Here is a 114,660-nt window from a genome sequence, read left to right as displayed (position 1 = left end):
CCATATCGACTCAATCAAAAACCAATAAGAGAATGGCTGTGCTTCGCACAGCCATTCTCTTATTGGTTTTTAGGTGCTAATGCATTTGGCGATAGAATTAAAAAAGAGTGAAGCAATGCTTCACTCTTTTTTAATTCTATTCTTCTTCAATCCCAAAAATCTGATTGAAAGTTTTAAGAACTTTGTAACCAGTATCAATTGACTCAAGAGGATCTTTACGCAGACGGTGACGTAGGCATAGACCGATGACTCGCTTAATGTCATCCACTTCTACTTCCTTGCGACCTTCAAAAGCCGCGATCGCTCTAGCAGCACGATTGCTGACAATATCGCCGCGCAAACCATCGACATTAAGCTCAGAGCAAACTCTGGAGATATTCAAGCGTAGATCTTGAGGAATATCCACTTCACTGAGAAGAGTTTGTGCTCTCACGATCTTGGCTTGGAGTTCTTCTTGGCGATCCGAATATTCCTTCAGAAAGCCGTGAGGATTCCCGTCAAAATTAGTGCGCTCTTCAACTACACGCACTCGTAATTCTGGCTCGCGTACAGTACGAATTTCGGCATACATGCCAAAGCGATCGAGTAATTGCGGACGCAATTCGCCTTCTTCAGGGTTGCCAGAGCCGACTAATACAAAGCGGGCAGGGTGACGAATAGAAATCCCTTCTCGTTCAACGGTATTCCATCCCGAAGCCGCAGAATCTAACAGCACATCGACTAAGTGATCGTCTAGAAGATTGACTTCATCAATGTAGAGAATACCGCGATTTGCTTTTGCTAATAGCCCTAATTCAAAGGCTTTCACCCCTTCCGATAAAGCTTTCTCAATATCAATTGTGCCGCAAACACGATCTTCGGTTGCGCCAAGGGGCAAGTCCACCATGATGACTTGCTTAGTAGTGACTGGTAGAGTTTCGCCATTGGCAACACGGCGGCGCACTTCTTCGCTTTGCAAGTCGCCGTCAGTGGGATGGCTGCTAAATGGATCGTCAGCAACAACTTCGATTTCAGGTAGGAGGTCGGCAAGGGCGCGAACGGTGGTGGATTTGCCCGTACCGCGATCGCCCATGACCATTACTCCACCGATTTTAGGATCGATGACGTTGAGCAACAGGGCGAGCTTCATTTCTTCCTGTCCGATCACGGCGGTGAAAGGAAATACAGGTCGTCTTGTCGTTACAGTTGGTTTAATGGGAGTTGCAATCAAGGTTTTTTAAATTTTGTATCGATAAAATGTCACTCTAGCCAATATACAGCTTTATCATCGCTGATTTCCTGAAAATTTACAGAAAACCTATGGACTGTCATGGGATTTATATTGTCCTAAAACCCAAAAGAGAGCTGCGGTGCTTTGTGTCGCAACTCTCTTTTGGGCTTTAGCTTTAGACTACTTCTTGCTTTTTGCGATCGCTTTGCGTTGGCTATCACCTGTGAACTTAAGAGCAAGATTTTCTATGCCGTTGTACAAGCCACGAGGCAGCATCCACATCAGATAAGCCGCAAAAATTGTGAGCAGCGATCGCATCGGTTCATAAATTAAGATTTTCCAATTGCTTGCCAAGGCGCGATTTACAAGGTTTACTGCCGCTTTGCCATCTTTGTTGCGAATAGCACGGCGGGAGAGGTAGCGGAATTGATAGGCACGGGCAAGAGATTCCCACTTTGCTAATAAATCGGGAGCATAGGTGCGGGTTTTTGCCATTACCTTTTCCCATGAATCTAGTTGTTTAGTCATGTTTGCAGATAAGCTGTCAGGATTAACACGGTAGAGCGTGAGCGGTTCGGGAATGCCTTCAATTTGCCAATTAGTTTGAATAGCAATCCTAATCCAGCATTCAATATCTTCTGACTGACGGAATTGATCATCAAAATAGAAGTCTTCTATTTCACCATAGAGATTGTCTTGAAATTTAATACCCTCAAGCGCGTCACGACGAATCACGGGAGCTGAGCCGTTGCCAATCGGGTTACGACAGAGCAAATGTGGAGCGTCAATACCTGTTAGTTTTGGCATTTGGTATGTACCCAGAGATTTACTATTCTCATCAATAAAAGCGGAACGGCTAAAACTAATACCAACTTTGGGATTTGATTCTAGATGTTGAACATGTTTTGCCAGCTTTTCTGGTAACCAGAGATCATCGCTATCCAGCAGCGCAATATATTCCCCTTTTGCATGACGAATGCCCGTATTTCTCGCTCCTGCTAAGCCGCGATTTTTTTGATGGACAATCTGGATGCGGGGATCAGCAAATTGCTCACAAATAGCAATACTGCCATCTGGAGATTGATCGTCAACGATAATTAGTTCAAAATCTCGAAAGGTTTGGGCTAAGACTGATGCGATCGTTTCTTTGATAAATCGTTCCACGTTATAAACTGGAACAATCACTGATGCTTTAACCATGGCTTTCTATAGTTTCCTGTTATTGACCGATAATTTTAGGATTAGGATAGGCGGCGCTTTGTCCACCTATCCTAATCACGCATATCCCAATAGTTGAGTAGCGTCATAAAACGAAAAAAATCATTTGGCGACTTAGCCCATTGATTGAGAGATATTTGCCAAGGATCGCTTCCCCATAATTCTGCAAGTAGCTGACGATCTTCTAAAGGAGCTTCTTCCCATGTTTGCTTGAGTGTTGGACTATTTTGAATATACCAACCTAGATTTGGCCAGGAGCCATCTGTTGCAAGTCCTTGATTCCCAACTGTTGATATTTCACCTAACCGCCTACGAAACCAGTCTCTTGAAAAAACAAGGAATTTTTCGATAGTGGAAGCCCCAGGTCGCCAACCATAGTTAGCATCAAGAATATCTTGTCCGCAAATTTTAGCGACAACTTTGCCCCATAGTAAGCGATTTATTTTCCATTTTGCGGGAATACGGCTATATAAGTCAGCGATCGCGCGATCAGCAAAAAAATCATCATAGGCAAAAGCCCGATACATAGTTTGTCCTGAACTTGCGGGTACATAACAAAGTGGACGAATGCGTTTATTCTCAACTTTAAGGCGATCGCTATCAGATCTGAGCCGAGTGGGTACGCCCTCAAAATAGTTCGCAAATCGTTGTTTCATCTGTGCTTTGAAAGCTGGAGGAAAGGGGGGAGACTGGTATTCAGGATAGGGAAGAAAGCTCTCTACACGTTGGCTTTTATAGCGAAAGAAGGGCAGTGACTTTCCAAATAGCTTGACAAACTCTTTGTCTAATATCTCACCTTTAAATAGCATGTCGGCAGAGCAAGCTGATAGTACTGTCGAAACTCCAATTTGCTGTAATAACTCATGCGTACCAATAAAGTGATTGTCTTCCAGAGACCACATTGCGCCAGAAACACTTACTCCCTTTTTCATCCAACGGGGATAGTAGTCTTTATCTCTTGCAAAGCCAATATATTCGACCCCTGCGGACTCGCAGAGCTTTTGTGATAATCCTGATTCTCGATTGGGAACATCGTATAAATTAACTCCCACCATCGTTGAGGGATCGGCTGCGGCAAATACCAATAGCCGAGAATCCATACCGCCACTGATAAAAGTAGCCGTTTTGCCAAGTCGCGGTAATGTGCGGATCCGAATCGCATTGCTTAGGGTATCAGCAAGCAGGTTGACGGTATCCTGTAAGTTGTCAAAGTATCCATCTTGGTGAGGTTTCCAATATTCACTCTCGGAATAGGTGGTATTAGCTAAATCCCAACATAGGTGCTTGGCGGCTCCCGCGTATTTGATTTCGTTGTAATAAGTGTGCGGTGGTGTAGCTTGCCATTCTTTTAGAAATTCAGCCATGGAGACATGATCAGGTGTAGTTCTTACTTCAGCATCAGATGCGATCGCATCTGCAAAAGTGGAGATCACGCAACCCTCAACTTTTTCGGGTGAATATAAAAATAGGGGATGACCACCAAAATGATCACTTAAGCAATGCAATCTCTGCGATCGCGGGTTCCAGACCAAAACTATTGCCGAGCCGTTATGCCGCTCAATGGCGGAGATGTCACCTTGAAGATAGCGATCGAGAATGAGTCGATTGCTTAGTCCGCCCTTAAGGTGACTCATTTTTTCTGCCCGCTGCCAGTCTGGCTCATCCCATGCCACACGACCAGACGTGAATATACGCACGCCTGTCTCAGGGTGATAAGCAGGTGCAAACAAAAGTGGAGGATCTTGACTCACCCAAGCGATAGAAATGTGGCGTTCAGAAAAAATATCAATTTGCTCATTGGGAAAGAACTTTAGCCGCTCTGCGGCTTTGACAATTCGATCAGAATTTTGTTCGCCAATGATTGCGTATAGCCCTGCCATATTCCAAACATCCTTTTAGAAAATAATTAATAAAATACAAGTTGAAGAGGTCAAACCCAAAATAGAGTTGCGGCGCAACTCTATTTTGGGTTTGACAGCTATAAAGAGCGAACATATCGATTTACCCAAAGAGTATAAATTGGTAAAGCGAGCCAATGCGCCAAAAGCACAGCTACAGCGATACCGATGATATTCCAATTTACGCCTATCAGTAATGCGATCGCAAAGAAACCCGTGAAGAATATATTCCATTTAAGATCCCAATCTGGTTTATCCAAAGCCCATAATGCTCTTGCAGCAGCATTAGCAAAAGGTCGAGGAATAGCAGAAAGACAAATCAAGATCAAAATTGGTATAGCTGGCAACCACTTAGCACTGAAAATGATTGGCACATAAATTGGTGCAAGACTAGACTGCAAGAGCACAAGTGGTACAACAATCCAAGCGATCGTTTTAAGGCTGCTAAAGTAACGTTCTTTAAATTTATCTGGTTCACCACGAGCAGCACATAAATGGGGAAATAGTGCTGAGTCTAGAGCCTCGATCGCACTCATACTAATTCCCAATCCTGCATTAAATGCAAAGTAATAAATTCCCAGTGACTCAACCCCAAGGAATTTACCCGCTATCAAGTAATCAAGGTTATTTCTAAGCGTATTCATTGTCTTGATCCCTAAAATGCTACGACCAAAACGAATAATTTCCTGCCATCCTTTAAGTGAGAACTCCTTGCTAGGTCGCCATGATTGGTTAAAGTAATTGATTGCCACCCAAATCGGTGCAACAATGACTTTGGGTAGAATGACTGCCCAAACTCCGATACCGCAAAAAGCTAGAACAATTGTTAAGACGTTGTCAAGAGAAACTTGTACCCCATTAGCTAAAGCTAGAACATGCAGGCGATTTTCGCGCTGGGATAGTGAAGCTTGGACTAGTCCGAATGGTATTAGCAGATAAACAAAAGCCATCGCACAAATCGGTAAAATCAAATTTTGATCTTGATAGAACCAAGCTATAGGAAAAGCAATAAAGCATTGGAGAAGAAATAGAACGGAACAGACGATCCAGTTCAGGCAATATGAAGTTTGAGACAAGGTTTCTATATCTTTTTCATCTGCTTGAACTAGCTTATCCCAAATACCATTTTGGGTAAACACTTCTATAAAAGTGTTGGTAGTGAGAATTAAAGCTGCTAATCCATATTCATATTTAGAAAGCTGTCTTGCGAGGATAACAGTAGCCGCTAACCTTGAGATCCGAATAAACAGTTCCGATAAACCTAGCCAACCTAAATTTTGGAGGAATCGACTAGCTAGTTTTTGTTTGACTGTATCTATTAACTTGCTAATAGCCGACATAGTAAGCCCTCCCAAGAAATCAAGTAATCTTCCCAAGCATTAACGACCAACTGTCTTCCAGTCTTCCCCCATGTAATCAAGTCTTCGGCAGACATTTCATCAACCATATTGATGGCTTTAGCTAAAGATGTTGGATCGTTTGGAGGTACGAGCAGCCCACAGTTAGCAACTTGTTCGCTGAGTCCATCGACCTGCGAAACAATCACGGCTTTTGCTGCGGCTTTGGACTCTAAACAAACATTACCCCACGGTTCCCAGTTGGAAGGTATCACTACTACATCACATTGAGCTAAAAATGAAGGTACATCAGATAGAGAACCGACAAAATGAATACGGGGATCACCAGCCGCCAGAGATCGCAATAAGTCCTCATGTTCGCCATAACCGCCAATTAGTAATTTAATATCGGGGGTTTTGACTTGTTGCATCGCTCTGAGCAATGTGTCAAAGCCTTTTTGCTGATCAAATCTTCCATAAGCTCCAAGTACAAGGATCTTGCTACGAGGCTTTTCAGGTACAGAGAAAAACTGATCGAGGGTTCGACATTGCTGGATCATTGCCAGATTTTTTAATTGCACAAGGTGATGCGATCGCATCCAATTTTTTTGTCCTTCTGAAATAGCAACTACTAACTGAGCAATCCCGTAGCTAATTCGCAACATGATGCGAAATCGCCAAGGCGATCGCACTTTCCAATATTCAAAGCTTTCAGAGTAATGGTGTTCTTGGATTAATAATTTAGTCGCCAAGCGGAAGCGAATTAATCGCCATAGAGATCGCCATGAGCAGGGATCATGCCAAATTACGACATCGGGTTTGATTTCTGACAATTTAGCTAAGGCTTCGCTCTCGGAGAGAAATAGAAATTCAAACTTTTCTTTGAGCCGAGAATTAGTGAGACTGCTACTAGTACTTTTAATGCCACCTACATTGCGATCGCTAAGTAGATGGATAACTTTGGGCTTGGGTTTCTTAAACTCAGTTGGCAATGTCATGGGGTCAATTCTTCCGTATTTATATTAGTAGTTTTATTCGTGTTTTGGGCGATCGCTTCAATCGGTTTCTCAAGAGGACGCTCTAGAAATCCCATACCGATCCCGAGTAGTCCTGGCCAGTATAAATAGGCAAGAATTTCTAAATTTTCGCCAAAGGTATATAGAAAAATTACCAGCAACATCGTTAAGCCCAACTTCGCAGTATCACTACGTTGAGACTTGATCAGCAAATCAATAAAGCTATAGATTATTGGAATTGCTAGAGCCCCAAAGCCCACTATCCCTTTGACAAAAAGCAATCCATACCAAGTGTGATGGGAGCCAATCGGCATATATTCCACCATATGCGGCCCGCTCTCGACGATGCCATGCCCCCATATTGGCGCTTCATTTTGCCAACGTTCGATCGCAATTCTGCCGAGGGCTGCTCTTACCCTTGAAGAATCTTTACGAGCGGCGGTAAATTGTTCCGAAAATTTTTCCAGTCCTTCAGATAACATGGGCAGAGTAACTCCCCCAGTACTTGCGATCGCTCCTGTGATCATCAACGAAAGTGCTCGAGAAATTCGTGATAGGAGTTCTACTAAAATCCAAACTACAGGTAAACAGAGCAAGGCTAACCGAGATTTGGAAATCTGACACATCATAATGCAGCCAGCGATACCGAGGTACTTCCATTTTTTGCAAGGTTCACGCAAGATCATAAAGAAGTAAATGTTAGCGACAAAGCCTAATGCTGGAGCCCATGGGGTAAATAATCGCCAACGTGGCGTATTGTCTCCTGGGTCAATTTCATAGAGACGGAATTCAAAAAATTCTGGGCCAGGGCCACCGATTGCTTGCAATGGAGAAATAAATAGTTTTTCGGGAAGTTTGACATAGTAAGCGGCAATAAAGATCGGAGAGAACAAAAACACCATCGTACAGACCAAGGCAGCCGCCCGATAGAGTAACTTTGGTCGAATTGGCAAGCATCCTGCCATTGGGAACAAAGCCAAGAGCGCCCATCCCTTTGCCCAGCCAATGGAGGATTTAATAATCTGTCCCATATCTAAGTAATAATCTAGATGCCCCATGATTAGAGACAATTGCATTAGCATCATGCCACCAATCCAAATCCAAACTCCAACAGGAACACGAATACGCTCCCATAAAGGTGTATTGGGATTCTGACACCACCAACGCAAGCATAAACATCCCAATAAGAGCCAAGGTAAAACTGCACCAAGGACGTATAGACCACCAATAAAATAAATCGCAAAAGTTCCCACGATCGCATACCACACCAATTTCTCTTCGAGGTTTTCTGGAGTGATTCTTAAATGTTCAGGGGTCTGGAAAATTTTGGCGATGTTCATAGTGGCTATCCCATTTTGCTGCGATCGCTATTAGGGATAGCGCGTAAAGTGGGTAACTCCTTCACTTCAGGATGGTCAATTTCCCCATACTCAAACTCTTTGTTGCGTTTCAGGATCATCAAATTCCGCTTCCATAGCAAAAATGTACCTATGGATACAAATAGTGATCCCACAAATGCACCAGCTAAAACAATTTTTGGTTGTGGGGATGCAGGCTCATCGGCTAAGCTGGGCGGTGAAAGTAGTTGGGCTAAGGGATAGGCGGTAAAGATATCAGACTTGCTTAAATCAATTTTGGCAAGGGAAGAAGCGAAAACAGCTTCGGCAACTTGAGCATCCCGTTGTAAGCGATCGAGTTCCAATTGTTTTTGGGTCAAGTCACGCAATCGATTGTCAAAATTTTCAATTTGGCGACTGATTTCATCCGCTTGACCAGACACTCCTCTCTGCTCCGCCTGAACTGCCACCAAATCACGATAGAGGCTTTCTTTGCCAGTGCTCCCCGCCACATTTAAATTTAGTTTGGCAAGCTCTTGCAAATTTGAGCGCCGCTTTAATAGAAAACTAGCGCGATTGGTAACGGCTTCACTAGCATTGCGTTGACGGGCCAATTCTTTAACCACATTAGGATGATTTTCGCCCCATTTAGAATTTAGAACCGTCAAAGTTGCAGTTGAGTCACTGTAATCTCTGAGGCTCTGTTGATAAATTGGATCTGACTGTAATGTAAAGGCATCACTAGCTTCATTTACACTCAATCCTAGACTGTCAGACAATTGCTGAAGGCGATCGCTTAATAATATATCTTGAGCAAGCATTTCCGCTCTTTGTTTCCGTAATTGCTCTAGGCTGACAGCTACTTCTTTCACCTGCTCAGTGGTACTTAGACCAGATCGGCTTTTATAAGCCGCTAATTTCTGTTGCGTCTCTGCTAATTTGATTTTTGCTGAATCCAGCGTTACCTGCGTACCATCATCTCTCTTGGAAATTTCATCTTGACGCAACTTATTCACTTTTTCCATGAGCTTCTTATGAAGCGCAAATCCCCTTTCTTGGGCTGCTTCAGCAGTAGGTGCTTCAATCTCTACTTGTAATATGGAAGTATTATCAATTAACTTACTTTTGGGCTTTCCTAATTCTGATGTCTTGATATTTAGAAATTTAGCCGTTTCTTCTAATACAGGTTCATCGTTGAGAATGTATTGATAATTTGCCCGAGGATCTAGGGAAGACCCCCCAGAATTAGCAGTACTGGAAGAAGAAGCTTGACCGATGGTTGGTAGATTCACATTAGCCCCCACATTTCCTCCTGGTAAAATAATTGCCATTTTACTAACATACTTAGGCTTAGCTATTTTTAAATACAACAGCGCTCCTGCCCAAATCCCCACATTGAGAACTAATCCCAATACCAAATAAACCCACCATCCCGAACTTGGCGATTGTTTAGGAGATTCTAGATCGATATTTTCTATAGTAGGTTCCTTACTCATAGATTACTCCCACTAAAAATATCTCGAATCAATTTTATTGGATTAAGAATATCGCCAATAAAATCTAAAACACCTCGTACTTCTGTAACAGTTGAATCATAGCAGGAAACGCTGTCTTGAGGCATTAAAAAAGGGTTAGTTACATCATCTTTGGAATTGCGGATTAAATCTTCAACAGCTCGATCGATCGCTACAGTTTCGCCAGTCGCACGGTTAACGCGAACAAGAACTGCTCGACGAGCAGCATTAGTTGTTGTTGTACCTCCAACGCAGTTTGCGGCAACCACAGCTTGAGAAAATCTTGCTCCATAGGGGAAACCTGTAGAATCCTTGTTAATCCCCGCCGTGGAATTACTATTAGCAGGTATCGATAAATTAGATAAAAAAACCAAAATACCAGGTGGTGTAATCTGAGAAGGACGCACAATCCTTGGATCAATTGCCAGTCTTTTCGGAACTATGACCACATCACCTGCAACTAGCGGTATATCTGTCACATCTTCCCCAGAGAAAATCCCTGTAAAATCAACAGTGATCTTCTTGTTTTGGCGAATAACAGTAATTTGAGTAACATCAGCAGTTGGCATTACCCCCCCTGCTGCTCGTAAAGCCGCAGTCAAAAATCTTTCAGGAGCATAGTCTCCTGATGATTGAGAAAGTTGCTGAGCACGAACTTCTGGACTACGGTTATTGATTTGCACCCGTCCAGGCTGAAAAGTTTCGCCAGAGACATTTACTTCGATTGGAGCCAAGACTAGTGGAGTAAGTGAGACTTGTAAAAAACTTGCTCTAAAATATTTTTTCTCGATTAACTGATTTTTAATTTGCTCCTGAAGTAACGGGATTTCTATACCAACAGCTGGTATGGCTGGAAGATAAGGGATCGCTATTGTTCCATCTGTATCGACTTCATAGATCCCATTAAATAACTCACCTTCTGGAATGAGCAACCGAATGCGATCGCCTGGGGATAGAGGCAAAGCCGATACAGGTTGACTAGCAAAAATGTTAATCGCAATTGTTGCGATCGCTATTGCTCCCAAGACTTCCATTTTGTTGGTTTTGATCTTGCGATCGCTAGACTGCGGCATTGTTTCTTTCAAATAAGACTGCAATAGTTTTCCAGATAAGCCAGAGATCATATCCGAAGTTCCAATTTTTTTTATAAGTCAAATCAAAGTTCATTACCTCCTCAAAGCTCCGAACAGAAGATCTGCCACTAACCTGCCAAACTCCGCTTAGTCCTGGCTTAACATCAAGCCGACTCCATTCAGTCATTTTTTCGTCAGTATACTCATTCTCTAGCTCATATAGTCCAACTTCACCAAAAGTTGGAGGTCTGGTTCCGATCAGGCTCATATCTCCTATCAGTATATTCCAAAATTGAGGAAACTCATCGAAGCTCATTTTTCGGAGGAATTTCCCAACCTTGGTGATTCTAGGATCATTACTATTTTTGAAAAACTTACCGTTATCTCTGTCTGTTGATTTCCCAGTGCTAGAATCTGCAATTTCGTTAGCAACCTTTTGCTTCAACATCTCAGCATTTTTTACCATTGAGCGAAACTTCCAAATCCCAAAAGGCTTGCTCATTAGTCCTGCTCGTTTTTGTTTGAATAGAATCGGACCTTGGCTCTCAAGCTTAATAGCGATCGCAATTGGCACAAACAAAATAGCAGTTATGCTTAAGCCAATTAAAGCTCCTACAATATCCAAGAGTCGTTTTGGGAAACTACGAACTGATGGATGCACAGGTACAATAGGATCTAGCTCGATCGCAGGATAGAAAAAATACATCACATAGGCGATCGCACAGATTACAGGGATATTAATGAGTGCCTGATAGACACGATGAAAAGTGGTGGCAATCCGATGGGATTTGTTTTGAAGCGATCGCAAGCTTTTTCGACTTGGGAAACGATTAGTGCGCGTAGCTGGTTCAATATGAAAAATCTCATCAAGATTAGTCATCTTTAAAACCGCTAGAACTTGAACATTGACGCTCCAAAGCACGAGTTCAGTTGGTTCGAGATTGTCTGACTTACTATCCATTTCTCGTAAGACTTTTAAACAAGATACCAAAGCGCCAACGCCTGAGCTATCGATGAAATTAGTTTTCGACATATCGATAATGATTTTGCGAAAGCTATCTTCCTCTTGGCATAATTGCCGAAAATCATCTTTTAATTTACGTGCTTCGGGATTAAATATATTTTGGGGTGTGCTGATTAAGATGGTGTCATGAAAACTAGCGATTTGGACATCCTGTAAGCCAACCTTCACCGATTCATGATCGCTTCCCATCGGGATAAATACTGCTTCAGGGTATAGGTGAGCAATTTCCTCCGCCCGAACAATCAGCAAATCTAAGGCTTTTAATGCTCTTAGGAGGCGAGCGGAGAGGCTTAAATCGCGGATACGAGTCTTGGACTCTACAAAAATTATTTTGCTTTTACATAAATACTTAGCAGCCACCAAGAACGGGACTGACACTCCAGCCCCTGTCGAGAGCACCAAAGCAGGACGTTCTTTACGTAATAAACGAATCGCTAACAATAAATTCCTGACTAAATTAGGTATATTACGATTGGTAGGACTATATGCCCAATAGGCTTTTTCTTCGGTTAGTTCCGTTGCTGTCGTGCCAGTTTTAAAGGTTATCCAAGTTCTCTGTGAATATGTTTGCCAATATTGGCGTAACCCCTGAAGACCTTTGAAATGACCACCCGACGAGCAAACCAACATCAGTTTGGCGTAGTCTTGACTAGGATAGCGATCGCTCAAATAATCACATAGATACTTATCCTCAGCAAAAGTTAGAGCCTTGCGGGAAATGGTAATTAATTTTAGGAATTTCGCTAAATCCGCAGGAGATCTGGCAATTAATACGCCTTGGTTTTCTAAGTCATCAGCCATTTCAAGCTGATGATTGTCCACATGCTCATGGAATTTTGATGTTCGTGGAACTAAGATATAGGGCTTGTCAAAGTCTTCAAGTAATAAAGCTGTCCCCTCGCCGCAATGGGCGATTACTGCGCTTGATTGCTCAATATATTTCCTAAACTGCGACTCAGGCATGACTTTGCTTACCTTAACATCGTCAGGAAATCGTGTTGACGATCCATATTGAATGGTTACTTCCTCATTAATTATTCCCTCTTTAATTAATAAGTCAACCCAATCCATCAAGGCATTAAATGGATATTGCTCAGTACCGACCGTAACGAGTATCATGACTAATTATTCCCCTCTTACTTTCGCTATATTTACCTTCATTTCGTTGCGTTTCAAGGAATCTTAATATGTCTATATAAAATAATTATTACACTTAATATAACAATTCTAATCCATTTTTGAGATGCAATGATTTGCGAGAATATGTCGTAAAAAAACATATTCTCACAAATCATTTAGAGTGGCTATATTCTTCTATAGTTTACGACAATTTTATGTGAACATGAAAACCGCCATATCGCTTGATTAGAATTGAGTTATTGAGGATTTCAGTTGAGGATGGGACAAAAAATGTAGGAACAATTCATGAATTGCTTCTACATTTTTTATGTTTTTAGTAAATCGGTCATTTAAAAACCTCTATATGCGTTTTAAAGCCTTAGATTGTCGGACTCTAGATAATTATTGGATTTTTAGAATGGTAATGTAAAATTCTCACCAGCAACAAATTAAAAATTTCTATGTAATGGAGATTTTTAGATGAGTACATACTCACTTAAAAACAAAAAAATTGATCCCGTTAAGGTCTTTTAATTTTCATTTTGCCATAGCAAAATGAAAACTGCTATATGATGGATTTATTAAGCTTATCAGCTCTCATCACTACATTTTTTCTATGACTATCGCATCCCTAAGCTGGAAAGAGCTAGAATCCCTCACAGACTTCCAAATAGATACTGTCAATGGCTCCACTAATGCACAAGCCAATTTACGGCTATTTGGATATGCTGAAGCTGATGTGCGCGTGACACTGTATCGCGACCATCATGCATGGTGTCCCTACTGTCAAAAGATTTGGCTGTGGCTAGAGGAAAAGCAGATTCCCTATCGCATTGAAAAAGTAACTATGTTTTGTTATGGCGAGAAGGAAAGTTGGTACAAACGGATTGTTCCTTCAGGAATGTTGCCTGCGATCGCATTAGACGGAAAGATCATTACTGAAAGCGATGACATTTTAATAGCCCTAGAAAAAGTTTTTGGCTCTCTTCGTCATGGCATGACCGACTCTCAAGTAATCCCGATTAGAAGACTAGAAAGAACCTTGTTTAGAGCTTGGTGTGAATGGCTCTGTCGTCCTGTCAGTTCCGCAGCCCAAGAGCAACGCCATCGTCAACAATTTATCGAGGTTATGCAAAAAGTAGAAGAGGTGTTAGCTAATACACCTAGCCCCTATTTTCTTGAAGATTTTGGTACTGCGGATGTAATTTTTACGCCCTATGTAGAGCGGATGAATGCTAGTCTCTACTATTACAAAGGCTACTCCATGCGCGAAGTCAATCCGCGTATGTCCGCTTGGTTTGATGCCATGGAAAGCCGTCTAACCTATCGGGGCACTCAAAGCGACTTTCATACCCATGCTCATGACTTGCCGCCACAGATGGGAGGCTGCTATGAGAATGGCGAACCGCAGATGCTCATTAATAAAGAAAGAGTAGATTATGGCTCTTGGTTTGGACTTCCAGATGTGACTTATCCTGAGCCAGCTAACTCTCGGCAGGAAGCACTGCAAAGAGTAATCAAGCATCGCAATAATATTATTAAAGTCAATCCTGCGGACAATCAATTGTTTGATCTTGCCTTGCGTTGTGCTTTAACGAATATGATGACTGATGAGGAATGTATACCTCCATCTGATTCTGATATTGCTTTGCGATATCTGCGCGATCGCATTAGCGTACCTCGCGACATGTCAATCTATGCTGCTAAGCGTCTGAGAGAAGCTCTAGAGAGAACTGCTGCTTTAGTAGGCGATCGCCAAAGTCCGCCCATTCCTGTCAGAAATCGCCGCGATCAAGATCCAGCAAATTTTATTGCTTTTAAAACCTAAGAAGAGAATGGCGGCGCGATGCGCCGCCATTCTCTTCTTAGGTTTTAAAAAGAAAGGCGACTCAAAGAGCCGCCTTTCTTTTTATGCTAATTCTCCACTTGCTGTCGGTTCCTTGGGGTTCCCAAAGGCTATCCGCAGAAATGGAGGTGCAAGGAATGTGGTCATGATTACCATGATGATAATGGCTACCTCTAGAGGCTTGTCGAGCGCACCGCTAGCCGTACCAATCCCTGCAAATACTAGACCGACTTCACCACGGGGAATCATACCCACACCGATCGCTAGGCGATTGATATCGGGTATGCCAAAAACGACCCAACCTGTGATGACTTTACCCGCGATCGCCACTGCGAGCATAAATACTGCGATTAATAAGCCGCTGCGGTTTTCAGGGATCATCGGATTGAGGACACTGAGATCGGCTCTTGCTCCTACAGTCACAAAGAAAACGGGTACGAGTAAATCCGCAATGGGTTTAACCAGTTCATCTAATTCTTTGCGAGCATCCGTTTCATCAAGTACCAAGCCTGCGGCGAAGGCTCCTAAAATTGCTTCTAAATGGATTGCATTCCCGATAAAAGCCATCACATAGGCAAAGATAAAAGCAGGAATGACGATATTGCCGCGAGTCTGGAGCTTATCAACTATTGCAACAAAACTTTTGTTAAAGAAACCACCTAACAAGATTGCTCCAAACAAGAAGGCGATCGCGCTGATTAAGAGAATAGCGACGTTGGTAATATCAACCTCACCTGTTTTCGCCAAACTCGCTACCACTGCTAAAACGATAATTCCCAATACGTCATCGATGACAGCAGCACCAACGATGATTTGTCCTTCCTTGGATTTTAGCTGACCGATTTCTGCTAGGACTTTGGATGTAATGCCAATACTGGTTGCTGTAAGAGCCGCTCCTGCAAAAATAGCGGGAATCGCGGCAACATGGAAGAAGTACATTAGTCCGAGTGTCCCAGCCGCAAAGGGAGCAGTCACTCCGATAAAGGCAACTACAAAAGCTTGGATACCGACTTCTTTGAGTTGGCGCAAATCTGACTCTAAACCAATCTCAAATAGAAGGACAATTACGCCCAATTCAGCTATTACCGAAATTACTTCGCTTTGTTCTGCAAATATGCTATTAACGGCTTCGGGTGATAGGTTGTTGAGCAACTGCAAGCCCGACATGATCAAAGAGTCCGATGCAGCAAAACCACCTTCAGGAAAGATGACTAAGCGCAATGCGGATACACCAATAATCACACCAGCAACTAATTCTCCTAAAACAGGAGGTAGGTCTAGTCGCTTAGCAATTTCACTACCAACTTTACTAGCGATGTAAATGACAATGAAGGTGAGCAATACCCCTGACAAAATAACTGGAGCATTGTCTGCCTCGGCTGTGGCAAGTAGAGTGTAAGGTATTTGCAATCCAGATAGGTGATTGGCGATCGCATTGGTCGAAAACATAGGCTATGGGTACTTATACGAGGATATTCAAAGTTAAATGCAGTTATTTTGGGCACTGCATGTTTTTTTACAGCGCTTTGCGGTCAAACCATAACCAATAAATTTTTTGAAATTTTTAATAAGCAAAACTTTCAAAAAATTTTTTGTAGTTATTTTGGTCTGAAATTGCTGTAGAAAGCTATGCACAATTAAATATAAAACCCAAAGCCATAGGCTGCGCGTGCGGTAAAGATTTTGGCTCTGGTTTTTTAATTATGCTGAGGTACTTAGGGCGCAAGGCGATTCACCTTGCGCTTCCTGTAGATCCTTACATTATGATGATTTAGGCTATGCCTCTCAAGTATTGAGAGTTACAGTTTAGGCTTTGATCCCTTTGCTGCAAATCAAATCAACGTCATTTAGCAATGCTAGAAAGCTTTTCCATAAACGATTTAATCCTTGGAAATTTAGAAAACAGGTCAGAAAAGTATTATCCTAAAAAAAGTGGGTGCAGTTGCTTGATTTCAGTTTTGTTTTTGCTTTGCAGATATTTACATAGTTCGGGTTCGTAACCTAAGAAATAACAATGAGTAAAGTTAATACAGAGATTCGTTTGCTTCTAAATTTGTGGGGCTTGGGAAATGGGCAAGGGCTAGTCAAGAAAAGTGAGCTTTTGCGCCCCTATAAGGGTAAGGAAAAGAAAGCTGTTTATGAAGTTAGTTTGAACGATCTTGCTGATAGTGGCGCGATCGCTTTGACGATGGATAAGAAAGTGCCGAAGTTGTCGCTGACGGATGCGGGTTCGCAACAGTTGGCGGCGGGTTTATTGTCGGCGGATTTTGGGTTTGAGGGTCAGTTGGTGGGCAGTCGGTTGGCGAATGCTGCCTTGAGATGGTTTAGGCAAAACCAAGGTGTTGGTGTGAGTGTGGATGCGATCGCGCCTAAGATCTCGACTTACGAAGAGTTTAAGGTTGTGGCGATCGAAACCTATAAACAACTCAACCGAGATTATAACCTCAGTAATCTTGTGCCGATTTATCAAATCAGAAGAGCGATCGGCGATCTCGTAACACGCGCTCAATTTGATAAATGGCTACTAGAAACTCAAGCCAAAGAAATTTTTCAGTTTATAACAGGTGGAGTTGCAGACCTTACTCCAGACAAGGAACGCGACTCGATTACAACCGAATTAGGCGGATTGCGCTACTATGCCAAGCTTCTATAGAGAATCATTAGATCCGAGGTAATTAAATTAAAAAATAATAAAAAGAGGTTTGTAATGTCTACACCGTCATCATTTGATGAACTTTACAAAGTAATCAATAAGAATAATCCCTTTGATGTACCGCCAATTGTCACAGGTCAAGATATTTGGAATGGCAGTTTTCCTGATTTAACGACTTTAAACGCTCATGCCTCAGATGCAGTTTTTGAAGTGATTGAGCAAGTCAGATCAGGTAAACCCAAGGTAACGTCTTTAGCATTCAGAGCCGAAATCGGTGTGGGAAAAAGCCATTTGATTAGGCGTATTCGCCAACGCTTGCAAGCGGATAAAAGCGCTTTTTTTGTCTACGCAAATAAGTATGGTGATTTGAATTTGATTCACTATCAATTTCGCCAGATTTTAGCTGACAGCCTAAAACAGTCAAATGGACAGGGCATAACCCAGTGGCAAGAGCTAGCTGCGGCGATGGTTAACCAAGTCGTTTCCAGTAAAAAACCCGCATTAGAGCTAGTTGAAAAATTCCCCCTAGCCTTGGCAAAAAACCACGATCTGATTGATAAACTCACCAATGCCATCCTTAAAGCAAAACCAAAAGTCGGCGATCCTGATATCGTTAGAGCAATTTTATGGACATTGGGAGACTCCGCCCATGCCCCTTTTGCGATTAGATGGCTTGCTGGTAAAGAGTTGTCAGACGCTAAGGCAAAAGAACTTGGATTGCCAAATCCAACTAGGGAAATCAAATTATTAGAGGCAGATGCACTAAGTGCAGCACTACAGATTATCAGCATAGCTTCTGATTACAACCCTATTTTAATCTGTTTTGACGAACTAGAAGGCACTGAGGTTAACGAGGCTGGTTACTTTAAATCTCAAGTTGTTGGAGGTCTAGTCAAAGACTTATTTGATGCTATTCAACAGTCTGATGTTACGAAAGGAGTTGTAATTTTATCAGTTATACCTCCTACTATTTGGGAACAACTTGTCAATGTTCTTAAAGGATCAGGTGTAGAGGGAATAGGAGATAGACTCTCGTCAAAATATCCAGAACCTCTTGACCTAAAATATGCAGATGGAGAAGCTGTTGTTAGTATCGTAGATCTATGGCTTCAAGAGTTTTATCAATCTCACAACCTTGTACCACCAAATCCTGTGTTTCCTTTTGAGGAAGAGAAACTGAGATCTTTAGGAAGCGAAAAGCCGACTATCAGAGCATTGTTGAAATGGTGTCGTGATAACTTTAGAGTCTCCCCACAACCTGTTAACCAGAAAGACTTGATTCAAAAAGCCTATGAAAGAGAATTATCTCAAGATGGTGAAGATTTCTTGGATGACAGTGAACTTATCGCCAGAGCGATCTATCTTGGATTGACGACCCTCAGAGGACAAACAATTGAGAATGTTCTGATTCAAGATGTCACAAATCAAATTAAGCCTGTCAAAGAAAATAATAGATCGATTCAATTTAAGATTATTGCAACGGAGAATGGTAAAGAAGAGGTGATCGGTGTTGCTGTAATTCAGCATACTCATGGGCTGACTGTCGGCTCAAGGATGAATAAGCTGACAATGTATGACACATTTAAGCTTACTCGTGGCTGCATGATTCGCTCACAAGATCGTAAGATCAAAAAATATTGGGAAGCACACAATTGGCGAATTAAACTTGATCAGATGGGTGGTGAATTTATCCATCTAGAAGCTGAACAAGTAAAACCACTTATAGCGATTCTTGCTGTGTATGACAAGCGCGAAGGATATGGTGTAAGCGAAGATGCTATTTCAACTTTTATTGCTGATTCACAAATCGCCTTCAATAATCTCCTGATTAAAGAAATCCTAAGTAATCCTTCAAATATCATTTCTGATGATGATAGTGAAGCTGAGCCAGTAATTGAGAATGAAAGCAATGAAGTAAAACCAACTTTTATTGATATTACTGATGAAGTTAATATTGATATCGATAGTTTTCTTGAATAACCAACACCACTTTTTTGTTAGAGTCAGATAAATTTTATGATTTCCATCGCCAACGGTTTACGCATTTCGGCAACAAATTTAGATGCTTTGAAAAGTGGAAAAATCGTTGGTGCTTTTTCTAAAACTTTTCTTGCTCTCGACAAATGCTTTGCACTCTATCCCGACTTACAAGTTCAAGACTCAGAGACAATAAATGTCGAATTTTGGGCAGAATGTAAAAACTGTGAATCGATTAATAATACTTTCCCCTTATCAAATCTTTCAAAATTCACAGCATTGTCTACCGAAGAATTAGAAAGCATCTTTCAACAACGCGCAAATATATTTCTATTATCTTTGCGCGTTTATCAATTGCCTAATCCCATTCAAGTTCAACCGCAAGCAACAGGTAATTTTGTCCCTTTATCAGAAGCAGTTACAATTATTGAGCGGATGCCTATTCTGAATGATGAGCAGTTTCAAGAAGCTCAAAAACAATTTCAAAGCATAGATTTATCAGTTATTCCTAACGAGATTTCGACTACTTCTATCATAGCTGATGAATTTCTAGATATACATCCTAGCCTTCTAGATGGATTTATTGACGTAGAGCCAAATACTACAGTTACTGTAGATTTAGTTGATGAAAATTCAAGTGCTCAAATAGCAGATATTGAACAGCCGAATGAGGCTGAATCAGATTGGATAAAAACAATTTCAACTTTAGGCGATCGCAGTATCGAAACATTAGAAAAAAAGAGTAATGTAAAAGCTGGAACAGATTTTGAGAATATTGTTAAAAAAAGCTTGGAGTTTATTGGATTTACAGTTGATCATGTTCATGCTGGAGGTTCTGGAGGGTTAGATTTGTTTTGCTCAAAGCCATTTCCACTAATAGGAGAATGTAAATCTGGCAAAAATATACCTGGTAATACTGTTTACGAATTGGATAATCTAAGTGACGATCATCTTGAGGATCATATAGTTGCCAACGCTCAGAAACTGATCATCGGTGCGGGTAAACCAACACCACAAATTCAAAGAAGAGCGATTAGAAAGAATATCAGTATTATTAACCCAAGATCATTACAAAAATTAGTCGAATTAAATCATAAACATTCGAGAGCGATAAATTTAATCGAACTTAGACCGTATCTCATAGCTGGTCAAGCCGATCATAAGGTTGATGAGTATATTCAAAAAGTTGAAAATGAGATCAAACTACGATCTCAGATTGTTAGCTTAGTTAGCACCTATTTATCTTCAAGAAGAGCTAACGATGTAGAGCTAAAAGTTCTTGAGGGAGTATTTTTTAATAATCCACATACACAGAATCTATCTATAGAAGAACTAAAAGAAATACTAATTGAGCTTTCTTCACCATTGGCAGGATATTTAGGAAGAGTAGAGGAGAACGGGAAAAAGTGCGATCGCTTTTACTACCTGCGAGACTTACCGATAGAAAAGGAGACATAATATGACACTCAAAGAACTACAACCACAACTACTATCCCTAACCCCCGAAGAAAAATCTCAAGCAATCCAAATCCTAGTCCAAAGTCTTAGCAACACATGGCAAGGCATCGAAAAAAATCCAAGAGTCATGGGTGGTGACGCTTGCATTCGTCAAACCCGCATACCCGTATGGCTGCTAGTAAGCCTCCAACACCAAGGCGCAAGCGAAGCCTACATCCTCGAAGACTATCCCACCCTCACCGCAACCGACCTAGCAAACGCATGGCGCTACGCCGAAACCCATCCTGATGAAATAGAAACAGCCCTTCATAGGCAAGAGGCAGCTTAACATGGCACGACAACAGCGAATTACTAAATCTTTATCGACAAATGCTTGGGATGATGCAATGAGTGAGATTAATAACTGCAATCCAGAAAAGCAAAATCTTAGACGACAAAGAATCAATCAATTATTTACAACATGGGCTATATTGGATAGTGAAGATGAGCAGAAAGAAACTTTGGAAATAATTGAATCTGTCGAAGGTATTTCAATCTAATGAGTCAGATTATCTTTTTGGACTCTACTCTTGTTGAATCATTTGTTTGACGGAAATAATAGAAACAAACTTCACCGTTCGCGGGATATTTGGGAAGAGTTGAAGAGAAAGGGGAAAAGTGCGATCGCTTTTACTACTTACGAGACTTATCGATAGAATAAGAAGACTAAAACGAAGAGAAACAACATGGAAAAAGTAATCATCAAAACTAACATCAAACAACAAGTCAGTGATTTTCAATACTGGCAACAACAAACACCCCAAAAACGCCTAGAAACCCTCGAACAAATTCGCCAAGAATATCATCAATACAAATACAATGCTCAACCAAGACTTCAAAGAATTTATACAATTATTAAACGGCAACCAAGTTAACTACTTAGTCATTGGCGGCTATGCAGTCGCCATACATGTACATCCACGATACACCAAAGACATCGATATTTGGATTGATGTTTTCTCATTAGCCTAAGATAGTTGGGAAGAGATAAGAGTGATGGCTAAAAGTGCGATCGCTTTTACTATCTGAGAGACTTGCCAAGTTAATATATTTTTAGCAAACCTCAAAAAGGAGAAATTATGAATACCGATACCGCCTTATGGCAAGTTGTCATCAATATGCCAGACACACTCAAAACAGAACTTTTGCATTATGCAGAATATCTACTTAACAAATATCCAATAGTCAAAATCGTTGATGAGCAACCTGCAAAACAACAGCATGGCTATGGTAGTTGGGCTGGTCAAATTTTTATGTCAAGTGATTTTGATGAGCCATTGGAAGAATTAGAGGAATATATGTAATATGAAATATATTCTCGATACACACGTAATTTTATGGTATTTGAGCGAAGATCCTAAACTTAGTACCAAAGCAAAAGAAATCGTAGACGCACAGAATAATCTGTATTTTAGCATTATCAGTCTTTGGGAAGTTTCCATTAAAGTTAATATTGGTAAATTGCAAATAAATCGACCTATTGAAGCATTACCAATAGAACTTCAATATATGAATATCCAAATTCTACCAATTACGATTAGGGATATTGAGATATACTCTAGCCTTCCATTACCAAATTCACCGATAAAACATCGAGATCCATTCGATCGCATACTAATTGCCCAAGCAATAAACTATTCCTTCAGCTTAGTGAGCAAAGATACCGCTTTTGATTCTTATCCAGTTTCACGTATATGGGATTAATATTTTCTCATTAGCTTAAGATATTTGGGAAGAGTTGAAGAGGCTGGTAAAAAGTGCGATCGCTTTTACTACTTGCGAGACTTACCATAAAAATTTGAACATCTCCCGATGTCAAGTTAGTTATAATATAGAGAACATAAATTAGGTGCAGCCAATGGTTACGGCAATTAAGCAAATTGGAACTGTCGGTAAAGATGGCAAGATTGAACTTTATACGCCAGAGTTGATTGAGGGTACGCAGGTTGAGGTAATTCTATTAGTTGATAATCAGGATGAAACTGAGTACTTACTATCGAATGAGAAAAATCGTAAAAGGCTATTAGATGCAATTTCTAATATAGAAAAAGGTGAAAGCTCTGTAACAATTTCTGCTGAGGAATGGCATGAGAAATATCGTATTTGAGCCACAAGCATTTCAAGATTTTAATAACTGAGTAAAAGAGGATAAGAAAATCTATGGCAAAATTGTTAGCTTGATTGATCAATCCTTTTGACGGCATTGGCAAGCCTGAACCGCTTAAGTACGAGCTAAAAGGCAGTTGGTCGAGGAGAATTTCTGATGGACATCGTTTAGTCTATAAGATTAATGATGATTCTTTAATAATTGTGAGCTGTAAATTCCATTACGAAAAGTAGATTGCTCTATACCTAAGACCAATCTTCAATTGATAAGTTTTGAATTTGTCCAAAATCTTTTGCATTGCGTGTAATTACAGTGGCGTTGAGAGATAACGCGATCGCTGCAATCCTTAAATCTCTCGTACCTAAACGCCTAAATTGGTGACGTAAAATCTCAAACTGATTATAAGCGTTAGTATCAAAACTAAGTCTCTGTATAGTTTGGAAGAAGTCCAAAGATTTCTCGAATTCTGAATAGGCTAAAAGTAGTCTTGATGACTGGTTAGCTTGGCTATATTTATTAATTTCACTAAGCCATCCTTGGCAAATCTCTTCAGCCGTTATGACTGAGATAGCAAGGTCATCTGGTTCAGTTTGAAATATGCGATCGCAAACTAGAGTATTTCCTTTGAGAAATAAAGAAGCATGATCGGTATCGAGTATCAATAGACTCAAGCGATTTTTTCCTCTTGAATTGCTGTCTGAGAATCCAGTTCACGGCGATGAGAGTCAATGTTGGTTAATACGGAGTCAAATAGCTGACTATTTTTATAAATTCCTGCAAATTTTTGCCAAGGATGTTTTCGTTTAGGAATTTCTAGTTCTAGAGATACGACTTCATTCTCTGATAAGTTTGCAGTAATTAATCGATCTAATTCAGAAATAGCTGATTTGCGATCGCTGCTAGTAACGCTATATTCAGGTAGCCCTAATACTCTAGCGCTGACTCTGCCATCTTTTTCATTTTTGACTAAGACGTTAATAGATAGCTTAGTTTGTCCATTAATCAGTTTGGCGTTCATAAAATTTACCTTTGGCGATCGCATTGGTTACGATGCTTTATATTATGACACTACTTAATGATTCGCGGCATAGGCGATCGCCTTTTACTTGTTGATAGGTTTATGAGTGTAGCGATCGCTTATCGATAGTTGCTAGAATATTAAATATATCTAAATATCACAAATTTATGTTTAGAGACTCCAAGTTTATAAGCAAATCTTCTGATGTTATGGGTGGTACGACTGTATTTACAAATACCAGAGTTCCCGTACAGACACTTTTGGATTATCTCAAGGCGGGAGAATCGATTGATGATTTTTTGGATGGATTTCCGACTGTAACGAGAGAACAGGTTATTTACTTTTTGGAAGAGCTAGGAAGAAGTTTGTTGAGTGTGGCTGCCTAATATGAGGATTCTTTTGGATGAATGTATTGATCGCCGATTTGCTTATTGTCGAAAAGCGAGTAACCTACTCATTGGAACTAAAGGGCAAATTCATCCTAATTGAGAATGTTCCTGCTCGTGTAAACGAAGAAACAGGAGAGCAATTTTTTGCGCCATCAACTGTGATGTTGCTACAACAAATTGTTTTGGACGGTCAAGAACCAAAGCGTGTAATTCAGACACCTGTTTATAGCTACGCCGCCTAATCTAAAGCCTGAGTTCTTCGCCATTGACGGGATATTTGGGAAGAGATAAGAGTGATGTCAGAAAAGGCGATCGCATTTACTACCTACGAGACTTAGCGATCTGAATTGTTAATTTGGTGATTAGATAGGCAACAATGTTATGTGAAATAATTAGAGCAATAGCGATTTAGTAATTCATGCAGTCTGATTAAAATCAAAGAAAAATACAGCCATGAAACGAGTAGAACTTCTCAATCGTATCTCAGTCAATCCAAATATATGCTTTGGAAAACCCTGTATTCGAGGACATCGCATTTGGGTATCTCTAATCCTTGATTTTCTAGCGAATGGTACTAGCATCCCTGAATTGCTAGAAGAATATCCTCAACTTCAACCAGAAGATATTTATGCCTGTATTGCTTACGGAGCAGCAATGTCAAGCGATCGCTATGTTGATATTCCCATTGAGAAATCAGCATGAAATTCAAACTAGATGAGAATATTGGCCAAAGAGGCATAAACCAGCTAAAACAAGCAGGCTACGATGTTTCTACTGTCCTTGAGCAAAGACTAATTTCAGCTTCAGATCCCACTGTCATAAAAGTTTGTCAGCAAGAAGATCGCTGTCTAGTTACTCTCGACATAGATTTTAGCAATCCTCTACAATATGTACCTTCACAATACAAAGGAATAGCTGTTTTAAGATTACCTCCTAGAGCAACTATAGACGATCTGACAGATGCGATTCAGACTCTAATTAATGGATTAGAACGTGAAGATATTACAGGCAAACTCTGGATCATTCAACGTGGACGCATTCGTATTTATCAGCAAAGTGATGATTAAAAGTTTATTGAAGGCAGTATCTGCATTTGGGAAGAATTAAGGGAGATGGAGAAAAAGGCGATCGCTTTTACTACTTGCGCGACTTACCGATAGAGACAAATCATGACACTGCCGAAACACATATTGATGAAGTTCATGGGCGAGAAAGAGGCAGCTTAACATAGCAAGTCTCTACGCCGATGAGCAATTCCCTAGAATTGTCGTCAAACTACTATGCGAGCTAGGGCATGATATTCTGACAGTCCAAGAAGCAGGAAAAGCCAACCAAAGGATTCCCGATGAAGACGTATTAGCCTTTGCGATCGCTGATAACCGTGCCGTATTAACAATTAATCGAAGTGACTTCATTACTATGATTGCGATTCGATCGCACCTTCAGCATCATTTGCGATCGCCTTTAGGCGATCCAACATATCCGCAGTCACATCTTGCCACATCCCGCGCTGATTCGCTTCTAGCAAGCGCTCGGACATGTCGCGCAATGCCCAAGGATTGCTAGATTTAATAAAATTCTGGACTTCAGGATTGAAAATATATGCTTCCGCAATTCCTTCATACATAAAGTCAGAAACGCAGTTAGTCGTAGCATCATAGGCAAACAAATAATCGAGTGTAGCTGACATCTCAAAAGCGCCTTTGTAGCCGTGACGCATCGCACCTGCGATCCATTTGGGATTGACGACACGCGATCGATAGACCCGTGCAATCTCTTCACTCAATTTGCGAACCTTGGGCTGTGCCATCCGTGAATTATCTCCAAAGTATACCTCTGGCGCATTGCCAGATACCGAGGCGATCGCAGCCGTCATTCCGCCCTGAAACTGATAATAATCATCGGAATCCAGAATGTCATGCTCGCGATTGTCCTGATTTTGCAGAACGATTTGCATATTACCGAGCCGTTGATTAAAGGCTTCTGGAGCCGATTTACCCTCAGACTTGCTGGTGTAGGCGTAGGCACTCCAATTGATATATGCACGGGCTAGATCCTGCTCGCTCTCCCAGTTTTGTGACTCGATTAAGCCCTGCAAACCAGCTCCATAAGCGCTTGGCTTCGACCCAAACACCCGATAACGCGATCGCTCTTCTGCTTGTTCTATGGTCAGCCCTTCTGCTTGCCAATGTGCTGATTCTTCTTGGACTTTTGCCGCTAGGGGATTCTGATCAGCAGGTTCATCAAGATTCGCCACTGCATTCACCGCACTATCAAATAAATCGATCAGATTTGGGAAGGCATCCCTAAAGAATCCCGAAATCCGCAAGGTGACATCGACACGAGGGCGACCAAGAATCGATAATGGCAAAATCTCAAAATCAATCACGCGTCGCGATACGCCATCCCAAACAGGTTGCACTCCAAGCAGAGCCAGAGCTTCAGCAAGATCATCGCCACCCGTTCGCATTGTCGAAGTTCCCCAAATCGATAATCCCAAGGTTTGCGGATATTCGCCATGTTCTTGAGTATAGGTTTCAATTAAAACATCCGCAGCCTTGCGCCCAATATCCCAAGCAGTTTCCGTCGGTACTGCCCTAATATCGACAGAGTAGAAATTGCGTCCTGTCGGTAATACTTCGGGTCTGCCTCTTGTTGGCGCACCAGATGCACCACTAGCTATATATTCACCGTTGAGTCCTCTCAATAGATTGGTAATTTCTTGCTTTGTTTTATATAGAGACGGGAGAAGGCGATCGCGAATCCATATTAGTTCTGTCGCAATTTCGCCCCCCTTTGCAAGGGGGGTAGGGGGGATCTCTTCAAGAATCTCTGCCACCAACTCCGCCGCGTATTCCTCTATAACTTCAACCGCATCCCCAATAATCCGACAATTCGCTAAGCGTGGATGCAAACTTGATTCAAGCAACTCGCCTAAATCCGCAGTCAATGGATCAAAATCTAATTGCCAATCTTGCGCGATCGATCTAGTTAGACCCATCCGATTAGCATTAGGATTTCTAGCGATCGCTACTACCAAATCCCTTAACTGCCGACCTTCTGGACATTGCCCGAAGATATGCAAACCATCGCGAATTTGAGCTTCCTTAATTTCGCACAGATAACCATCGGCAGTTGTAAGAATCGTATTCAAAGAATCTTCTAGACGGTCTAGGGAAATTCCCAAATCTTGATGGAGGTTTTCCTGCTTGATTAAGGCTGTTAAGCGATCGCGAATCATCCCCAAACGCGAAGGATCGAGGGTTTCCGCTTCGTAATATTCATCTATTAAGCCTTCCAATTGATGCAAACCGCCATACAGCTCAGCACGGGTCATTGGCGGCGTGAGATGATCGAGAATGACCGCTTGCGATCGCCTTTTCGCCTGAGATCCTTCCCCAGGATCATTAACGATAAAGGGATAGAAATGCGGCATCGCGCCAAAGGCTGCTTCAGGGTAGCAATTTTCCGATAGAGCTACACTCTTTCCTGGGAGCCATTCGAGGTTGCCATGTTTGCCAATATGGGCGATCGCATGGGCGTTAAACTTGTCGCGTACCCAATGATAGAAAGCCATATAGTCATGTGTCGGTTCTAAATCTGGCGCGTGATAATTTAAAGTCGGATCGAGATCGTAGCCCCGTGATGGCTGAATACCGACAAAAATATTGCCGAATTGCATTCCTGCGATCGCAAATTCCTGTTCTTGCTTAGGTTGATTCCATCTCGTACTAATTCCATTCTGTACAGGTTCAGGCAAATTCTGGAAATAATTTTGATAATCGGTTAAAGATAGCGATTGATAGACCTGACGTATACCAAAGGATTCGCGATCGTTAGTTACACCTGTCGTTAATAACTTCATAAGTTCATCGCTAGTTTCAGGGATTTCCCCAACGCTATAGCCCGAACTTCGCAAAGCTTTGAGAATCTCTAAACAACTCGCTGGGGTATCTAACCCCACGCCATTAGCTAACCTGCCATCACGGTTGGGATAGTTAGCCAGAATAAGCGCAATCTTGCGATCGCCTACCTCCGTATGTTTTAGCTTGACCCATTTAGCAGCAAGATCAGCGACAAAATTAATTCGCGATCGTACGGGTTCATAGGTTAGTACTTCCGTTTGCAAAGCCGAGTTTTGTCCTTGCAGAGCTTTAAACGAAACAGCCCTCGTAATAATCCTGCCATCAACTTCAGGCAAGACCATATTCATCGCCATATCACGGGGAGTTAGTCCCTGTGTACCATTAGCCCATGTTTTGCGAAGTCCACCGCTAAAAATCACTTGAAAGACTGGTACATTCAAAGTCTCCCAAAGATCGACTTGGGGTGAATCAGTTTTGAGGCTAGCCAAAGAGAAGCTAGTTGTATTCAAGATCACATCGACTTTTTGACCAGATTCTGGTAGACAATAGCGAATTAGTTCGGCTTGAACATCAGGTTCTTTTAATGATGAAACATAGATTGGTAAAGGCTTGAGATTGCACTCAGTCAGAGCATCACATAAAGCTGCGATCGCTGCCGTATTCCCAGATAAGTAATGAGCGCGATAAAAGAGAATTACCGCTAATCCAAGATCCCCCTCAATCCCCTTTAAAAAGGAGAAAGAATTTTCTTCTCCCCCCTTTCTCAAGGGGGGCTGGGGGGGATCTAACTCTAAAATGGAGACAGAAGATTGAGGATATGCAACTTCATATATCCCAATGCGTGGAACTGATTGAGGTGTTTTATAAACTGATCCAAACTCAAGAAATTCAGAGGCAATGAACTTCAGTAGATTGTGATAGTTCTCAACTCCTGCTTCGATGAAATATTGCCAAGCTTGATTGACCAAAGTCAGCGTCGTGGTGGAATGACTTGTCAAATTTGGATCAGGACGCTCATCCCCTGGTAACACAATTAAAATTGCACCCGTATTTGCTACCGTTTCCTTTACTACTTCTAATCCATAACTCCAATAGGATTGTCCGCCAATCAATCGAACGATAATTACCTTGGCACTTGCCAAGACTTCTTCTGCATAGGTATCGATCGCAATTTGTTGCTGCAATTGCAATACATTCACTACTCTGATTTGGGGGAAATCTTCGGGCAATCTTGCCGTAGCAGCAGCGAGGGTTTGGATATCCGTATCGGCGGCGGTGATGATGATGATCGGTGCAGGTTGCTGATCGACAAAAACAACGCTGTCGGTGGACTGGTTCCAGCCTCCTGATATAGTGGCGATACGATGCATTAGTTATCCAAATAGCAATGAGCAGCTATGATATTATATAGCTCTAAAACCCAAAAGGGATTTGTGGCGCTACGCGCCACAAATCCCTTTTGGGTTTTAGGTCTTATACCGAAGGATTTTCAAATGAAGAAATGGCTACGCCATTTCTTCATTTGGTATTAGCAGCTATGCTCAAAGCCACCGCCTCAGCGACTTTAATTCCGTCAATTCCCGCCGAGAGAATACCTCCTGCATAGCCAGCACCCTCACCCGTAGGGAAAAGCCCTTCCACATTTAAGCTTTGATATTTCTCATTGCGTTTAATCCTGATAGGCGAAGAAGTACGAGTTTCTACACCCGTGAGCATCGCATCATCCATTGCAAAGCCTTTAATTTGTTTATTAAAGGCAGGAAGTGCTTCTCGAATGGCAGCGATCGCATATTCTGGCAAACTCTCACTCAGATCCCCCAAATGGACATTAGGAGCATAGGAAGGGTGTACTTTGCCTAGATCTTGAGAAGGGCGATTAGCCAGAAAATCACCAACAAGCTGAGCAGGAGCCGCATAGGTTCCACCACCAAGCTCAAAGGCGCGAGATTCTAAACGGCGCTGAAGATCTATCCCTGCGAGAGGATGTTCTGGATAATCTTCGGGAGTAATCCCAACGACAATGCCGCTATTGGCATTGCGTTCATTGCGGGAATATTGACTCATGCCATTAGTCACCACTCGTCCGACCTCTGAGGTTGCCGCCACAACTAGACCGCCTGGACACATGCAGAAGCTATAAACAGAACGTCCATTTTTACAATGATGCACCAATTTATAGTCGGCAGCACCTAAAATCTTATGTCCCGCATAATCACCAAATCTGGCGTGATCGATCAAATCTTGAGGATGCTCGATTCTAAAGCCAATCGAGAACGGCTTAGCTTCGATATATACGCCGCGATCGTAGAGCATTTGAAAAGTGTCACGGGCGCTATGTCCGATCGCAAGAATAATATGATTGCTGGCGATATATTCTCCATTTGCTAGCGTCACGCCATTCGCTTTAGCATCTTGAATGTCTATATCTTCTACTCGACTTTGGAAGCGAATTTCTCCACCGAGAGCTTGAATTTGAGAGCGAAAACTTTGGACTATTCCAACAAGCTTAAGTGTACCAATATGCGGTTTATTGATGTATAGAATTTCAGGAGAAGCACCAGCATTGACGAATTCATGCAGAACTTTGCGCCCGTAATGATGGGGATCTTTGACTTGGCTATAGAGTTTGCCATCGGAAAAAGTACCTGCGCCACCTTCACCAAATTGAGCATTAGATTCTGGATTAAATTCGGCTCTTCCCTTCCAGAAATTAAACGTATCAGCCGTGCGATCGCGTACCGCCTTACCGCGTTCCAAAATAATCGGACGAAATCCCATCTGCGCCAACATCAACCCCGCAAACATCCCTGCTGGCCCCATACCGATTACAATCGGGCGAGTATTTAGATTGCTAGGAGCCTTGGCGACATAGTGATAGCTGGTGTCAGGCGTAGGCATGACATGGGGATCTTTAGAGAAGCGATCGCTTAATTGCTTCTCTAAAGGTGTTTCGATATCGACGATGTAAACCAAATAAATATCTGTCTTTCGTCTTGCATCATAACTACGCTTAAAAATAGAATAACTTGTTAATTCTTCTGATTTGATTTGCAACTTTTTAAGAATCGCAGATTCGATCGCATCTTCAGGATGATCAAGTGGAAGTTTAATTTCAGTTATCCGTAACATAGTCAGTGAAGCTCGATTTTAGATGAACCGCTAAGGCAGCAACCAATTATAGCTGATCTTTATTTGCTGTTTGTTGAGATGCTGGTCTATTACAAAGCAAAGGGATTGCGATCGCAAACTGCGATCGCTATTTGTCTTATAATGAAATAAAGCAGAAAAATTAATCTGCATTTAGGGTTAACACTGGGTTTATTAATGGCAAATAATGAAGCTACAGCCCGCATTAAGATCAATAGATTGCTTGAGGCTGCTGGCTGGCGGTTTTTTGCGGAGGGGGGACAGACTGCAAACATAGCACTTGAGGCGGGGACGGAGATTACATCTTTGGATTTGGATGAGTTTGGGGAGAATTTTGAGAAGACTAGAAAGGGTTTTATTGACTTTTTGCTGCTGAATGACAAGGGGGTTCCGTTTATTGTTTTGGAGGCGAAAGCGATACATCTCGATCCTCTGGTAGGAAAGGAGCAAGCGCGGGATTATGCGAAGTCTCAAAAATGTCGATTTGTGATTCTTTCTAATGGAAATTTGCATTATTTTTGGGACTTGGAACGGGGTAATCCAGAAATCATTACTGCTTTCCCGATGCCTAGCTCGGTGATGGGTTATCAGAAAGATCTTCCTAAGCCCGATCGCCAGAAACTTGTGGATGAAATTATTGATGATGATTATGTGGCGTTGACGCAGGTTCCTAATTATCGCGATAATGCGGGTTGGCTTAATCCAATAGAGCGTAATGACTTTATTTTGAAGAATAAGTTACGTTTTTTGAGGGGATATCAGAAACAGGCGATCGCAGCTTTACAGGATGCAGTGAAAGCGGGGAAAGATAAATTTTTGTTTCAGATGGCGACGGGGACTGGGAAGACGCTGACTTCGGCGGCGGTGATTAAGTTGTTTTTACGGACGGGGAATGCGCGGCGGGTATTATTTTTGGTCGATCGCATTGAGTTGGAGGAGCAAGCTAAGAAAGCTTTTGATCTCCTGCTCAAGAATGACTATAAGACAGTTATCTATAAAGAGAATCGTGATAGTTGGCGGTTTGCTGATGTTGTAGTGACTACGGTGCAGTCTTTGCTGGTGAATAACAAATATCAGGATCAATTCTCACTGACAGATTTTGATTTGGTGATTTCGGATGAGGCGCATCGCTCGATAGGTGGGAATGCACGGGCGGTATTTGAGTATTTTATTGGTTATAAGTTGGGACTGACGGCGACACCAAAGGATTATCTGAAGCAATTTGATCGAGCTAAGCCCACGACTAAAGATCCGCGAGAATCTGAGCGGCGGATGATGCTTGATACTTATCGCACTTTTGGCTGTGAGGATGGGATTCCGACTTTTGCCTATGGCTTGAATGATGGGGTGAGAGATGGCTTTTTAATTCAGCCGACGGTTGTGGATGCGAGGACTGAGGTAACAACCGAGCTTTTGTCTAAGGATGGGTTTGTGGTGGAGTTTACTGATGAGGAAGGTGAAAAGACAGAAGAGAGTTTTAAAATTCGGCAATTTGAGAAGCGCTTTTTTTCACCTGCGACAAATCAACTTTTTTGTAAGACTTTTTTAGAGAGGGCTTTGCGCGATCCGATTAGTGGCGAGATTGGGAAGTCAATTATTTTTGCGGTGAGTCAGCACCATGCGCTGAAGTTGACGCAAATTTTAAATGAGATGGCACATCAGATATTTCCCCACAAATATGAATCGGATTTTGCGGTACAGGTGACTTCGCAAATTAAAGAGAATGCTCAACAGTTTACGAGTAATTTCACTTATAACATTTTACGCGGCAAGGCGAATTTTTTGGAAACTTATCACACTAGCAAGGCGCGGGTATGTGTGACGGTAGGGATGATGACAACGGGTTATGATTGTCCTGATTTGTTGAATTTAGGGTTATTTCGTCCGATTTTTTCACCGACAGATTTTATTCAAATTAAGGGACGGGGGACTCGTAGGCATAATTTTTTGATTGATTTGCATGATCAGGATCTCAAGGCAACGGTAAAGCACCCAGAGAAGACTGCTTTTAAATTGTTTGATTTCTTTGCGAACTGTGAATATTTTGAGAAAGATTTTAAATATGATGAGGTGTTGGCTTTGCCTAAGCCGAAAAATGAGAATGCTGGCGGAACAGGGGGTGGAACTGGGGGTATTAATAGCTATGAGCATCTTGGTGCAGATATCATCACGAGCCTCAAAGAAGAGACGATCTCCTATGGTGGTATGAAGATCGATCGCTTATATTTTGAACGTTTTGAGGAGGTGATTCGCAATGATCAAGAATTAGCGGCGGCGATTGAGGTCGGGCATTGGGAAAAGGCGATCTCCTATGTAAATAGCAAGTTTTTTGATAATTCTGAGCAGGCTTATACGTTGGAAAAGTTGCGTAAGGCGGCGGCGGTGGATCGGCGGTTGGAGTTGCGCGAGATTTTGGAAAAGATTTTTGGCTTAATCCCCAGATTTAAGTTGAAGGATGAGTTATTGGAGGAGGAGTTTGAGAAGTTTGTGGAGAATTATCAGCCAGATGAATCAATTCCTGCGATTAAGAGTTACTTTAAAGCCTATGTAACTAACGATCAGATTCGGAAAATCATTGAGGCAAAAAATTATGCTGAGTTAGCGACAAATGCGTTTTTATCGCTTGATAGTTTTAAGGCTGTGCCAAAGTCGTATCGTGATTTGATTCCTGCGTATGTAAGGGAGTTTGTTGCTTTGGAGAGGTTTGCTGTTTAAATTACGAATTACGAATTATCAATTACGAATTAAAATCTATGTTGAGATGTAATGGCAATTCATGAATTGCCATTACATCTCGTTTTTTGCTGTGTTGCTTTGTTTGCTCATCATGCGTAATTCGTAATTAAATAATTCGTAATTAAATAACTAATGTACGTCTAATTGCCGTATAATTTATTGTGGATTTCAATATTAATGTTATGACATCTGCAACACCTGCGAAGACAATGGCGAGGCTGGAAGCTCGTGTTAGCCCTGAGATTAAGGCTATGTGGCAAAAAGCGGCTGATTTAGAGGGGCGTACTCTCACTGATTTTGTGATTGCTAGTTTACAGGAGGCTGCTTATACGGTGATTGCGAAGCACCAAACTCTCATGCTTAATCGAGAAGATAGTGAACTTTTTGTGGAGGCTGTGCTGAATCCACCTTTGCCTAATGAGACTCTAAAGGCGGCGGCTGTCAGATATAAGCAAACCATGAGGACTTAATGGTTCTCAAAATCGAGCCTTTGGATAGCCGTAAGCATCGGCGCTCTAGTTTTTGTTGTGGCAAAGATAGTCTAGATAATTACCTTCGCAAGCAAGCCACACAGGATCTCAAAAGGAAGATATCGACTGTGTTTGTTTTGGTTGACGCGCAAGAAGATGAACTAGAAACGGATATCTTAGGCTATTACACTCTCTCTGCTTTTGTGGTGGAGGTGATGGATCTAGATGATGCTTTTGCAAAGTCATTGCCGCGATATCCTTTATTACCTGCTACTTTGCTCGGTCGTTTGGGAATTGATCGACAACAAAGAGGGAAACGGTTTGGAGAACTATTATTAATTGATGCGCTGATGAAGTCTTTTGAAGTATCAAATCAGATTGCATCTTTGGCTGTTATTGCTGAAGCTTTGGATGAGGATGCTGCGAGTTTTTATCTAAAGTATGGATTTCAAAGATTTAAACAAGATCCGATGAGGCTGTATTTGCCGATGAAGTTGGTTGAGGGTTTAATTGGTTAATTACGAATTAGGAATTACGAATTACGAATTGGGGATTTATTTTTTTCGTGTAGGGGCATAGCATTCCCGCAGAGATTTATTGATTTTTAGATTTTTTTAAATTGGGAATGCTTTGCCCAAAACCTCAAATCGCAGGGAAAATTTATCGCTGAAAGCGAAGAGGGTTTAGCATTTGCGGAATGATTTTTTTGTGAAGTGTTTGAGGATTGTGGCGCAAATGCTAAACCCCTACAATTCTACAATTCGTAATTTGCGCTTATACACAATTGAAACAATCATTGACGTACTTGATAACGTACGGTTACAATTGAATATATTTTCAAGTTAATTCAAAATGTCAACTTTTACGGCTAGTGAGGCTAGGGCTAATTTCTATCGCCTCATCGATGAAGCTAATCAGTCCCATGAGCCGATTTTGATTACGGCTAAGCGGGGTAATGCGATTTTGTTGTCGGAGGAAGATTGGAAGGGGATTCAGGAGACGCTTTATTTGTTGTCAATACCAAATATGCGGGAATCGATTCAGGCTGGATTGGCTACTTCGATCGCTGATTGTGATGAGGATTTGGACTGGTGAATTGGAGAATTGTATATACGAAGCAAGCTCAAAAAGATGCACAAAAATTATTGTCGGCGGGGGTGAAAGCTAAGGCTGATAAGTTGTTGGATATTCTCAAAGAGAATCCTTACCAAACGCCGCCAAATTATGAGAAGTTAGTTGGTGATTTGGCTGGTGCTTATTCTCGCAGGATTAATATTCAGCATCGCTTGGTTTATCAAGTTTTAGATAGCGATCGCGTTGTCAAGGTGATTCGGATGTGGACGCATTATGAATAATTACGAATTAATCAATTACGAATTACGAATTAGGGAGTGAGAAAATCGCAAATTAGACGTAGGAATTGGGGTACTGCTCAGGAGCTATAATATTGTACCAATTTGCAATTATTAATTCGTAATTCGTAATTCGTAATTTTCCCCAATTCGTAATTAATTGAAAATGCTTGATTCTGAAACTAAACGCCGCATCGATACTGCTCGTGACATTTTGGTGGGGAAGGTTCCTGATCCGAAGTCGCAGGTGGAACAGATTACGATCGCGCTCATCTATAAGTTTATGGATGATATGGATGCGGAGGTGGAGGAGTTGGGGGGCGATCGCAGTTTTTTTGCTGGTGAATTTGCGAAGTTTGGTTGGGGGCGGTTGATGAGTCCGACTGTGGGTGGGCATGAGTTGCTGAACCTATACAGTGAGGGGATTAGCTCGATGCCGCAGAATGCGGGGATTCCTGCGTTGTTTCGAGATATTTTTAAGAATGCGTATTTGCCTTATCGCGATCCTGAGACGTTGAAGAGTTTTTTGAAGGTGATTGATGGGTTTACTTACGATCATTCGGAACGGTTGGGGGATGCGTTTGAGTATTTACTGTCGGTGTTGGGTTCGCAGGGGGATGCGGGACAGTTTCGCACGCCGCGCCATATTATTGATTTTATGGTGGAGGTTTTGCGTCCGCAAAAGGGTGAGGTAATTCTCGATCCTGCTTGTGGTACGGCGGGTTTTTTGATTTCGGCGTATAAGCATATTTTGCTGTCTAATCTGGATGCTCAGGGCAATAGTACGCTTACGCCTGATGAGAAGGGGCTGATGGCGACTAATTTTAGAGGTTATGATATTTCGCCCGATATGGTGCGGTTGTCGTTGGTAAATCTCTATTTGCATGGATTTAAGAGTCCGCAAATTGCTGAGTACGATACTTTGACTTCTGAGGATAAGTGGAATGAGTTTGCGGATGTGATCCTTGCGAATCCGCCGTTTATGTCGCCGAAGGGTGGGATTAAGCCCCATAAGCGGTTTTCGATTAAGGCGAAGCGGAGTGAGGTTCTGTTTGTGGACTATATGGCGGAACATCTTTCGCCAAGGGGTAGGGCGGGGATTATTGTGCCTGAGGGGATTATTTTCCAGAGTCAGACTGCTTATAAGGATTTGCGAAAGATGTTGGTTGAGAATTCTCTAGTGGCGGTGATTTCGCTTCCTGCTGGGGTTTTTAATCCTTATTCTGGGGTGAAGACTTCGATTTTAATTCTTGATAAGTCTTTGGCGAAGAAGACGGATAAGATTGTGTTTTTTAAAGTAGAGAACGATGGATTTGGTTTAGGCGCTCAAAGGCGGGCGGTTGAGGGGGATGATTTGCCTTTTGTGTTGGAGCAAATTACGAATTACGAATTGTCAATTACGAATTACGAATTAGGAATTACGAGTGATGATCGGGTTTTGATTGTGCCGAAGTCTAGGATTGCGGCTAATGGTGATTATAATTTGAGTGGGGAAAGGTATCGAGAAAGTACATTAACCAGTAATGTTTTTCCATTAGTTAGAATTGGTGATATTTGCACCATTAATCCACGCAAGAATCAATTATCAGATCTCAGCCCTGATACTCGCGTCTCATTTGTCCCAATGGCAGATATTAACGAGCATCAAATGATATTTCAGCCTATTGCAGAAAAATTGCTTTCAGAAGTGACATCAAGTTATACCTACTTTGAAGACAACGATGTTCTATTTGCTAAAGTTACGCCATGTTTTGAAAATGGAAAAGCGGGTATTGCAAAAGGACTAATTAACGGAATTGGCTTTGGCTCTAGTGAGTTCTATGTATTAAGAACCTCAGATCAAGTGCTGCCTGAATTTCTCTATTTCTGCATAAATCATCCATTTTTTAGAGATCCAGCAGTTGCCCAAATGACGGGTACAGGAGGCTTACAGCGCGTACCAAGAGATTATGTAGAAAATTCTAAAATCCCTTTACCCCCGATCGCAATACAAAAAGAAATAGTCACCGAAATCGAAGGCTATCAAAAAGTCATCAACGGCGCTCGTGCAGTCATTGATAATTATCGACCTCATATAGCGATCGATCCTGATTGGGAAATGGTAAAACTATCTGATGTATGTGAAGGTATTTTAACGGGACCATTTGGAACATCTCTACATCAAAGTGATTATGTTTTGGATGAGATTCCTGTCATTAATCCTCAAAACATAGTCGATGGAATTATTATTCCAGATAAGACGAAAACTATTTCTCAATTAACGAGAGATCGATTAAAAGAATTTACGATTTATGAACATGACATTTTGATTGCTAGGCGTGGAGAGATGGGGCGCTGTGGATTAGTGACAAAAGAAATGAATGGATGGCTTTGTGGGACTGGCTGTTTTGTGATCAGACTAAAGCCAGTTTGCGATGTTAGCTTTGTGTATTTTCAACTTACATCACCAAGAATTAAAGATCGCCTTGAAGAGCAAGCAGTTGGAGTCACATTGAAAAATTTGAATCAGGGAATACTTTCAGATCTTGAGATTCCAGTTCCACCTCTTGAAACCCAAAAAGCAATAGTTGCTGAGATCGAAGCCGAGCAAGCTCTTGTTAACGCCAACCGTGAACTAATCGAGAGATTTGAGAAAAAGATACAAACAGTCCTGAATAGAATTTGGGGCAATTAAGAATCATCAAGACAGAAAATGTAAAAACTGTAGGGGTTTAGCATTTGCGCCAATATTTTTATTCTCCGATACAATCTCAAAACGCAAATGCTGAACCCTCTTCGCATTCACCGATCGCTTGTCCCTGCGTTGTGAGGTTTTGGGCAAAGCATTCCCAAATCAAGATAGTTTAGAAATTGATAGATTGTGGCGGGAATGCTATGCCCCTACATCCCACATATTGATTTGATGATTCGTAATTGATAAATTTGTTATGATAAACCCAAATATTGGCTAGAAAGATTAGGTGAGTTGTCAGAGCGATCTGTCCGCAAAAAAGCGATCACCGAAAAAATCCAAGCCAAACACCAAAGCCCTAACAAACCTGTCTTAATCCGTAATTGATATTAAAAGGCACTGGACATCTAAAGCGTAATCAACATATTTGTATCCTTTTTTGTCTGCATGAAATGGGCGTTTCACCACTCATCCCCGATTAGCTGACCAGTGCCAATCCTAATAGAGTTCATACTTCATTAATTGACAAGGCAAAGCGCCATTTAATACAGCTGTTCGTTCAGCACATTTCAGACCAATCGTTTGAGATAGCTGCTTATTACCACTAAGAACAAAAGCCGTCCAGCCCTTAAATTGCTGTTTAAGAACATTCCCTAATTGCTTATAAAAAGCGCCCAAATCGCTATCTCTTCCTAATCTTTCTCCATAGGGAGGATTGCAGAAGAGAACTCCACTATCAGCAGGTGCGACCACTTCTGAAAGGTCTAAAGCCGAGAAATAGACATGATTGGATAGACCGCAATTCTTGGCATTGACGATCGCTTGATCTACCACTTCAGGATTGCGATCGCTACCCCAGATTGGTGCAGGTAGAGCATCTAAACGATTATCATCCGCTTCTTGAATTAGTCGAGCTAAAAGCTCTTGATCAAAATCTAACCAAGTCTCAAATCCAAAGCGATCGCGAAACATTCCTGGAGCAATATTCAGCGCTTTTAAACTTGCTTCTAAGGGCAAAGTTCCAGAACCACAAAGGGGATCATAAAACATTTGGTCTGGTTGCCAACCTGACATCTGAATTAGGGCAGCAGCAAGAGATTCTTTTAGCGGTGCTGCGCCTACGGCAGGGCGATAGCCACGACGGTGCAAACTATTGCCTGAGCTATCGAGGCTGACGGTACAGCCATTGTCATCAATATGGACACCGATTCGTACATCTGCTTCCTGCACATCGACATCCGATCGCTCACCAAATTTCTCCTTCTGCTGATCAACGATCGCATTTTTAACTTGCAAGGCGGAGAAATGCGTATGATTCAGATGTTCATTTTTGCCCGTGGCATTAACGGCTAGGGTCATTTCAGGTGTGAGAAATTCTGACCAGTCGATCGCTTTGATTCCTTTATAAAGATCATCAGCATCAAGGCAATCAAACTGATCAATGTGCATTAATATCCGAAATGGCAGACGCGCCCAAAGATTAACTCGATAAAGCAAAGTGCGATCGCCTTCAAAGCTAACACCACAAAACCCTGCTTCAACGGAATGTGCGCCGAGCTGTTCTAATTCTTGTGCAGCCAGTGCTTCTAAGCCTCTCGCCACAGTTGCAAAATATTGATTCATCTTTAAAAATCCAAAGTAGAATTGCGGCGCTTTGCGCCGCAATTCTACATATTAAAAACAGGCTAGGATGGACTCTAACCATCGACCGATCGCTTAGAAGGCGATTGCTCTATACAACTGAGCTACTAGCCCAAACAATTTCACGGCTTATTATACTACAACAAAAGTTATGGTTTTGGCAATTTGTTGTAAAGCAAGTATTCTCATTATAAAAATCGGTTTTCTGAAAGCCCGCCTTAGGCGAGCTTTCAGAAAACCGATTTTGATGTTTCCAGCGCCAAAGGCGCTGGAAACATCAAAATCGGTTGAATAATGAGAATTGCCGATCGCAGACTTTTATTATGATCAAGCCCCCTAAATCCCCCAATTCTGGGGGACTTTGAAGAGATTTTATTTTCTTGTTCCCCCAGAATTGGGGGCTAGGGGGCGATTAATTGTTGACTTAGCTAAGTTTTATGACTTGTGCGTACGAGGTAGCTTTTGGGGGGAGTTTGTTAAAAATTACTTTTTAAACTACCTAAACAAATTGCTGAAGTGTAATGATGTAAAAGCCCTATTAATAAAATTAATTAAAGTTTAGTAAATACCTATGGATAGTACATTAGCGATCGCATACCTTGGGGCATTAGTTGTGCTGCTAGCTGGGGTTAGCTGGTTAGTTATCCGCCAGATTTTGAAAGCGCGTAGTTTAGAAAATGTAATTTCTGACCTACAGCCTAAGCTCCAAAAGGAAAAAGGCACACCTGAAGACTATTACCAGCTTGGGAGCGTCTATTTGCGTAAAAAGCTCTACGCCCAAGCAATTACCCTGTTTAATAAGGCGCTGAAAGAAGGGGGAGAAAATAATGCCGAAGTTTACAATGCACTAGGATTTTCCTATTTCTCCCAAGAGCAGTATGATTTGGCGATCAAAAACTATAAGGAGGCGATCGCTTTACAAGATGGCTATGTGACTGCCATTAATAATCTTGGTCATGCCTATGAGAAGAAAAAGTTGCTACCTCAAGCTATCGAGATGTATGAGCAAGTGCAGAAGCTAGATGAAAAAAATGAAACCGCTAAGCGCCGCTTAACTTCTTTAAGAAAACAAGTAGTACCAACCGCATAAAAAAAAGGGTATTCGGCAATAAAAAAAGGGACGCTAAGCGTCCCTTTTTTTATTGCTTGGATTCGATCAGTCCGCCGCCGAGTAATAAGTCATCGCGATAAAACACAGCCGCTTGACCAGGAGCAATACTGAATTGAGGCTCATCAAAAACAATCCTCGCCCGATCGCCTTCGAGGGGAATTATGGTCGCAGGGGCTGGACTCGTACGATAGCGAACTTGCACTTCAGCTTGAAATGGCAGATCAGTTGGGGCAAGTGACACCCAGTTCACTTGATTGATCGTGCATTCTTGATCATGGGCTTCAGTGCGATCGCCTAAAACAACCTCATTCTTGATGGGATCGAGCGCAACTACATACAGAGGAGTTGCCGCCGCTACGCCTAAGCCTTTGCGTTGACCGATGGTGTAGTGATAAGTGCCATCATGCTCACCCAAGACATTGCCATTGGTATCAACAATCTTGCCTTTAACAGGCGTGAGATATTTATCCAGAAATGCCTTCATAGAGCCGTTGGCTTCAACTAAGCATAGATCCATGCTTTCAGGCTTTTCAGCAGTGGCTAAGCCAAACTCAGCGGCGATTTTGCGAGTTTCAACTTTAGTTGTATTTCCTAACGGAAAAATACAGCAGCTTAATTCTTCTTGTCCGACTTCGTAAAGAAAATAGGACTGATCTTTAGTATCGTCAACAGCGCGGCGCAATTCATAGCGTCCTGATTCAGGATTGAAGTTGAGCTTGGCATAATGCCCCGTTGCAATTTTATTGATCCCCAATTTTTCGCGAGCATAGGTCATCATCGGTGCAAACTTTACGGCTTTATTGCATCGGGAACAGGGCAGAGGTGTATAACCTGCTGCATAGCCAGTGACGAGATAATTGATAATGCTTTGTTCAAAGACTTCACGACTATCAACAATTTCGTGGTGAATCCCTAATTCTTCGCATAGTCGTGCTGCATCGACCATTCCCTCGGAGCAGCATTGTCCCTTGCCACGCATTAGCCACAACGTCAGACCTGTGACATCGTATCCTGCCCGATGCAATAGAGCCGCCGCCACAGAGCTATCTACTCCGCCCGACAAGCCGACAACTACCTTCTCTGCTGTCTCAGGCTTAATATCTAGTTTTCTTTCGATGATTTCTACGTTTGACATTTGCTGCGATCGAACCACTCAAACTAAATTGTATCGTAAAGCGTTGTGAGGTTAGTGAGCCAGTGCCAGATTAAGCGATCGCCATGATTACAAACTTTGTTCTATTTGTAGATTTTATTAAGTCCCCCAAAAGATTAAGGCAGCGCAAAGCGCTGCCTTAATCTTTTGAGCCTAGTAAGAATGACTGCATCTGGACAAAAAACTATCTAGCAAATGAGTTTGTGAACCAAAGTGCAGATGGGTATAAGCAGCGTGAACTTGATATTTTTGCCAGCCTTCGGATGGATACTGTAAGTGCGAATCGTAACCTTGTAGAGAATACAAGGGCTGATCGCAGATTTCGGTTAAAGATGAGCGATGAAATTCATGTCCCCAAATCCGATCGCCTTTTTTCATGAGAGGACTATCTTGCAAAGCGATCGCCTGTCGATATCCGAGAGTTAGGCGCTTTCCCATTTTTGCTGCCGTCGGGAAAATATTCACCATTGGGAAAGATTGCTCCTGAAAATCAACAATGCGATCGCATAGATACATCAAGCCTCCACATTCAGCATAGGTAGGAATTCCTGATTTAATCACATTGTGAACTGATTCTCTAGCAGTTTTATTCTCGGCTAATTCATTGGCGAATACTTCAGGAAAGCCACCACCGAAATATAAGCCTTGAATATTTTCAGGTAAAGTGCGATCGCTAATTGGACTCCAAGGAATTAATTCTGCACCCATTTCTCGAAATAGATCCAGATTGTCGGCATAGTAAAAACTGAAGGCTTTATCTTGAGCGATCGCAATGCGGAGCCCCTCACCCCCAGCCCCTCTCCCATGGGGAGAGGGGAGTAATATTTCTTCTCCCCCTCTCCCCATGGGAGAGGGGGTTGGTGGGTGAGGGCTTTCCATTAATGGCAATAACTTCTCCCAATCAAAACAAGTTTCACCTAAATGAGCCAAGCGCTCAATAATTCCATCAAGATCGGACATTTCCGCAGTGGGGACTAGTCCTAAATGGCGATCGGGAATGGAGATATTATCTTGGCGGCGAAGAACCCCTACAATTGGTAAATTTAATGGCTCTAAAGCTTGGGTTAATAATTCTAAATGGCGATTGCTACCAACGCGATTGAGCACAACTCCTGCAATGTGAATACGTGGATCAAAAGTACGATATCCATGTGCGATCGCGGCAATAGATCTGGAAGTACTAGCACAATTGAGAATCAAGATTACGGGAATGTTTAACAATCTTGCAATGTGAGCTGTGCTAGCAGTGTCGTCTTTGCCTGTAGCTCCATCGAATAGCCCCATTACCCCCTCAATCAGTGCATATTCAGCATTCTGACTATGTTTTGCAAAGCATGACTTTATATAGGATTCGGAAGTTAAGACAGGATCGAGATTTCGACAAGGTAGCCCCGTGATGTAGGAATGGAACATCGGATCGATGTAGTCAGGTCCCACTTTAAAAGATTGCACTGGAGATTTAACAGATGGCGATCGCGCTTTCATTGCAGCTAATAGTGCCAAAGTCACTGTGGTCTTGCCTACGCCACTCCGCTCACCCGCGATAATTATTGCCATTGTTAGAATTTACCTTCTCCACCAAATGTAAATCATACCATTTTCCATTTGATAAGCCCGATCGCTTACTGTCTCAAATCTTTCACTCGGATCGTAAAGTCCAAGCTTTTTATAAACTTTGCCACCTCGATCGTCTCTATAAGTAAAGGCTACTCCATCATAATTTCTGAAGGATTGACGCACTCCATCTTGCCATACGATCTCAGCATCGAAAACTTCAAGCTTAGAAGCAACCTTGCAGGGCATCGCCGCTTGAGGCGTAACAGAGCCATTTACAAAGTACATACAAAACGCTTCGCGAGTTTGAATACTAGCTTGAACTGGTGATATAACTGCTAATGATGCGATCGCGGAAATCACCCCAATTACAGTAGCTTGAATTTTCATGGTTTAACTTCTTGATTTATTTATGAATGACACATTGCAGAAAGACAAAGCCAAATCATAAAAAGTTCCCGTCTAAGAGGAGAGGCAGCGCTTTGCGCCAGTAAGGAATAAATGGCATAAATTGCCGCAAAAATTTACGCAGTTTCAATAGACCAATTACTTCGAGTACTTTTGATGGGCGATCGCGCATCATGGGGATTCACTCTACGGTATTTTTTGTAGCGCGTTTGATAAATAACCGTTGTAAGAGTTTTGCTAAGATCTTAAAAGTATTGGTATGTTTGAGGTTGGGATGACCGAGCATTTTTCTCCATGCTTCCATATAGGTATAAAAAACAGGCGTTAGATAAAGAGTCAAAATTTGTGAAAACACCAAGCCACCAACGATCGCAATGCCAAGGGGACGACGCGCCTCTGAGCCTACCCCACTGCCAAGAGCGATCGGCAATGTACCGATCAGTGCTGCCATGGTTGTCATCATAATCGGACGAAAACGAACTATACAGGCTGCGTAAATTGCATCTAGAGGTCTCTTATTTTCTCGACGCTGGGCTTCGATCGCAAAATCAACGAGCATAATTCCATTCTTTTTCACAATTCCTACTAAAAGAATAATCCCAATAAAGGAATAGAGATTTAGCTCCACTTGAAACACCCATAGAGTTAGCAATGCACCAAAACCTGCGGAAGGTAGTCCAGACAGAATTGTAATCGGATGAATAAAATCTTCATAGAGAATTCCTAGTATCAAATAAATCACCACAATTGAGACTAATAACAACCAGCCCAAATCATTAAAAGATTGGCTAAAAACCTGCGCCGATCCTTGAAAACTAGTGGTTATAGTATCTGGTAAAACTTCCTTAGCAACTTTTTTAATTGCTTCGGTGGCATCACTGAGTGATGTTCCTAACTGCGTGTCAAAGGAAATTGTTGCGGAAGGAAGTTGGGCAAGGTGATTGACGGTGAGGGGCCCAACATTTTGCACAATTGTTGCGATCGCACTTAAGGGAATTGATTTCCCACTATTAGATTTGACATAAATCATTGATAATGCGGTCGGATCTCGTTGGAATTCTGGTTTCAGTTCTAAAATAACGTAAAACTGATTATCTGGCGTATAAATTGTCGAAACTTGGCTGGAACCATAGGCGTTGCCTAGAGTCCTTTCTATTTGTGAAGCAGTAATTCCTAAAAGAGCAGCTTTATCATGGTTGATTTGTATTTCTACCTGTGGAGTTCTGAGTTGGAGATCGCTATCAACGCCACGCAGTCCAGGCAAAGTTTTGACTTTTTCCAAGAGCTTTGGCACAGAATCTCGGAGATCCTGTAAATTTAGGCTCTGAAGGGTAAATTGATAGGTGGAATTGGTTTGCTGTCCACCAATGGGAATCGCCGCAGGAGAGCGTAAAAATGTTTGAATACCAATAACACGACGTAGTTTGGGTGTAAGTTCCTGTATGATTTCGTCGGCGCTGAGTTGTCTCTGATCACGGGGTTTTAGCCGAATCGTAATCCGTCCATTATTTACGGAAGCATTAGGACCCGATGCGCCAACCGTTGAGTTGAGAGCCGCAATATTAGGGTCTTGACGAATAATATCTACTACCTCTTGCTGATGCTTTAACATATTGTCAAAGGAGATATCTTGGGCGGCTTTGGTATTGGCGGATAGTTGCCCTGTATCCTCTGTGGGAATAAAGCCTTTAGGAACGAGGGTAAACATATAAAAGGTGAGGAATAGCAAAATGAAAGAACTAATCATCGTGATGCGGCGATGTTTTAAGACTGGCTTCAATGTCCATTCATAGCATTTGAGCAAATTATCGAAAGCACTCTCTAGAAAATTTGCAAAACGGCTGGGGCGATGATCGGGAGATCGCTCACTAGATTTTAAGAAGCGGCTACAAAGCATTGGTGTAAGACTAAGAGAAACAAAACCTGACACCAAAATGGCAATGCTAATCGTAATCGCAAATTCATGGAACAGCTTCCCAATCAACCCACTCATAAAGATAATGGGAATGAAGACTGCGACTAAGGAGAGAGTCATCGATAAAATTGTGAAGCTGACTTCTTGAGAGCCCTTTAGCGCAGCCGTCATTGGTGACTCTCCCATCTCGCGATGGCGGACAATATTTTCCAGCACGACGATCGCATCATCAACCACAAAACCAACAGAAAGAGTTAACGCCATCAGCGACAGGTTATCAAGGGAAAATCCTAATACGTACATGGCGGCAAATGTGCCGATGATGGCGATCGGTAAAGCCATACTGGGAATCATCGTGGCAGGGAGATCTCGCAAAAATAGGAAGATCACCATGATCACAAGGGCAATAGAGAGAATTAAGGTAAACTGCACATCTTGGATCGAAGCACGGATTGAAAGAGAGCGATCGTAGAGAATCCCCATTACAATTGATTTAGGAATTTGCGCTTGTAATGTCGGCAACATCGCTTTAACTGCATCGACAATTTTTACAGTGTTAGCTCCTGGCTGAGGCTGCACGGCTAGAACGATCGAAGGCTGATTGGAAACTTTGCGATCGCTAAACAAATTGGAAACTTTATTGTTTTGGATACTATCGATCACATTACCTAAGTCCTTGAGCCTAACAGGTGCGCCATTTTGATAGCTGACAATTAATTCACCATAGGCTGCAGCATCATTTAGCTGTCCATTTGCTTCAATCAGATAACTTTTATCTTTGCCAGACAAACTGCCTGTGGGTAGGGTGACATTACCTTGCTGAATTGCCGTCTTAATTTGATCGAGTCCAATTCCTTTAGCCGCCACTGCTTGTGGATCGAGTTGGACTCGGACTGCATATTGCTTTTGACCGTAGACTCCTACTTGCGCCACACCATTGATGGCGGAGATGGGTTGCGCGATCGTGATTTCGGCATTTTCATCTACTTCTGAAATTGGTAAGGTTTCTGAATAGAGATAAAGATAAAGAACTGGAGAAACCGATGGATTGACCTTACGATAAGTTGGTGGTTTGGGCATATTTGCAGGAAGTTGTCCTGCTGCCGCCGAGATTGCCGCTTGCACGTCTTTAGCCGCATCAGCGACGTTGCGGCTAAAGTCAAACTGTAGAGAAATACTCGTGCTACCTGTAGAACTAGTGGAGTTAAAAGAGTTCAGTCCCGCGATTTCCGTAAATTGTCGTTCAAGGGGTGCAGCCACCGCCGATGCCATCGTTTCAGGCGTTCCCCCAGGCAGGCTTGCTGAGACGCTGATAAAGGGATATTCCACATTTGGAAGAGCGCTAATCGGTAATAAGGTATAGCTAAGAATCCCAAAGATGAGAATACCAACCATGACTAAAGTAGTCATGACAGGGCGGGTAATAAATAGTTTAGAAAGATTCATGATATTACCTGCTAATTATTTAGAAAACTCTATCTGAATGAGTGTAGATGGGACTTATAAAGGAACGGCGGGTAGAATTTTCTTTGCGAGATAAATAGGACGCACTATTAGTCTCAACTTTGGTAACTGCTTCACAAATAGAAATCCACTAATAACGCAAACAAGACCACTAATAATAAGTGTGACTGGAGCGCCGATCGCATTCGCTAAACTTCCCGCTAGCAAGCTACCAAAGGGGTAGACACCTAAGAAGGACATTGTAAATAAACTCATTATCCTTCCACGCTTATCATCTTCAACAATAGTTTGCAAAATGGTATTGCCACCCGAAAGATGTAAAATCGATCCTAATCCTACCAACATGATCGCTGGAATCGATAGCCAAATAGTTGGGGACAAAGCAAATATAATTAATCCCACACCGCATAGAATTGGAGCATAGGCAAACACTTTTCCTAAGCCCAATACTGTCGATCGCGTATTCATGTAAAGTCCACCGATGAGTGCACCTATGCCTGATGCAGTAAGTAACAATCCCAAAGTATGAGCATCACCATGTAAAATTTGCGTTGCAAATATTGGCATTAGGGTCGAACTTGCAACCACCATTAGGCTGAATAAGCTAATCATCATTAATATTGACCTTATTGGTAGCGAATGAAAAGCGTAGTTAAATCCCTCTTGAATGCGTTGAATCGGTCTCATTGAGTTCAGAACAAGGGGTTGAGGCTTGAGATGCATGAGCAATAGCCCGACAATCACGGCAATATAACTGAATCCGTCAAGAAGAAAACAATAGCCAGCACCAATTCTGGTAATGATTATTCCTGCGATCGCAGGTCCAATTAACTGCGCTCCTGTTGATATAGAAGAATTCAAGGCGATCGCGTTCATCCGATCTTCAGGGCGTTCAATCATATCGTAGACAAAGGCTTTTCTTACGGGATAATCCACAACATTGATTAGTCCTTGGAAAAAACCTAATCCCAATAAAAGCGAGATATTAATAGTTCCAGTTAAAGTTAATATTGCCAGAGCTAAAGATTGAATCATTGCCAATACTTGTGTAATTACTAGCAGACGATGCCGATTGTAGCGATCGGCGATCAATCCACCAATAGGAGCGAGTACAAAGCTAGGAATTTGACAAGCAAATCCAACTAAACCCAGCATCAAAGCAGAATTTGTTAATTGATACACGATCCAACCTGTAGAAAGTTTGGTCATCCAAGTACCAATCAGTGAGATACCATGTCCAGCAAAGAATAGTCGGTAGTTTCTAGAACGCAGGGCGGGGAGGGTAATTTTCATTAGCTCCCCCTATTAATCTTAGAAAAAGCTGTGAACAGAGAGATAACTACCATGATCGATAAACCGATCGCAAAGGAAAACTCGGCAATCCTTCCAACTCGTAAAGCTCTATGGAGATTAGGCGATCGCAAGGCATAAAAAGCCGTAACACAGGAGAATAGGAATACCAGTGAATCTAATGCAAGAAAATCATCAATAGATGTATCCATTTGTTCAGCAACACTCGCAATATGGATGAGTTCGACTCCAGCCTGACAAATCCCCACCATCACCGCAGATATTTTAGAAATATGCAAGTAAATCTGCCTTGAAGGATTACCTTGTCGATGGTGTTTTGTTGAGTGATAAGGAATATTGCTCATGTTCTTTAATCTAATCATGGAGAGAATCCTACGAGGTTTTTGGGTTGAGTGTAGGATGGGTTAGCGATAGCGTAACCCATCATTTTGAGCTAATTGATGCGTTACATTGCACTAACGCATCCTACAAATAATTGACTTCCTACCTAGATTGGGTTATCGACTTGCAGACAATGAGAAAATTTGCCGCAAACTAAATCCTTTCAGTTTCTTACGCCATGATTCCATGTAAACATAGAAGACAGGAGTTAAGTACAGAGTTAGGATTTGAGAAAAAATCAATCCACCCACCACAGCAATACCCAAGGGACGGCGTGACTCTGAACCTGCGCCAAAGCCGATCGCGATCGGGATCGTTCCCATCAGGGCTGCCATCGTGGTCATCATGATCGGACGGAACCGTACTAAACAAGCTTGATAGATGGCTGTAGCAGGTTTTAATGCTTCAGTGCGCTGAGCTTCAATCGCAAAGTCCACCATCATAATTCCATTTTTCTTGACGATGCCTACTAATAGAATAATCCCAATGAAAGAATAAACGTTGAGTTCTACATGAAATATCATCAGGGTTAGCAAAGCGCCAAAACCTGCGGATGGCAAGCCAGAAAGAATTGTGATGGGGTGAATGAAATCTTCATAGAGAATCCCCAAAATTAGATAAATCACCAGAATCGCGATCGCTAATAAAAATATTAAACTAGGCAAGGAGCTTTGGAACACTTGACTGGCTCCCGTAAAGCTCGTGGCAATATTTTCGGGGATCGTCTCATGAATTAATTGTTCGATTTGCTGGTTGGCATTTCCCAAAGCCACATTGGGCGCTAGGTTATAGGAAATTGTTGCCGAATTCATTCGCCCAGCATGATTGACCATTAACGGTGCAACCGCTTGGGAAACTGTTGCGAAGGTCTTGAGTGGTACGACTTGACCAGAAGTGGAAGTGATATAGAGAGATAGCAAAGCTTTGATATCTTGCTGATATTCTGGTTCCAATTCAAGAATTACCTGATACTCATTAGTAGAAGCATAAATCGTTGATACTTGGTAGGCTCCATAGGCACTTCTGAGAGAATTCTCAATTTGTTGGGCGGTGATCCCATGTGTAGAGGCTTTATTGCGATCGATGTCAATTTTGACTTGAGAAGTCATCTGCAAATCGCTATTCACATCTTGCAATAGAGGCAATGCTTTCAGTTTTTCTACTAGTTTCGGCACATATTCTTGTAAAGGCTGCACATCGGTATTTTGAAGTTCCAGTTGATATAGCCCCGTAGTTTGCTGAGTTCCGATGGGAATCGCAGGTGGATTTTGCAAAAATACTTGAATACCTGTGATATCAGCAAGTTTTGTTCTTAATTCTTGAATAACTTCATCGGCGCTTGCCTCTCGTTGCGATCGCGGTTTCAAGCGAATAAATAGACTTCCTGAATTACTAGCACTCGAAGCACCACCAGAATTTGCGCCAATATTCGAGTTGACAGCATCCACATTGGGATCTTTGCTGATCAGTTCAGCGACCGCTTGTTGATGAATCACCAGAGCATCAAAGGAAGTATCTTGCGCGGCTTGAGTCGTGCCGATAATTTGTCCAGTATCTTCACTGGGGATGAATCCCTTCGGCACAGCTACAAATAGTCCAATGGTGGCAAATAGCAGTACAAAGGATAAAATCATCGTGGTGCGATGGTACTTCATTACTGTTTTTAGACTGCGATCGTATAGACCGAGAAAGCGATCGAATATTGCCTCTGTTGCCCGATAAAAGCGACTTTGTGTTGAGTGATGAACAGGACGTAGAAAGCGACTGCATAACATCGGCGTTAGGCTCAGCGAAACAAAACCCGAAACCAGAATAGAAACAGCGATCGTCATCGCAAATTCATGGAATAAGCGCCCCAATAGTTCGCTCATAAACAACATGGGAATGAATACAGCGACTAATGAGAGCGTCATTGACAGGATCGTGAAACCAATTTCCCTAGACCCGTTAAGCGCTGCTTGCATAGGGCGTTCGCCCATTTCCATATGTCGCACGATGTTTTCCAACATGACGATCGCATCATCCACCACAAAACCCACAGATAAGGTCAACGCCATCAGCGACAGATTATCAAGGGAAAAATTTAGCTGGTGCATTACCGCAAATGTACCGATCAGCGATACGGGCAGAGCCAAACTGGGAATTACCGTTGCTGAAAGGTTTCGCAGAAATAGGAAGATAACTAAAACGACTAAGGCGATCGTTAAAACTAGCGTGAACCTAACATCATCAACGGAATCACGAATTGATTGTGAAGCATCGTACAGCACGCCAATTTGCACAGAGTTAGGAACCTGTTCGCGCAGTTTGGGTAGTAATTTCTGGATCGTATCGACAACTTCTACCGTGTTTGTCCCAGGTTGGCGTTGAATTGTGAGAATAATAGCGCGAGTATTGTTATACCAGCTTGCAACTTTATCATTCTCAACGCTATCAATTACTCGTCCCAGTTGTTCTAGATAAATTGGTGCGCCATTTTTATAAGCAACAATCAATTTGCGATAGGCGGCGGCATCTTGAAGCTGCCCGTTAGTCTGTACTGTAAAGTTTTTATGATCGCCCGAAAGACTTCCTGTCGGTAAGTTGACATTGCCTTGCTGGATAGCCGTTTGCACTTGATCGATGCCAATCTCTTGACTGGCAAGCTTTTGCGGATCAAGTTGAATTCTTGCCGCATACTTTTGCGAACCGTAGACGCTCACTTGCGCTACCCCCGAAATTGTCGAGAGCTTTTGGGCTAGGTAAGTTTCGGCGTAATTATCGACTTGAGAGAGCGGCAGAGTCGGAGAGTAGAGGTATAGATAGAGAATCGGTTGATCGGCTGGGTTGACCTTGCTAAAGGTGGGAGGATTTGGCAGATCGTTAGCAACTTGTCCAGAAGCCGCCGCGATCGCAGCCTGTACATCTTGAGCAGCATCGTCAATACCTCGGCTGAGGTTAAATTGCAGCGCGATTTGTGTTTTCCCTAATGTCGTCGTGGAGTTGAGCGAATCCAATCCCGCAATACTAGAAAACTGCGCTTCTAAGGGACGTGTTACCGAAGCTGCCATTGTTTCGGGACTAGCTCCTGGTCTTGCCGCCGTTACCTGAATCGTGGGATAGTCCACGCTAGGTAAATAGCTGATCGGTAAAGACTGATAGCTCATCCATCCAAAAATGAGGATTCCCGCCATCACTAAGGTCGTCATGATCGGGCGACGAATGAAAATTTCTGACAGATTCATTAATTAGCTCCCTCGGTAGCACCAGAGCGGCGACCTTTTCCTGATTTCTTGCGATCGCTGGCAGGCTTATTCGGATCATCACTAGCTTTAGCACCGCTAGAACCAGTACTACTATCAGCCGCTTTAACCCTGATCTTGCTACCATTGACCAAGTTCGCTTGACCATCGATAACGACGCGATCTCCTGATTTGAGTCCTTTCTGAATTACATCTAGCCCGTCAATGCTGCTACTCGCAACTACAGGGACATTGGTAACAGTCGGATTATCTTGATCTTCATCATTCACCACAAATACGAACTGTCCGTTGGCTCCATTCTGCACTGCTTGAGCAGGAACGACGATCGCATTCGGTTCTTCATTGAGCGTCAGCGTCGTATTTACAAATTGCCCAGGAAATAACTGTCCGCCTGCATTATTAAAATCGCCAATCAGTTGAATTGTGCCTGTCGTATTATCAACCGTATTGTTAATGAAGGTTAAAACTCCTGAAATTGGCGTATTGTTACCCGCAAAGGTCACACTCACATTGAGCTTGCCATTCTTCATCCGTTTTTGAATTTCGGGCAGATTTACTTCAGGAATCGCGAAGGCAACTTGAATCGGATTAACTTGCGTAATTGTGACTAGCGGACTGGTACTATTCGCCTGTACGACATTGCCTTCCGTAACCAGAATATTCCCAGCGCGTCCATCAATCGGTGCATAAATTTCCGTATAGGAAGCCTGAACCTGTACATTTTGATATGCGCCATCATCGGTAGCAACTGCCGCTTCCGCATTAGCGATCGCCGCTTTATCACCCTCAACTACAGCAAGCGCATTCTGAATCGCTTCGCGATCGCTTTGTAAAGTTGCATCCGAAACCCGATTAGCAGTGCTATATTGCTGTGCTTGATCTTGGCTGATTGCCCCTTCTTTATAGAGATTGTTATAGCGATCGCTTTGGGATTTCGCAAATTGTGCCTGTGCTTCATCCTTTGCTAAGTTTGCTTCTGCCGATCGCACTAAGCCAATATCTCTAGCTAAGTTAGCCCTTGCCTGTTGCACTTGGGCGAGAGAACTTGCAACTACCCCTTGCGCCTGTTGAATTGAAGCAATTTGCGATCGGTTATCAATCGTAAACAGCAAATCGCCCTTATGTACCTCCTGTCCCTTCTTAAAATGGACACCTGTAATCTTTCCGCCCGTCTGCGGTGTCACTGAAACCGTTGAGCTAGCCTGAACATTCCCGATCGCCTGTAATTGGATTGGCACAGTCTTTTGGATAACCTTAGCCACTGCCACGGGAGTAACTTGCTCGCGTTTATCACCTTTTTTGCCAGTAGCAGCATCGTCTGTTTTTGGAGATGTCAGCGCCCGAAAGCTAAAGAAACCTACAGCTCCCAGCAATAGCAAGCCCACGATTGCCAAACCAATCTTTTTTTTGCTCAAACTTCTAGGTCGATTTTTTGAAGACTTGCGATCGCTATCAATATCGTCAGGAAATCCTTGGGAAGAATGATTAAGCCCTTCCTCATAATTCAAGGGAATCTCTAATTGCTTCTCATTCATGATAATTACTGGGAATAATAAGAACTATTGTGGTGATGTGTTAGCTGAAGCATCTGGTGTCTGCTCGTAGGACTTTTCCATAATGATCTGAATCTTGGCTTTCTGTTCCGTCGTCAGATTGAGACTAGAAATGGCACTACGAAGCTTATCTCCCTGTTTCAGCTTTGCCTGTAGCTGTTGTACTTGGTCAGGAGTTAGGACTGCTTCAATCTGTTTACGCCTTGCTTCACGCCTTTGCTTACGTTCTGGATCGCCTTCTGTTTTTGTAGAACTATTTGCTTGCGGTGTATCAGAAGGAGTACTTGCAGGAGAAGAATTTGCCTGAGAAGGGGTAGAAGCCACTGGCGCAGGGCTAGTCGGCGTGTCTGGATTAGCTTGATTGCAAGCGGTGATCATACCTCCAAGGAGGAGAGCATATATGATTAAAGGGGCGATCGCAGTTAGCTTCATTTTGTGCTTATCGATTTCCATGGGGAATCTTTGAAGTAATCTAAAGTTGAAATAAAAAAGCTCAGGACTGTTTAAATATTCCTAAGCCGTAGGTGTGAGGAGTCATAACGACTACAATCATCTTATTGGGTGCAAAGAATTTACACATGACCATGAAGTAACGACTTGGATAGTCGAAAAGTAATAAAAAGCAATTAAGTACTAGTGACTTTTTTCCTATTGTTTTTTGAAAAATTAGTCGTAATTTCTCTAGCGCGATCAACAAAAGGATTGTTATATAGATAGTACTTAGAGAAAAGTTGCCTCATAACTCTTGAGGGCAACTTTTGTAGATACACAATGAAGAGAGAAAATATTATGAAGCTTGGTGCAATCTTAGTTCGTAAAAAACTAATATCTCAAACTCGTTTAGAGCAAACTTTGGCTCTTACAGCATCTACTAATAAGAAGCTTGGTGAATTGTTGCTTGACAATGGACAGATTTCCGATACTCATCTCAAAGAAGCTCTGAACGAACAGTACTGGCGAAATCATGGATTTTGGATCATTGACTAAGTGATCGCAGCTATAAAGTTTAAGTCTCATTAATTACTGGGTAAGCCCCTTATGAATCCCTCACCCTATCGCTCATTTCATTTTTTACTACAAATGGAGTGGCTACTAATTGCCACAGCAATAATAATGGAAACACTATTACCGTTCCATTGGTCTTGGTTGCTAATCATACAAGTAATGACGATTCTGGTATTAGGGATGATGGGCTTATGGCTGCCGATCACCAGTCTCAAGAAAAAGGTGTTTTATACATTTCTAGAATTTGCATTGATCATGCTGCCTGCTACACAGGGGATTTTGGCCACACGTCCAGTTTTCTTGCTGTGTCTTGTTCTCTTAATGCGAAGTTGTTTAATCTTTAAACGATCTGGACAAATTGTAGTTCTGGTTTTGTCACTTCTATCCTATAGCGCCATACTTTTAACTAAACCGATTGAGCTAGCCAAGCCTCAATTAGCGGAAATTGTTTGGGATTCACGAATCAGTAATATTCTCTTATTTGGTTTAACGCTAATCTTCGCATTACTTCTAATTAATGCCTTACTTGCTGAACGACAAAGCCGCGAAAAGTTAGAGAAAGTATATCAAGAATTAGAAATCACTCATCATCAGTTACGTCAATATGCTGTTCGCATTGAAGATCAAGCTACTCTTCAAGAACGTAATCGGATTGCCCGTGAAATTCATGATGGACTAGGTCATACTTTAACGGCTCAAACAATTCAAATTAATAACGCTCTAATTTTTTGGCAGACTAAAAGTGATCAAGCATTAATTGCGATCAAACAAGCTAAGCAATTGGGAGCAGAAGCCTTGCTAGAAGTACGGAAATCAGTTTCGATGTTGCGCTCAACTTCCTTAGATGGGCGATCGCTTAAATCAGCTCTCGACAAGTTATTTCAAGATTTCAAAAATAGTACAGGAATTGAAATATCGCCTAACATCTATTTACCACAATCCTTATCTTCAGAAATTAATACTAATCTCTATCGAATTATTCAAGAATCTTTGACGAATATTCATAAACACGCTCAAGCTACAACCGTAAATATAGATTTGTTACAGGAAGAAGGATATGTAAGGCTTATCATTGAAGATGATGGTGAAGGCTTTGAGCCAACTCAAAATACAACTGGGTTCGGTTTGCAAGGAATGAAAGAAAGAATTGCTTCGCTTTACGGGCAGTTTATGCTCGATAGTCAAATCGGAAAAGGTTGTCGCATTTTTGTTTCTTTTCCACTCGTTAACTTAGGTACACAGTCTTCTTATGATTCAGATTCTATTAGTAGATGATCAGTATATTATTCGACAAGGACTGAAGACTATGCTTGAGTCTAACCCTGATATGCAGGTGATTGGCGAAGCTGAAAATGGACAAAGAGCGATCGAACAGATTCCCCTATTACAACCCGATATTGTGCTGATGGATATCCGAATGCCAATTATGGATGGCGTGGCGGCAACAGGTGCGATCGCCCAGTTATATCCCGATCTCAAAATCCTGATTTTGACTACCTTTGACGATGATGATTATGTCTCTAAAGCAATGCGATTAGGCGCAAAAGGTTATTTACTCAAGGACACAGAACCTGATGAACTAGCTATGGCAATTCGGGCAGTCATTAAGGGACATACGCAGTTAGGACCTGGCTTGTTTGAAAAGGCAATCGCCAATACGAGTAGTCCTACGATTTCACCTCCATCAGAATTAGCACAGCTTACTCCCAGAGAATTGGAAGTACTGAAATTAATTGCTGCTGGTTCTAATAATCGTGAAATTGCCGAAGTACTATTTCTATCAGAAAATACCGTTAAAAATTATGTCACCAATATTTTAAGTCGTTTAAATTTACGCGATCGCACCCAAGCTGCTTTATTTGCCCATTCGCTCTTTCACGACCACAATTTAGACTCTGATTGACAAATCAAATGTTATTAAAAATGATCGAATATCTTTCGTGCCAGCCAAAAAATATCGTTATTGGAGTTTGTTTATTACTGATTGCTTTGTCAGGAGGTATTGACTATTTAACTGGCTTCGCAATAAGTGTCGATATACTCTATTTGATTCCTATATTCTTCGTTTCTGTAGCGATTAATAAGTATTCAGGACTATTTATCGCAGTAATTAGTAGCTTAGTTAAATTGTTTATTAGTTTACTGAGTATTTCACCAAATCAAAATAATCTATTCGTTTATTGGAATAGTTTTATCTATCTTTTAACTGTTATTATAATTGCGCTAATTTCATCAGAGTTATCGGAATCAATTAAACGCGAAAAACTAATATCTAGAATAGATTTTTTAACAGGGATTCCTAATCGCAAGGCTTTGTTTGAGTCTTTAGAAATAGAAATTTATCGAAGTCGCAGAAATCATCAACCTTTAACGATCGCCTATCTCGATTGCGATAATTTTAAAGCAGTAAATGACCGATTAGGACATCAAGCTGGAGATGCTCTATTATCTGTAGTTGCCCGTACTCTTAAAAGCAATATACGGGCTACAGATTTAACAGCTAGATTAGGAGGCGATGAATTTGTTGTTTTACTGCCAGATACACCAGAGGATATAGCATTTCAAACTGTTTCTCGATTGCAAAATATGCTATTAACTGAAATGCAAAAATTTAATTGGGATGTAACATTTAGCATTGGCATTGCCACTTTTAATAGTCTTCCTGATTCAATTGACGAGATAATTCGTACAGCCGATGAGTTAATGTTTGTTGTAAAAACAACTGGCAAAGGTCGATTTGAACATAAAATTTTTAATCAAGACTGAAATTTTGGCATACTGTTGGTGATCGCACCCAAGCGGCTTTATTCGTACATTCTTTATTTCGCGATCGTACATAGGCTATTGTCATAAGATAATAGCTGAACTAGTTTTTTAGCCATCCCAAACCTACACCTACCAACAGAAATAATCCCATAGCTAAGCGATACCAAACAAAAAGCCATGTACTATGTTTTTCTAAATAGCGTAAAAGCAAATATATGGCTAAGAATGCAGAAATACTGGCGGATGTAAGACCTAGCAAGAGAATTAGCCAACCATGTAGATTTAAGCCAGCTTTCAAAAGGGTGACGATTTCTACAGCCCCTGCAAGGATAATTGTTGGCAATCCCAATAAGAAGGAGAACTTTGCCGCAGTTTCTCGATCCATTTTTAAAAAGAGGGCTGCTGTAATAGTTGATCCTGAACGAGATACCCCTGGAACAAGCGCAAAGGCTTGAGCAATGCCCACGAAAACGCCATCAATTAAAGTTAACTTTGCAAAATCACGTTTACGTTGTCCCCATTTCTCGGCGATCGCTAGCAACAAGGACATGACTATTGATGCGATTCCAATAGTTACCAAACTCCGTAAAGGTGAATTACAAGCATCAAGGGTTTTCTTCAGTAGAAGTCCTATGATCGCGATCGGGAACGTTCCAACAATTATTCCTAAAATTAGCCGAAATGATTTTGATCTATAGTCTTTCTTAGCGATCGCTCTATAGGAACCGCCTAATAACTGTCTGATATCTTGCCAAAAATAAGATATAACTGCGGTTAAGCTGGCTAGTTGCATGGCTGCCGAAAAAGCCGAACCTGGATCGGGCAAACCCAAAAAACTCGGAATTATTCGTAAATGAGCAGTGCTACTTATCGGTAATAATTCGGTTATCCCTTGAACGATACCAAGGAAGATAATGCCAATCCAGTCAATATTTACAAAATCAAAGTTAGCCGTGCCATTGTCCGCACAAATAGCCGCAGCGAAAGATAATGAAGAAAGCATAGAAATTATTTTACTGAAAACTTTTATAGCTAGAGTGTTGCTTGATAAAATACATCAAAGCCCTACCTGCTGATCGATTGATTGATTGTCCCATACTTGACTTGTAATCATCAATGGTTTCACAATAGGCTGAACATCGGCTTGATATACTTGATATATATGGAGACATCGCGTGGGAAAAAATAGGTATCGAAAGAATTTCAAGGCGGATCTTTTAAATTATGTAAATAGCGCTAATTTTCCACGCAAATCCTTTATTTCAATCAAAACAACTTCTATTTTGGTTACGCTTGCGGCGGTTTCTGCACTCACTGGAGCCGCGATCTCGAAAATATTATCCAGTAAGCCCCTTAGTCATGCATCTCTAGCCCATAGTGCTGATGCAATTACAGGTATAGTTCCTGCAAATCTGGATCGACCTGTAAATATTTTAATCTTAGGTACTGATAACTCAGGTAGTGCCAATCCAAATAATGAGATTAGTCGTGAAGAGGCTTTAGCTGGTAATACCGATACGATGCTACTAGTTCGCTTACTGCCTGATAAGCATGAAGTAAATATTCTTTCAATTCCAAGGGACACGCTGATTGATTTGAAAGGAGTAGGTATTGATAAAATCAATGATGCCAATGTTCAAGGAGGAACTAGCTTAGCCGCAGAATCCGTTAGTCAATTGCTGAATAATATTCAGATTGATCGTTATGTACGTCTTGACACCCAAGGTTTTATTCAGCTAGTAGATGCTTTAGGAGGAATAGAAGTTAATGTTCCCAAAAAGATGGACTATGTGGATCGATCGCAAAAATTGCAAATCCATTTCCCCCCTGGTAAGCAGAAACTCAACGGTCAACACCTACAAGAATATGTTAGGTTTCGCCATGATGAGTTAGGTGATATTGGGCGCGTGCAGAGACAGCAATCTGCATTAAAAGCAATCTTCAGCACACTCATTAAAGCTGAAAACATTGGTAAAACACCTAAAGTTTTGGAAGTCGCCCAGAAAAATGTCGATACCGATTTATCAATTGGGGAGATGTTCGCCATTTATAAATTGCTGCAAGAAACTAATCGCCAAAATATTCATATGCTCATGTTGCCTGGGAGATTTAGCCGTACAGAGGAATTTCCCCTCAGCTACTGGATTAAAGATACCCAAGCTACTAACTCTATCCTTGCGAGCTTCTTTGCTGTCCCTGCACCAGTTACATCCCTAATCAGGGATTCTAACGATGAAAGTAATAGTAAAAATTTAGCCATTAATCGTAGTCAACTGCGTATTGCCGTTGTTAATACCTCCCAAAAATCAGCGATCGCCAATAAAGTAATTGCCCAACTTCGCCAGATTGGGTTTTACGGTGCTTATCTCAGCGATCGCGATATCAACTTGAATGCCGAAGAACTTTTAACCACTCAGATAATTGCTGAACAAGGGAATCCTGAAGTTGCTCAAGTTGTACAGGAAGAATTAGGTATCGGTCAAGTTCAGATTTCCGCAACTGGTGATATTACATCAGATGTGACAATTGTGATTGGTAAAGATATCAATAATTGAGAAGCAGATATATGGAATTGATTTTACGAGTAGTCCTTGCAACGCCAAAACAATTGTTTGTGCTGAAACTTGACTAGAAGCTGATATCCTCCATATTCAGAAGTTCCATTACTTTGCTAACTCTCCTAATTTTATGGAATTTCTTCAGCGATCGCCTGCTTGGATTGCAGGGGTAGATTTTCCGTTTGGAAAAGGTTGTCGCATTTTTGTTTCTTTTCCACTCGTTAACTTTTAGGTACACAGTCTTCTTATGATTCAGATTCTATTAGTAGATGATCAGTATATTATTCGACAAGGACTGAAGACCATGCTTGAGTCTAATCCTGATATGCAGGTGATTGGCGAAGCTGAAAATGGACAAAGAGCGATCGAACAGATTCCTCTATTGCAACCCGATATTGTGCTGATGGATATCCGAATGCCAATTATGGACGGCGTGGGGGCTACAGGTGCGATCGCCCAATTATATCCAGATCTCAAAATCCTGATTCTGACTACCTTTGACGATGATGAGTATGTCTCTAAAGCAATGCGATTGGGCGCAAAAGGTTATTTACTCAAGGATACAGAACCTGATGAACTGGCTATGGCAATTCGAGCAGTTATTAAGGGGCATACCCAGCTAGGTCCCGGCTTGTTTGAAAAGGCGATCGCCAATACGAGTAGTCCTACAATTTCACCTCCATCAGAATTAGCACAGCTTACTCCCAGAGAATTGGAAGTACTGAAATTAATTGCTGCTGGTTCTAATAATCGTGAAATTGCCGAAGTACTATTTCTATCAGAAAATACCGTCAAAAATTATGTCACCAATATTTTGAGCCGATTAAATTTACGCGATCGCACCCAAGCTGCTTTGTTTGCCCATTCTCTTTTTTTATCTACATAACATGAGCTACTTACAAATTTGTGGTAGTGAGATAAAGGCAAAGATGGACATCACGAGGCACTTCCCATCCTTCAGTTAAGGAATAAATGGAATAAACTGTTTTAGAAATTTTCGCAGCTTTAATAGACCGATTACTTCGCGTACTTTTGGAGAAACAAAATCTTCAGGTGGAATACCGTCTAGCGATCGCAATTTTTCCATGAGTTCCGTATATTCGGCAGCAGTGAGTTGTTTCCCATCAATGGGCGATCGCGCATCGGTATAGATCTCTGCACGTAAAACCTCTTCAGGAATATCTTCCTGAGCTGATAGGATTGACAGAGTTTCCGCAAAACTAATCATCGGCACTATCACCAATGTGGAGATCTGTAAACTGCAAAAAGAAACGATCACCAATTTTCGATTTTTTGCTTTTGGTAAAGCCTTGTGCTGCAGAGCTTTGCAACTTTTAGCGCCCCAATCTATTTGATACATCCTCACAGCCTCCAGGAATAGTTTTACGAGATTTTTTGCCACACCATGCACAGAGATATTGGCGCGTTTCTTCAGATAGATCGATCGCCTTGCTAAAGTCGGCATCTTCAACCACTGCGCCCGTATATTCGCCTGTCTCGAAATTAGGCAGATTTTGGCGATCTCGAGGAGAAGCAGTTTCTAGCTTGCCATAAAACAACTTTATACGGCTTAGATCTGTGCCACGTAAATTTGCTTTAGCCAAGATTGCGCCGACAAGGTTTGCGCCTGTAAGATCGCAATTAACAAAGTTTGCCTTAATCAAATTCGCGCCACTCAAATCAGCATTTCGCAAATCTGTATTACAAATATCACGATTAGCCAACATCATTCCCAAATTAACGACCCGCACTCCATTAGCAAGATCGACTACATAACCACCCGTTCCATCAAGAATGGGGCGACCAAGTAACCCATCCCTTTTCAATGGCGTTAAAAGATTAGCACTGGACAAGAATCGAATAATCTTGGCACGTCCATCAGCATCACAGCCACCAAGTAATGCTGCGGTTCTAGCTTGAGCGATCGCTCTTTCTAGCGGCCAGTCTTCCAGTTGTCCTTGTGGATCAAGTACTAAGTCAGAAATCCCTTGAAAATATGAATCAATAGTTTGCTGTTGGGTGATCACATTTTGCTGACCCGTCAAACTTTCCGAAATCTGATTTTGTCGCCATGCCACCCACACCGCCAAAATCGCAATTAAAATCTGTCCTACTGCGCCTAAAGCCTCCCACTTCAGGCTATCAAACCATCGCGCAAAGGCAAGATCAAGCTCAGTCACATGGGCTGCCATGAACAGCGATACTCCAGCTAAAATGCTGGACAGAGTAATATCCCAATGCTTACCGAGAGGAGAATTGGCGATCGCACTCAGAAATGGCGGTACGAGTATTGGCAGAATGATGGCAAAGATCACGCCAAGACTGATATAAACCAGTTCATTGTGATCTAGATACATCGCCACAAGTGCCACGACAGATGAGATCGTGGCTACGACTAAAAAAAATACTTTAATTCGAGAATTCGGTAGAGCCAAACTAGTTAGTTCAATTGGATTTGCAGAGGATTTGGATGAAATCTATTATTAATCCTGATAATCTTACAATAAATCTCCTGATATAGCTGTATTCACTCTAGTTATGCCAGCAATTCTAATTATGAAATCAAATTTGGTATTTCCAGCACTTTTGGTGCTGGAAATACCAAATTTGTGTAATTCCTATAGAACCTAAAACAGCGATCGCTAGTCTAAAGAAAAGTCATCAAGTTTGTCCTAGTGCAACTTGACTTTATGGAAATAATCCTATGGATCGCATTGTACAGAAAGCACATTTCTTTAGACGCGCAGGATTTGGGGCAACCCTCGACGAACTGAATAGCGCAAACTCCCCTGAAATATTGTTGTCAAAATGGCTCAATGAAACACCAGTATTAAATGTCCCCGCACCTCTACCAATAGTCAAAAAAGGTAGACAAGAACAATCGAGGGAGATGTGGCACTGGTTATTAAAGCAAATGGTTAGTTCCAATAACCCCTTGCATGAACGTATCGTCAACTTTTGGCGCGATCGCTTTGTAGTGTCTCTACGCAAAATTGGTAAAGCGCAACTGTTACTCGATTATGAAAGACGCTTACGCACCTATGCCTTGGGTGATTTTCAGGAATTGCTGATGCAAGTGACCACTAGCCCCGCCATGCTTACCTATTTGGACAACGCGCAAAACCGTGCAGGAAAAATTAACGAGAACTATAGCCGCGAAGTGATGGAACTATTTACCCTTGGACAGGGGCAATATACCGAAAAGGATATTCAAGAAGGGGCGAGGGCTCTGACGGGATGGCAAGTTAAATTACGCCCTGAGCTAGGCACTGCGGATGTCAACTTTGTATCGCGCTGGCATGATGATGGCATCAAAAATTATTTGGGACGTTCAGGTAAACTTAGTACCCAAGATGTGGTGGAAATCTTAGCCAATCATCCTAGTACTGCGAGAAAGCTTGCCGCCGATCTATGGAGCGCTCTAGCTTATCGCGATCCCGAACCCGCAATCATCGATCGCCTTGCACTGGTATATAAACAGAACAATCGCAGCATCAAAGCTGTGGTTGCCGCAGTGTTCAATAGTCCCGAATTTTATAGCGACAAAGCCTATCGCAGCCATTTGAAAACTCCGCTCTACTTTGTCCTAAGCAGTTTGCGCCAATTACAAATTGAAGCCAATAGCGATCGCGTAATTGGAGGTTTACGCGCAATGGGACAAGTGCCATACAATGCGCCATCAGTCAAAGGCTGGCAAGGAGATCAAGGATGGCTGACTGCACCTTCTTTGTTAACAAGGCTGAATATAGCACAGCAGTTTACGAGGGAGTACGGTGACGATGGGGGCTTTGATTTCAATCCCGATCGCTACAGTACCAAAGATCTGGTCACAGTTCTATTAGATGGAAATAGCAATCGCCAATTAGAGGAACAATTTACAGGATTATCCAAACGCGAAGTTGCTGCTTTGATTCTATCTTCACCAATCTATCAGCTAGCCTAAAAAAACATTTAAGAATTACTTTCGGCGAACAAAAGCCCTAAGCGATCCCCCCTAGCCCCCCTTATAAAGGGGGGAGAATTAAATTATATTCCTCCCCCTTTATAAGGGAGATTGAGGGAGATCTAGACAATTCTTAAATGGTTTCCAAAAAACATAGCAGAGCGACTCGCTTTCTGCTACGTCAATTATTATCACCAACTACAAATTTATGAATAGAAGAGATTTTCTCACTTTGATGTCTAGTACTGCGGCTATGGCAATCCTTGCTCCTAGCTGTAGTACGAATGCCCTCAGTAGCGATCGCAAAACCCTCGTAGTTATTGAACTAGCTGGAGGTAATGATGGTTTAAATACGATCATTCCTTACAATGATGTTAATTACCACAAATTACGTCCCAGCATTGCTATTAAAAATGGAATTCCTATTTCTAATAAGGCAGCATTCCACCCTGCTCTCAAAGATTTAAAACCTATTTTTGACAAAGGACGTGTAGCGATCGTGCAAAATGTTGGCTATCCCAATCCGAATCTATCCCACTTCCGTTCTAAAGAAATCTGGCAAAGCGCTCACCCTCAGGGATCATCAGATACGGGCTGGTTAGCAAGATATCTCACTAATGTCCAAGCGAAAACCGCAGATGCCATATTTCTCGGTGAAGAATATCCGCTAGCGCTCACAGGTGATAGCGATCGCTATTTGCAGCTATCTCCCCGTCTGTCGGTGCAGCAACGCGGCAAACTTGGTGAAGCGATGCGTGTGGTTTATAACACTCCTCAAAGTTCAGAATTGGCGGAACAAATCCGTCGCACGGTGTTAGAGAGCGAAGCCGCTATCAAAAAGCTGACTAAAGATATCGATAAACGCCTCGACGATCATGGCTATCCCAAAACAGCGATCGGTAAACAATTCGCGCTTCTTGCCCGCGTTCTCGAATCACAACCCAAGGTGGTTTATCTCACTATTGGCGGTTGGGATACTCATACTGCCCAGATCCGCCGCCCTCAGCAATTACTGAGTGATCTTGGGGCTGGTCTTGCTGCTCTAGATCGCGATATTCAATCACACAACATGCAAAAAAATGTATTGGTAATGGTGCAAAGTGAATTTGGTCGTCGTCCTGCGGAAAATGGCAATGGTGGAACCGATCATGGTACGGCGGCTCCTGTAATTTTGTTGGGAAATGTACGAGGAGGCTTGTATGGTGGTAGTCCTGCCTTAGATAGTCTCGTTCAAGGTAATTTGCCAATGCAAGTGGATTTTCGGAGTATTTATGCTGAGATTCTTGATCGTTGGGAAGGATTTAAAGCATCTAATGTTTTGGATCAAGATTTTCCCAAAATCGGGTTTGTGTAAAGGGACGCATGAATAGCTGGTTCTGCTGACAACTTTAAGCATATTACTTATGAGTCGCCAATAGTGATCGCTAATTTGTATAGAGCGATCGCACTTTCAGTTTTTGCAACCAGCGATCACGAATATCGAGAAACTGCTCTATTGACAAATACCTAACCTAGCAAGCGATCTAGGTTAGGTATTTGTCAATAGATAAGTAGGTATTGAATTCAGATGTGAGAAACTTCAGCACAATATTCAATATATTGGTATACCGATTTTAGCTTTACCTCAAGATAATATCACAAGTAATTTATCTTCAAAATTTTTAGAATTCATTCCCATACCAAATTCTTAATCCCCACATGGCAACTAAGAGAACTAATAAAATAATATCGCGCGGCAAAAATTTGAGAGGATTCCAAACGACAATATGAGTATTGGGAGTGGTAAAGCCACGTACTTGCATCGCACTCGCCGTTTGTTCCGCACGTATGAATAGATTGTCAATTAGACGCTCTGCAAGGATTAGCCAAATTTGGGTAGTGCGTTTAAAACCCAGTCTTTTCCAATTAATTGAACGTGTTCGCATCGCCCTACCGAGATTCTGCACCTCTTCTAATACCAAAGGCACGAAACGAAGCGCTAGGGTTAGAGTGAGGACAATTTCGACAACAGGAACTTTAAGGAATTTTAATGGGGCAAAAATTGAGGCGATCGCAGCCGTAATTTCTTCGGGAGCCGTGACTAGCAAAAATAGAGTGGGCGCATAGAGATACGTGAAAATTAATGTACAAACGCGCACGCCCAAATCCAGAGATCTACGAGTAATGGTAATACTCCCAGCTTTCCAAACCACATAACTATAGGGAGTTGGTTGAGGTAGTTTGATTGTTAGCAGTGAGGCACTCAGAGCTTTTTCCGCCGTGACATTTACTTCAGGAATCGGGCGACGAGGCTGGATATTTGCATTAAACCCATCTGGGGAAAAAGTGGCGATCGCTAGAGTCATAAAGGCAAGCAGTAGCAAAATCCCCATTTGTTGCTTCCAAACACGCATCGGAATTTGTGATGCGAGGGTCAGGATGATCAGTAAAACTGCGATCGCAATGCGCCAAGGCTCATTAGCTTGAATCGGAGACAATAAAAATGTAAGTAGTCCAAACAGTTTTATGCGTGGATCGAGTCGATGGAGCCATGTAATCGGCTGTTCGAGGTAAAGTCCGATGGGAAGCGATCGCAGTATATCCACTATGTTCTGATATTTTTCGGGAATTTCATTCTGGCAGTTTCCAATATACCAAAAACGCAGCGATATAAACCCTTAAAAGAGCGGCGGCGCGAAGCGCTGCATCTCTTTTATGTTGAAAGGTTTGCTTCGCAAACCTTTCAACATATTGGCTTGTATTTAGCACAAAGCGCTATAAACAGCAACAGGAACGCGCTTAAAAGCGGGTGTGCCACAACGTTCATCAATGGGAGCGCTAAAAATAGCATTGACTTCAGGATAAAACATGAGTGCTGAACCTTCACGAATTTGTCCATAGATAATTTCTACATTTTCCATTTTGCCGACATTTCCTTTCACGGTGACAGTTTGATGCTCCCGAAAACCTGCGCGATCGCCATCGTTACGATTCATCAAAATGCAATTGCGGTGAGGCATCCCACGATAATAATCACCATCCTTATAAACAACGGTGTTATGTTGGGAATAGCTGCGACCAGTGCCAAGGACAAGCACGATCGCCTTGGTCTGCTCAGGTATATCAAAACTGGAGAGCGTTGGTAAATCTAGTTTTGGCAAGGGTGTGACAAACATATGTGCTTTACCCGATATAGTCGGAAATTTGGGTGTATGGAAGATGCGATTAGCGATCGTAAATTCTTGATTGCTATGATCAATTTCGCCTATTTTCTCGTAATCTGGGATGGTCTTGGCGATCAATTGACGGATATATTTTGTATCTTGGAGCGATCGCCAATTGACTACATCGTCACCATGCAAGCGATCGGCAAGTTCTGTGAGAAATTCAACTTCTGAGATTAAATCTGAACCTTCCCTCTGACTGAGATGGGATGTTCCTTCATCATTTAGGCGAACAAAATTATTGCCAGATTCAGTTGTGGTCTTGTGGGGATTTTCAAAACGAGCGAAGACAGGCAGAATTAAGGTATTCTCTTTAGCCAGTCCATGAAAATGTCCGATATTAGGCTTTGTAGAAATATAAATAACGGTTTCAATGTTACCAAGAGAGCGTTTAGCTTGAGTCAAATCAGGATTTGCAGCGTAGATATTGCCGCCGAGACAGAGTAGCGTATCGATCTGATGGCGATCGCTTGCTTCGATCAGGGCACGAGTATCATAGCCTTGCACTCGACTGAGGGGGCGTTGCAATAGATTCTCTAAAGCTAGCATAATCTCTTCTTTGAGAAGAATAGTCACCCCCATCGAACCAAATCCTTGCACATTAGAATGTCCACGAATCGGCATTGTTCCCGCACCTTCTTTACCCGCATTACCAGTTAAGAGAGCAGTATTGGCAATACTAAACACATTATCCACAGCATTTGAATGCTGTGTAATGCCCATCGCCCATGCGAAGGTCACCCGTTGCGAAGTGCCAATCATCTTGGCGGCGATCTCGATTTCCTCGCGTGAGACTCCACATGTATTTAGAATCTCTGACCAATCTAGCGATCGCACCTGTTCGATTACTGCTTCCCAATCTTCAGTATATTGTTTGAGAAAGTCATAATCAACGAGATTATTCTCAATTAGAGCCTTTTGAATTCCCAGAAAAACCGCAGTATCACTACCTGAAATTGGCTGAATATAATGCGAGGAAATATCTGAGCCTTTGAGAAAAGATTTAATCGGATAAGCAGGAGAAGCGAATTTAACCAAGCCAACTTCGATCAGAGGATTGATAACAATCACTTTACCGCCGCGATCCCGCAGTTGAATCAATTCATTCATCAATCGAGGATGATTTGCAGGCGCATTGGAGCCAATCAACACCACACAATCGCTCTGTTTGAGATCAGCGAGGCTGACCATTGATGTACCCGATCCAAACATTTGCTTTAACCCCACGGTCGAAGGCGCATGGCAAAGATCAGAGCAGTCAGCAAGGTTATTCGAGCCAAGCGATCGCATCAGCAATTGCAACAGATAGGCGGCTTCATTCGATGAGCGTCCCGAACTATAGGAGGCAAGACGTTCAGGAGCTTTCTGAAAGGCTTTAGTGACAATTTCGTATACTTCCGCCCATGTGATGCGTTCGTAGCGATCGCTATTAGCCCGTTTAATCACTGGGAAACTCAAACGTCCTAGGCGATCGGCTGCCATTGAGCTTAATTTTTGCAATTCCGAAATTGAGTAATGCTCAAAAAAATGCTTGGGAATTGGTTCCATTAACTCCGATGCGATCGCTTCCACACTTTTAGCACAGCGCTGCAAATTCTCTTCATCCTCATTCTGAAACCCACCTTTTTGTCCACCCGTTCCCCATGCACAGGATAGACAAGCACTCTTATGCAATAAAGTTTTCCAAAGTAATCCACCCTTAAGATCCAGCGTCTTTTCTGTCCAATAACCGATCACAGGCAAACCGCCACCCATTTCTGGTTGGTTACCATGCGCAGATGCGATCGTCGTTTCCGAAGGAGTTGAGTCAGCCATATTTTTTGTAAAAAAGTTTAGCTCAGACAAATATCTTGACAAAAATCTTACACTCAGCAAGCAATTTGGTATATAAAGTTAATTACCATAACGTTGATCAAGATGTAAATTTGGCTATACTTTCATGAATTTGCATTGTCTGAGTAACGCAATTGATCAGTTTTAGGAATTATTTTGCATGAAATTAAGAATACTAGCCATTTTTTTATATCAATCTTTTCAAGCGCGATCGCCTTTGCCGAAACACCAAGTAAGTTCTATTCATTAACAGCAAAATCATGAAAACTATAACCATCAGCAAGGCAATCATTCCGTTATTCATGGGTTTAGGTGCTATCGCAAATACGGGGTTTATCCCATCTCCAGTTTATGCTTCCTGCGCCTCTCCCCTAGATGATGGCGGATTTGAGCAACAGACTATAGCATCGATTGTTAGACCTTGGATGCGAGAAGGTCGGGCTGGAATAGACATTAATAAAGGTCTGAGTTTTAGTGGACGAAATAATGCATGGATTCGGCATAATCAGGGTTGGAATGGAATTCGGCAAACTGTAAAGCTGAGAGCAGGTAGTACTTACACTCTAACCGCAAGAGTGAGGACATCAGGGAATCTAACTGATGGATATTTTGGATTTCGTAATTCACAGCAAAAGCCTGTAGCTCAAACTCAATTTGGTGCTATGACGAACTATCGAGAGTTGAAAGTAGTATTTCGCCCCCAAGAAACTGGAACCTATTATGTATTTAAAGGGCTTTGGGCGCTTAACCAAGACACATGGGCTCAGGTTGATGAATTTCGTGTTATGGGTGGTTCATGTGCTGATACATAGAACTTTTCCCTCAGCCAAAATTTGTATAGAAACAAAACTTATCCTGCTCGCTTGAGCGTCACTGCAAAAGTGCTGCCTTATTGATCAGTTTTAGGAATTATTTTGCATGAAATTAAGAATACTAGCCATTTTCTTTATATCAATCTTTTCAAGCGCGATCGCCTTTGCTGAAAATACTGATCTGATCCCACCTCCAAAACACGCAGAATCTCTCAATGAGCTACCAAAGCTATTTGAGAACAAGAATGGACTTACCGACTTTCGCGAGCAGTTATACGGAATCCCTGAATCAGATGCCTTGGGCATGGATCTCCCAAAAGGTCTAACTAGAAAAGATATCGTCAAGCTGGTTGCCCCCAATGAAGATATAAACCTTGCGATCGCAGTTGGAGCTAAAGCTTTTCCTTATCGTTTGAATAGCTATGTCGTAATTGCTTGCTTCGCACGACCTAATCAATACAAAGATCTCAGATTCCCTGAACGCAAATCTTGTAAAAAGAAAACTGGTGATCGTGATCCCGATGACATTATCTATCTTGGGTTAATTGAATACGACTCTATAAAGTCTAAGTCAAAGTTAATCGCTAAGTCACTTCCACTCGAAACAAGTTGGTATTTTATAATTTCTGAACAATTCAGATCAGATATGCGTGAGAAAAGATATCTCCCACCAAAAGGAAAGTACAAAGAGTTCGACTTTGCTCCATTTAAGGTGAGCGATACTCAGACAGCCTTTGGATTGAGAACAGGACAAACAGACGGCTATTCTGGTGGCTTTGGTTATTTTGAAGTTCTTACGCTTTTTATCGTTGACAATGATCAGATTATTAACATTCTTAGCGAACCAATCTACTTTTATCAAAATATAGCTGGATCATGGAATAAAGATGGAACTCGCGAACACGGTCTTTATGAAGGTAAAAATGTGATTGTGGTTCTGCCAAGCCAAACAGATGGCTACTACGATCTGCAAATAAAATCGCTAGATAACGAATGGCAAAAAACTTTTGCATGGGATGCTTCTCTAAAAAGATATTTGCCGAGCGATCGCACTGCAACTCTTAATCGAATACTCGCCGAAATCTACAATCTTCAAATAAGGGGAGTGACTTATTATTAGATTTTTGTAGACTCTCGCTTGAGCGTCACTGCAAAAGTACTTCCCTTGCCAACTTGGCTAATTACGTGAATGCTACCTTCCATCTTCTGGACTAATTCATTCGCGATCGCAAGTCCTAGTCCAGTACCCAAAATATCGCCATCAGCCTGTCTACCACGAAAATTACGTTCAAATAGGCGAGGCAAATCAGCGTCAGGAATTCCCACACCAGTATCTTGAACATAAATGTAAACCGTGTCAGGTTTAACATCTGCACCTAATAGAACATATCCACTTTCAGGTGTGTACTTGAGTGCGTTCTCTACCAAATTACCGATCGCTTCTCTTAGTCCTGATTCATTACCCAAAACTGTGGGCAAATGGGAAGGAATATTCGATAAAAACTGAATATTGCGATCTTGTGCGATCGCACTGGCAAAATTAGCGATCGCCTCCAAAATTCCGCTGAGATCTACAGGTGCTAGATCCAAAGTTGCCGCTGGTAATAAAGCTTTTTCATGTTCTGCTTGGGGTAGTAGAAGTGGCGCAGGACGATCTGCTTCGCTCAGGAGATCCTGAATATGCTGAGCTTCCCTCAAAATTCCTGTTACAAATTTTTGATTAGGATCTGACTCAACAATTCGTCGTGACAGAAGTTGAGCAAAGGTACGAATTGCGGTGAGCGGGTTGCGTAGTTGATGTAATAGTGAAGCAAAAAAATTGCTCTGCTCCTCATAGTTGCGCTGTTGGTTGGCAACTAACCATTGATTGCGGCGATCCAGAGCGCAGGCGATCGCTAAAGTATTAGCGATTTGCTGAATTTGTAATTGTTCATATTCCTGCCAGTCGCGATCATCCCGTCCCGTCATCAGAAATCCTAAAATAGCCTCTTCATACATTAAGGGCAGAACAATGCGGCGTTGTCTTACTAGACCACCACTCCCCATCATTAAAGGCAAAGTCTCAGAAAAAGATTCTGGCAGTGCCATCACCCCATCTTCAGGAAACACAGCCACCTCAATTAGATTTGGAGGCATCCCGTCAGCAACACTTTCGGTGATATAGATAGCGCTAGCGACTGCACCCAAACTTTGGGTCAGTAATATAATTTGCGATCGGGCTAGGGCTACTAAGTCGGGGCTGGCGGCAAGCATGAAAGGAAATAGAAAATTGAGGGGCGTAAATCTTAGTATATAGCGATCGCCAACGCAGAGAAGTGAAGTGAAACTTTATGTGACTCTGCTTTTCTGAAAATGCTAATATGCTCAGCAAATAATGAATGTGATCAGCCATTCTGGTGTCCTATGAAAAAATCATCATTAGCCCTTCTGAGCAGCCCTGCATTATTGGCATCTTTTTTGCTGTCAGTCTATCCTGCACAAGCCAATACCAACCAAAGCCTTGACGTGAAAGATCGCGATCTTTATATGTCATCGGCTGTAATTACAAGGCCAGCCACAACTCCCGATTCAAACAGCCAATCTCAAGACGATCGCACCAATATTCTAACCAGCGATCGCATTGGTGACTTGGCAATTAGTCTGCGAGGCTGTGACTGTATGGGATGTCGTCGAGCAGTTGTAGATCTTTTCTTGCAATAACTTTAGACTAGCAAAAAGCAGAAATGGCATGAAATGTTATTTCTGCTTTTTGCGTTTAAGAACTGCGATCGCAGTGAACCTTTGTGGGGTGCGCTCAGTTAAGATAAAGGGAGTTATCTTAATGGAAATAAGCCAATATGCGCTTGAGTGAAGTTACGCATCCCAACCAATTGCATGGTCTAACGATCGCCCAATTGGACTCTATAGCTCGTGAAATACGTCAAAAGCACCTTGAAACTATTGCTGCCACAGGTGGACATCTAGGACCTGGGTTGGGTGTAGTTGAATTGACCCTAGGTTTATATCAAACCCTAGACTTAGATCGCGATAAGGTTGTTTGGGACGTAGGGCATCAAGCATATCCACATAAGCTGATTACAGGACGTTACAACCGCTTTCATACTTTGCGTCAAAAAGATGGTATTGCAGGTTATCTAAATCGTCGCGAAAGTGAATTTGACCATTTTGGCGCAGGGCACGCATCAACTAGTATCTCGGCAGCTCTGGGCATGGCGATCGCCCGTGATTTACAAGGAGACAATTTTAAGACCGTGGCGATCATCGGGGATGGCGCATTAACAGGCGGTATGGCGCTAGAAGCAATTAACCACGCTGGACATCTTCCCAAAACTAATTTATTAGTTGTCCTCAATGACAATGAAATGTCAATTTCGGCTAACGTTGGCGCAATTCCTCGTTATCTAAATAAGATGCGTCTCAGCCCACCGATGAAATTTCTCACCAATAACCTTGAGGAGCAGATTCGCAATATTCCCTTTGTTGGTGAACAAATCAGCCCTGAGATTGAGCGCATCAAGGATAATGTCAAAATTTTGACAATGGTGCAGAATAAGCTGGGAGCAGTATTTGAAGAGCTTGGCTTCACTTACATTGGTCCCGTTGATGGTCACAACATACGTGAATTAATCGACACTTTTAAAATGGCGCATACCCTAACAGGCCCAGTAATGGTTCATGTTGCTACAACTAAGGGAAAAGGCTATAGCTATGCTGAGGCAGATCGCGTTGGCTATCATGCTCAAAATTCCTTTGATCTTTCCACGGGCAAGGCTAAAGCCTCAACCTCAACCAAGCCAAAGCCTCCCAGCTATTCCAAAGTATTTGCCGACACGCTGATCAAACTTGCTGAGCATGATAAACGGATCGTTGCAATTACGGCTGCCATGTCCACTGGTACTGGATTAGACAAGTTTCAGGCTCAACTGCCTAATCAATTTGTCGATGTCGGTATTGCTGAACAACATGCGCTTACTGTTGCAGCAGGTTTAGCCTGCGAGGGAATGCGCCCAGTTGCCGCGATTTATTCCACCTTCTTACAAAGAGCCTTTGACCAGATCATCCATGATGTCTGTATTCAAAATTTACCTGTATTCCTCTGTTTAGATCGTGCAGGTATCGTCGGCGCAGATGGTCCCACACACCAAGGAATGTATGACATTGCTTACCTACGTTGCATTCCCAACATTGTTCTGATGGCTCCTAAAGATGAAGCAGAAATGCAGAACATGATCGTCACTGGCATTACCCACAAAGGGGCGATCGCAATGCGCTATCCTCGCGGCAATGGCATGGGCGTACCGTTGCAAGATGAAGATATCGAACCATTACCGATCGGCAAAGCGGAAGTCTTGCGCGAAGGTAAAGATGTCTTACTGCTTGCCTATGGCTCAATGGTCTATCCTTCGATGCAAGTTGCTGAATTGCTGAATGAACATGGAGTTAGTGCAACAGTCGTTAATGCTCGATTTGCTAAACCTTTGGATACAGAACTAATAGTACCGCTTGCGAAAAAAATCGGTAAGGTAGTCACTGTAGAAGAAGGCTGCCTGATGGGTGGATTTGGTAGCGCTGTTCTCGAAGCCTTGAGCGATGAAAATATCCTCGTTCCTGTCTATCGAATTGGGGTTCCTGATATTCTCGTCGAACATGCTTCACCAGAGCAGTCTTTTAATTCTCTTGGCATGTCTAGTGGTCAAATCTGCGATCGCATTCTCAACCAATTTGCTTTTAATAAGCAAACTGCTATTAGTAATTAACTAAAAAGACGGCACAATGAGCCGCCTTTTTAGGATTTTAAAACAAACATAAACTAAAAGAGAATGTGGTGCTTTGCACCACATTCTCTTTTGGTTTTTTATGGATTTTTGGGTCTAACAATGCCAAATACTGATGTATAACCGTGGAGAAATGTTGTACCACCAACAGGTCCAATTTCACCAGAGCAGAAAAAGCCACCGAATGGAATTAAGCCAAGATGTTTTTGCAGAATCTCCGAGTCAAAGTTTGGCTTGCCATATAGTCTCTCGCCACGCCCCATACAGGAAAACATCAAAGCCGCCGTTGCCGAAACATTGGGAGCCTCTAAGTTCAATTGATTGGAGTAATTTATCAGAGCTTCTTCTAAGTCTTCAGCTGAGGCTTTACCATCACGTAAATGCAGTTGAATTCTTTGCCCAGGACGCATCCGATCACCAACAGCAATCGCCCCAGATCTAGGATCGACACCAATAATATTACGAATCAAGAAATCGCCCTGCGATGGATTTGCCTTAAACTCGTTCATCACTACACCTATAAATAGTGAATGCTGAGCGAGTTCGCGATCGCTTGGGCTTAAATCGCCCACAGTATCTTGTAAAAGGTTCAGCGGCGGCTTGCCTTCTAGCCCCAAAATTAAATTGCGTTCACATTCAGAAACCTGCAAGATTTTACCAATCGGGCGGCAACCTTGAGAGACCACAGGATCAATGGTCACATCACCCCATAGAGCCACACCTAAAAGTCCCGTGCGATAAAGCTTATATTTACCTTCTTCATGAAAACAAAATAGGGCATTTGCACCCATCCCACCACTGCTAGCTAAGCCACCAACTTTGACTGAGTTAGGATAAGCAAAATCTAGTCCTTGAATTAAGTCATTAATCGGAAATGAAAATGGATCGCCAACCAGTACAAAACTAGGCGAAACTGCTGGGTCTACATCCGTTATTTTTTCCCAGCGATCAGGAGGACTATCGAGATCTGGTAACTGATTATCATCGAGGTGAAATACTTTTGCTTCTGCATTGGGTAAGTGCCCTATAAGTAATGCGATCGCAGGTTTATCCTCAAACTCCTGACCATTACCAACAATCCCCCCGCCAGAACAACCAATTAATTTTTGGATTGGCAATTTCTCAGCTAGTAATGGTAATAAGCGCGGATAGTCGCTAGCAAATGCTGTGGAAACAAACAAAAAGCCTAAATCAAGCGATCGGTCACCCATCAAAGCAAATATTTGCTGTGACAGATCTTGCACCGCAGCTTCCAAAGATATTTTTGTCGAAAGACTAGTAACCCACTTCATAGACCTAGCCGTACACCCACTTTACTTGCAGACATTTCTTTATAAATTGCACTAAAGGATTTTAGGTAAGTACCTCAGCATAATAAAAAAAACAAAGTCAAAATAATTACTGCCCACGCAGCAAGCGGTAATTATTTTGGGATTTCATATTTAATTGTGCGTACCAACTTAAAACCCCGATATCTAATCTTTGGATCTAAGCTTTTTTTTGCTTAATACCTAAGCATAGTATTTAAGCTTACATTGCAGCGACCTAATTCCGATAATTTCTCCATCTGTGTCTTAATTCGCATTAACGTAGACATGCTTAATTAATTTCACATCCAAACCCGTAAGATTGTGTTCCGCAGGGACACAATCTTACGGGTTTGGGTAATTTATTCTGCACAGGTACTTATGAAACTAAATTTAGGCTTTCGCCAATTCACACAGGTTAAGACGTAAATCGCCAAATAATGGAGCTGGTGCATCTCCCCAACTCCAAATATTTGGCGATTTTACTACTGCGTTGTTTCTTGAATGTTGCTTATAAAGCATGAAACTAGTTTTAATAGTGAGAATTGTTATTTATCTGGTGCAAGACCTTGTAAGGCGCTGAAATCACAGTAAAATAACTTTGGTCACTGTCCAAAGTACAGGTTGCCAAGTTTAAGTTATATATAGTTTACAAACTTTACAAATACGTTACCGATACATTTATAAAAGACAAATTAACGGAGAAAACAACATGCAGGATGCAATTACCAGCCTGATCGGTGCTTATGATGCAACTGGTAAATATTTTGATCGCGATGCCATGGATACCCTCAAATCCTTCTTTGCAACTGGCAATGCTCGCCTAGCCGCATCTTCGGCAATCACCGCTAATGCTGCCTCGATTGTGCGTAAGGCTGGTTCACGATTATTTGAAGAAGTACCCGATTTGATCCGCCCAGGTGGTAACGCTTATACAACTCGTCGTTTTGCAGCTTGCCTGCGTGACATGGACTACTATTTGCGCTACGCCTCCTATGCTCTAGTTGCAGGGAACAATGATGTCCTCGATGAAAGAGTATTGCAAGGCTTGCGCGATACTTATAGCTCTCTTGGAGTACCAATTGGACCAACAGTGCAAGGTATTCAAATCATGAAGCAGGCGGTTATGGACTTAGTAGGGGAAGATGCCGACTGGTTAGCAGCACCTTTTGACTATATGAGTCGCGAACTTAGCGAAAAGAATATCTAACTAAAAAAGGGCGCGAAGCGCCCTTTTTTAGTTAGATATAATTCTTCAAAATGATTTAAGATTGTTAATAATCGAAACAAGCTCGATTTAGTCTAGGAGAGAATTTAAATATGGCTTTAGTACCAATGCGCCTGCTGCTCGATCATGCGGCTGAAAACGGATACGGCATTCCTGCATTTAACGTAAACAACATGGAGCAAATCCAGTCGATCATGCAGGCTGCAAATGAGACCAACAGCCCTGTGATCCTACAAGCTTCTCGTGGTGCACGCAATTATGCAGGCGAAAATTTCTTGCGACACTTAATTTTGGCTGCTGCCGAAACTTATCCTCATCTGCCGATCGTGATGCACCAAGATCACGGTAATGCTCCAGCGACTTGCTACTCAGCAATCCAAAATGGCTTTACTAGTGTAATGATGGATGGCTCTTTGGAAGCTGATGCTAAAACCCCAGCTAGCTATGAGTACAACGTAGCTGTTACCTCTGAAGTTGTCAAAGTTGCTCATGCTTTCGGCGCAAGTGTTGAAGGTGAACTAGGCTGCTTAGGCTCTCTCGAAACAGGTAAGGGTGAAGCGGAAGATGGTCATGGTTTTGAAGGTGCTTTAGATCACTCACAACTTTTGACAGATCCTGATGAAGCCGCTGATTTCGTTGAGCGCACTCAGGTTGATGCCCTCGCAGTAGCGATCGGTACTAGCCACGGTGCTTATAAGTTTACTCGCAAGCCTACTGGCGAAATCTTAGCGATTAGCCGTATCGAAGAAATTCATAACCGCTTGCCTAATACTCACCTTGTGATGCATGGTTCTTCTTCGGTTCCTGAAGATCTACTTGCCATGATCAATGAGTTTGGCGGCGCTATTCCTGAAACCTATGGTGTACCTGTTGAAGAAATTCAAAAGGGCATCAAGTGCGGTGTACGTAAGGTCAATATCGATACTGACTGCCGTCTTGCTATCACTGCTGCGGTACGTGAAGCTTTGTTCAAGAATCCTAAAGAGTTTGATCCTCGTCATTTCCTCAAGCCATCGATCAAGTACATGCAAAAAGTATGTGCCGATCGCTATACTCAGTTTGAAGCTGCTGGACAAGCTGGCAAGATCAAGCAAGTTAGCATTTATGACTTTGTTCCTAAATATGCCAAGGGCGAATTGAAGCAAGTTAGCCGTGAAGTTGTTAAGGCTTAGACATTAAAAAGTCTCGCAAGCGAAGCTTTTTTACCCAAAACATAAAAACAAGGGGCGCAATGCGCCCCTTGTTTTTTGATAGCATTGCTATATTTACAGTCAGTATCCAAACCCAACTTTGCTCATGACTTCTTCTTCGTTTTCTGTTGCTGAGCTAAATAAAGTAAATCAAGCCAAGAAACCAAAACTTTTGGTAGTTGATGATGAGCAAGATAATCTTGATTTGCTATATCGCACCTTTCGCAAAGAATTTACAGTGTTTCGAGCTGATGGAGGGGTTAAAGCACTAGAGATTTTGGAGCAAGAAGGAGAAATGGCGACAATTATTTCTGATCAGAGAATGCCTGAAATGAATGGTACTGAGTTCCTCAGGCGTACTGTTTCAGATTTCCCTGATACGATGCGAATTGTCTTGACAGGATATACAGATATTGCCGATCTGATTGATGCGATCAACTCAGGTCAAGTTCATAAATATATTACAAAGCCTTGGGAGCCAGACCAGCTTAAGTTGGTTGTGAAAGAGGCAACCCATAACTATGATCTGCTAAAGCAACGTTCTGAAGAGCTAGTCCGATCGCAAGCTCAGAATGCGCTGTTGTCAGTAATTGTAGGAATCGCACAGACATCCAATCAGCTATCTAATTGTGTTCTGCCTTTAGCAAGCGCCTTCTGGCAAAATTTTGGAGCCAATGGGGTAATCTTGCAGTTGGTTGAGAAAGGCTCTTTGATTGATACTCAAGCTATATGTGGTGATTATCTTTGGGATTTAGCATCAGATCCGTTAGTGCAAGCAGCGATTGTCTCAAAAAAATCTCAAATTTCTCTGTCGCCCAATCAACAAGATGATCCAGATAATCAATGCAAAACCAATTTGGCGATCGCGATTACTTTTCGGGAAGATGTTTTAGGGATATTGTCGATGCGGTGGCAAATGGCTAATGCTCTACGACCTAATGATATTGCCGTGATTCAGCAATGCGCTGATGAGGTAGCGATCGCTTTAACTTGTATTCGTTACTATGCAAAACTTTAAATCAAGCTTTGAGTCAAATTTTGAAACGCTTTTAGCATTGGCAATCACGCTTGCCAATCAAGCCCATGCTGGACAGCTTGATAAAGCGGGTAAGCCCTATATTTCGCATCCGTTAACGGTGATGTCGAAGATGAATACACCCGAAAGTAAAATTGTGGCGGTTTTGCATGATGCGATCGAGGACTCTGATTTGACGATCGCAGATTTGGTTCGTCAAGGTTTTCCTGAATTTATTACTGAGGCGATCGCGGCGATTACCAAACTTGAAGGTGAGCAATATGAAGATTATATTTTGCGGGTGAAGTCTAATGCGATCGCTCGCCAAGTAAAGATCGCTGATGTTACCCATAATATGGATATCAGTCGAATTGCTAATCCGACTGAAAAAGATTTTCAGCGGTTAGAAAAATATAAAAAGGTGCTCCAAGAATTAATTTCTAACTAAAAAGGGTCACTTCGAGACCCTTTTTAGTATTTAAAAACTACCCACACTGAGAGGAACCCAATCGCCATTGGTAGTTAAGCCTAAAAACATAGACTCTTGCGATCGAATCGATTTACCTGTGAGGGCGCAAGACTCACTTCTTTGAGCTGTAGCTATGACACTTGCCCGAATTTGTTCTGGGGAGATCCGCTTTTGTGTCGGTGACGCTTGCCTCGTATCAATGTAATCCCACAAAACACCTCGGATAAGAGCCTGATAGCCTTGCCCTCCAGCTAATTCCTTGAGTTTTTCCTTCAATTCGCGCTCTAGACGAATACTGGTAACTTCCATCTCGGTGGTCGCAGGGCTTTGGTGTAGAGTCTGCATAAATATTTCTCCTAGTTAGTTTACAAAGTCTGATATCTATGTTTATACTACAAGTGTAGTATGACAATCCAAAAAATTCAAAGTACATTCCCATGAAATTCCATTTGTCCATCGGTCAGTATCAGATCGGATATCCCCAAGTTTGGCAACGAGCCAATTCCTTGGCAATACCTAGATTTGTCATGACCATTTTGGGTAGAGATTCTATTGGGATTTGTGGCGATATTTATGGTGATATTTCTGGCGATCACAGCGATCTAGCATCTCCTGAACATCCAGCAAAACAAGACTTGCGGATAGATACCCTCAACAGTATCAGCATCTTTAATGTATTTATTAATCCAGAGACATACCCACTAAGCGGGAGGTACATGCACATTGCTGTACCCATATAACGAATAGACAATTCAGTCTTTCGCCCCCGCTTTCTTGATTATGAAAGCGGGGGTATTTTTTTGAACAGTGAGGAGAGACCAGTGCAATCTATCAATCAATATGAACCAGAAGTATTGAGGCAATCGGTAGTTGTGTTTTCGCAAAACTATTTGCCAGTTAGCCGTATCAATATTAAACGCGCGATCGCTTTGCTAGTCACAGGTCGAGCCGAACCATTGGAACTAATGAGCCAACAAACTTGGCAAGTTGTTTCTCCGAAACTCGTCCTGCAAGTGCCAGAACATATCCGTCTGACTCTGACTAAATCAGAACGGTTTTGGAGAGTTCCACCCGTTGCCCGTAGAGAAATTTTGCGTCGTGACAATCACACTTGCCAATATTGCGGCAGTACCAAAAAGCTGACGATCGATCACGTCATTCCCCGCGCTAAGGGTGGATTGAATACTTGGGAAAACGTCGTCATTGCTTGTGAACCTTGCAATAACCGTAAGGGAAATCGCACGCCTCACGAAGCCAATATGATTTTGCGGACTAAGCCCAAAGCGCCGATGCATCCTACCGTTGCCTTTGCAGAACAATTCTGGAGATCGCAACAAGAAATAAACAGTGGATAGCGATCCATAGAGCGAGTTTTAAGTTGCCTTAGACAATTTGAAACTCGCCCCCTATTTTAAGATTCTGGAGAATCAATCACAATGTTGAAACTCACTTACACTGATGCAGGGCTGTATTTAGAGAGATTAGATATCTCTCTAGAGGAGTTTGTCTCAAATCGAGTTTTACTCAGTTTGCGCTCTGGCTTATCAATCCATGTCGAATCCAGTCGAGCAGCATTTCTACTAACTGCGGATGTTGTGGATTTGTTGTTACTAAAGTCTGTCATGTCCGATCGTCTCTCTAATAAGCTTAGTGTGGATAGAGTTGACGATCGCTATGTTGAGGTTTGCTTTAGTGGTACTTGGATTTCTAGCGATCTTCGCGCTGAAGAAGGAACTCTTGTAACTGCATTAGGCGATCGCGTTGAGTTCTATTTGCACAAGCTCTGGAAGATCAGCGAGTCCACTTTGACATTCGCAAATTGACATACAGAAAGATTACATGTATTGCTTGGTAATACATGTAATCTTTCTTGAAAAGATACTAAATTCTCTTCTCTTATGGTGCTTTGTTCTAAAACCCAAACCAAGAAGATTTTGAAAAGCGTTGCAAAGCAACGCTTTTCAAAATCTTCTTGTAGTTCGTTCGTTCAAGAATTTCTGTAAGAACTTTTCAAAGAGCATCAGAATTATTTTGAGAAACTGCTTGACAATTATGTAGTATGTATACTACAAATATACTACAAGGCGATCACAAAAGCCTCTGAACCTTGACAACTAAATAATCATCACAAGTTCAAAACTGTAAAAACATTACTCTTAGTAGCTCAGTTGGTAGTAGCGCCTGTCTGAAGAACAGGAGGTCGTCAGTTCAATTCTGACCTAAGGGGCTTATCCCAAATCTTTACCCAGTAAGATTTTGAAGTTTTAAAACTGGCTTTGCCAGTTTTAAAACTGGGATTATTGCCTTGTAGCTCAGTGGTAGTAGCGATCGCCTGTTAAGCGAGAGGTCGTAGGTTCAATCCCTACCAAGGCAGTTGTTTTTGCTCCTGTAGCCCAATGGAAGAGGCGTTCGGCTTAGAACCGAAGCGTTGGAGGTTCAAATCCTCTCAGGAGTATTGAATAGAAGTATTACTTTGCAATACTTCTATTCTCTTCATAACAATTGCTGGATTTAGCTACATCAAGCAATTGGAAATCATATCCAGTAAAGTTTTTAAATTTTGAAAATAGCAAAGCTATTTTCAAAATTAGTATTACCAGGTGTGGCGCAGAGGTAGCGCGGCTGCTTTGGGAGCAGAAGGTCATAGGTTCAATCCCTATCACTTGGATACAGTGCTAAGCGCTGAGATCAATTCAAGAAAAATTTGCGAAGTAAGTTTTTCTTGAATTGGAAAAGCTATGCAGGGATGGAGCAAGGGAGGCTCTTGAGACTCATAACCTCAAAATCGGCAGGTTCAACTCCTGCCTCTGCAACCAATATCACTTAGATTCATCGTGCAAAGCACGATGAATCTAAAAATACTTTTGCTGGTGTAGCTCAACTGGCAGAGCATCTGTCTTGTAAACAGAATGTTACAGGTTCAATTCCTGTCATCAGCTTAAAACCCGCAATAGATTTCTCCGTAGGAGAAATCTATTGCCTACTAATTCAGGAGAACGAGCATGTTGCATTTTTACTTATCCCATTCACTGAAATTTCTTTACTACATCATCAGCTTTCAGAATTCCGTTATTAAATATTTGAGATTATGAGCGAACATCGCCTCGAAGAAATCGTGATCGAACGTCCGCGTGGTGGCATGAGACAAAGTTCTCGCAGATTAAAAGGTGTGCGAAAGAAACTCGATCGCTTAACCCTTGAAGCTAGCGAAGATGGTTTACTCAGTCCCTACTTAATTAAAGTGAGACAGAAAACCAAGTATTTCTCCGATCATCTGTCTCCATTACGGCGATTTTTGCGATCGCATGTTGGTCAACCTTGGGATTTGGTGTATAGCGAACTAAGCGATCGCCTAGACCAAAGAACCGTAACTGGACAACATGTGGTTACGCATCTCTGGCAGTATGTGGAACGCTATGTCGAAATTGTCGATGGCAAGCCCTGCCGTAAGCCATCTCAACCTCGCTACCTTGGCGATGGCTGTTTTGGCAGAAGGTATGACGAATTTTACGTTCATCCTGAAACAGGGCTACTATGCGAAGCAAAGCAATCCAAGTAAACAGAGTGAGTTCTTTGCACTCACTCTGTTTGATATTTTGGGAATGTCGCCTAATGGAAGGGCATCGATCTTCTAAATCGATCTGTGTAGGTTCGAGTCCTACCATTCCTGTTTTGACATAAAAACCCAAAGAAACTGATTTGCCCGCTTCGCGGGCAAATCAGTTTCTTTGGGTTTATTAAACCGATGTACTTAGAACTCACGCAAAACATGCGATTATTTAATGAAAGTTTGATTGGTGATAGCGATCGCATTATGATATTTGCACTGTAAATAGTATGCGTACTGAGAGCGAGGTTAATGACTGTCCAAGCAACACATCACAAGTCTGAGCATGAGCCAAGTAGCCCAAAGGACTGGTCGTGGAAATTTTGGCAGGTCGTGCCGCTTTATCCTTATGGTCAGAGACGCACTATTCGTAAAGAACTTGTCAAGGATGCTATCTGGACATTCGAGCAGCTTCAGGGAATTTTTTATGTAGTCGTACCGATCAGAATGACGGTAGTAAAACTAGCGGCTGGGGGACTGCTAGTATATGCACCCGTTGCCCCGACTCTCGAATGTATTCGCCTCGTTAATGAACTGGTTGCTGAGCATGGAGATGTCAAATATATTATTTTGCCTACAGTGTCAGGAATTGAGCATAAGGTGTTTGTAGGGCCTTTTGCACGGCAATTTCCCAAGGCTCACGTTTATGTCTCGCCCCACCAATGGAGTTTCCCATTCAATTTGCCTCTCAGTTGGTTAGGTATGCCTTGGGGTCGTACATCGATTTTGCCTCAAGAGCCAGCACAGATTCCATTTAGTGATCAATTTGACTATGCTATTCTTGGCTCGATCGAGCTAGGTTTGGGTAAGTTTGCAGAAGTTGCGCTATTTGATAAGCGATCGCAGACTCTTTTAGTTACCGATACGATTGTTTCTGTTCCCGAAAAGCCACCAGAAATTTTACAAATCGATCCCTATCCATTGCTCTTTCATGCTAGAGATGGTGCGGATGAGCCAATTGTCGATACAGAAGTGAATCGGATTCGTGGTTGGCAAAGAACGGCTCTATTTCTATTCTATTTCCGTCCCCAAGTTTTGGAAACTGTTTCCTTTTTTCAAGCTTTACTAGATATTACCAAAGCGCCAGAGCGATCGCGCAAAGCCTTGTTCGGTCTATACCCTTTTCGCTGGAAACATAACTGGCATCAGTCCTTTGAAGCTCTACGTGGCAATGGACGCATTTTCGTCGCGCCAATCTTGCAGACTCTCATTCTCAATCGCGATCCGCAAACGGTAATTGCATGGGCAGATAAGGTTGCTAGCTGGAATTTTGTGCGGATTGTTCCTTGCCACTTTGACCATGCGATCACAGCTACAGCCAACGAATTTCGTCACGCATTTAGCTTTTTAGAAAAGAATCCTCATCCTCTATCAACAGCCAACCTTCCTGAAGAAGATTTTGAAGTTCTCACTCAAATCAATAATATTTTGCAAGGTAATCGTATTATAAGAGAAGCAAAGGATAAAATCTAATAGCAACAGTCATGCTAAAGCGCAAAATGGCTAAGCCATTTTGTGCTTTTAAAACCTTTACTGGGTTTGTTTTTTAATTCACAAAAGTGTGAACACTTTTGTGAATTGTTGTTAGGGGTGGACTTATAGTGCTTTGATATTAAGCCAAAACCAACAAACATCTTAAAATTGTTGCTTTGCAACAATTTTAAGATGTTTGTTGTAATGTGAAATTTTTTATTTCAAGTTAATCGCAGGGGTTTTACATACATCAATAGGATCTAGCTCGGCAAATTTTCCGTCATCATATTCAGCTCTAATATCGAAAACGCATCCAGCATCATCACCTTTATATTCTGAACGTTTCCACTCAAAATCAGCTTTTTCGCGATCTTTAAGCGGGGCATCAAGCTCATTCTCGCCCCAATCTGCTTTTTTAGGTGCAGACATATAGATAGCTTTCAAGACTTTTCCACTGTTGTTCACGACCGAGATCCTCACTGTATCAGCAGGCTTTTCAACTTTGGGAGACGCTGATGCAGTAGGTTCTGGAGATGCAGAAGGTTTAGCGGATGCAGTTGCAGTAGCTGATGGAGTAGGTGAAGCAGAAGATGTTGAGGCAACAGTTGGTGAAGCAGAAGGTGTTGCTGATGTGGTCGTACTAGTAGTTGCTGTTGGGCTACTGTTTGAAGTTGGGGTGCTGGATGTACAAGAAACAGCAGCAACCGACAGACTAACGGCGATCGCAAGATTACACAAAAAATATTTTTTCATGAAGTTTTCCTTAGACAACTAACTTATATAACAATCGAAATTATAGATTAAAGTTAACTTTTTGCTATTAGCCATTTATAGGAAATACTCGTTAGGTAATTGTGGCGCGAGCGAATCCCCCGACACAATTACCTAAACTAATTAGGGATTGTGTAAACCCTAATTAGTTTAGGTCTAAGAGACAAAGATAAAATTTAATTCCTATCTTCAGTTAAATTCATGGGACTGAAACCAAAAGCGCTGTAGGATGTTAATTTGTACAGGGCTTTAGCCCTTTACAAATTAACATCCAAATTCAGAATACTAAAGCAAATAAATGGCTTCTCAATTGCGTGTATATGTTCCTCCTCATCCCGTTATTCGTCACTGGCTCACGATCGCACGGGAGAAACATACACCAGTTCCCTTATTCCGAACTGCGATGAGTGAAATGGGTAAATGGCTCACCTATGAAGCTGTTCGAGAATTTCTACCTGTACAAGAAGTAAATATAGAAACTCCATTGGGAAACGCATCAGGACAGTTGATCGATGGTTCTATCCCTTTAGCTTTTGTACCGATTTTGCGGGCAGGCTTATCAATGCTAGAAGGATGCCAAAATCTATTGCCAACGGCAAGTGTTTATCATCTTGGCTTAATACGTAATGAAGAAACCCTTGAAGCTAGTTGTTATCTCAATCGTTTGCCAGAGAGATTTGAACCTCAAACACATATTTTCATTGTCGAGCCGATGATGGCAACAGGTGGATCGATTATTACAACCCTCAAAATGCTTATAGAGAGAGGAGCAGATGCTTCCTTAATACGGATTATTAATGCTCTATGTGCTCCACCAGCATTACAACTAATCAATCAACAATTTCCTGCGGTACAGATCTATTCAGGCTGTATTGACGAAGTTGTGAACGAGAAAGGATGGATTGTTCCTGGGTTAGGGGATGCAGGCGATCGCTCATTTGGAACCTAAACAAAAAAGCCTCGCTATGCGAGGCTTTTTATTTAGACAGTAGTGGCAACTTTAATATTCTCTTCCCACCTACGGGGGGGACTAGCACGGCGAATATTTCGCCAGATTTGGGTTGCGGCAACAGTGCCATCAGCAACTGCGATCGAGACTTGATTCAAGCCCTTTTTCAAATCACCTAGGGCAAAAATGCGATCGTGGCTAGTTTTTGCCATCTCATTGGTGACCAAGTTCTGACCATCCCATTCAAGACCTTCAATACCTTTAAGGTAATGATTGTGATAAACAGAACCCATGCCGACCAAACCAGTTGTTGCTTCGACAACAGTACCATCGGTAAGTTCGACACCACTAAGCTGATGATTTTCTCCTAAGAACTTAGAGATCGGAGCTTCATACAATGGATAACCATGGTCAGCAAGCTTCTGTTTCATTGTGTCGCTGACTGTACATAAGCCATGAGTTAGAACGGAAATATAGGGTGTGAACCAGTTCAGCACAAAAGCAGCACCAATCTGAGACTCTGTATTCGCAATCAAAACTGCTTTCTGATCCCACATGTCATAACCATCGCAAATCATGCAGACATGTAGCGTATAGCCCGCATAGTCATAGACATTTTGCATGTTTTCGAGCTGAGGCAAATTGTCCATGATGCCAGAAGCTGCAATCACATACTTACTATGAAATACAGGATAAATACTATCTTGCTTACCAACTTTTACTTTTACAGCAAAAGTTTCGCCTTCATCGGTTACTTCTTCTACATAACCACGCAGATGATCAGCTCCCCAATCTAAGGATGTTTTGGTTCCATGATTTAAAATATCGCGCCCAGGAGTGTGAGGATCAAGACCGACATAGTTACGCAAATCTTGCATCCATAGCGATCGCCCTTTCCCTTTTTCGATCACTAGACACTTCAATCCATAACGGGCTAAATAGATCGCCGCTGACAGACCACCCATACCACCACCCACGACGATCGCATCGTAGAGAGTATCAATGCGTTCATTCAGATTTTTGCTAGAGAGTTTCATGGCAGTGCAAATTTACAAGTAATGGATAAATAATTTTTTAAAAGACCTATAAAGCAAGTCTTTTAAAAAATTATTTATCTTTTGGAATAGAGCTTTAACCAACAAATGCTAAGCGAGGAGCAGATACACCTGTAGCTTCAGCACCCTTGAGGTAAGCCAACATTGTGTCAGCATCAGATACTTCAAAAGGATCACTACCAGCGTTATCAGCAAAGCCAGGTTCTACGAAAATCTTCTCGATCTTGCAGTCGTTAACCAACATTGAGTAGCGCCAAGAACGAAGCCCGAAGCCAATATTTGATTTGTCAACAAGCATTCCCATCTTGCGGGTGAACTCACCAGCACCATCAGGAAGCAAGAATACATTCTTAGAACCGATTTCCTTGCCCCATTTGAACATAACGAAAGCGTCGTTAACTGAGATACAAATAACTGAATCAACGCCTAGAGCTTTAAATTCTTCATAAAGCTCTTCATAACGAGGTAAGTGATTGGATGAACAGGTAGGAGTAAATGCACCAGGCAGAGAGAAAACTACTACTTTTTTGCCAGCAAAAAGATCTTGAGTAGTTTTGTCTTCCCAACGATATGGGTTAGGACCTTCAACAGATTCATCACGTACACGGGTCTTAAAAACAACGCTTGGTACGGTTTCAATAACTGCCATATTTTTCTCTTGAGGTAAATACTTATCTGAGCACTTTTAAGAATAGTTCTTATTTAGAAGTTAGTCAATACCCATAGCTACTCAATTCTTTTAAAAAGTTTAATAAATTTGTTGTTCTTAGATAGTAATGATATAGTTGCAAATCAAGTAAGTAAACAAGCTCATTACTTGTGAAATTTTTATTTAAAATCTTTTAGTTAAATTTTCCTATCTTTAAAGAGCAGATTACTAAATTCTTAAAACTGTAAATCTAGTCTGCAAGATCTTTACAAGAAAATTTAGCGGGAATCAGGAGTAAGGCTATATGCAAAAGCAAGCGGATCGAGTTGTACAAATCTTGAAATCTAAGGGGTTGCGTGTCACGCCACAACGTTTTGCCGTATATGCGAATTTACTTGAGCGTCTGGATCATCCAACCGCCGACCAGATCCTAAATGATTTAAACCAAGATGCGCCAACTTCTTCTCAAGCAACCGTTTACCTTTCGCTCCAGACTTTGCGTGATGCAGGATTAGTGCGAGAAGTTCTATTGGAGCAGGGTGTATGTCGTTATGATGCCAATGTAGAGCCACATCATCATTTTCGGTGCAGATGTTGCGGCAAGATTGAGGATATCGAGTGGGATGCCTTTGAGGGTTTAAGTTTTCGGAAACTTCGTGCAGGGCTAAAAGTTGATAGCTACGAGATAACTGTTAATGGTGTCTGCGATCGCTGTCAACATTAAAAAAATTGGTGCAGCAATGCACCAATTTTTTTAATCTTCATCTGGGGTCAAATCTCCCATAAAGCCCTCAGATCTCATTTCGTCAGGGGTAACTAGCCGATTTTGTCTAGTCATATTATCTTCACTTTTATCTAAGTCTTCGGAAGGTAGATTACTGGATCGTAAGTTTTCTGGATATAAATCTGAAGGCGATCGCTTTTGACGGCGAGGACGACCGAGGGATTTTAATCCAGCTTTTAAGCCAGCAAATGCACTTTTAGTTGCAATAGTTGCATTAGACGCACCTTGGCGTACACCCTTGATGCCATCATTTACTTGCTTCACAGCCTCACCAGCACTTTTTGCCCCTTGGTTGAGCTCATCACTTAATTCACTCAGCTCTAGCCCTGTCATCCGAATTGCTTCGAGTGTCGCAGGTAACTCTCGCGTTAAAGTATCAGCTAAGCGGATGATACTATTGGCGGCTTTTGCTAGTTCCTGAAAAGCAGGGATTGCCGTGAGCAAAAGAATCGTCAGACAAACGACCACCAATAAAAATGACAAACCTAGGAGAAAGATCGCTTCTGACATAATTTCCTATAGGTGTTTACTCTTTAGAGGCTTATTCTTCATCTTCAATAGTGTGATCATCTTCACTGAGCGAATTATTTGGCAAACCACTCATTGATAGCGCTAGTTCGTCCTGTAGCTTACGACTAGCTTCTTGACCTGTAGCGATCGCCTCCTGTAAACGGACTAACGTCTCATCAATAGTTCGTTGCGCCTGCTCAGTAAACCGATCTGCTTGATACTGCACATTAGAACCTAACTCTTCAGCTAGTTGCGGTAAATCTTGCGCCGAGCGCTTCAAAACTTGACGAGTTTCTTTGCCTGCCCTCGGCGCAAATAATACACCAACTACTGCTCCGATCGCAGTACCTACAATCAATCCACCGAAAAATTTACCTGCGCCGTTTGACATTGTGCTTGCTCCCTGACGACTTGCTCACTGACGACCCTTTGTTTTTGCCGTTTGGTTTGTTATTTAGAGAGTTTGGCACACCCTTTGGCGCACCTTTCCGCGACTTTTGCCACCGACTCCCTAAAAAGGATACACCACGCACAAGTACAGACAATAGTTTGCGAATTTTTTCTAACTGATTTTGCAATATTTGGTATTGCTCACGTGCCGTGCCAACACCGCCACGAGCAACTTCAAGGTTAGGAGTAGATACTTGTAAGCCATTTTCGCAAGCTTCAGTCCAGCCATCTACAGTTTTTACTGTTGATTGGAGTGCATTGCGTAATAACCAGACCTGCCATGAAGCCCATAGCAATCCTACGCTAAGTATTAACTGTGTGGTGATCGCAATCCAAATCATGTTTTTTTAACAAGAACTCATAGGATTTTTAAGATTTGTAATGATAAGAGAAAAGTAGCATATGCTTCATTTCTTTGTTTTTTTGAGTAACTTAGCATAGCTAAAAAACAGAGTAAAAAACTGTACTGCCCGCTGCGCAGGCGGTAGATTTTTTGAGGATTTCTATTTACTTGTAGTGAGTATAGCAACCACCAACATAGTTTAAGACCAGAAAATTAATGTCAAAAGAAATCGTGACAGAATATGTCAGCAAAAGCCATGAATCCAAAAAAGGAACTCAAAATTTATTAAACTCGTCTCACAATATATAAATAAGTTATATTGGCAATTGATTGAGATGCACACAACAAAGTTGTCTAATAGTTCAGTGACACTTCTACACCCACACCCCTACCTGATCGTTCATGCAGATGAGGGGCAGCAGATGATTCCACTTATAAACGCAGATTTCTGGACAATTGGTAGAGGCTATGACAATTCAATTGTATTGACAGATAAATGGGTCTCACGCTACCACGCCACATTACAAATCGTGGGAGCGTCAAAAAATGAAGGCTTTGAGTCTTCTATAAAGGGAGATCTCAAAAATCGCAACAATAACAATGAGTCTGGCAGCTTCTACCTTGTCGATTTTGGTAGCCGCAATGGTTCCTTTATGCGTGGACAGCGGATTACTTTCCCCATTTTGTTAAAAAGTGGCGATCGCATGACCATTGGCAAAACTGATATAGATTTCTTTTCGCCACATAAACGAGAACCCCATCGTCCTACTACTGAGCATATGCGACTATTTCAGCAGCCCACGGCTCCTGTTTCTCGCACTACGCTTACTCCTTCAGAGGAGAGGGTTTTCTGGCAAGTTGTCCAAGGCTTTACTAACAAAGAAATTGGCAAACGGTTGCAGATCAGTCCGAGGACTGTTCAAACTCATCTCAGCAGCATTATGACTAAGCTGAATCTGGAAAATCGTTCACAGATTGTGCGTTACGCCTTTGAACAAAGTTATCGCCCTACCACCAGTAGTGATAGCGCAGATAACACAGACGGTAGTAATAACTAGTTCTAGTAGTCACAAGCCAAAGAGAGAGTTGCGGCGCAAAGCGCCGCAACTCTCTCTTTGGCTTGTTTTCCAAGTACACTTGGCGAATTGGGGTAAATTGCTATAAACATTAAGAAAGCCAATACAGGTTACCTTCTTAATATTTTTTGGGTTTAATATATACCTGTGTCACTTTATCCAAACATCTTAAAACATGCTCGATCTCAAAGTAATTCTGCCGATCATGACCATTGTGTTTACCGTTAGCTGTTTGTTTTTTGGCACTCGTAATGGTTTCTACGACACCGATAAATATCATGGCAATGGCTCAGCCCATTAATAAAATAAGCTGATGCTTTGCATCAACTTATTTATTACAGCACTTTACGCTCAAACCCAAACCAAGATAAGTTTTGAAAGCGTTGCCTCGCAACGCTTTCAAAACTTATCCTTTTGTATACAAAAATATGCGGTCAACATGTTAAACTAGTTTTTCTAAAAGCTAACGCCTTCAGAAAATATGGCGATCGCCATACAAATGTACTCAGAGACTACTGAGAAACGGAAACCGCCTATGCAGTCGAACTGTCCAAGAGATAAGTAAACATATTTCTCTGGATAAGTGGCAAAATCCCAAAAATGGGAGTAACTAGGAATGCCCAATCGTGAGGTTGGGAAGCTCGCACCGTAACGCCTAAATTCATTGAATTTCGCATTTAGTGTCGAGTTTATGTCACGTACACCTCAAAACACGTTTAAAGTTTTTATCATGGCACTGTTGCAAGAACGCAAGCTCGAAATCTTTTCCGAATATCAAAAGCACCCCACAGACACTGGCTCTTCAGATGTTCAAGTTGCATTATTAACCGAGCGTGTCACCCAGTTGACTACTCATCTGAAGTTACACCCTAAAGATTTTTCATCTCGTCGTAGTTTGTTGAAAATCATTGGACAACGTAAGCGCTTACTTGCCTACGTTCGCAACCAAGATCGCGCTCATTACAAACAGCTGATCCAAAGTCTCGGCGTAAGAGGCTAGGATTAAAAGCATAGATGCGATCGCTTCACATCATAAGTACCTCGGCATAATTAAAAAACCAAAGATAAAACATGTACCACCCGCTACGCGGGAGCTACATGTTTTGAGGTTTTATAGCCAAAGTAAGGAGTAAAAGTGAGTAAACCAACGACAGAACGTATTCCCTTCGAGCCAAATAATCGCAGTAAAAAAACAAAAGAGTCTAAGGAATCTAAGAAGACACCTTCTGCTCCTGTAAATGCCACAAAAAATGCTCAGAAAAGTACTATCAGTACCAACTCAAATACGAAGCGTAGTGAATCTCTAGGTATACCTGAAGAAGTCAATAGGCGTATTGTACGACGTGCAGCTTTGTTTTGTGGTATTCCTACAGGCTTGGGGTTAACAACATTTATTGTTAGCTATTTTCTTGTAAGCAAACATATAGTCGATTTGCCAACTTCAGCAGTTGTTTTATTGAGTATGTTATTTCTAGGCATAGGAGTTGTAGGTCTCAGCTATGGAGCTATTTCTGCATCTTGGGATGAGGGGCGCGTAGGTAGCTGGTGGGGAGCTGAAGAGTTTAAGACCAACTTTGGACATTTAAGGGGCGCGTGGAAATCACAGCAGCAACTAGTCAAAGCTAATCAAGAAAGCGCAAAAACAAATACTAAGAAATAAAAAAGAGACTCGCAAAGCGAGTCTCTTTTTTATTTAAGCACTCGTTGCAAAATTGTCTCGTGTGGTAAACCTTCAGCAAGAAATGAATCAACAATTTGCAGCCTTTCAGGTAACCCGATGATATAAATATTATGACTAGCACCTAGAGATTCGCAGCTTGTCTGTACTGCCAATAATTCACGACCTGTTAGTCTCGTGAAAAAAGACGTAAGAATACCTGCCTCTAAATATGCAGTTGGCAATGTGTTGCCCGCGATCACCCGAGCATAGGGAGAATTATAAGTTTTAACTAAAATAAGTCCTTGAGCTTGGTATTGAGGATCAAATTCAAACTTACCCCAGCCATGGGTCAACCAACATTCCTTCAAGCTCTGAAGGAATGTGATCATATCCATTTCAGCAAGAGATTGTGTGTAATATTCCTCAAGAGATTCAGTAAAGCGCGTATAAAAGTTTTTCCCCCACCACTTGCCGCAGTTAAATAAAACTAGTTTCGAGGCTTGACCTGTTTCCTTGGCTAAACCTACATAAAGTGACGATATTAATGTGTCAGGAACTGCAATAAGGCGATCGCCTCGTCGATTTTCTAGTAGTCCAATTTCTAAATCACCTTTGACATAAGAGTTGTAGTCAAAGAAGTTAGAAGGGACGCGATTTTCCTTGATGAGATCAGCGACAGAAATCATAACGGTTTGTCTCTAGTAGATTAGCGTGACTTGGGCGGCGGTAATCAAAGGCTGGATTAGCAAAAGATGAGTAGAACTAAATTGTTTTTTTAGTTCTTGATTAAGCAATTTGTAGAGGGTTTCATTGAGGCGGCGCATATCGCGCATGGACATAATCCCTTCTAACCAATTTAGCAATCTTTGCTTTAAAAAATTTTCATCATTCAGCAACATTGCCATAGAGCTATAGCGCAAAACAAGGATTAAATTTTTAATCCCAGATTCTAACTCTTCGTCAGTTACGTTGGGCAGTTCTGTAGGGACTTGGTTAGCTACTGCCTGCAAAATATCAATTTCACGATCGCGAATTAGTTTATAAAGCTTTAGGCGATCAGGCAAAGAACTAATGTAACTTTCCATTAGTCCCAGTTCATCGGTTACAAGATAGCGATCTTGCGCTTGGTTAATTAGTTCCTGAATCTTCGGCATCATAGTTCTAGTGTCAAGAGAGTTAATTGGTTTAGTAAGAAGGGTCTAGAGTGCTTGCCCTAATAGGCTTAGAAGAATTGGGAAATATCGTCAAGGAAGTCTTCAAGAGTTTCATTACTTGCGTCAATAGAGTTACTACTCAGCTTCGGCTCTGGTGTGGTAGCGGCAATCTCAGGAATTCCTGTCCAAGAAATTGCCCGAAAATATTGACTTACCGACATTAACAAGCTTAACGTCTGAGCACTTTTGCCGTTGTTGCTTGTCATTGGAGTGATCGCGCGATTTTCCCAATTTACACTTTGCCAAAAATTGCGTAATGGCTGTAAACGCCAGTCTGAGCTGCTCATTTTAGAAAATCTCCGTTTCGCAAACGACCTTCGATGTCACGAGTCGTCGCTCCTTCATTGAGCCAGAACGAAGCTGCATCAATGCGATTTTTGCCACCGAGCAAGAATTTACAATAGTTTTCACCCATTGAATAGCACTGAATTTCAATACATTCCAGCTCTTTATTCACTAGATGCGTAAAGAATCCTGAGAACAAGCCTGCATATAAGTGGCAAACTGGTTTGCCAACATCGCCAAGGCTACGAGCTACAGCAGAGTCAAAAACACTAATAAACATAAATCCTTGTTTGCGATCGCTCATATCTACCTGCCAACGCCCCCAACCCTGTGAGGTAAATGGCCACCACCAAGTTTCTAGCAAGAAAGGTAGATTAGTCTGACGGATACTGCGACCAAAATCGCGTTCAAACCATTTTGTGAAAAATAATGCATCTTGCTGCCCCCATTCACATCCAATCGAATACATGACGGCAGCCGAAGCTTCTCCAACTTCATCTTCTAATCCTTCTTGTAGCCCAATAATGAAATCTTCACTGGTAAGAATATTTCTTGAGCCGTTCCAGTCTTCGATGATGCCTTTTTCAAGATCGGGCTGCAAAAAATCTTGCAGACTATAGTGATTGTTTTTTCTTTTCGCTCTAATTGCGCTATTTGGACGATCTACAGCAACAGTCATAAGTAAATACTCCTATCCAAAAAATTATTTAATACAAAGCTAGTCTTGAGAATAAGAAAATGATAGTAAGCAGAATATGTCGATAAAAAACTGATTTTGACTCAGATATTAATCTGATTATTTTTACTCAAAAATATCGACTCTTTTCGTATTTGCTAATTGTTCTCCCACACTGAAATTGGTGTTTTCTAGTTGACGAACAACCGATCTCGTAATTAATTGACCAACTTCGACTAATGTCTGACCAGTAATCGGGCTGAGCAATGGTTTTTCACAACGTCTTCCTATTAAAGCTTCGATGTCTTGAATTGATTGAACATACATACCGACTGGCAGTTCAACTACAATTCCCTCACCCATCACTTTGGCTTGACAAGCAAGTCTAGAGTTGGGTTTGCACGTAGTAATAACTTCTAAAGTGCGCTGCTCTCGTTTACCCATTGGGCTAAGCGAAGACATACCGTCTTGAATATAAACGTGACAGGTCGCACACATGCCGCGACCACCGCATTCTTTTAAAATACTTAGTTCGTCTCCCATTAAGCCAGACAGTAATGCACCATTTGTTGCAATATCTGCTACTTGGGCGATAGGCTCAATTCTTACACGCTTAGCCATTATTAGCTTGCCTCTACAATTGTTCCCCTTAATATTAAAGATTAGTTTAGCTCATTTAAGGTATGTGCATAGGGTATTTCCCGCCAAATTGCCTACTCTAAAAAAATGAAATGCTTCACGTTGTATCTTGATTAATACCAATTAACAAAAGTGTGACAACACTTCTGTTAATTAAAAGCCAAACCCTGTAAGGGTTTTAAAAACACAAAATGGCTGCGCCACTTTGTGTTTTGGTATAAGATATCAACTTAAATAAAAAACTAAACTATTGTGGCGGGCAAAGCCCATCACAATAGTTTAGTTTTTTGAATTACACAAGTTATTTAATGCTCGAACTTGAGAGTAATATTTGTTTTTGACGACTATCAAGACAGTCTTTTTCTAGCATTTGATCGAAATTACGTATTACTTGTTTACAACGTTTTATATAAGCAGCCACCCATGATTGAATTTGCTGAATTTGTGCTGGATCGCAGCAGAGGGTCGCTTGTTTTGGATGTGATATTTGCCCATTGCGATCGATCTCAAACTCATCTAACCAAGATAAAGCGGGGCGACTAGATTTCCAATAGTTTGTGACTACGACCTTCCCCAGATATTGGGTCGTAAAGTGGCTTAGTTTATTTAAAGCTATTACAAGTTCATCTAACTTATCCTCTTGCGGGTCATTTTTCGCTGATACTAGCTTAGTAGGACTATCAGTAATTTGTGTAGAGTTATTGGTAGCTACAGCCTTAGCCGTAGGTGCTGGCATAGAAGATATGGCAGATGTAGGAGGCTTATTTATGTTTGACTGAGTCTGTACATTTGCATTATTTGCAGTTGCACTAGCTCTTATGTTTGCATTACTTGCCGTCGAACTTGCTCTCATATTCGAGGAGTTTGATTGTCTCTCAGTGCGACTTCTTTCGTTTGCACCAGCAGATGTGGTGGCAGAGAGAGTATCTGGAGTTGGGTCAGCAATAGGATTAATCAATCTCTGTTTAGCTGCTTCATTTTGAACCCTTGCTTGAGCATTGGCATTGGGCATACTTGCATTCCAATTGGAACTTGGCAAGGAAGGCTGAGTTGTCGGGCCTAATAAGAGCTTAAAGTGTGCGACTGTGTTGTATGTATCAGTTTCGAGCAGATGCTTGATTTTGGTAATACCCCGACTGTAGTCAATCAGCTTCAGGTCGCTATCGGTAAGTACTAGTAGTACTAATCCATGTGTCAACTTATAAATATAAACAGCATGACCTGCAAAGCAAAACTCAAAAGATTCAAACCCTTCTGGTACATGCTCAATAACTTGCAGTACTCCCTGACCTAATGCTTGCTTTGTCCTATCTAATACGGCATCCAGTCCGTAGAAATAAGGACGCATACGGCGGTTTGTGAGGGAAACCCCCACAACTCCTGCTAAATTCAAAAAATCTTGAATAACCTCCCGACTCATATTTTCTCACGCTGCTTCTATGATCGACATACCGTTCACCCTAGACCAATTACGCATTCTTAAGGCGATCGCTGCTGAAGGTAGCTTTAAACGCGCCGCCGATAGTCTATATGTGTCTCAACCCGCTGTTAGTTTGCAAGTCCAACATCTAGAGCGACAACTAGATGTTCCTTTGTTCGATCGCGGAGGCAGAAGAGCACAGTTGACCGAGGCAGGGCAGTTATTACTTTCCTATGGCGATCGCATTTTAAGCCTTTGCCAAGAAACTTGTCGCGCTATTGATGATTTGCAAAATTTAAATGGTGGGACTCTAATTATAGGTGCTAGTCAAACGACAGGAACCTACCTAATGCCCCAAATGATCGGCTTATTTCGCAAGAAATATCCTGAAGTCTCAGTTCAACTCCATGTTCATTCTACAAGGCGAACTGCATGGAGTGTTGCTAATGGACAGGTAGACTTAGCGATTATTGGTGGAGAAATTCCTGCGGATTTACTGGACTCTTTAGAGATTACACCCTATGCCGAAGATGAACTAGCGCTAATTCTACCAACGTCCCATCCCCTAGCTCAGGTGGGAGCTTTACCGATTGAGGAGTTGTACAAATTGCAATTTATTACTCTTGATTCACAATCAACGATCCGTAAAGCAATCGATCGCGTACTTCTTGATAGTGGCGTTGATCCGCGTCAGTTGGCGATCTCAATGGAGCTAAATTCGATTGAGGCGATCAAAAATGCAGTGCAGGCGGGATTGGGGGCAGCATTTTTGTCGATAACAGCGATCGAAAAAGAATTGCAAATGGGGGCTTTGCAGCAAGTCCGTATTGATGGAGTGGTGATCAAGCGGATGCTATTGCAAATTCGTAATCCTAATCGTTATCGCTCCAAGGCAACTGAGGCTTTTTGTAATGAAGTTTTGCCTGTATTTCGAGATAAAACCTAATATAACAGAGACGCGAAGCGTCCCTTTACATTGTTATTAGTCGCAAAGCAGTATAAGCACTATGGCGATCGCGATACAATAAAAAGCCTGACCTAAATTTTTACTTTTTACTTTTTACTTCACCCCATGAGCTATTTCCGCCCCGCAGTTGATGCTATGACTGGTTATGTTCCAGGTGAGCAGCCAAAGTCTGGTATCAAAGTCATCAAGCTAAATACCAACGAGAATGCCTATCCGCCTTCGCCAATGGCGATCGCTGCTTTACAAAATATTGATGGTGATTCACTGCGGCGCTATCCAGATCCCTTTGCTCATGAATTTTGTCAAACCGTAAGTGATGTACTAGGTGTACCTAAAGATTGGGTAATTGTCGGCAATGGTAGTGATGATGTTTTAAATATTTTGATTCGGGCTTGTGCGGAAGGACGCGATCGCAAAGTTGTCTATCCCATGCCGACCTATGTGCTTTATCGCACTTTGTCAGCGATGCAGCCTGCGGAAATAGTAGAAGTGTCCTATGGTGAAAATTTTGAATTGCCGATTGATGAACTTGTAAAAGCAAATGGTGCAGTGACCTTTATTGCTTCACCCAATAGTCCATCGGGACATATCGTACCTCTAGATGATTTACGCAAATTGGCACAACAAGTTTCTGGTGTTTTAGCGATCGATGAAGCCTATGTCGATTTTGCGGAATACTCGGCTTTGCCATTGGTGCAAGAGTTTGACAATGTGATTGTGTTACGCACTTTGTCAAAGGGTTACTCATTAGCAGGATTACGCTTAGGTTTTGGGATTGCGAATCCTCAGCTTTTATCGGGGCTATTTAAAGTTAAAGATAGCTACAACATCGATGCCGTTGCGATCGCAGTTGGCACTGCCGCCATGCGCGATCAAGAATACAAAAATACGAATGCTGAAAAAGTCAAAACCTCACGGACTAGACTTACTTTAGATCTAAAAAATCTTGGCTATAACGTACTAGAGTCACACGGAAATTTTGTGCTTGCTACTCCACCAAAAGGCAATGCTGAAGAGATTTATTTAAAACTCAAAGAATCTGGCATTTTAGTCCGCTATTTCAATCAATCAGGACTAGCCGACAAGCTACGGATTACTGTTGGTACTGACGAACAGAACAAGTCTCTGATTGATGCATTGTCTGTCTTTTAGACTATAGATTTTATGAATATGAATTTATGAAACATCTTAAGGTCGCAAATCTAGGTCAAATTAACAATGCCGATATAAGTTTTGGTGATCTAACACTTTTTATTGGACCCCAAGCGACTGGGAAAAGTATTTTATTGCAGTTAATCAAGTTATTACTTGATAGCGAAAACATCCTAAATATTCTCAGTAAAAATGGTTATCAATTTAAAGAAGATTCAGCTAACCTCATAGAGATTTATTTTGGGGAGGGTATGCGTAATTTATGGGGAGATAATACACAAGTCTTTTTAAATGAACAAAATATTAATTTAGAAGATATATTAAGGCGAAAAAAGGCACAAATACTATTTAGAGAAACAACTCGAAAGAAAGAGCAACTGTTTTTTGTTCCTGCTCAAAGAGTTTTGACACTTGAAAATGGATGGCCCAGATCATTTACTAATTTTGATGTCGGAGATCCTTATGTAGTTCGTAATTTTAGTGAAAATTTACGATTACTGATGCAGCAGGGACTAGGTAGTAAGGGTAGTGCAATTTTTCCGCAAAAAGGACGACTTAAACAAGAGTTACGCGATGCCCTTGATGCCAGTATCTTTCATGGCGCTCAAGTTGAATTAAATACAACTGGGATGCGTAAACGTATCCAAATTAATATGAAAGGTAATTTGCTACCCTTTATGGCTTGGTCTGCTGGACAAAGAGAATTTATGCCTTTACTTTTAGGGCTTTATTGGCTAATGCCCTTATCAAAAGCTTCAAAGAAATCAGATATTAATTGGGTAGTTATTGAAGAACCAGAAATGGGTTTGCATCCCCGTGCAATTTTGTCAGTTATTTTGATGTGTTTAGAACTATTACACCGAGGCTATCGTTTACTTATTTCTACCCATTCACCTGTTCTTTTGGAAGCGATTTGGGCGATTCGCAACTTACAAAATAATAATTCTGATGTTAAGTATCTCTATCAACTCTTTGATTTAAAACCATCACCACCTATTACTGAACTTTTTGAAAATATTCTCAAAAACAAGAAATTTTCTACCTATTATTTCGACCAAAAAGAAGATGGTGTTGAGGTGCGTGATATTTCATCATTAGATCCATTTGATGAAGATTTATCAACAGCCGATTGGGGTGGTTTAACTAGCTTTAGTAGTAGAGCATCTGAAGTTGTTTCTCAGGCAATTCAAGACACACTTTAAGTTTTTTAAAAATGAATTTTAAAGAAGCAATTTCTGCAACACATTTACTCAAAGATGCTTATAGAAATGGATTGCAAGCGTTAGGAAATTATAGTAACAAAGTCAGACCATCTGACACAAAAAAGTGTGAAGGTAGTGTTGATATTGACGCTGCTGTTAGGGGGATTTATCCTAATGCTTCACGTTGGGATTATGTAATTGGTTATGACGGAACAAAATATTTTATTGAAGTGCATAGCGCTGAAACGTCCGAAGTTACAACAGTTTTAAAAAAATTTAGGTGGTTAAAAGACTTTTTAGTGACCGATGCTCCCGAATTAAACAAACAGCAAAAGAAGCGGTTTTATTGGATCAGTTCAGGTGGAAATAATATTTTAAGAGGAAGCCCCCAAGCGCGACAGCTAGCGCAATCAGGGATTACGCTTGATAGACAGCTTAATTTATAAAAAATGGAGAATAGGAGGCTCGAACCCCTGACCTCTGCGGTGCGATCGCAGCACTCTACCAACTGAGCTAATTCCCCGACAGGCTATAGATACTAACATAAAATAAAAAGCAGCGCTTCGCGCTGCTTTTTATTATTTATTGGATATCGGCGATCGCGCCTCCCCGTTCATTAAAAAGCGCGTGATCTTCTGCTCGTATCCTGAGCCATCGGGAAACTCAACTGCTAGCACAGGATTTTTAATGGTTTCAGATGGGATTTGTAGCATATATACATAATCACCATTATGAAACTCGAAATAATTTCCTTGATTAGGGTTGTATGTCTTTGCTGTGAGCTTTACACCCTTAGTGCCATTTCTGTTTACACTCCGATAGTAACGAGGTTGAGAAATATCTTTGGTATCAGCACAAATGTAAAGAGAATAGTCTTTAGTTTCTGCATAGGCAAGAATCCCCCCAGTGCCATCACAGGTTTTGTCATTGGCTAGCTCATCGGTCAGTCCAGTCTTTAAATTCTCAGCGATCGCTTTGTCCCCGTTTAACTCAGCACAAATCGCCAAAGACAGACCTAGTAGCAAAGTCGCCACAGTTTTTTGGAAAATAGATTTAATTAAACGCATCTCAAAACCTCATTCTTTTGCAATTTGAAAGTGCAGAGATACTCGTTGCCCAGAACTTACTGTAACAACCCTGAAAACCTTTGTAATCAGCAACTTTGCCTATTCTTAGGTTGGATTTGATATAGTTACTCCAAAGACCTGACACGCATTCACTATGACTACGAGCATCGCCAATAAAGAATCAACATTAAAAAAAATTGTGCGTCTCCTACGTTGGCACAAACCCGCAGGAAGACTAATTTTGATGTTGCCTGCTCTGTGGGCAACAGTTGCAGCCGCCAAAACCCAAAATCAATTGCCACCTCTTGATTTATTGGGTGTGGTGATCCTTGGGAGCTTGGCAACTAGTGCCGCAGGTTGCGTGATTAACGATCTTTGGGATCGTGATATTGATCCACAAGTCGATCGCACCAAAAACCGCCCATTAGCTGATCGCTCTTTATCGATTCAAGTGGGAATTGCAGTTTTATTGGTTGCGGGTCTATGCGCATTTTTACTATCGACCTACCTCAGTCCTCTAAGCTTTGGGCTGTGCTTTGCAGCCGTACCTGTAATCGCTATATATCCTGCTTGCAAGCGTTTTTTTCCAATGCCACAATTAGTACTGTCGATCGCATGGGGGTTTGCCGTACTGATCCCTTGGAGTGCAGTTACTGGCGGACTGGATCGCCATGCTTGGGAGTTATGGGCAGCCGTGATCGCTTGGACAATGGGTTTTGACACAATTTATGCCATGAGCGATCGCACTGATGATCTCAAGGTTGGGGTTAACTCAAGTGCGCTCTTTTTTGGAAGATATGTAACATTTGCGATCGCCGTATTTTTAGCGATCGCCCTTGGATGCTTGATTTGGTTAGGTTGGGAGATACAACTTGGTTACGCACACTACTTTGCTTGCTTGACGGCAGCAGTAATATGGATATGGCAATGTAACAGACTGAATCAAACTGAAATTCCCAGCGATTTATATCAAAAAGCCTTCGGTCAAAACGTCTGGATCGGCTTTATTATTCTTGCAGGAATGCTGCCATCGGCTCTAGGACTTAGCTAAACCCTTACCACCAGTTTCCTACTCCTGATGCATGATGGCTAGCTAGCCTCAGTCTGTTAATATCTAAGTTATAGATAGTTTAAAGAAATACATGAGCAATATTACAGAGAAAATCCAAGAAGAACTAAAACAAGCCAGAGAAACCTGCGAAGTCAGCGGTACTGGCTCTAAGGAATGTGCGGCTGCATGGGATGCAGTTGAAGAGCTACAAGCTGAGTCGTCACACCAAAAGCAGTCAAAGGGTAAAAACTCCCTCGAAGTTTATTGTGACGATAATCCTGAGGCAGCTGAATGTCGTCTTTACGAAGATTAATTGCTTAAAATTTTGATTGCAGAGTAGCTGATAAACAGTATTCTACAAATTTCAATAAAAAAGGGGGCGCTTCGCGCCCCCTTTTTTATGTAGCATCTTAGTTGTAAATTTTCAAAAGTGTGGCTACACTTTTGAAAATTACAGCAATTTGCTTTCAAATCCGCCACAAATAGGAATAATACCAAAGCACAAAATGGCTACGCCATTTTGTGCTTTTAAAACCCTTACAGGGTTTGGTTTTTAATTCACAGAAGTGTTGACACACTTTTGTGAATTGGTATAACCTATTGCGGGACTTTGCTCTGCGACCATTCTTTTGGTTGAATGTGATCGAGCACTGCTCTAAAAAATAAACCCAGTCGGGGGGGCAAAAACACAAAATGGCGTAGCCATTTTGCACTTATGGTATTACGCTAAAATTTATCTCTAAATCAGTAACTTTGCCAGATTGTCAGTTACATTTAAATTGACTCCCACCTACTATGGGGTGGTGGTGCTTTTTAATCACTTGAGATACAGTCTTGTATTTCAATGGTTGGGTAACCGCTATAGAGAGGGACATCTATAGCTGCTAGAGAAATTTGTAGATAATTGGGAATAGGGTATGACACAACTAAGCGTTATGGACTTGGCAAAGCAAGGTGATCCCCGAGCGATCGCATCTTTGATCAATCGATCGCTAGCATCTAAAGGCATCCATGCCGAAGCTAAACTTGAAGCAGAATGTCTAATAATATCCTTACAAGCTTCCCAGATACCCAACCAAAAAGCGGTTGTTACAATTATTCAACGAGGCATGGTCGTATTGCAGGTCAAGCAAATCAAGCATGTCAAAATTCTGACCTATCGCTCTGATAACCAGTACCTAGCTTGGCAGGATGAAATCGATTTTGGTAACAATGACGAACCTAACCAGCCCGTAGCAACTCCACGAATTGTCAATGATAATAATATCGAACAAGGTCAAAATGTGAATCTTGTAAGCAATCCTAAAGGAGTCATCCTCGTGCAGAAGTTGTCTCAAATCCAGCAAAACTTACAAGAATATCAAGATATCATTGTCCGCTTTACCGATGAACAAGTCGGAACTGTGCGATGTTTAACTACACTCACAGAATTAATTCAGGTAATTAGTCAACCAAGCTTCTTATTTGCATCTGTCGCTTCTAACCCAAACTTACGAAGTTTGCTTGATACGATCGCCGAATCTAGTAAAACTGATCAGCATGGTGATCAAGTAATTACTAACCTATCGATATTACAGCCAGGACAACAATGGCAAAAAGCTAAAATCCGCCTAGTTACTAAGATATTTTTAGAGCCAGCGGAACATACTCAAGAGCAGAATGAGCCAGAAGTCACACATCAAGGGCTTACTTTGGATTTGGCAGAAAGCAATCCTGAGTCTATGACTGATGAAGATCCAGATATAGAGCTAAACAATGCTATTACAGAAGATGATCAAGATCAAGATAATTCTGATGGTGTAATAACTAATCTAGGTTCAGAATCTAATTCGCAAATATTAACTATCAATTCATTATTTGATGACTTCCCAGAACCGCCATTACCAAGTTCTCAATCAACTCAGATAGTTAATGATATAACTGAAAATTCTGATTTTTCAGATTCTCTATTTGATGAATTTATGAATGTAGATTCAGGGAATAGCTATCGTGAGACTGAGAGTTTATCCATTCATCAAGTAAGTGAGCAAACAAAGCCAACAAATACAGATGATGATTTGTTTGGTAATTTCTCGTCGAATGATGACTCTGTCAAAACTGATTTAAATAAATTAGAAGGTGATATAGAGTCTATTAGGTCAAGGATTCCCAAGCAGAATCTGGATGATTTTTTACAGCTAATGGATGAAGAAGAAAAGATTAAATCGAAATTAGAAACTGTTAACAACAAAAAAGATGTTGACAAAGATGCTCTTCAAATAAGAACAGATCTTGGCGCAGTAACCATAGAGCGAATATTAGGCAATATGGAGACCATTACTCTCAGTGGTTCAAATTCAAAATCTTCGTCTGATTTTGTAACTTTGGAAGATTTTTCAGAAGATATGAATTCTGTTGGGTTTTAAAATAACTGAGTTTGACACCGAGATTTGCACCGTAAAAAGTACGGTGCAAATCTCCCAAAATGGTAAGAATATCAAAGTGATTCGTACCATTTTATTGTTTTGATGTCTCTAACTGTTCACAAATTTCAACTAAACGGAAATTTGCAGGGAATTTTCCATCAGCTTTAATCTGCTTGACATATTCAGAAGGAATGCGCCAAAGCAGTTTGAAATCTAAAGCCTTGATGATATCTCCATGATCGATAACTCCAGCTACTGAACCAACGGGCGATCGCACAATGACATAACGCAGTTGTTTCTGTTCAAGGAGATTCACAACTGAGGAAATTCGCGTTTTGAGATCAACAGTATCAATTTCGTCAAATGGTTTAATCAGAGATTGCAAAGATTTTGATTGCCATTCGCTACTGTCAATATTGCGGATTGCTCCAGCCGAGATGATGCCGCGATCTCGCCCATTTGAGGAAGCAATATAAATAGGATTTGCATCTTTCTCTTCCATCAATAAGAATTTATCAGCAAATTCTCGCAGTGAGATCTCGGAATCAACTAGGCGGAAATCTCTGGTCATTGCCGTTTCGGCATTAATATCAAGTAGAGCTTGTTGCAAATTGTTGAGATAAAGATAGCCACCTGCGTTACCAAATAGAAACCATCCAATAAAGATCAGAAAAATACCGCCAATAGGACTACCACTGAAGCTGACTAAGCCTCCCAAAATCATAGTTAAAATCCCGCAAAACTGCCCTGATCGCGCCGCCCATCTGATACCAATAAAGCGATCGCCTGTCAGTTTCCAAACCGCTGCTTTGAGAATATGACCACCTTCAAAGGGTAGCGCGGGTATGAGGCTAAACACACCAAATATGAGATTGATCTGGGCTATAATCAGGGCATTCATTGTCCAAATGGTGCGAATATCGCCAATACTTTTGGGTAGTGCCTCAATAGTTTTTTGATTGATGGGAAAAATTACATCCCCCGCAATTAGCCAAGCCACCGTAAATCCAATCACACTCAAAAACAAGTTTACTAATGGTCCTGAGATAGCAATACTAAATACAGAGAAAGGATCTTGAGCTTCTTGTTCAAATGTATTTGCCCCACCCATAAACTGAATATTAATCGAATTGATTTCGACCCCGCGAGCCTTAGAAATAACCGCACGGGCAATTTTATTGAAGGAGATCGACAAAAGGAACAGGATCGCGGTGATTGCTCCATAGCCTAGAGAAAAAGATGGCGATAACCTCGCATAGGTAGCAACACTGAAATAAATGGCTAGCAAGACAAGTGGGAAAAACCATGATGAATCAATATATAGAGGAATGCCAGAAATGCTGCCGATGCGGATACCGCCTCTCATGATGTGCCTGTCCTAAATTTTTGTACTGATTGGCGCTAAAAGCTTTTGATTACCTTTTGATTACATTTTATAGCAATCCTAAGAATGTTTAAGAGTAAAGGTTGCTTCGCGCCTTTACTTTTGGGCTTGAAGATAAGCGATCGCATCTTCTTTGGTATAAATTTCACGATCAATCATGGCAAATCTTAGGCTTTGTATTATTGCGCCCATTTGCTTACCTTTTGTATATCCAAGCTGCGTGAGATCTGCACCTGTTAATGGAGATTTGACCAATTGCCATTGGCTGAGATATTGCCAAACAATTCGTCGATCAGCAGGTTTACATTTTATTCCCGCCAAGATCAATGTTGGATTATCAGATTTTTGCAGAACTTGAGTAATATCTGACTTTTTCAAACCAAAATTTGTTAAATTTGGCAAATTTACTATTAAATCTGCTAATTTATGCTGTCTTGTTTTTTGTTCGGGTGTTAACCCTAAATCAAGTTGAGTAGCGAGCTGCGCGGGCAAATAGGATATCAATAATTCCAAGCCTAGTTGCAGCGGTGCATATGTTTTGATTTCTAATTGATTGAGTAACTTTAGCCAATATTGCGATCGCCGCCATTGATGCTTAAACGAATTAGATAAATCCGATGGCAGTGTTAACGCTGGATGAATACATCTCAATGCGCCTAATTTTTGCAAAAGTGTAAACATCCCTCCAGCCCTAGGTTCGGCAAGAGTATAAAGTAATTCCGATCGCAATCGCGCCCCACCGATCGCATCATGGATTCCGCTTGAAGTAGTTGCCATGATTTCTGCATAGGTTTCTGGGGCGATCTCAAAATCTAGTCGCACGGCAAAGCGAGCAGCTCGAAATAACCGACGAGGATCTTCCTCAAAGCTACCTGTCCGAATAGCGCGTACCTGTTTATTGGCTAAATCTGCCAGCCCATTGAAGCGATCAATTACTTGACCTTTAATCCCCAACTGCTGGTCTAGCTCAATAGCTAAAGCATTGACAGTAAAATCGCGCCGCCACAAATCATCTTCGAGAGTTGTCGCGATCACTTGTGGATTCGCTCCAGCATAGGCATAAATCTCGCGCCGCGCTGTCGCCATGTCCATTTCAAATGCGTGATTGGCATCTTGCCAGCTCAGTGCCGCTGTCTGAAATTTTTCATGGATTTGTAATTTTGAAGCGGGAAAAAGTTCATGCAATGCGATCGCCACTTTAATTCCTGCTTTTTCAGCCCCATCAAAAACTAAGTCCAGATCCTTATGCAAAGGCGGCGAGGGGTGATTCTCTAAAACAATGGCATCGCGAACAATTCCCCCAACAGCAAAAGCCCGTAAATTAAGATCCCGAGCAATCTGTGCTGTTGTTAAGATGATTTGCCATTGCAAAGGGCTAAAGGAGCGATCGAAATTTTTTAAATACATTTTTTTTATTAAAAAAGCTAGCTTCTTTAATAAGTAACTTGTTGGAATTAAACGTAGGATGGGTTAGCGATGGCGTAACCCATCATTGACAACCAATTGATGCGTTACGTTTCACTAACGCATCCTACATTTAATTAAGCCTTCCTACTTGTTTAACGTTGTTCGGGATGGCAAATTAGAGGATTGCCACTATCACAAGTGTCATTAATTGCTGAAATCAACTCATACAAGCGACCAAAACCATGCTGGTTAAAGTGCATAGTTAAACGAGGCAAGTCGATAATATGTGGCTCATTGGCTTCTTTCGGTAGAGCCGAACTACGCTGGATTTTGCCACCGAGTAAAATATCGCTGAAATTATCATTTAGGCGATCAAGATGCTCGTCAGTAATTTCTATGTGCAGTCGAATTACAAATAAATCCCCAACCCATCGACAAGAGTGATAAACACTATAGAAAGAAGCAATAAATTGACAAGCTTCATCGATATCATCGGTAATTTTGTAAAGACTACGGTCTTCCTTGGTAATCAAACCTCTTTCGAGCAAATTATTCTGGACAAATACATCCCAGTCATTCCAATAATCTCCACCCAGCTTGTCGATTAAGACGATCGGGCGCGGCGATGTTCTTCCTGTCTGACAGAGCGTTAAACATTCAAAAAACTCATCCTGAGTACCGAAACCTCCAGGAAAAAGCGCGATCGCGTCACTCTCTTTTATAAAATAAAGTTTGCGCGTAAAGAAATAACGAAACCTAACTAAACGCGAAGCCTCAGATACAAATCCATTACTCGATTGCTCAAAAGGCAAGCTGATATTTAAGCCGAAAGAATTATTTCCTGCGCCTTCATTTCCTGCAGCCATGATGCCGCCCCCAGCCCCAGTAATCACCATGAACCCTTGTTTTGTGATTTTTTCAGAAAACTCAAAGGCTTGGCGATATTCAGGTGCATTTGCTGAAGTACGCGCTGAGCCAAAGATACTCACTTTACGATTAAAGCGATGAGGATAAAACATAGCGATCGCTTTTTGCATATCCTGCAAAGAACCTGTCAAGATTTTCCAATCTAGACGCTCTGACTCGGTCTGACTAAGTTGGGTGATTGCTTTTAAAGCATTGTAAATTAGCTCTCCATGCTCGGTTGCGTCAAGATTATCAACTAACTTAAGCAAATCATGAGAAAGCGCTTCGATATCTGAACGTGAAGGATTTATAGCCATAAAAGTTATTTTACAGTGATTTACTCCCTGATAAAGTCCATAATTTTTTTAAAAGCCTTGCATAGCAAAGCTTTTAAAAAAATTATGGACTTTATGCATTTAAGTAAGATAATAAGTGTGTAATAAAAATTAACAAATAATTAACACTCAGCTATGGCGAACATTACGTTTGTGAATGAAGGAAAAGAAGCGATCGCTATGGATGGCGTTAACCTTCGCATAAAAGCTCTCGAAAACAACATCGACATCTATAAATTTGTTGCGAAGCTCACCAACTGTAATGGTTATGGACAATGCGCCACCTGCGTAGTTGAGATTGTCGATGGTCTTGAGAACCTCTCCCCCAAGACAGAATTTGAAGAAAAAAAGCTTAAAAACAAACCAAATAATTTTCGTCTCGCCTGTCAAACCTTGGTAAATCAAGGAAATGTAAGTGTAAAGACTAGACCATAGTTTTTGGCTTTTAGCTTCTAGCTGTTGGCTTTTAGGCTGTACAACTAAAATCTTAGGAAGGAATTCAATAGCCAATAGCTAATGGCTAATAACTATTAGCTAAAGATGTGCGGTAAAACGTACTACTTATGAGTATCCACAAACCAACGATCAGTGCTACGTTAAATTAGAATAATTGTCTATGAATCCTTTAGGCGACAGAGAAACCCCCTATGGCGCGTGATTATTACGAAATCCTTGGAGTCGATCGCAGTACTGACAAAGAGGAAATCAAACGAGCATATCGACGTTTAGCTCGAAAATATCACCCCGATGTCAACAAAGAAGCGGGGGCAGATGAACGATTTAAAGAAATCAACCGTGCCTATGAGGTTCTCTCGGAACCAGAAACTCGTGCGCGGTATGATCGATTTGGAGAAGCCGGAGTCTCAAGCGGTGGCGGTGGCTCACCTGACATGGGCGACATGGGCGGATTCGCCGATATCTTTGAGAGCTTCTTTAGCGGATTCTCTAACACAGGACAGCAGCAGCAAGCTCGCCGTCGCAGTGGCCCGACTCGTGGTGAAGATTTACGCTTTGATCTAAAACTAGAATTCCGAGAAGCAGTGTTTGGCGGTGAGAAGCAAATCAAAATCTCTCATCTCGAAACTTGTGGAACTTGTGCAGGTAGTGGAGCAAAACCAGGCACTCGCCCTCGTACTTGTGGCACTTGCAGCGGCACTGGTCAAGTTCGCCGTGCTACACGTACTCCCTTTGGTAGCTTTACTCAAGTTTCCACCTGTCCGACTTGTAACGGCACTGGTCAAACTATTGAGGATAAGTGTGAAAGCTGTAATGGCTTAGGGCTAAACCAAGTTACCAAGAAGTTGAAAATCACGATTCCCGCAGGTGTCGATAGTGGTACAAGACTGCGGGTATCTAGCGAAGGAGATGCGGGACAGCGCGGTGGCCCCTCAGGTGATCTTTATGTTTACTTGTTTGTTCAAGCAGACAATGAGTTTGAACGTGAAGGCATCAACGTTTTATCAGAAATCAAGATTAGCTATTTGCAGGCAATTCTGGGTGACAAAATTGCAATTAATACTGTTGATGGCAAGAAACCCCTCACGATTCCCGCAGGTACACAATCTGATACGGTCTTGACCCTAGAAGGTTTGGGTGTTCCCAAGTTAGGTAATCCTGTCGCTCGCGGTGATCATTTAATCAGAATCAAGATCGATATTCCGACCAAAATCGGGAATGAAGAGCGCGAAGTGCTTGAGAAGCTCAAAGAGAAGCAACTTGGCAGCGCGGCTAAAGGTGGTATTGGTGACATCTTAGGCGGTATATTTGGGAACCAAAAATAAACTATAAACTTGAAAAAGCCTTGCAAAGCAAGGCTTTTTCAAGTTTATTTATATAATATTCTTTTGAAGCTTACGACAAAAATATATGTGCATTCAGGCTACTAAATCCATCGATTTACGCGGCGTTCCCTGTCCACTTAGTTTTGTTCGAGCAAAATTGCATCTAGAGAAACTGGAAACTGGGCAATTGCTGGAAGTACTACTAGATAGTGGTGAGCCAATTGAGCAAGTTCCTAATAGCCTTATTTCTGATGGTCATCAGGTAAAAGGCATCGAAGAGCGCGATCGCTTTTTTGCTTTGACAGTCCAAAAAGCATGATGCAAGCAACTACATGCTGGCGATAACAGGGACAGTCTTGGCTGTACAGGCCAACTATTATCGCGTGATCTTAGATCAAGCTTTCAGTCTAGAGTTGCTTGATGAATCGGGTCAAAAATTTAGTCAACTTGTCCATGAGCTACTCTGTACCCGCCGCGCCCGACTCAAAAAAATTGGTCAACAGATCTGTGTAGGCGATCGCATCACCATTGAGGAGCCAGACTGGCAAGGCGGACGCGGAGCCATCTCAGAAGTAGAACCGCGCCGTAACTTGCTTGATCGCCCGACTGTGGCTAATGTTGATCGCATTTTATTAGTTTTTGCCCTATCTGAACCAACTCTCGATCCGCATCAACTAAGCCGCTTTTTAGTCAAAGCTGAAAGTACTGGGGTTGATGTTTTGTTGTGCTTAAATAAGCGCGATTTAGTTAGTGAGCAAATATGGCAATCATGGTGCGATCGACTAAAATCTTGGGGATATCCACCGATCGCAATTAGTACTTATACTCGTGAAGGTATTGACGAGCTAGCTCAACATTTACAAACGGGCGTAACCGTCGTCGCAGGGCAGTCAGGAGTCGGTAAATCTAGCCTCATTAATTTATTAATTCCCAATTTACAAGTTCGTGTTGGTGAAGTTTCTCAACGTTTGGGGCATGGAAAACATACTACCCGCCATGTGGAGCTATTTGCATTGCCAGCGGGAGGTTATCTTGCTGATACCCCAGGTTTTATGCAACCTAACCTGACCGTTACACCTCAGGAATTAACAGATTGTTTTCCTGAAGCAAGACAAAGATTAGCTTCAGGAGAAAGTTGTCAGTTCAATGATTGTTTACATCGCCGCGACGAGCCAAATTGTGTGGTACGAGGTGATTGGGAGCGTTATGAGCATTACATAGCCTATTTAGAAGAGGCGAACGTTTATCAACAAAAGCTAAAAAATACTGCTAATGCAGATGCCTCAGTCAAGGTGAAAGATACCAGTGATGGGAAACAGCAGCAGGAACCTAGATTGCTAAAGAAACGCTATCGACGTGAGTCACGTCGTAGCGAGCATCAAAATTTAGAAACAGATGATGATTAGAATTATGTATTCCTTACCTTTGGAAGGGAATACATAATTCTAAGTTTTATTAATGCGCTTGCAAGGCACGATATAGTATCTAACGAGCTTCAAGCTTGTTTCCCAATCGAAGGTCGTATCTTAATCGCACATGAAAAAGTATATTTCCCTTGCCGCTGGCTTCGTCTTATTTGCAGTCAGTGCTTGCACTACGTCTACTCCTGTAGCAGATAATGCAACTCCCACCAAAGCTGCAACACCTACAGCTACAGCATCTGAGAAGCCTACAGAAAAACCAAAAGATGGTAAAACTCCCGAAGTTAAAACTGGTGACAAGCCTCAAAGTTCTAATGGTTGGCAAGATTACAAATCGTCGGCTGGGAAATTTACGGTGCAAGTACCCAGCAAGCCACAGGAGCAATCTCAAGAGCAGAAGACTAATGTGGGGACAATCAAGCTAAATATGGTGATCTCTGAAGCCAGTGACTCAGGATATTTCGTTGGCTATGCTGACTTTCCTAACAAAATCGCCAATCCTGCTGATGTCCAAAAAGGGCTAGGAGATTCGGTTAAAGGGTCAGTGGCAAATCTTAAGGGAGTTATTAAGTCTGAGAAGGAATACATGCTTGGAGATGTTCCTTGCCGTGACTTTGAAGCTAGTGGCAAAGTTCAGACTACTGATGTATCGATGAAGGGTAGATTTTGTCTTGCAGGAAATCGTTTGTATCAAGTATTTGCATTAGGTGCTGCTGATAAAATTGCGGCTGCCGATGTCGATCGCTTTATTAAATCTTTCAAGATTGAAAAATAAAAACAAAAAAATGGATTGCGATGCCAACCCATTTTCTATAAAAAGAGAGGCGACGCATTGCGTCGCCTCTCTTTTTTCATTTTATGCCTAAAGAATATAGAGCAATAAAAACAAGACAATCCAGACGATATCGACAAAGTGCCAATATACAGAGGCTGCCTCGATGCCGAAGTGACTGGTGTTGCTGTAATGTCCCGCTTTGAGCGATCTCACTAACACTGTAGCAATCAATGACAAGCCGATAATTACGTGCAAGCCGTGAAACCCTGTTAACACATAAAAAGTACTGGCAAACAGGTTAGTGGTCAGCCCAAACTCTAGATGTTGGTATTCATAGATTTGTCCAGCAATGAATATCGCACCCATGATGAAGGTGGCAAGAAACCATAGCTGAGCTGCCTTGACCTTATTCTCTTTGATCGCATGATCGGCTTGGTGAATCACAAAGCTACTAGATACCAGAATAATTGTATTGATCCCTGGTAGTAGTAATTCGAGTTCAGGCGTGCCTTCTGGCGGCCAAGATGTTGCCACAGAACGAAAGGTTAAATAGGCGGCGAATAAGCCAAAAAATAGCATTCCTTCAGAAATAAGGAAGACAATTAAGCCAAAAACTCGTAAATCGGGATGTTCGTAATGCCCTGCTTCGGCTCCATGAGCATGAATTGCATCATCTTGCGTAGGGTCAGTAACTGGAGCGATCGATCCTTGCATAGGTAAATGTTTGGATAAATGGATAATTTAGGAAAGTAGCTTAACGTCATTTCTTGTGAAGAATCTCCCAGCGCCTAGACATCAGTCGGGCTTTACCCCCTTTAATTCCCCCTTGCAAAGGGGGAAAACTAGAGATATCGTTTCCTCCCCTTTGCAAGGGGAGGGTTAGGGTGGGGTAAATTTTAAATGAGAAATCACCTTATTTCAGCACAGAGCGCTG

General features: G+C 41.8%; 111 protein-coding genes, 9 tRNA genes and 2 pseudogenes. 71 read left to right on the top strand and 51 right to left on the bottom strand.

Annotated features, from left to right (window positions below; translation table 11 throughout):
• Positions 1–136 precede the first annotated feature (136 nt).
• From bchI to PseudUWO311_RS11405, 9 genes are all read right to left on the bottom strand, one after another.
• Positions 137–1,210 (bottom strand): magnesium chelatase ATPase subunit I, encoded by a 1,074-nt coding sequence (bchI, locus tag PseudUWO311_RS11445; protein WP_190303468.1) that lies wholly within the window; start codon positions 1,208–1,210, stop codon positions 137–139.
• 180 nt (positions 1,211–1,390) lie between these two features.
• Positions 1,391–2,410, bottom strand: coding sequence for a glycosyltransferase family 2 protein (locus PseudUWO311_RS11440; RefSeq protein WP_142655364.1), 1,020 nt, complete (start codon positions 2,408–2,410; stop codon positions 1,391–1,393).
• 71 nt (positions 2,411–2,481) lie between these two features.
• The gene (locus PseudUWO311_RS11435) at positions 2,482–4,308 is read right to left on the bottom strand and encodes a hypothetical protein (protein WP_142655363.1); all 1,827 of its coding nucleotides are present in this window, start codon (positions 4,306–4,308) and stop codon (positions 2,482–2,484) included.
• Positions 4,309–4,406: 98 nt separating this feature from the next.
• Positions 4,407–5,666 (bottom strand): lipopolysaccharide biosynthesis protein, encoded by a 1,260-nt coding sequence (locus tag PseudUWO311_RS11430; RefSeq protein ID WP_142655362.1) that lies wholly within the window; start codon positions 5,664–5,666, stop codon positions 4,407–4,409.
• Complete coding sequence (locus PseudUWO311_RS11425) at positions 5,645–6,661, bottom strand: glycosyltransferase (RefSeq protein ID WP_142655361.1); 1,017 nt, start codon at positions 6,659–6,661, stop codon at positions 5,645–5,647. Before PseudUWO311_RS11425 ends, PseudUWO311_RS11430 begins: the two co-directional genes overlap by 22 nt.
• The gene (locus PseudUWO311_RS11420; protein WP_223807541.1) at positions 6,658–8,019 is read right to left on the bottom strand and encodes an O-antigen ligase family protein; all 1,362 of its coding nucleotides are present in this window, start codon (positions 8,017–8,019) and stop codon (positions 6,658–6,660) included. Before PseudUWO311_RS11420 ends, PseudUWO311_RS11425 begins: the two co-directional genes overlap by 4 nt.
• Positions 8,020–8,024: 5 nt before the next feature.
• The gene (locus tag PseudUWO311_RS11415; protein ID WP_142655360.1) at positions 8,025–9,512 is read right to left on the bottom strand and encodes a GumC family protein; all 1,488 of its coding nucleotides are present in this window, start codon (positions 9,510–9,512) and stop codon (positions 8,025–8,027) included.
• Positions 9,509–10,615 (bottom strand): polysaccharide biosynthesis/export family protein, encoded by a 1,107-nt coding sequence (locus tag PseudUWO311_RS11410; RefSeq protein ID WP_223807540.1) that lies wholly within the window; start codon positions 10,613–10,615, stop codon positions 9,509–9,511. Before PseudUWO311_RS11410 ends, PseudUWO311_RS11415 begins: the two co-directional genes overlap by 4 nt.
• On the bottom strand, positions 10,590–12,746 hold the full coding sequence (locus PseudUWO311_RS11405) for a sugar transferase (RefSeq protein ID WP_142655359.1): 2,157 nt from the start codon (positions 12,744–12,746) through the stop codon (positions 10,590–10,592). Before PseudUWO311_RS11405 ends, PseudUWO311_RS11410 begins: the two co-directional genes overlap by 26 nt.
• Positions 12,747–13,362: 616 nt before the next feature.
• Between PseudUWO311_RS11405 and PseudUWO311_RS11400 the strand changes: the two genes are divergently transcribed.
• Positions 13,363–14,574, top strand: coding sequence for a glutathione S-transferase family protein (locus tag PseudUWO311_RS11400; RefSeq protein ID WP_142655358.1), 1,212 nt, complete (start codon positions 13,363–13,365; stop codon positions 14,572–14,574).
• An 81-nt stretch (positions 14,575–14,655) separates the two neighbouring features.
• Here PseudUWO311_RS11400 and PseudUWO311_RS11395 read toward each other — a convergent pair whose 3' ends face one another.
• Complete coding sequence (locus PseudUWO311_RS11395) at positions 14,656–16,041, bottom strand: cation:proton antiporter (RefSeq protein ID WP_142655357.1); 1,386 nt, start codon at positions 16,039–16,041, stop codon at positions 14,656–14,658.
• Positions 16,042–16,606: 565 nt separating this feature from the next.
• On the opposite strand from PseudUWO311_RS11395, the gene PseudUWO311_RS11390 reads away from it, so the two are divergent.
• From PseudUWO311_RS11390 to PseudUWO311_RS24880, 10 genes and pseudogenes are all read left to right on the top strand, one after another.
• A complete protein-coding gene (locus PseudUWO311_RS11390) occupies positions 16,607–17,245 on the top strand; it encodes a hypothetical protein (protein WP_142655356.1) in 639 nt (212 codons plus the stop codon).
• 54 nt (positions 17,246–17,299) lie between these two features.
• A complete protein-coding gene (locus PseudUWO311_RS11385) occupies positions 17,300–19,225 on the top strand; it encodes an ATP-binding protein (RefSeq protein WP_142655355.1) in 1,926 nt (641 codons plus the stop codon).
• Positions 19,226–19,312: 87 nt separating this feature from the next.
• Positions 19,313–20,680 (top strand): DUF1802 family protein, encoded by a 1,368-nt coding sequence (locus PseudUWO311_RS11380; protein WP_190303467.1) that lies wholly within the window; start codon positions 19,313–19,315, stop codon positions 20,678–20,680.
• A gap of 1 nt (position 20,681) precedes the next feature.
• A complete protein-coding gene (locus tag PseudUWO311_RS11375) occupies positions 20,682–21,008 on the top strand; it encodes a DUF433 domain-containing protein (protein ID WP_142655353.1) in 327 nt (108 codons plus the stop codon).
• Between the two features lies 1 nt (position 21,009).
• Positions 21,010–21,219: a hypothetical protein gene (locus PseudUWO311_RS11370; protein ID WP_142655352.1), complete on the top strand. Its 210-nt coding sequence runs from the start codon at positions 21,010–21,012 to the stop codon at positions 21,217–21,219.
• A 186-nt stretch (positions 21,220–21,405) separates the two neighbouring features.
• The gene (locus PseudUWO311_RS11365) at positions 21,406–21,594 is read left to right on the top strand and encodes a hypothetical protein (protein WP_103666525.1); all 189 of its coding nucleotides are present in this window, start codon (positions 21,406–21,408) and stop codon (positions 21,592–21,594) included.
• Positions 21,595–21,798: 204 nt separating this feature from the next.
• On the top strand, positions 21,799–22,023 hold the full coding sequence (locus tag PseudUWO311_RS11360; protein WP_142655351.1) for a DUF2281 domain-containing protein: 225 nt from the start codon (positions 21,799–21,801) through the stop codon (positions 22,021–22,023).
• A gap of 1 nt (position 22,024) precedes the next feature.
• Positions 22,025–22,423, top strand: coding sequence for a type II toxin-antitoxin system VapC family toxin (locus tag PseudUWO311_RS11355; protein WP_142655350.1), 399 nt, complete (start codon positions 22,025–22,027; stop codon positions 22,421–22,423).
• Positions 22,424–22,577: 154 nt separating this feature from the next.
• Positions 22,578–22,826, top strand: a complete 249-nt coding sequence (locus tag PseudUWO311_RS11350; RefSeq protein ID WP_142655349.1) for a hypothetical protein — start codon at positions 22,578–22,580, stop codon at positions 22,824–22,826.
• A pseudogene (locus tag PseudUWO311_RS24880) lies at positions 22,807–23,059 on the top strand (Txe/YoeB family addiction module toxin). The gene PseudUWO311_RS11350 and the pseudogene PseudUWO311_RS24880 overlap by 20 nt, the downstream one beginning before the upstream one ends.
• A gap of 12 nt (positions 23,060–23,071) precedes the next feature.
• Here PseudUWO311_RS24880 and PseudUWO311_RS11340 read toward each other — a convergent pair.
• Positions 23,072–23,497 carry a type II toxin-antitoxin system VapC family toxin gene (locus PseudUWO311_RS11340; protein ID WP_142655348.1) on the bottom strand — a complete coding sequence of 142 codons (426 nt, stop codon included), beginning with the start codon at positions 23,495–23,497 and terminating at the stop codon, positions 23,072–23,074.
• A complete protein-coding gene (locus PseudUWO311_RS11335; RefSeq protein ID WP_142655347.1) occupies positions 23,494–23,844 on the bottom strand; it encodes a hypothetical protein in 351 nt (116 codons plus the stop codon). The genes PseudUWO311_RS11340 and PseudUWO311_RS11335 overlap by 4 nt, the downstream gene beginning before the upstream one ends.
• Positions 23,845–24,011: 167 nt before the next feature.
• On the opposite strand from PseudUWO311_RS11335, the gene PseudUWO311_RS11330 reads away from it, so the two are divergent.
• The 6 genes and pseudogenes from PseudUWO311_RS11330 to PseudUWO311_RS24610 form a co-directional block, all read left to right on the top strand.
• On the top strand, positions 24,012–24,230 hold the full coding sequence (locus tag PseudUWO311_RS11330; RefSeq protein WP_142655346.1) for a DUF433 domain-containing protein: 219 nt from the start codon (positions 24,012–24,014) through the stop codon (positions 24,228–24,230).
• Positions 24,231–24,247: 17 nt separating this feature from the next.
• Positions 24,248–24,475: a hypothetical protein gene (locus PseudUWO311_RS11325; RefSeq protein WP_142655345.1), complete on the top strand. Its 228-nt coding sequence runs from the start codon at positions 24,248–24,250 to the stop codon at positions 24,473–24,475.
• 211 nt (positions 24,476–24,686) lie between these two features.
• Positions 24,687–24,935 (top strand): DUF433 domain-containing protein, encoded by a 249-nt coding sequence (locus PseudUWO311_RS11320; protein ID WP_094529352.1) that lies wholly within the window; start codon positions 24,687–24,689, stop codon positions 24,933–24,935.
• Complete coding sequence (locus PseudUWO311_RS11315) at positions 24,932–25,300, top strand: DUF5615 family PIN-like protein (protein WP_142655344.1); 369 nt, start codon at positions 24,932–24,934, stop codon at positions 25,298–25,300. Before PseudUWO311_RS11320 ends, PseudUWO311_RS11315 begins: the two co-directional genes overlap by 4 nt.
• Before the next feature lie 26 nt (positions 25,301–25,326).
• Positions 25,327–25,464 (top strand): hypothetical protein, encoded by a 138-nt coding sequence (locus PseudUWO311_RS23995; protein WP_190303466.1) that lies wholly within the window; start codon positions 25,327–25,329, stop codon positions 25,462–25,464.
• Positions 25,461–25,655, top strand: a pseudogene (locus tag PseudUWO311_RS24610) (DUF5615 family PIN-like protein); the annotation flags it as partial. The gene PseudUWO311_RS23995 and the pseudogene PseudUWO311_RS24610, both read left to right, overlap by 4 nt.
• Here PseudUWO311_RS24610 and cobN read toward each other — a convergent pair.
• Both cobN and PseudUWO311_RS11300 read right to left on the bottom strand, forming a co-directional pair.
• The gene (cobN, locus tag PseudUWO311_RS11305; RefSeq protein ID WP_142655343.1) at positions 25,651–29,469 is read right to left on the bottom strand and encodes a cobaltochelatase subunit CobN; all 3,819 of its coding nucleotides are present in this window, start codon (positions 29,467–29,469) and stop codon (positions 25,651–25,653) included. The pseudogene PseudUWO311_RS24610 and the gene cobN sit on opposite strands and share 5 nt — an antisense overlap.
• Positions 29,470–29,617: 148 nt before the next feature.
• The gene (locus tag PseudUWO311_RS11300) at positions 29,618–31,228 is read right to left on the bottom strand and encodes an NAD(P)/FAD-dependent oxidoreductase (protein ID WP_142655342.1); all 1,611 of its coding nucleotides are present in this window, start codon (positions 31,226–31,228) and stop codon (positions 29,618–29,620) included.
• 195 nt (positions 31,229–31,423) lie between these two features.
• Between PseudUWO311_RS11300 and PseudUWO311_RS11295 the strand changes: the two genes are divergently transcribed.
• The 6 genes from PseudUWO311_RS11295 (at position 31,424) to PseudUWO311_RS11270 (ending at position 38,478) form a co-directional block, all read left to right on the top strand.
• The gene (locus PseudUWO311_RS11295) at positions 31,424–33,961 is read left to right on the top strand and encodes a DEAD/DEAH box helicase family protein (RefSeq protein WP_142655341.1); all 2,538 of its coding nucleotides are present in this window, start codon (positions 31,424–31,426) and stop codon (positions 33,959–33,961) included.
• A gap of 203 nt (positions 33,962–34,164) precedes the next feature.
• Positions 34,165–34,452, top strand: coding sequence for a DUF1778 domain-containing protein (locus PseudUWO311_RS11290; protein WP_142655340.1), 288 nt, complete (start codon positions 34,165–34,167; stop codon positions 34,450–34,452).
• Positions 34,452–34,970: a GNAT family N-acetyltransferase gene (locus PseudUWO311_RS11285; protein WP_142655339.1), complete on the top strand. Its 519-nt coding sequence runs from the start codon at positions 34,452–34,454 to the stop codon at positions 34,968–34,970. Before PseudUWO311_RS11290 ends, PseudUWO311_RS11285 begins: the two co-directional genes overlap by 1 nt.
• 334 nt (positions 34,971–35,304) lie before the next feature.
• The gene (locus tag PseudUWO311_RS11280; protein ID WP_142655338.1) at positions 35,305–35,547 is read left to right on the top strand and encodes a type II toxin-antitoxin system Phd/YefM family antitoxin; all 243 of its coding nucleotides are present in this window, start codon (positions 35,305–35,307) and stop codon (positions 35,545–35,547) included.
• Positions 35,544–35,807 (top strand): Txe/YoeB family addiction module toxin, encoded by a 264-nt coding sequence (locus tag PseudUWO311_RS11275; RefSeq protein ID WP_142655337.1) that lies wholly within the window; start codon positions 35,544–35,546, stop codon positions 35,805–35,807. Before PseudUWO311_RS11280 ends, PseudUWO311_RS11275 begins: the two co-directional genes overlap by 4 nt.
• A gap of 163 nt (positions 35,808–35,970) precedes the next feature.
• Positions 35,971–38,478: an N-6 DNA methylase gene (locus PseudUWO311_RS11270; RefSeq protein WP_142655336.1), complete on the top strand. Its 2,508-nt coding sequence runs from the start codon at positions 35,971–35,973 to the stop codon at positions 38,476–38,478.
• A 495-nt stretch (positions 38,479–38,973) separates the two neighbouring features.
• Here PseudUWO311_RS11270 and PseudUWO311_RS11265 read toward each other — a convergent pair whose 3' ends face one another.
• Both PseudUWO311_RS11265 and PseudUWO311_RS11260 read right to left on the bottom strand, forming a co-directional pair.
• The gene (locus PseudUWO311_RS11265) at positions 38,974–40,098 is read right to left on the bottom strand and encodes a class I SAM-dependent RNA methyltransferase (RefSeq protein WP_142655335.1); all 1,125 of its coding nucleotides are present in this window, start codon (positions 40,096–40,098) and stop codon (positions 38,974–38,976) included.
• A 58-nt stretch (positions 40,099–40,156) separates the two neighbouring features.
• Positions 40,157–40,230: transfer RNA gene (locus tag PseudUWO311_RS11260), tRNA-Arg, on the bottom strand.
• Between the two features lie 457 nt (positions 40,231–40,687).
• Here PseudUWO311_RS11260 and PseudUWO311_RS11255 point away from each other — a divergent pair.
• Positions 40,688–41,206 carry a tetratricopeptide repeat protein gene (locus tag PseudUWO311_RS11255; protein ID WP_142655334.1) on the top strand — a complete coding sequence of 173 codons (519 nt, stop codon included), beginning with the start codon at positions 40,688–40,690 and terminating at the stop codon, positions 41,204–41,206.
• A 49-nt stretch (positions 41,207–41,255) separates the two neighbouring features.
• Here PseudUWO311_RS11255 and mnmA read toward each other — a convergent pair whose 3' ends face one another.
• The 9 genes from mnmA to PseudUWO311_RS11210 all read right to left on the bottom strand — a co-directional run bounded on the left by mnmA (position 41,256) and on the right by PseudUWO311_RS11210 (position 54,661).
• Positions 41,256–42,362, bottom strand: a complete 1,107-nt coding sequence (gene mnmA, locus PseudUWO311_RS11250) for a tRNA 2-thiouridine(34) synthase MnmA (RefSeq protein WP_142655333.1) — start codon at positions 42,360–42,362, stop codon at positions 41,256–41,258.
• A 171-nt stretch (positions 42,363–42,533) separates the two neighbouring features.
• Entirely contained in the window at positions 42,534–43,937 is a 1,404-nt protein-coding gene (locus PseudUWO311_RS11245) for a cobyrinate a,c-diamide synthase (RefSeq protein ID WP_142655332.1), read from the bottom strand.
• Between the two features lie 9 nt (positions 43,938–43,946).
• On the bottom strand, positions 43,947–44,324 hold the full coding sequence (locus PseudUWO311_RS11240) for a hypothetical protein (RefSeq protein WP_142655331.1): 378 nt from the start codon (positions 44,322–44,324) through the stop codon (positions 43,947–43,949).
• A 199-nt stretch (positions 44,325–44,523) separates the two neighbouring features.
• On the bottom strand, positions 44,524–47,703 hold the full coding sequence (locus PseudUWO311_RS11235; protein WP_142655330.1) for an efflux RND transporter permease subunit: 3,180 nt from the start codon (positions 47,701–47,703) through the stop codon (positions 44,524–44,526).
• Between the two features lie 54 nt (positions 47,704–47,757).
• The gene (locus PseudUWO311_RS11230; protein ID WP_142655329.1) at positions 47,758–49,014 is read right to left on the bottom strand and encodes an MFS transporter; all 1,257 of its coding nucleotides are present in this window, start codon (positions 49,012–49,014) and stop codon (positions 47,758–47,760) included.
• Positions 49,014–49,394 (bottom strand): hypothetical protein, encoded by a 381-nt coding sequence (locus tag PseudUWO311_RS11225; protein ID WP_142655328.1) that lies wholly within the window; start codon positions 49,392–49,394, stop codon positions 49,014–49,016. Before PseudUWO311_RS11225 ends, PseudUWO311_RS11230 begins: the two co-directional genes overlap by 1 nt.
• A gap of 135 nt (positions 49,395–49,529) precedes the next feature.
• Positions 49,530–52,637, bottom strand: coding sequence for an efflux RND transporter permease subunit (locus PseudUWO311_RS11220; RefSeq protein ID WP_142655327.1), 3,108 nt, complete (start codon positions 52,635–52,637; stop codon positions 49,530–49,532).
• Complete coding sequence (locus PseudUWO311_RS11215; RefSeq protein WP_142655326.1) at positions 52,637–54,190, bottom strand: efflux RND transporter periplasmic adaptor subunit; 1,554 nt, start codon at positions 54,188–54,190, stop codon at positions 52,637–52,639. Before PseudUWO311_RS11215 ends, PseudUWO311_RS11220 begins: the two co-directional genes overlap by 1 nt.
• Positions 54,191–54,214: 24 nt before the next feature.
• Entirely contained in the window at positions 54,215–54,661 is a 447-nt protein-coding gene (locus tag PseudUWO311_RS11210; protein WP_142655325.1) for a hypothetical protein, read from the bottom strand.
• A gap of 318 nt (positions 54,662–54,979) precedes the next feature.
• Between PseudUWO311_RS11210 and PseudUWO311_RS11205 the strand changes: the two genes are divergently transcribed.
• The 4 genes from PseudUWO311_RS11205 (at position 54,980) to PseudUWO311_RS11190 (ending at position 57,979) form a co-directional block, all read left to right on the top strand.
• Positions 54,980–55,195, top strand: a complete 216-nt coding sequence (locus PseudUWO311_RS11205) for a hypothetical protein (protein WP_223807539.1) — start codon at positions 54,980–54,982, stop codon at positions 55,193–55,195.
• Between the two features lie 126 nt (positions 55,196–55,321).
• Complete coding sequence (locus PseudUWO311_RS11200) at positions 55,322–56,488, top strand: sensor histidine kinase (RefSeq protein ID WP_223807538.1); 1,167 nt, start codon at positions 55,322–55,324, stop codon at positions 56,486–56,488.
• Positions 56,463–57,116 carry a response regulator transcription factor gene (locus PseudUWO311_RS11195; protein WP_142655322.1) on the top strand — a complete coding sequence of 218 codons (654 nt, stop codon included), beginning with the start codon at positions 56,463–56,465 and terminating at the stop codon, positions 57,114–57,116. The genes PseudUWO311_RS11200 and PseudUWO311_RS11195 overlap by 26 nt, the downstream gene beginning before the upstream one ends.
• An 8-nt stretch (positions 57,117–57,124) precedes the next feature.
• On the top strand, positions 57,125–57,979 hold the full coding sequence (locus PseudUWO311_RS11190; RefSeq protein WP_190303465.1) for a GGDEF domain-containing protein: 855 nt from the start codon (positions 57,125–57,127) through the stop codon (positions 57,977–57,979).
• Positions 57,980–58,079: 100 nt separating this feature from the next.
• On the opposite strand, the gene PseudUWO311_RS11185 is transcribed toward PseudUWO311_RS11190, so the two are convergent.
• Complete coding sequence (locus tag PseudUWO311_RS11185) at positions 58,080–58,982, bottom strand: undecaprenyl-diphosphate phosphatase (RefSeq protein WP_142655320.1); 903 nt, start codon at positions 58,980–58,982, stop codon at positions 58,080–58,082.
• Positions 58,983–59,154: 172 nt separating this feature from the next.
• Between PseudUWO311_RS11185 and PseudUWO311_RS11180 the strand changes: the two genes are divergently transcribed.
• Both PseudUWO311_RS11180 and PseudUWO311_RS11175 read left to right on the top strand, forming a co-directional pair.
• Complete coding sequence (locus PseudUWO311_RS11180) at positions 59,155–60,534, top strand: LCP family protein (protein ID WP_142655319.1); 1,380 nt, start codon at positions 59,155–59,157, stop codon at positions 60,532–60,534.
• A gap of 250 nt (positions 60,535–60,784) precedes the next feature.
• A complete protein-coding gene (locus tag PseudUWO311_RS11175; protein ID WP_142655318.1) occupies positions 60,785–61,423 on the top strand; it encodes a response regulator transcription factor in 639 nt (212 codons plus the stop codon).
• A gap of 75 nt (positions 61,424–61,498) precedes the next feature.
• Here the strand turns inward: PseudUWO311_RS11175 and PseudUWO311_RS11170 are convergent, their stop codons facing one another.
• Entirely contained in the window at positions 61,499–61,816 is a 318-nt protein-coding gene (locus PseudUWO311_RS11170; protein WP_223807537.1) for a hypothetical protein, read from the bottom strand.
• 55 nt (positions 61,817–61,871) lie between these two features.
• Complete coding sequence (locus PseudUWO311_RS11165; protein WP_142655388.1) at positions 61,872–62,894, bottom strand: pentapeptide repeat-containing protein; 1,023 nt, start codon at positions 62,892–62,894, stop codon at positions 61,872–61,874.
• A gap of 347 nt (positions 62,895–63,241) precedes the next feature.
• On the opposite strand from PseudUWO311_RS11165, the gene PseudUWO311_RS11160 reads away from it, so the two are divergent.
• Positions 63,242–64,480: a DUF1800 family protein gene (locus PseudUWO311_RS11160; protein ID WP_142655316.1), complete on the top strand. Its 1,239-nt coding sequence runs from the start codon at positions 63,242–63,244 to the stop codon at positions 64,478–64,480.
• Between the two features lie 208 nt (positions 64,481–64,688).
• Positions 64,689–65,834, top strand: coding sequence for a DUF1501 domain-containing protein (locus PseudUWO311_RS11155; RefSeq protein ID WP_142655315.1), 1,146 nt, complete (start codon positions 64,689–64,691; stop codon positions 65,832–65,834).
• Between the two features lie 307 nt (positions 65,835–66,141).
• On the opposite strand, the gene PseudUWO311_RS11150 is transcribed toward PseudUWO311_RS11155, so the two are convergent.
• On the bottom strand, positions 66,142–67,065 hold the full coding sequence (locus PseudUWO311_RS11150; RefSeq protein WP_142655314.1) for an energy-coupling factor transporter transmembrane component T family protein: 924 nt from the start codon (positions 67,063–67,065) through the stop codon (positions 66,142–66,144).
• Positions 67,066–67,221: 156 nt separating this feature from the next.
• A complete protein-coding gene (locus tag PseudUWO311_RS11145; RefSeq protein ID WP_142655313.1) occupies positions 67,222–69,498 on the bottom strand; it encodes an FdhF/YdeP family oxidoreductase in 2,277 nt (758 codons plus the stop codon).
• Between the two features lie 278 nt (positions 69,499–69,776).
• Between PseudUWO311_RS11145 and PseudUWO311_RS11140 the strand changes: the two genes are divergently transcribed.
• Positions 69,777–70,328, top strand: a complete 552-nt coding sequence (locus PseudUWO311_RS11140; RefSeq protein WP_142655312.1) for a hypothetical protein — start codon at positions 69,777–69,779, stop codon at positions 70,326–70,328.
• A gap of 106 nt (positions 70,329–70,434) precedes the next feature.
• Positions 70,435–71,448 carry a hypothetical protein gene (locus tag PseudUWO311_RS11135; protein WP_142655311.1) on the top strand — a complete coding sequence of 338 codons (1,014 nt, stop codon included), beginning with the start codon at positions 70,435–70,437 and terminating at the stop codon, positions 71,446–71,448.
• On the opposite strand, the gene PseudUWO311_RS11130 is transcribed toward PseudUWO311_RS11135, so the two are convergent.
• A complete protein-coding gene (locus tag PseudUWO311_RS11130) occupies positions 71,445–72,581 on the bottom strand; it encodes a sensor histidine kinase (RefSeq protein ID WP_142655310.1) in 1,137 nt (378 codons plus the stop codon). The genes PseudUWO311_RS11135 and PseudUWO311_RS11130 overlap by 4 nt on opposite strands.
• 150 nt (positions 72,582–72,731) lie before the next feature.
• On the opposite strand from PseudUWO311_RS11130, the gene PseudUWO311_RS11125 reads away from it, so the two are divergent.
• Both PseudUWO311_RS11125 and dxs read left to right on the top strand, forming a co-directional pair.
• Positions 72,732–73,028: a hypothetical protein gene (locus PseudUWO311_RS11125; RefSeq protein ID WP_142655309.1), complete on the top strand. Its 297-nt coding sequence runs from the start codon at positions 72,732–72,734 to the stop codon at positions 73,026–73,028.
• A 137-nt stretch (positions 73,029–73,165) separates the two neighbouring features.
• Positions 73,166–75,085 carry a 1-deoxy-D-xylulose-5-phosphate synthase gene (dxs, locus tag PseudUWO311_RS11120; RefSeq protein WP_142655308.1) on the top strand — a complete coding sequence of 640 codons (1,920 nt, stop codon included), beginning with the start codon at positions 73,166–73,168 and terminating at the stop codon, positions 75,083–75,085.
• Between the two features lie 98 nt (positions 75,086–75,183).
• Here dxs and PseudUWO311_RS11115 read toward each other — a convergent pair whose 3' ends face one another.
• Complete coding sequence (locus PseudUWO311_RS11115; protein ID WP_142655307.1) at positions 75,184–76,395, bottom strand: FIST N-terminal domain-containing protein; 1,212 nt, start codon at positions 76,393–76,395, stop codon at positions 75,184–75,186.
• A 727-nt stretch (positions 76,396–77,122) separates the two neighbouring features.
• On the opposite strand from PseudUWO311_RS11115, the gene apcB reads away from it, so the two are divergent.
• The 4 genes from apcB (at position 77,123) to PseudUWO311_RS11095 (ending at position 80,291) form a co-directional block, all read left to right on the top strand.
• Positions 77,123–77,620 carry an allophycocyanin subunit beta gene (apcB, locus tag PseudUWO311_RS11110; protein WP_142655306.1) on the top strand — a complete coding sequence of 166 codons (498 nt, stop codon included), beginning with the start codon at positions 77,123–77,125 and terminating at the stop codon, positions 77,618–77,620.
• Between the two features lie 110 nt (positions 77,621–77,730).
• Positions 77,731–78,810 carry a class II fructose-bisphosphate aldolase gene (gene fba, locus PseudUWO311_RS11105; RefSeq protein ID WP_103666911.1) on the top strand — a complete coding sequence of 360 codons (1,080 nt, stop codon included), beginning with the start codon at positions 77,731–77,733 and terminating at the stop codon, positions 78,808–78,810.
• 124 nt (positions 78,811–78,934) lie between these two features.
• The gene (locus PseudUWO311_RS11100) at positions 78,935–79,846 is read left to right on the top strand and encodes a response regulator (RefSeq protein WP_142655305.1); all 912 of its coding nucleotides are present in this window, start codon (positions 78,935–78,937) and stop codon (positions 79,844–79,846) included.
• Positions 79,833–80,291 carry an HD domain-containing protein gene (locus PseudUWO311_RS11095; protein WP_142655304.1) on the top strand — a complete coding sequence of 153 codons (459 nt, stop codon included), beginning with the start codon at positions 79,833–79,835 and terminating at the stop codon, positions 80,289–80,291. Before PseudUWO311_RS11100 ends, PseudUWO311_RS11095 begins: the two co-directional genes overlap by 14 nt.
• 30 nt (positions 80,292–80,321) lie before the next feature.
• Here the strand turns inward: PseudUWO311_RS11095 and PseudUWO311_RS11090 are convergent, their stop codons facing one another.
• Complete coding sequence (locus PseudUWO311_RS11090; RefSeq protein WP_142655303.1) at positions 80,322–80,657, bottom strand: hypothetical protein; 336 nt, start codon at positions 80,655–80,657, stop codon at positions 80,322–80,324.
• 92 nt (positions 80,658–80,749) lie between these two features.
• Between PseudUWO311_RS11090 and PseudUWO311_RS11085 the strand changes: the two genes are divergently transcribed.
• The 12 genes from PseudUWO311_RS11085 to PseudUWO311_RS11030 all read left to right on the top strand — a co-directional run bounded on the left by PseudUWO311_RS11085 (position 80,750) and on the right by PseudUWO311_RS11030 (position 85,392).
• On the top strand, positions 80,750–81,052 hold the full coding sequence (locus PseudUWO311_RS11085) for a hypothetical protein (protein WP_142655302.1): 303 nt from the start codon (positions 80,750–80,752) through the stop codon (positions 81,050–81,052).
• Positions 81,053–81,133: 81 nt separating this feature from the next.
• Positions 81,134–81,667, top strand: coding sequence for an HNH endonuclease (locus PseudUWO311_RS11080; protein ID WP_142655301.1), 534 nt, complete (start codon positions 81,134–81,136; stop codon positions 81,665–81,667).
• Between the two features lie 81 nt (positions 81,668–81,748).
• Positions 81,749–82,135 (top strand): alr0857 family protein, encoded by a 387-nt coding sequence (locus PseudUWO311_RS11075; RefSeq protein WP_142655300.1) that lies wholly within the window; start codon positions 81,749–81,751, stop codon positions 82,133–82,135.
• A 330-nt stretch (positions 82,136–82,465) separates the two neighbouring features.
• A tRNA-Phe gene (locus tag PseudUWO311_RS11070) sits at positions 82,466–82,539 on the top strand.
• Between the two features lie 74 nt (positions 82,540–82,613).
• A tRNA-Asn gene (locus PseudUWO311_RS11065) sits at positions 82,614–82,686 on the top strand.
• 8 nt (positions 82,687–82,694) lie between these two features.
• Positions 82,695–82,767, top strand: a tRNA-Leu gene (locus tag PseudUWO311_RS11060).
• 141 nt (positions 82,768–82,908) lie between these two features.
• A tRNA-Pro gene (locus PseudUWO311_RS11055) sits at positions 82,909–82,980 on the top strand.
• 71 nt (positions 82,981–83,051) lie between these two features.
• Positions 83,052–83,128, top strand: a tRNA-Met gene (locus PseudUWO311_RS11050).
• A 50-nt stretch (positions 83,129–83,178) separates the two neighbouring features.
• Positions 83,179–83,251 (top strand) — tRNA-Thr (locus PseudUWO311_RS11045).
• 149 nt (positions 83,252–83,400) lie between these two features.
• Positions 83,401–83,871, top strand: a complete 471-nt coding sequence (locus PseudUWO311_RS11040) for a hypothetical protein (protein WP_142655299.1) — start codon at positions 83,401–83,403, stop codon at positions 83,869–83,871.
• 39 nt (positions 83,872–83,910) lie between these two features.
• Positions 83,911–83,982 (top strand) — tRNA-Arg (locus tag PseudUWO311_RS11035).
• Positions 83,983–84,171: 189 nt separating this feature from the next.
• The gene (locus PseudUWO311_RS11030; protein WP_142655298.1) at positions 84,172–85,392 is read left to right on the top strand and encodes a DUF4336 domain-containing protein; all 1,221 of its coding nucleotides are present in this window, start codon (positions 84,172–84,174) and stop codon (positions 85,390–85,392) included.
• 216 nt (positions 85,393–85,608) lie between these two features.
• Here the strand turns inward: PseudUWO311_RS11030 and PseudUWO311_RS11025 are convergent, their stop codons facing one another.
• The gene (locus PseudUWO311_RS11025; RefSeq protein WP_142655297.1) at positions 85,609–85,821 is read right to left on the bottom strand and encodes a hypothetical protein; all 213 of its coding nucleotides are present in this window, start codon (positions 85,819–85,821) and stop codon (positions 85,609–85,611) included.
• 28 nt (positions 85,822–85,849) lie between these two features.
• Between PseudUWO311_RS11025 and PseudUWO311_RS11020 the strand changes: the two genes are divergently transcribed.
• Together PseudUWO311_RS11020 and upp are read left to right on the top strand one after the other, a co-directional pair.
• Positions 85,850–86,167 (top strand): hypothetical protein, encoded by a 318-nt coding sequence (locus PseudUWO311_RS11020; RefSeq protein ID WP_142655296.1) that lies wholly within the window; start codon positions 85,850–85,852, stop codon positions 86,165–86,167.
• 294 nt (positions 86,168–86,461) lie between these two features.
• Positions 86,462–87,112, top strand: coding sequence for a uracil phosphoribosyltransferase (gene upp, locus PseudUWO311_RS11015; protein ID WP_142655295.1), 651 nt, complete (start codon positions 86,462–86,464; stop codon positions 87,110–87,112).
• 32 nt (positions 87,113–87,144) lie between these two features.
• Here the strand turns inward: upp and PseudUWO311_RS11010 are convergent, their stop codons facing one another.
• A complete protein-coding gene (locus tag PseudUWO311_RS11010; RefSeq protein WP_142655294.1) occupies positions 87,145–88,149 on the bottom strand; it encodes an NAD(P)/FAD-dependent oxidoreductase in 1,005 nt (334 codons plus the stop codon).
• Positions 88,150–88,243: 94 nt separating this feature from the next.
• Positions 88,244–88,816 carry a peroxiredoxin gene (locus PseudUWO311_RS11005; protein ID WP_142655293.1) on the bottom strand — a complete coding sequence of 191 codons (573 nt, stop codon included), beginning with the start codon at positions 88,814–88,816 and terminating at the stop codon, positions 88,244–88,246.
• Between the two features lie 304 nt (positions 88,817–89,120).
• On the opposite strand from PseudUWO311_RS11005, the gene PseudUWO311_RS11000 reads away from it, so the two are divergent.
• Positions 89,121–89,540, top strand: a complete 420-nt coding sequence (locus PseudUWO311_RS11000; RefSeq protein WP_142655292.1) for a Fur family transcriptional regulator — start codon at positions 89,121–89,123, stop codon at positions 89,538–89,540.
• A 30-nt stretch (positions 89,541–89,570) separates the two neighbouring features.
• Here PseudUWO311_RS11000 and PseudUWO311_RS10995 read toward each other — a convergent pair whose 3' ends face one another.
• From PseudUWO311_RS10995 to PseudUWO311_RS10985, 3 genes are read right to left on the bottom strand one after another with little or no spacing between them, the layout of a single operon-like run.
• On the bottom strand, positions 89,571–90,110 hold the full coding sequence (locus PseudUWO311_RS10995; RefSeq protein WP_142655291.1) for a DUF948 domain-containing protein: 540 nt from the start codon (positions 90,108–90,110) through the stop codon (positions 89,571–89,573).
• A gap of 31 nt (positions 90,111–90,141) precedes the next feature.
• Positions 90,142–90,501, bottom strand: a complete 360-nt coding sequence (locus PseudUWO311_RS10990; protein ID WP_142655290.1) for a YtxH domain-containing protein — start codon at positions 90,499–90,501, stop codon at positions 90,142–90,144.
• Entirely contained in the window at positions 90,482–90,901 is a 420-nt protein-coding gene (locus PseudUWO311_RS10985) for a hypothetical protein (RefSeq protein WP_142655289.1), read from the bottom strand. The genes PseudUWO311_RS10990 and PseudUWO311_RS10985 overlap by 20 nt, the downstream gene beginning before the upstream one ends.
• Positions 90,902–91,238: 337 nt before the next feature.
• Here PseudUWO311_RS10985 and PseudUWO311_RS10980 point away from each other — a divergent pair, with 337 nt between their 5' ends.
• The 4 genes from PseudUWO311_RS10980 (at position 91,239) to PseudUWO311_RS10970 (ending at position 93,639) form a co-directional block, all read left to right on the top strand.
• Positions 91,239–91,961 (top strand): LuxR C-terminal-related transcriptional regulator, encoded by a 723-nt coding sequence (locus PseudUWO311_RS10980; protein WP_142655288.1) that lies wholly within the window; start codon positions 91,239–91,241, stop codon positions 91,959–91,961.
• A gap of 193 nt (positions 91,962–92,154) precedes the next feature.
• Complete coding sequence (locus PseudUWO311_RS24605; protein WP_263402932.1) at positions 92,155–92,280, top strand: hypothetical protein; 126 nt, start codon at positions 92,155–92,157, stop codon at positions 92,278–92,280.
• A 429-nt stretch (positions 92,281–92,709) separates the two neighbouring features.
• The gene (rpsO, locus tag PseudUWO311_RS10975; RefSeq protein WP_103666967.1) at positions 92,710–92,979 is read left to right on the top strand and encodes a 30S ribosomal protein S15; all 270 of its coding nucleotides are present in this window, start codon (positions 92,710–92,712) and stop codon (positions 92,977–92,979) included.
• A 135-nt stretch (positions 92,980–93,114) separates the two neighbouring features.
• Positions 93,115–93,639, top strand: a complete 525-nt coding sequence (locus PseudUWO311_RS10970) for a PAM68 family protein (protein ID WP_142655287.1) — start codon at positions 93,115–93,117, stop codon at positions 93,637–93,639.
• Between the two features lie 29 nt (positions 93,640–93,668).
• On the opposite strand, the gene PseudUWO311_RS10965 is transcribed toward PseudUWO311_RS10970, so the two are convergent.
• The 6 genes from PseudUWO311_RS10965 to PseudUWO311_RS10940 form a co-directional block, all read right to left on the bottom strand.
• Positions 93,669–94,325, bottom strand: a complete 657-nt coding sequence (locus PseudUWO311_RS10965) for a V4R domain-containing protein (protein ID WP_142655286.1) — start codon at positions 94,323–94,325, stop codon at positions 93,669–93,671.
• A gap of 12 nt (positions 94,326–94,337) precedes the next feature.
• Complete coding sequence (locus PseudUWO311_RS10960) at positions 94,338–94,796, bottom strand: hypothetical protein (RefSeq protein ID WP_142655285.1); 459 nt, start codon at positions 94,794–94,796, stop codon at positions 94,338–94,340.
• Between the two features lie 65 nt (positions 94,797–94,861).
• The gene (locus PseudUWO311_RS10955; protein WP_142655284.1) at positions 94,862–95,140 is read right to left on the bottom strand and encodes a hypothetical protein; all 279 of its coding nucleotides are present in this window, start codon (positions 95,138–95,140) and stop codon (positions 94,862–94,864) included.
• Complete coding sequence (locus tag PseudUWO311_RS10950; protein ID WP_142655283.1) at positions 95,137–95,817, bottom strand: V4R domain-containing protein; 681 nt, start codon at positions 95,815–95,817, stop codon at positions 95,137–95,139. Before PseudUWO311_RS10950 ends, PseudUWO311_RS10955 begins: the two co-directional genes overlap by 4 nt.
• A 123-nt stretch (positions 95,818–95,940) precedes the next feature.
• Positions 95,941–96,435 (bottom strand): 2Fe-2S iron-sulfur cluster-binding protein, encoded by a 495-nt coding sequence (locus tag PseudUWO311_RS10945; protein ID WP_103666847.1) that lies wholly within the window; start codon positions 96,433–96,435, stop codon positions 95,941–95,943.
• A gap of 319 nt (positions 96,436–96,754) precedes the next feature.
• Complete coding sequence (locus PseudUWO311_RS10940) at positions 96,755–97,873, bottom strand: hypothetical protein (protein WP_142655282.1); 1,119 nt, start codon at positions 97,871–97,873, stop codon at positions 96,755–96,757.
• Between the two features lie 19 nt (positions 97,874–97,892).
• Here PseudUWO311_RS10940 and PseudUWO311_RS10935 point away from each other — a divergent pair, with 19 nt between their 5' ends.
• The 4 genes from PseudUWO311_RS10935 (at position 97,893) to PseudUWO311_RS10920 (ending at position 101,640) form a co-directional block, all read left to right on the top strand.
• Positions 97,893–98,819, top strand: coding sequence for a LysR family transcriptional regulator (locus PseudUWO311_RS10935; RefSeq protein WP_103666845.1), 927 nt, complete (start codon positions 97,893–97,895; stop codon positions 98,817–98,819).
• A 126-nt stretch (positions 98,820–98,945) separates the two neighbouring features.
• Positions 98,946–99,992: a histidinol-phosphate transaminase gene (gene hisC / locus PseudUWO311_RS10930; protein ID WP_142655281.1), complete on the top strand. Its 1,047-nt coding sequence runs from the start codon at positions 98,946–98,948 to the stop codon at positions 99,990–99,992.
• A 26-nt stretch (positions 99,993–100,018) separates the two neighbouring features.
• Complete coding sequence (locus tag PseudUWO311_RS10925; RefSeq protein ID WP_142655280.1) at positions 100,019–101,194, top strand: AAA family ATPase; 1,176 nt, start codon at positions 100,019–100,021, stop codon at positions 101,192–101,194.
• 11 nt (positions 101,195–101,205) lie between these two features.
• Positions 101,206–101,640 (top strand): hypothetical protein, encoded by a 435-nt coding sequence (locus PseudUWO311_RS10920; RefSeq protein ID WP_142655279.1) that lies wholly within the window; start codon positions 101,206–101,208, stop codon positions 101,638–101,640.
• Between the two features lie 4 nt (positions 101,641–101,644).
• Here the strand turns inward: PseudUWO311_RS10920 and PseudUWO311_RS10915 are convergent.
• Positions 101,645–101,717, bottom strand: a tRNA-Ala gene (locus PseudUWO311_RS10915).
• 55 nt (positions 101,718–101,772) lie between these two features.
• Entirely contained in the window at positions 101,773–102,261 is a 489-nt protein-coding gene (locus tag PseudUWO311_RS10910) for a hypothetical protein (RefSeq protein ID WP_142655278.1), read from the bottom strand.
• A gap of 154 nt (positions 102,262–102,415) precedes the next feature.
• Here PseudUWO311_RS10910 and PseudUWO311_RS10905 point away from each other — a divergent pair, with 154 nt between their 5' ends.
• The 3 genes from PseudUWO311_RS10905 (at position 102,416) to PseudUWO311_RS10895 (ending at position 105,717) form a co-directional block, all read left to right on the top strand.
• Positions 102,416–103,312 (top strand): 4-hydroxybenzoate solanesyltransferase, encoded by an 897-nt coding sequence (locus PseudUWO311_RS10905; protein ID WP_142655277.1) that lies wholly within the window; start codon positions 102,416–102,418, stop codon positions 103,310–103,312.
• A gap of 91 nt (positions 103,313–103,403) precedes the next feature.
• Entirely contained in the window at positions 103,404–103,625 is a 222-nt protein-coding gene (locus tag PseudUWO311_RS10900) for a Calvin cycle protein CP12 (RefSeq protein ID WP_103666841.1), read from the top strand.
• Positions 103,626–104,229: 604 nt separating this feature from the next.
• Positions 104,230–105,717 (top strand): hypothetical protein, encoded by a 1,488-nt coding sequence (locus tag PseudUWO311_RS10895; RefSeq protein WP_142655276.1) that lies wholly within the window; start codon positions 104,230–104,232, stop codon positions 105,715–105,717.
• Positions 105,718–105,808: 91 nt separating this feature from the next.
• On the opposite strand, the gene PseudUWO311_RS10890 is transcribed toward PseudUWO311_RS10895, so the two are convergent.
• The 3 genes from PseudUWO311_RS10890 to PseudUWO311_RS10880 all read right to left on the bottom strand — a co-directional run bounded on the left by PseudUWO311_RS10890 (position 105,809) and on the right by PseudUWO311_RS10880 (position 109,731).
• Entirely contained in the window at positions 105,809–107,083 is a 1,275-nt protein-coding gene (locus PseudUWO311_RS10890) for a site-2 protease family protein (protein ID WP_142655275.1), read from the bottom strand.
• 114 nt (positions 107,084–107,197) lie between these two features.
• Positions 107,198–108,508, bottom strand: coding sequence for a CCA tRNA nucleotidyltransferase (locus PseudUWO311_RS10885; protein WP_142655274.1), 1,311 nt, complete (start codon positions 108,506–108,508; stop codon positions 107,198–107,200).
• Positions 108,509–108,660: 152 nt separating this feature from the next.
• Positions 108,661–109,731 (bottom strand): LOG family protein, encoded by a 1,071-nt coding sequence (locus tag PseudUWO311_RS10880; RefSeq protein ID WP_142655273.1) that lies wholly within the window; start codon positions 109,729–109,731, stop codon positions 108,661–108,663.
• Positions 109,732–109,884: 153 nt separating this feature from the next.
• Between PseudUWO311_RS10880 and PseudUWO311_RS10875 the strand changes: the two genes are divergently transcribed.
• The 5 genes from PseudUWO311_RS10875 (at position 109,885) to PseudUWO311_RS10855 (ending at position 113,726) form a co-directional block, all read left to right on the top strand.
• The gene (locus PseudUWO311_RS10875; RefSeq protein ID WP_142655272.1) at positions 109,885–110,184 is read left to right on the top strand and encodes a 2Fe-2S iron-sulfur cluster-binding protein; all 300 of its coding nucleotides are present in this window, start codon (positions 109,885–109,887) and stop codon (positions 110,182–110,184) included.
• Positions 110,185–110,396: 212 nt separating this feature from the next.
• Entirely contained in the window at positions 110,397–111,530 is a 1,134-nt protein-coding gene (gene dnaJ / locus PseudUWO311_RS10870) for a molecular chaperone DnaJ (protein ID WP_103666835.1), read from the top strand.
• Between the two features lie 85 nt (positions 111,531–111,615).
• Complete coding sequence (locus tag PseudUWO311_RS10865; protein ID WP_142655271.1) at positions 111,616–111,849, top strand: sulfurtransferase TusA family protein; 234 nt, start codon at positions 111,616–111,618, stop codon at positions 111,847–111,849.
• A gap of 13 nt (positions 111,850–111,862) precedes the next feature.
• Positions 111,863–112,936, top strand: coding sequence for a small ribosomal subunit biogenesis GTPase RsgA (gene rsgA, locus PseudUWO311_RS10860; RefSeq protein ID WP_142655270.1), 1,074 nt, complete (start codon positions 111,863–111,865; stop codon positions 112,934–112,936).
• A 130-nt stretch (positions 112,937–113,066) separates the two neighbouring features.
• Entirely contained in the window at positions 113,067–113,726 is a 660-nt protein-coding gene (locus PseudUWO311_RS10855; RefSeq protein ID WP_142655269.1) for a hypothetical protein, read from the top strand.
• A gap of 87 nt (positions 113,727–113,813) precedes the next feature.
• Here PseudUWO311_RS10855 and PseudUWO311_RS10850 read toward each other — a convergent pair whose 3' ends face one another.
• Complete coding sequence (locus tag PseudUWO311_RS10850) at positions 113,814–114,440, bottom strand: heme-copper oxidase subunit III (RefSeq protein ID WP_142655268.1); 627 nt, start codon at positions 114,438–114,440, stop codon at positions 113,814–113,816.
• Between the last annotated feature and the right edge of the window lie 220 nt (positions 114,441–114,660).

This window comes from Pseudanabaena sp. UWO311 (assembly GCF_006937785.1).
GTDB lineage: Bacteria > Cyanobacteriota > Cyanobacteriia > Pseudanabaenales > Pseudanabaenaceae > Pseudanabaena.
This window is presented reverse-complemented; position numbering and strand designations above follow the sequence as displayed.

Excerpts from the sequence above, each read along its gene's own strand:
- PseudUWO311_RS11440 (WP_142655364.1), bottom strand. The coding sequence starts at position 2,410 with ATGGTTAAAGCATCAGTGATTGTTCCAGTTTATAACGTGGAACGATTT.
- PseudUWO311_RS11435 (WP_142655363.1), bottom strand. The coding sequence starts at position 4,308 with ATGGCAGGGCTATACGCAATCATTGGCGAACAAAATTCTGATCGAATT.
- PseudUWO311_RS11430 (WP_142655362.1), bottom strand. The coding sequence starts at position 5,666 with ATGTCGGCTATTAGCAAGTTAATAGATACAGTCAAACAAAAACTAGCT.
- PseudUWO311_RS11425 (WP_142655361.1), bottom strand. The coding sequence starts at position 6,661 with ATGACATTGCCAACTGAGTTTAAGAAACCCAAGCCCAAAGTTATCCAT.
- PseudUWO311_RS11420 (WP_223807541.1), bottom strand. The coding sequence starts at position 8,019 with ATGAACATCGCCAAAATTTTCCAGACCCCTGAACATTTAAGAATCACT.
- PseudUWO311_RS11415 (WP_142655360.1), bottom strand. The coding sequence starts at position 9,512 with ATGAGTAAGGAACCTACTATAGAAAATATCGATCTAGAATCTCCTAAA.
- PseudUWO311_RS11405 (WP_142655359.1), bottom strand. The coding sequence starts at position 12,746 with ATGATACTCGTTACGGTCGGTACTGAGCAATATCCATTTAATGCCTTG.
- PseudUWO311_RS11400 (WP_142655358.1), top strand. The coding sequence starts at position 13,363 with ATGACTATCGCATCCCTAAGCTGGAAAGAGCTAGAATCCCTCACAGAC.
- PseudUWO311_RS11395 (WP_142655357.1), bottom strand. The coding sequence starts at position 16,041 with ATGTTTTCGACCAATGCGATCGCCAATCACCTATCTGGATTGCAAATA.
- PseudUWO311_RS11390 (WP_142655356.1), top strand. The coding sequence starts at position 16,607 with ATGAGTAAAGTTAATACAGAGATTCGTTTGCTTCTAAATTTGTGGGGC.
- PseudUWO311_RS11385 (WP_142655355.1), top strand. The coding sequence starts at position 17,300 with ATGTCTACACCGTCATCATTTGATGAACTTTACAAAGTAATCAATAAG.
- PseudUWO311_RS11375 (WP_142655353.1), top strand. The coding sequence starts at position 20,682 with ATGACACTCAAAGAACTACAACCACAACTACTATCCCTAACCCCCGAA.
- PseudUWO311_RS11370 (WP_142655352.1), top strand. The coding sequence starts at position 21,010 with ATGGCACGACAACAGCGAATTACTAAATCTTTATCGACAAATGCTTGG.
- PseudUWO311_RS11365 (WP_103666525.1), top strand. The coding sequence starts at position 21,406 with ATGGAAAAAGTAATCATCAAAACTAACATCAAACAACAAGTCAGTGAT.
- PseudUWO311_RS11360 (WP_142655351.1), top strand. The coding sequence starts at position 21,799 with ATGAATACCGATACCGCCTTATGGCAAGTTGTCATCAATATGCCAGAC.
- PseudUWO311_RS11355 (WP_142655350.1), top strand. The coding sequence starts at position 22,025 with ATGAAATATATTCTCGATACACACGTAATTTTATGGTATTTGAGCGAA.
- PseudUWO311_RS11350 (WP_142655349.1), top strand. The coding sequence starts at position 22,578 with ATGGTTACGGCAATTAAGCAAATTGGAACTGTCGGTAAAGATGGCAAG.
- PseudUWO311_RS11335 (WP_142655347.1), bottom strand. The coding sequence starts at position 23,844 with ATGAACGCCAAACTGATTAATGGACAAACTAAGCTATCTATTAACGTC.
- PseudUWO311_RS11330 (WP_142655346.1), top strand. The coding sequence starts at position 24,012 with ATGTTTAGAGACTCCAAGTTTATAAGCAAATCTTCTGATGTTATGGGT.
- PseudUWO311_RS11325 (WP_142655345.1), top strand. The coding sequence starts at position 24,248 with ATGAATGTATTGATCGCCGATTTGCTTATTGTCGAAAAGCGAGTAACC.
- PseudUWO311_RS11320 (WP_094529352.1), top strand. The coding sequence starts at position 24,687 with ATGAAACGAGTAGAACTTCTCAATCGTATCTCAGTCAATCCAAATATA.
- PseudUWO311_RS11315 (WP_142655344.1), top strand. The coding sequence starts at position 24,932 with ATGAAATTCAAACTAGATGAGAATATTGGCCAAAGAGGCATAAACCAG.
- cobN (WP_142655343.1), bottom strand. The coding sequence starts at position 29,469 with ATGCATCGTATCGCCACTATATCAGGAGGCTGGAACCAGTCCACCGAC.
- PseudUWO311_RS11300 (WP_142655342.1), bottom strand. The coding sequence starts at position 31,228 with ATGTTACGGATAACTGAAATTAAACTTCCACTTGATCATCCTGAAGAT.
- PseudUWO311_RS11295 (WP_142655341.1), top strand. The coding sequence starts at position 31,424 with ATGGCAAATAATGAAGCTACAGCCCGCATTAAGATCAATAGATTGCTT.
- PseudUWO311_RS11290 (WP_142655340.1), top strand. The coding sequence starts at position 34,165 with ATGACATCTGCAACACCTGCGAAGACAATGGCGAGGCTGGAAGCTCGT.
- PseudUWO311_RS11285 (WP_142655339.1), top strand. The coding sequence starts at position 34,452 with ATGGTTCTCAAAATCGAGCCTTTGGATAGCCGTAAGCATCGGCGCTCT.
- PseudUWO311_RS11280 (WP_142655338.1), top strand. The coding sequence starts at position 35,305 with ATGTCAACTTTTACGGCTAGTGAGGCTAGGGCTAATTTCTATCGCCTC.
- PseudUWO311_RS11270 (WP_142655336.1), top strand. The coding sequence starts at position 35,971 with ATGCTTGATTCTGAAACTAAACGCCGCATCGATACTGCTCGTGACATT.
- PseudUWO311_RS11265 (WP_142655335.1), bottom strand. The coding sequence starts at position 40,098 with ATGAATCAATATTTTGCAACTGTGGCGAGAGGCTTAGAAGCACTGGCT.
- PseudUWO311_RS11255 (WP_142655334.1), top strand. The coding sequence starts at position 40,688 with ATGGATAGTACATTAGCGATCGCATACCTTGGGGCATTAGTTGTGCTG.
- mnmA (WP_142655333.1), bottom strand. The coding sequence starts at position 42,362 with ATGTCAAACGTAGAAATCATCGAAAGAAAACTAGATATTAAGCCTGAG.
- PseudUWO311_RS11245 (WP_142655332.1), bottom strand. The coding sequence starts at position 43,937 with ATGGCAATAATTATCGCGGGTGAGCGGAGTGGCGTAGGCAAGACCACA.
- PseudUWO311_RS11240 (WP_142655331.1), bottom strand. The coding sequence starts at position 44,324 with ATGAAAATTCAAGCTACTGTAATTGGGGTGATTTCCGCGATCGCATCA.
- PseudUWO311_RS11235 (WP_142655330.1), bottom strand. The coding sequence starts at position 47,703 with ATGAATCTTTCTAAACTATTTATTACCCGCCCTGTCATGACTACTTTA.
- PseudUWO311_RS11230 (WP_142655329.1), bottom strand. The coding sequence starts at position 49,014 with ATGAAAATTACCCTCCCCGCCCTGCGTTCTAGAAACTACCGACTATTC.
- PseudUWO311_RS11225 (WP_142655328.1), bottom strand. The coding sequence starts at position 49,394 with ATGATTAGATTAAAGAACATGAGCAATATTCCTTATCACTCAACAAAA.
- PseudUWO311_RS11220 (WP_142655327.1), bottom strand. The coding sequence starts at position 52,637 with ATGAATCTGTCAGAAATTTTCATTCGTCGCCCGATCATGACGACCTTA.
- PseudUWO311_RS11215 (WP_142655326.1), bottom strand. The coding sequence starts at position 54,190 with ATGAATGAGAAGCAATTAGAGATTCCCTTGAATTATGAGGAAGGGCTT.
- PseudUWO311_RS11210 (WP_142655325.1), bottom strand. The coding sequence starts at position 54,661 with ATGGAAATCGATAAGCACAAAATGAAGCTAACTGCGATCGCCCCTTTA.
- PseudUWO311_RS11205 (WP_223807539.1), top strand. The coding sequence starts at position 54,980 with ATGAAGAGAGAAAATATTATGAAGCTTGGTGCAATCTTAGTTCGTAAA.
- PseudUWO311_RS11200 (WP_223807538.1), top strand. The coding sequence starts at position 55,322 with ATGGAAACACTATTACCGTTCCATTGGTCTTGGTTGCTAATCATACAA.
- PseudUWO311_RS11195 (WP_142655322.1), top strand. The coding sequence starts at position 56,463 with ATGATTCAGATTCTATTAGTAGATGATCAGTATATTATTCGACAAGGA.
- PseudUWO311_RS11190 (WP_190303465.1), top strand. The coding sequence starts at position 57,125 with ATGTTATTAAAAATGATCGAATATCTTTCGTGCCAGCCAAAAAATATC.
- PseudUWO311_RS11185 (WP_142655320.1), bottom strand. The coding sequence starts at position 58,982 with ATGCTTTCTTCATTATCTTTCGCTGCGGCTATTTGTGCGGACAATGGC.
- PseudUWO311_RS11175 (WP_142655318.1), top strand. The coding sequence starts at position 60,785 with ATGATTCAGATTCTATTAGTAGATGATCAGTATATTATTCGACAAGGA.
- PseudUWO311_RS11165 (WP_142655388.1), bottom strand. The coding sequence starts at position 62,894 with ATGTATCTAGATCACAATGAACTGGTTTATATCAGTCTTGGCGTGATC.
- PseudUWO311_RS11160 (WP_142655316.1), top strand. The coding sequence starts at position 63,242 with ATGGATCGCATTGTACAGAAAGCACATTTCTTTAGACGCGCAGGATTT.
- PseudUWO311_RS11155 (WP_142655315.1), top strand. The coding sequence starts at position 64,689 with ATGAATAGAAGAGATTTTCTCACTTTGATGTCTAGTACTGCGGCTATG.
- PseudUWO311_RS11145 (WP_142655313.1), bottom strand. The coding sequence starts at position 69,498 with ATGGCTGACTCAACTCCTTCGGAAACGACGATCGCATCTGCGCATGGT.
- PseudUWO311_RS11140 (WP_142655312.1), top strand. The coding sequence starts at position 69,777 with ATGAAAACTATAACCATCAGCAAGGCAATCATTCCGTTATTCATGGGT.
- PseudUWO311_RS11135 (WP_142655311.1), top strand. The coding sequence starts at position 70,435 with ATGAAATTAAGAATACTAGCCATTTTCTTTATATCAATCTTTTCAAGC.
- PseudUWO311_RS11130 (WP_142655310.1), bottom strand. The coding sequence starts at position 72,581 with ATGCTTGCCGCCAGCCCCGACTTAGTAGCCCTAGCCCGATCGCAAATT.
- PseudUWO311_RS11125 (WP_142655309.1), top strand. The coding sequence starts at position 72,732 with ATGAAAAAATCATCATTAGCCCTTCTGAGCAGCCCTGCATTATTGGCA.
- dxs (WP_142655308.1), top strand. The coding sequence starts at position 73,166 with ATGCGCTTGAGTGAAGTTACGCATCCCAACCAATTGCATGGTCTAACG.
- PseudUWO311_RS11115 (WP_142655307.1), bottom strand. The coding sequence starts at position 76,395 with ATGAAGTGGGTTACTAGTCTTTCGACAAAAATATCTTTGGAAGCTGCG.
- apcB (WP_142655306.1), top strand. The coding sequence starts at position 77,123 with ATGCAGGATGCAATTACCAGCCTGATCGGTGCTTATGATGCAACTGGT.
- fba (WP_103666911.1), top strand. The coding sequence starts at position 77,731 with ATGGCTTTAGTACCAATGCGCCTGCTGCTCGATCATGCGGCTGAAAAC.
- PseudUWO311_RS11100 (WP_142655305.1), top strand. The coding sequence starts at position 78,935 with ATGACTTCTTCTTCGTTTTCTGTTGCTGAGCTAAATAAAGTAAATCAA.
- PseudUWO311_RS11095 (WP_142655304.1), top strand. The coding sequence starts at position 79,833 with ATGCAAAACTTTAAATCAAGCTTTGAGTCAAATTTTGAAACGCTTTTA.
- PseudUWO311_RS11090 (WP_142655303.1), bottom strand. The coding sequence starts at position 80,657 with ATGCAGACTCTACACCAAAGCCCTGCGACCACCGAGATGGAAGTTACC.
- PseudUWO311_RS11085 (WP_142655302.1), top strand. The coding sequence starts at position 80,750 with ATGAAATTCCATTTGTCCATCGGTCAGTATCAGATCGGATATCCCCAA.
- PseudUWO311_RS11075 (WP_142655300.1), top strand. The coding sequence starts at position 81,749 with ATGTTGAAACTCACTTACACTGATGCAGGGCTGTATTTAGAGAGATTA.
- PseudUWO311_RS11040 (WP_142655299.1), top strand. The coding sequence starts at position 83,401 with ATGAGCGAACATCGCCTCGAAGAAATCGTGATCGAACGTCCGCGTGGT.
- PseudUWO311_RS11030 (WP_142655298.1), top strand. The coding sequence starts at position 84,172 with ATGACTGTCCAAGCAACACATCACAAGTCTGAGCATGAGCCAAGTAGC.
- PseudUWO311_RS11025 (WP_142655297.1), bottom strand. The coding sequence starts at position 85,821 with ATGTCTGCACCTAAAAAAGCAGATTGGGGCGAGAATGAGCTTGATGCC.
- upp (WP_142655295.1), top strand. The coding sequence starts at position 86,462 with ATGGCTTCTCAATTGCGTGTATATGTTCCTCCTCATCCCGTTATTCGT.
- PseudUWO311_RS11010 (WP_142655294.1), bottom strand. The coding sequence starts at position 88,149 with ATGAAACTCTCTAGCAAAAATCTGAATGAACGCATTGATACTCTCTAC.
- PseudUWO311_RS11005 (WP_142655293.1), bottom strand. The coding sequence starts at position 88,816 with ATGGCAGTTATTGAAACCGTACCAAGCGTTGTTTTTAAGACCCGTGTA.
- PseudUWO311_RS11000 (WP_142655292.1), top strand. The coding sequence starts at position 89,121 with ATGCAAAAGCAAGCGGATCGAGTTGTACAAATCTTGAAATCTAAGGGG.
- PseudUWO311_RS10995 (WP_142655291.1), bottom strand. The coding sequence starts at position 90,110 with ATGTCAGAAGCGATCTTTCTCCTAGGTTTGTCATTTTTATTGGTGGTC.
- PseudUWO311_RS10990 (WP_142655290.1), bottom strand. The coding sequence starts at position 90,501 with ATGTCAAACGGCGCAGGTAAATTTTTCGGTGGATTGATTGTAGGTACT.
- PseudUWO311_RS10985 (WP_142655289.1), bottom strand. The coding sequence starts at position 90,901 with ATGATTTGGATTGCGATCACCACACAGTTAATACTTAGCGTAGGATTG.
- PseudUWO311_RS10980 (WP_142655288.1), top strand. The coding sequence starts at position 91,239 with ATGCACACAACAAAGTTGTCTAATAGTTCAGTGACACTTCTACACCCA.
- PseudUWO311_RS24605 (WP_263402932.1), top strand. The coding sequence starts at position 92,155 with ATGCTCGATCTCAAAGTAATTCTGCCGATCATGACCATTGTGTTTACC.
- rpsO (WP_103666967.1), top strand. The coding sequence starts at position 92,710 with ATGGCACTGTTGCAAGAACGCAAGCTCGAAATCTTTTCCGAATATCAA.
- PseudUWO311_RS10965 (WP_142655286.1), bottom strand. The coding sequence starts at position 94,325 with ATGATTTCTGTCGCTGATCTCATCAAGGAAAATCGCGTCCCTTCTAAC.
- PseudUWO311_RS10960 (WP_142655285.1), bottom strand. The coding sequence starts at position 94,796 with ATGATGCCGAAGATTCAGGAACTAATTAACCAAGCGCAAGATCGCTAT.
- PseudUWO311_RS10955 (WP_142655284.1), bottom strand. The coding sequence starts at position 95,140 with ATGAGCAGCTCAGACTGGCGTTTACAGCCATTACGCAATTTTTGGCAA.
- PseudUWO311_RS10950 (WP_142655283.1), bottom strand. The coding sequence starts at position 95,817 with ATGACTGTTGCTGTAGATCGTCCAAATAGCGCAATTAGAGCGAAAAGA.
- PseudUWO311_RS10945 (WP_103666847.1), bottom strand. The coding sequence starts at position 96,435 with ATGGCTAAGCGTGTAAGAATTGAGCCTATCGCCCAAGTAGCAGATATT.
- PseudUWO311_RS10940 (WP_142655282.1), bottom strand. The coding sequence starts at position 97,873 with ATGAGTCGGGAGGTTATTCAAGATTTTTTGAATTTAGCAGGAGTTGTG.
- PseudUWO311_RS10935 (WP_103666845.1), top strand. The coding sequence starts at position 97,893 with ATGATCGACATACCGTTCACCCTAGACCAATTACGCATTCTTAAGGCG.
- hisC (WP_142655281.1), top strand. The coding sequence starts at position 98,946 with ATGAGCTATTTCCGCCCCGCAGTTGATGCTATGACTGGTTATGTTCCA.
- PseudUWO311_RS10925 (WP_142655280.1), top strand. The coding sequence starts at position 100,019 with ATGAAACATCTTAAGGTCGCAAATCTAGGTCAAATTAACAATGCCGAT.
- PseudUWO311_RS10920 (WP_142655279.1), top strand. The coding sequence starts at position 101,206 with ATGAATTTTAAAGAAGCAATTTCTGCAACACATTTACTCAAAGATGCT.
- PseudUWO311_RS10910 (WP_142655278.1), bottom strand. The coding sequence starts at position 102,261 with ATGCGTTTAATTAAATCTATTTTCCAAAAAACTGTGGCGACTTTGCTA.
- PseudUWO311_RS10905 (WP_142655277.1), top strand. The coding sequence starts at position 102,416 with ATGACTACGAGCATCGCCAATAAAGAATCAACATTAAAAAAAATTGTG.
- PseudUWO311_RS10900 (WP_103666841.1), top strand. The coding sequence starts at position 103,404 with ATGAGCAATATTACAGAGAAAATCCAAGAAGAACTAAAACAAGCCAGA.
- PseudUWO311_RS10895 (WP_142655276.1), top strand. The coding sequence starts at position 104,230 with ATGACACAACTAAGCGTTATGGACTTGGCAAAGCAAGGTGATCCCCGA.
- PseudUWO311_RS10890 (WP_142655275.1), bottom strand. The coding sequence starts at position 107,083 with ATGAGAGGCGGTATCCGCATCGGCAGCATTTCTGGCATTCCTCTATAT.
- PseudUWO311_RS10885 (WP_142655274.1), bottom strand. The coding sequence starts at position 108,508 with ATGTATTTAAAAAATTTCGATCGCTCCTTTAGCCCTTTGCAATGGCAA.
- PseudUWO311_RS10880 (WP_142655273.1), bottom strand. The coding sequence starts at position 109,731 with ATGGCTATAAATCCTTCACGTTCAGATATCGAAGCGCTTTCTCATGAT.
- PseudUWO311_RS10875 (WP_142655272.1), top strand. The coding sequence starts at position 109,885 with ATGGCGAACATTACGTTTGTGAATGAAGGAAAAGAAGCGATCGCTATG.
- dnaJ (WP_103666835.1), top strand. The coding sequence starts at position 110,397 with ATGGCGCGTGATTATTACGAAATCCTTGGAGTCGATCGCAGTACTGAC.
- PseudUWO311_RS10865 (WP_142655271.1), top strand. The coding sequence starts at position 111,616 with ATGTGCATTCAGGCTACTAAATCCATCGATTTACGCGGCGTTCCCTGT.
- rsgA (WP_142655270.1), top strand. The coding sequence starts at position 111,863 with ATGCTGGCGATAACAGGGACAGTCTTGGCTGTACAGGCCAACTATTAT.
- PseudUWO311_RS10855 (WP_142655269.1), top strand. The coding sequence starts at position 113,067 with ATGAAAAAGTATATTTCCCTTGCCGCTGGCTTCGTCTTATTTGCAGTC.
- PseudUWO311_RS10850 (WP_142655268.1), bottom strand. The coding sequence starts at position 114,440 with ATGCAAGGATCGATCGCTCCAGTTACTGACCCTACGCAAGATGATGCA.